This is a genomic window from Kribbella pittospori (assembly GCF_004331465.1).
Taxonomy (GTDB): Bacteria; Actinomycetota; Actinomycetes; order Propionibacteriales; family Kribbellaceae; genus Kribbella; species Kribbella pittospori.
Genome location: NZ_SJKB01000006.1, coordinates 394,911 through 507,086 on the forward strand (window position 1 = coordinate 394,911; position 112,176 = coordinate 507,086).

At 68.1% G+C, this 112,176-nt stretch carries 118 protein-coding genes (2 of these 118 running past the window's edge); 63 read left to right on the plus strand and 55 right to left on the minus strand.

Annotated features, from left to right (window positions below; translation table 11 throughout):
- Together E0H73_RS21340 and E0H73_RS21345 are read right to left on the minus strand one after the other, a co-directional pair.
- A protein-coding gene (locus E0H73_RS21340) for a carbohydrate ABC transporter permease (RefSeq protein WP_202867490.1) crosses the window boundary here: on the minus strand, positions 1-35 show its 5' end (the start). It extends 853 nt beyond the left edge of the window; 35 of the gene's 888 nt are visible here — the first part of the coding sequence; the start codon lies at positions 33-35; its stop codon lies beyond the left edge, outside the window.
- Between the two features lie 68 nt (positions 36-103).
- The gene (locus E0H73_RS21345) at positions 104-1,465 is read right to left on the minus strand and encodes an ABC transporter substrate-binding protein (RefSeq protein ID WP_131359227.1); all 1,362 of its coding nucleotides are present in this window, start codon (positions 1,463-1,465) and stop codon (positions 104-106) included.
- A gap of 236 nt (positions 1,466-1,701) precedes the next feature.
- Between E0H73_RS21345 and E0H73_RS21350 the strand changes: the two genes are divergently transcribed.
- From E0H73_RS21350 to E0H73_RS21360, 3 genes are all read left to right on the plus strand, one after another.
- Entirely contained in the window at positions 1,702-2,355 is a 654-nt protein-coding gene (locus tag E0H73_RS21350; RefSeq protein ID WP_131359228.1) for a KpsF/GutQ family sugar-phosphate isomerase, read from the plus strand.
- A complete protein-coding gene (locus tag E0H73_RS21355; protein ID WP_131359230.1) occupies positions 2,352-3,311 on the plus strand; it encodes a ribokinase in 960 nt (319 codons plus the stop codon). The genes E0H73_RS21350 and E0H73_RS21355 overlap by 4 nt, the downstream gene beginning before the upstream one ends.
- A gap of 69 nt (positions 3,312-3,380) precedes the next feature.
- Positions 3,381-4,388 carry a LacI family DNA-binding transcriptional regulator gene (locus E0H73_RS21360; protein WP_131359232.1) on the plus strand — a complete coding sequence of 336 codons (1,008 nt, stop codon included), beginning with the start codon at positions 3,381-3,383 and terminating at the stop codon, positions 4,386-4,388.
- Between the two features lie 1,668 nt (positions 4,389-6,056).
- Here E0H73_RS21360 and E0H73_RS21365 read toward each other — a convergent pair.
- The 4 genes from E0H73_RS21365 to E0H73_RS21380 are packed head-to-tail and all read right to left on the minus strand — an operon-like array spanning position 6,057 to position 11,781.
- Positions 6,057-9,134 (minus strand): GH92 family glycosyl hydrolase, encoded by a 3,078-nt coding sequence (locus E0H73_RS21365; RefSeq protein ID WP_131359234.1) that lies wholly within the window; start codon positions 9,132-9,134, stop codon positions 6,057-6,059.
- Positions 9,135-9,152: 18 nt separating this feature from the next.
- Entirely contained in the window at positions 9,153-10,046 is an 894-nt protein-coding gene (locus E0H73_RS21370; RefSeq protein WP_131359236.1) for a Rossmann-fold NAD(P)-binding domain-containing protein, read from the minus strand.
- Entirely contained in the window at positions 10,043-10,879 is an 837-nt protein-coding gene (locus E0H73_RS21375; RefSeq protein ID WP_131359238.1) for a phosphotransferase family protein, read from the minus strand. Before E0H73_RS21375 ends, E0H73_RS21370 begins: the two co-directional genes overlap by 4 nt.
- A complete protein-coding gene (locus E0H73_RS21380) occupies positions 10,879-11,781 on the minus strand; it encodes a nucleoside hydrolase (protein WP_131359240.1) in 903 nt (300 codons plus the stop codon). The genes E0H73_RS21375 and E0H73_RS21380 overlap by 1 nt, the downstream gene beginning before the upstream one ends.
- Positions 11,782-11,853: 72 nt before the next feature.
- On the opposite strand from E0H73_RS21380, the gene dapD reads away from it, so the two are divergent.
- Both dapD and E0H73_RS21390 read left to right on the plus strand, forming a co-directional pair.
- Positions 11,854-12,792, plus strand: a complete 939-nt coding sequence (gene dapD, locus E0H73_RS21385) for a 2,3,4,5-tetrahydropyridine-2,6-dicarboxylate N-succinyltransferase (RefSeq protein WP_131359242.1) — start codon at positions 11,854-11,856, stop codon at positions 12,790-12,792.
- Positions 12,793-12,904: 112 nt separating this feature from the next.
- Entirely contained in the window at positions 12,905-13,882 is a 978-nt protein-coding gene (locus E0H73_RS21390) for a VldE C-terminal domain-containing protein (protein WP_131359244.1), read from the plus strand.
- Positions 13,883-14,006: 124 nt separating this feature from the next.
- Here E0H73_RS21390 and fdxA read toward each other — a convergent pair whose 3' ends face one another.
- Positions 14,007-14,333 carry a ferredoxin gene (gene fdxA, locus E0H73_RS21395; RefSeq protein WP_131359246.1) on the minus strand — a complete coding sequence of 109 codons (327 nt, stop codon included), beginning with the start codon at positions 14,331-14,333 and terminating at the stop codon, positions 14,007-14,009.
- Positions 14,334-14,460: 127 nt separating this feature from the next.
- Here fdxA and E0H73_RS21400 point away from each other — a divergent pair, with 127 nt between their 5' ends.
- Positions 14,461-15,399, plus strand: a complete 939-nt coding sequence (locus tag E0H73_RS21400; protein WP_238164141.1) for a GNAT family N-acetyltransferase — start codon at positions 14,461-14,463, stop codon at positions 15,397-15,399.
- Here the strand turns inward: E0H73_RS21400 and E0H73_RS21405 are convergent.
- A complete protein-coding gene (locus E0H73_RS21405; RefSeq protein ID WP_238164142.1) occupies positions 15,381-16,763 on the minus strand; it encodes an MFS transporter in 1,383 nt (460 codons plus the stop codon). The genes E0H73_RS21400 and E0H73_RS21405 overlap by 19 nt on opposite strands.
- A gap of 54 nt (positions 16,764-16,817) precedes the next feature.
- On the opposite strand from E0H73_RS21405, the gene E0H73_RS21410 reads away from it, so the two are divergent.
- The gene (locus tag E0H73_RS21410) at positions 16,818-17,255 is read left to right on the plus strand and encodes a type II toxin-antitoxin system PemK/MazF family toxin (RefSeq protein WP_131359248.1); all 438 of its coding nucleotides are present in this window, start codon (positions 16,818-16,820) and stop codon (positions 17,253-17,255) included.
- Between the two features lie 476 nt (positions 17,256-17,731).
- Here E0H73_RS21410 and E0H73_RS21415 read toward each other — a convergent pair whose 3' ends face one another.
- From E0H73_RS21415 to E0H73_RS21435, 5 genes are all read right to left on the minus strand, one after another.
- A complete protein-coding gene (locus E0H73_RS21415; RefSeq protein WP_131359250.1) occupies positions 17,732-19,504 on the minus strand; it encodes a VanW family protein in 1,773 nt (590 codons plus the stop codon).
- 171 nt (positions 19,505-19,675) lie between these two features.
- The gene (locus tag E0H73_RS21420) at positions 19,676-20,194 is read right to left on the minus strand and encodes a flavin reductase family protein (RefSeq protein WP_238164143.1); all 519 of its coding nucleotides are present in this window, start codon (positions 20,192-20,194) and stop codon (positions 19,676-19,678) included.
- Positions 20,195-20,268: 74 nt separating this feature from the next.
- Positions 20,269-21,180 (minus strand): N-acetyl-1-D-myo-inositol-2-amino-2-deoxy-alpha-D-glucopyranoside deacetylase, encoded by a 912-nt coding sequence (mshB, locus tag E0H73_RS21425; protein ID WP_131359254.1) that lies wholly within the window; start codon positions 21,178-21,180, stop codon positions 20,269-20,271.
- 229 nt (positions 21,181-21,409) lie between these two features.
- Positions 21,410-21,706: a LuxR C-terminal-related transcriptional regulator gene (locus E0H73_RS21430; RefSeq protein ID WP_238163301.1), complete on the minus strand. Its 297-nt coding sequence runs from the start codon at positions 21,704-21,706 to the stop codon at positions 21,410-21,412.
- Between the two features lie 151 nt (positions 21,707-21,857).
- Positions 21,858-22,226, minus strand: a complete 369-nt coding sequence (locus E0H73_RS21435; RefSeq protein ID WP_238164144.1) for a (deoxy)nucleoside triphosphate pyrophosphohydrolase — start codon at positions 22,224-22,226, stop codon at positions 21,858-21,860.
- Between the two features lie 60 nt (positions 22,227-22,286).
- Here E0H73_RS21435 and E0H73_RS21440 point away from each other — a divergent pair, with 60 nt between their 5' ends.
- The 10 genes from E0H73_RS21440 (at position 22,287) to E0H73_RS21485 (ending at position 33,094) form a co-directional block, all read left to right on the plus strand.
- Complete coding sequence (locus E0H73_RS21440) at positions 22,287-22,913, plus strand: hypothetical protein (RefSeq protein WP_131359260.1); 627 nt, start codon at positions 22,287-22,289, stop codon at positions 22,911-22,913.
- A gap of 107 nt (positions 22,914-23,020) precedes the next feature.
- The gene (locus tag E0H73_RS21445; protein ID WP_131359262.1) at positions 23,021-23,314 is read left to right on the plus strand and encodes a hypothetical protein; all 294 of its coding nucleotides are present in this window, start codon (positions 23,021-23,023) and stop codon (positions 23,312-23,314) included.
- A 79-nt stretch (positions 23,315-23,393) separates the two neighbouring features.
- On the plus strand, positions 23,394-24,197 hold the full coding sequence (locus E0H73_RS21450; protein ID WP_131359264.1) for a hypothetical protein: 804 nt from the start codon (positions 23,394-23,396) through the stop codon (positions 24,195-24,197).
- 22 nt (positions 24,198-24,219) lie between these two features.
- On the plus strand, positions 24,220-26,097 hold the full coding sequence (locus E0H73_RS21455; RefSeq protein ID WP_131359266.1) for a fumarate reductase/succinate dehydrogenase flavoprotein subunit: 1,878 nt from the start codon (positions 24,220-24,222) through the stop codon (positions 26,095-26,097).
- 76 nt (positions 26,098-26,173) lie between these two features.
- Complete coding sequence (locus tag E0H73_RS21460; RefSeq protein ID WP_131359268.1) at positions 26,174-26,926, plus strand: succinate dehydrogenase/fumarate reductase iron-sulfur subunit; 753 nt, start codon at positions 26,174-26,176, stop codon at positions 26,924-26,926.
- Positions 26,927-27,144: 218 nt separating this feature from the next.
- Positions 27,145-29,127, plus strand: coding sequence for an ABC1 kinase family protein (locus E0H73_RS21465; protein ID WP_131359270.1), 1,983 nt, complete (start codon positions 27,145-27,147; stop codon positions 29,125-29,127).
- Positions 29,128-29,171: 44 nt separating this feature from the next.
- Positions 29,172-30,596, plus strand: coding sequence for an MFS transporter (locus E0H73_RS21470; protein WP_131359272.1), 1,425 nt, complete (start codon positions 29,172-29,174; stop codon positions 30,594-30,596).
- 31 nt (positions 30,597-30,627) lie between these two features.
- On the plus strand, positions 30,628-31,203 hold the full coding sequence (locus tag E0H73_RS21475) for a TetR family transcriptional regulator (RefSeq protein ID WP_131359274.1): 576 nt from the start codon (positions 30,628-30,630) through the stop codon (positions 31,201-31,203).
- 78 nt (positions 31,204-31,281) lie between these two features.
- On the plus strand, positions 31,282-32,787 hold the full coding sequence (locus tag E0H73_RS21480) for a carboxylesterase/lipase family protein (RefSeq protein WP_131359276.1): 1,506 nt from the start codon (positions 31,282-31,284) through the stop codon (positions 32,785-32,787).
- A gap of 19 nt (positions 32,788-32,806) precedes the next feature.
- Positions 32,807-33,094, plus strand: coding sequence for a 4a-hydroxytetrahydrobiopterin dehydratase (locus tag E0H73_RS21485; protein WP_131359278.1), 288 nt, complete (start codon positions 32,807-32,809; stop codon positions 33,092-33,094).
- A gap of 201 nt (positions 33,095-33,295) precedes the next feature.
- Here E0H73_RS21485 and E0H73_RS21490 read toward each other — a convergent pair whose 3' ends face one another.
- On the minus strand, positions 33,296-33,661 hold the full coding sequence (locus E0H73_RS21490) for a VOC family protein (protein WP_165555760.1): 366 nt from the start codon (positions 33,659-33,661) through the stop codon (positions 33,296-33,298).
- A 34-nt stretch (positions 33,662-33,695) separates the two neighbouring features.
- Entirely contained in the window at positions 33,696-34,529 is an 834-nt protein-coding gene (locus tag E0H73_RS21495; protein ID WP_131359281.1) for a helix-turn-helix domain-containing protein, read from the minus strand.
- Positions 34,530-34,579: 50 nt separating this feature from the next.
- Here E0H73_RS21495 and E0H73_RS21500 point away from each other — a divergent pair, with 50 nt between their 5' ends.
- On the plus strand, positions 34,580-35,404 hold the full coding sequence (locus E0H73_RS21500; protein ID WP_131359283.1) for an acyltransferase domain-containing protein: 825 nt from the start codon (positions 34,580-34,582) through the stop codon (positions 35,402-35,404).
- 6 nt (positions 35,405-35,410) lie between these two features.
- On the opposite strand, the gene E0H73_RS21505 is transcribed toward E0H73_RS21500, so the two are convergent.
- The 4 genes from E0H73_RS21505 to E0H73_RS21520 form a co-directional block, all read right to left on the minus strand.
- Positions 35,411-36,568 (minus strand): polysaccharide deacetylase family protein, encoded by a 1,158-nt coding sequence (locus E0H73_RS21505; RefSeq protein WP_131359285.1) that lies wholly within the window; start codon positions 36,566-36,568, stop codon positions 35,411-35,413.
- A gap of 78 nt (positions 36,569-36,646) precedes the next feature.
- The gene (locus E0H73_RS21510; protein WP_238164145.1) at positions 36,647-37,276 is read right to left on the minus strand and encodes a DedA family protein; all 630 of its coding nucleotides are present in this window, start codon (positions 37,274-37,276) and stop codon (positions 36,647-36,649) included.
- 98 nt (positions 37,277-37,374) lie between these two features.
- Positions 37,375-38,556: a cytochrome P450 family protein gene (locus tag E0H73_RS21515; RefSeq protein WP_131359287.1), complete on the minus strand. Its 1,182-nt coding sequence runs from the start codon at positions 38,554-38,556 to the stop codon at positions 37,375-37,377.
- Between the two features lie 10 nt (positions 38,557-38,566).
- The gene (locus E0H73_RS21520; protein WP_131359289.1) at positions 38,567-41,266 is read right to left on the minus strand and encodes a LuxR family transcriptional regulator; all 2,700 of its coding nucleotides are present in this window, start codon (positions 41,264-41,266) and stop codon (positions 38,567-38,569) included.
- Positions 41,267-41,356: 90 nt separating this feature from the next.
- Between E0H73_RS21520 and E0H73_RS21525 the strand changes: the two genes are divergently transcribed.
- Genes E0H73_RS21525 through E0H73_RS21535 form a run of 3 tightly spaced genes read left to right on the plus strand, consistent with a single transcriptional unit; the run spans position 41,357 to position 43,207 of the window.
- The gene (locus E0H73_RS21525; RefSeq protein WP_131359291.1) at positions 41,357-42,421 is read left to right on the plus strand and encodes a class I SAM-dependent methyltransferase; all 1,065 of its coding nucleotides are present in this window, start codon (positions 41,357-41,359) and stop codon (positions 42,419-42,421) included.
- 38 nt (positions 42,422-42,459) lie between these two features.
- Complete coding sequence (locus tag E0H73_RS21530; protein WP_131359293.1) at positions 42,460-42,876, plus strand: ArsR/SmtB family transcription factor; 417 nt, start codon at positions 42,460-42,462, stop codon at positions 42,874-42,876.
- Positions 42,818-43,207, plus strand: a complete 390-nt coding sequence (locus E0H73_RS21535; protein WP_238164147.1) for an SRPBCC family protein — start codon at positions 42,818-42,820, stop codon at positions 43,205-43,207. The genes E0H73_RS21530 and E0H73_RS21535 overlap by 59 nt, the downstream gene beginning before the upstream one ends.
- Positions 43,208-43,291: 84 nt before the next feature.
- On the opposite strand, the gene E0H73_RS45915 is transcribed toward E0H73_RS21535, so the two are convergent.
- Both E0H73_RS45915 and E0H73_RS21540 read right to left on the minus strand, forming a co-directional pair.
- Positions 43,292-43,468: a DUF5302 domain-containing protein gene (locus E0H73_RS45915; RefSeq protein ID WP_165554049.1), complete on the minus strand. Its 177-nt coding sequence runs from the start codon at positions 43,466-43,468 to the stop codon at positions 43,292-43,294.
- Positions 43,469-43,582: 114 nt separating this feature from the next.
- Positions 43,583-43,768 carry a hypothetical protein gene (locus tag E0H73_RS21540; protein ID WP_131359297.1) on the minus strand — a complete coding sequence of 62 codons (186 nt, stop codon included), beginning with the start codon at positions 43,766-43,768 and terminating at the stop codon, positions 43,583-43,585.
- Between the two features lie 99 nt (positions 43,769-43,867).
- Here E0H73_RS21540 and E0H73_RS21545 point away from each other — a divergent pair, with 99 nt between their 5' ends.
- Positions 43,868-44,518 carry a LysE family translocator gene (locus E0H73_RS21545; protein WP_202867491.1) on the plus strand — a complete coding sequence of 217 codons (651 nt, stop codon included), beginning with the start codon at positions 43,868-43,870 and terminating at the stop codon, positions 44,516-44,518.
- A gap of 64 nt (positions 44,519-44,582) precedes the next feature.
- Positions 44,583-45,470, plus strand: coding sequence for an aminoglycoside phosphotransferase family protein (locus tag E0H73_RS21550; RefSeq protein ID WP_238164163.1), 888 nt, complete (start codon positions 44,583-44,585; stop codon positions 45,468-45,470).
- Here the strand turns inward: E0H73_RS21550 and E0H73_RS21555 are convergent.
- Positions 45,457-46,182: a class I SAM-dependent methyltransferase gene (locus tag E0H73_RS21555; RefSeq protein ID WP_131359301.1), complete on the minus strand. Its 726-nt coding sequence runs from the start codon at positions 46,180-46,182 to the stop codon at positions 45,457-45,459. The genes E0H73_RS21550 and E0H73_RS21555 overlap by 14 nt on opposite strands.
- Positions 46,183-46,232: 50 nt before the next feature.
- On the minus strand, positions 46,233-46,370 hold the full coding sequence (locus E0H73_RS45920; RefSeq protein WP_238164148.1) for a hypothetical protein: 138 nt from the start codon (positions 46,368-46,370) through the stop codon (positions 46,233-46,235).
- Between the two features lie 539 nt (positions 46,371-46,909).
- Between E0H73_RS45920 and E0H73_RS21560 the strand changes: the two genes are divergently transcribed.
- Both E0H73_RS21560 and E0H73_RS21565 read left to right on the plus strand, forming a co-directional pair.
- A complete protein-coding gene (locus tag E0H73_RS21560; RefSeq protein ID WP_131359303.1) occupies positions 46,910-47,287 on the plus strand; it encodes a PH domain-containing protein in 378 nt (125 codons plus the stop codon).
- 808 nt (positions 47,288-48,095) lie between these two features.
- The gene (locus E0H73_RS21565; RefSeq protein WP_165555762.1) at positions 48,096-48,710 is read left to right on the plus strand and encodes a potassium channel family protein; all 615 of its coding nucleotides are present in this window, start codon (positions 48,096-48,098) and stop codon (positions 48,708-48,710) included.
- 296 nt (positions 48,711-49,006) lie between these two features.
- Here the strand turns inward: E0H73_RS21565 and ychF are convergent, their stop codons facing one another.
- Together ychF and E0H73_RS21575 are read right to left on the minus strand one after the other, a co-directional pair.
- On the minus strand, positions 49,007-50,083 hold the full coding sequence (ychF, locus tag E0H73_RS21570; RefSeq protein ID WP_131359307.1) for a redox-regulated ATPase YchF: 1,077 nt from the start codon (positions 50,081-50,083) through the stop codon (positions 49,007-49,009).
- 40 nt (positions 50,084-50,123) lie between these two features.
- Positions 50,124-50,366, minus strand: coding sequence for a GNAT family N-acetyltransferase (locus E0H73_RS21575; protein ID WP_131359309.1), 243 nt, complete (start codon positions 50,364-50,366; stop codon positions 50,124-50,126).
- Between the two features lie 97 nt (positions 50,367-50,463).
- Here E0H73_RS21575 and E0H73_RS21580 point away from each other — a divergent pair, with 97 nt between their 5' ends.
- From E0H73_RS21580 to E0H73_RS21600, 5 genes are all read left to right on the plus strand, one after another.
- Positions 50,464-51,336: a DUF817 domain-containing protein gene (locus tag E0H73_RS21580; protein WP_238164149.1), complete on the plus strand. Its 873-nt coding sequence runs from the start codon at positions 50,464-50,466 to the stop codon at positions 51,334-51,336.
- A gap of 71 nt (positions 51,337-51,407) precedes the next feature.
- On the plus strand, positions 51,408-52,175 hold the full coding sequence (locus E0H73_RS21585; RefSeq protein ID WP_131359313.1) for a polysaccharide deacetylase family protein: 768 nt from the start codon (positions 51,408-51,410) through the stop codon (positions 52,173-52,175).
- 37 nt (positions 52,176-52,212) lie between these two features.
- Positions 52,213-52,533, plus strand: a complete 321-nt coding sequence (locus E0H73_RS21590; RefSeq protein WP_131359315.1) for a hypothetical protein — start codon at positions 52,213-52,215, stop codon at positions 52,531-52,533.
- 19 nt (positions 52,534-52,552) lie between these two features.
- Positions 52,553-52,969 carry a hypothetical protein gene (locus E0H73_RS21595; protein ID WP_131359317.1) on the plus strand — a complete coding sequence of 139 codons (417 nt, stop codon included), beginning with the start codon at positions 52,553-52,555 and terminating at the stop codon, positions 52,967-52,969.
- A 94-nt stretch (positions 52,970-53,063) separates the two neighbouring features.
- The gene (locus E0H73_RS21600; protein ID WP_131359319.1) at positions 53,064-54,233 is read left to right on the plus strand and encodes a DNA recombination protein RmuC; all 1,170 of its coding nucleotides are present in this window, start codon (positions 53,064-53,066) and stop codon (positions 54,231-54,233) included.
- A gap of 366 nt (positions 54,234-54,599) precedes the next feature.
- Here the strand turns inward: E0H73_RS21600 and E0H73_RS21605 are convergent, their stop codons facing one another.
- Complete coding sequence (locus E0H73_RS21605) at positions 54,600-56,024, minus strand: MFS transporter (RefSeq protein ID WP_131359321.1); 1,425 nt, start codon at positions 56,022-56,024, stop codon at positions 54,600-54,602.
- Positions 56,025-56,300: 276 nt separating this feature from the next.
- Here E0H73_RS21605 and E0H73_RS21610 point away from each other — a divergent pair, with 276 nt between their 5' ends.
- From E0H73_RS21610 to E0H73_RS21625, 4 genes are read left to right on the plus strand one after another with little or no spacing between them, the layout of a single operon-like run.
- On the plus strand, positions 56,301-57,491 hold the full coding sequence (locus tag E0H73_RS21610; protein ID WP_131359322.1) for a glycoside hydrolase family 64 protein: 1,191 nt from the start codon (positions 56,301-56,303) through the stop codon (positions 57,489-57,491).
- A 47-nt stretch (positions 57,492-57,538) separates the two neighbouring features.
- Positions 57,539-57,907, plus strand: coding sequence for an ArsR/SmtB family transcription factor (locus E0H73_RS21615; RefSeq protein ID WP_202867492.1), 369 nt, complete (start codon positions 57,539-57,541; stop codon positions 57,905-57,907).
- Positions 57,904-58,353: an SRPBCC domain-containing protein gene (locus tag E0H73_RS21620; RefSeq protein ID WP_131359326.1), complete on the plus strand. Its 450-nt coding sequence runs from the start codon at positions 57,904-57,906 to the stop codon at positions 58,351-58,353. The genes E0H73_RS21615 and E0H73_RS21620 overlap by 4 nt, the downstream gene beginning before the upstream one ends.
- Positions 58,354-58,392: 39 nt before the next feature.
- Positions 58,393-59,511, plus strand: a complete 1,119-nt coding sequence (locus tag E0H73_RS21625; RefSeq protein ID WP_131359328.1) for an aromatic ring-hydroxylating oxygenase subunit alpha — start codon at positions 58,393-58,395, stop codon at positions 59,509-59,511.
- Here E0H73_RS21625 and E0H73_RS21630 read toward each other — a convergent pair.
- Positions 59,505-60,119 carry an NAD(P)-dependent oxidoreductase gene (locus E0H73_RS21630; RefSeq protein WP_131359330.1) on the minus strand — a complete coding sequence of 205 codons (615 nt, stop codon included), beginning with the start codon at positions 60,117-60,119 and terminating at the stop codon, positions 59,505-59,507. The genes E0H73_RS21625 and E0H73_RS21630 overlap by 7 nt on opposite strands.
- A gap of 93 nt (positions 60,120-60,212) precedes the next feature.
- On the opposite strand from E0H73_RS21630, the gene E0H73_RS21635 reads away from it, so the two are divergent.
- The 3 genes from E0H73_RS21635 to E0H73_RS21645 all read left to right on the plus strand — a co-directional run bounded on the left by E0H73_RS21635 (position 60,213) and on the right by E0H73_RS21645 (position 61,976).
- Complete coding sequence (locus E0H73_RS21635; RefSeq protein WP_131359333.1) at positions 60,213-60,593, plus strand: winged helix-turn-helix transcriptional regulator; 381 nt, start codon at positions 60,213-60,215, stop codon at positions 60,591-60,593.
- A 96-nt stretch (positions 60,594-60,689) separates the two neighbouring features.
- On the plus strand, positions 60,690-61,208 hold the full coding sequence (locus E0H73_RS21640) for a SigE family RNA polymerase sigma factor (protein ID WP_131359335.1): 519 nt from the start codon (positions 60,690-60,692) through the stop codon (positions 61,206-61,208).
- Between the two features lie 3 nt (positions 61,209-61,211).
- Positions 61,212-61,976: a hypothetical protein gene (locus E0H73_RS21645; protein ID WP_131359337.1), complete on the plus strand. Its 765-nt coding sequence runs from the start codon at positions 61,212-61,214 to the stop codon at positions 61,974-61,976.
- Here E0H73_RS21645 and E0H73_RS21650 read toward each other — a convergent pair.
- Positions 61,969-63,009 carry a 4-hydroxy-3-methylbut-2-enyl diphosphate reductase gene (locus tag E0H73_RS21650; protein WP_131359339.1) on the minus strand — a complete coding sequence of 347 codons (1,041 nt, stop codon included), beginning with the start codon at positions 63,007-63,009 and terminating at the stop codon, positions 61,969-61,971. The two genes, E0H73_RS21645 and E0H73_RS21650, sit on opposite strands and share 8 nt — an antisense overlap.
- 122 nt (positions 63,010-63,131) lie before the next feature.
- The gene (locus tag E0H73_RS21655; RefSeq protein ID WP_131359341.1) at positions 63,132-63,641 is read right to left on the minus strand and encodes an HAD domain-containing protein; all 510 of its coding nucleotides are present in this window, start codon (positions 63,639-63,641) and stop codon (positions 63,132-63,134) included.
- A 96-nt stretch (positions 63,642-63,737) separates the two neighbouring features.
- Between E0H73_RS21655 and xseA the strand changes: the two genes are divergently transcribed.
- From xseA to E0H73_RS21680, 6 genes are all read left to right on the plus strand, one after another.
- Entirely contained in the window at positions 63,738-64,958 is a 1,221-nt protein-coding gene (xseA, locus tag E0H73_RS21660) for an exodeoxyribonuclease VII large subunit (RefSeq protein ID WP_131359343.1), read from the plus strand.
- A 17-nt stretch (positions 64,959-64,975) separates the two neighbouring features.
- A complete protein-coding gene (locus E0H73_RS21665; protein ID WP_131359557.1) occupies positions 64,976-65,170 on the plus strand; it encodes an exodeoxyribonuclease VII small subunit in 195 nt (64 codons plus the stop codon).
- 42 nt (positions 65,171-65,212) lie between these two features.
- Positions 65,213-65,707 (plus strand): GNAT family N-acetyltransferase, encoded by a 495-nt coding sequence (locus tag E0H73_RS21670; protein ID WP_238164150.1) that lies wholly within the window; start codon positions 65,213-65,215, stop codon positions 65,705-65,707.
- A 117-nt stretch (positions 65,708-65,824) separates the two neighbouring features.
- Positions 65,825-66,751: a hypothetical protein gene (locus E0H73_RS21675; RefSeq protein ID WP_131359347.1), complete on the plus strand. Its 927-nt coding sequence runs from the start codon at positions 65,825-65,827 to the stop codon at positions 66,749-66,751.
- A 6-nt stretch (positions 66,752-66,757) separates the two neighbouring features.
- Entirely contained in the window at positions 66,758-67,144 is a 387-nt protein-coding gene (locus E0H73_RS45925) for a hypothetical protein (protein WP_165555764.1), read from the plus strand.
- Between the two features lie 37 nt (positions 67,145-67,181).
- The gene (locus E0H73_RS21680; protein ID WP_165555765.1) at positions 67,182-68,372 is read left to right on the plus strand and encodes an SMI1/KNR4 family protein; all 1,191 of its coding nucleotides are present in this window, start codon (positions 67,182-67,184) and stop codon (positions 68,370-68,372) included.
- On the opposite strand, the gene E0H73_RS21685 is transcribed toward E0H73_RS21680, so the two are convergent.
- The gene (locus E0H73_RS21685) at positions 68,359-68,988 is read right to left on the minus strand and encodes a TetR/AcrR family transcriptional regulator (protein ID WP_131359351.1); all 630 of its coding nucleotides are present in this window, start codon (positions 68,986-68,988) and stop codon (positions 68,359-68,361) included. The genes E0H73_RS21680 and E0H73_RS21685 overlap by 14 nt on opposite strands.
- Before the next feature lie 38 nt (positions 68,989-69,026).
- On the opposite strand from E0H73_RS21685, the gene E0H73_RS21690 reads away from it, so the two are divergent.
- Entirely contained in the window at positions 69,027-69,629 is a 603-nt protein-coding gene (locus E0H73_RS21690; RefSeq protein ID WP_131359353.1) for a flavodoxin family protein, read from the plus strand.
- Positions 69,629-69,949 carry a DMT family transporter gene (locus E0H73_RS21695; protein WP_131359355.1) on the plus strand — a complete coding sequence of 107 codons (321 nt, stop codon included), beginning with the start codon at positions 69,629-69,631 and terminating at the stop codon, positions 69,947-69,949. The genes E0H73_RS21690 and E0H73_RS21695 overlap by 1 nt, the downstream gene beginning before the upstream one ends.
- 17 nt (positions 69,950-69,966) lie before the next feature.
- Here E0H73_RS21695 and E0H73_RS21700 read toward each other — a convergent pair whose 3' ends face one another.
- Both E0H73_RS21700 and E0H73_RS21705 read right to left on the minus strand, forming a co-directional pair.
- Positions 69,967-70,659, minus strand: coding sequence for a nucleotidyltransferase family protein (locus tag E0H73_RS21700; RefSeq protein WP_131359357.1), 693 nt, complete (start codon positions 70,657-70,659; stop codon positions 69,967-69,969).
- A 157-nt stretch (positions 70,660-70,816) separates the two neighbouring features.
- The gene (locus E0H73_RS21705; RefSeq protein WP_131359359.1) at positions 70,817-71,428 is read right to left on the minus strand and encodes a DUF4245 domain-containing protein; all 612 of its coding nucleotides are present in this window, start codon (positions 71,426-71,428) and stop codon (positions 70,817-70,819) included.
- 60 nt (positions 71,429-71,488) lie between these two features.
- Between E0H73_RS21705 and glpX the strand changes: the two genes are divergently transcribed.
- From glpX to E0H73_RS21720, 3 genes are read left to right on the plus strand one after another with little or no spacing between them, the layout of a single operon-like run.
- Positions 71,489-72,523 carry a class II fructose-bisphosphatase gene (gene glpX, locus E0H73_RS21710; protein WP_131359361.1) on the plus strand — a complete coding sequence of 345 codons (1,035 nt, stop codon included), beginning with the start codon at positions 71,489-71,491 and terminating at the stop codon, positions 72,521-72,523.
- Positions 72,520-73,467, plus strand: coding sequence for a carbohydrate kinase family protein (locus E0H73_RS21715; protein WP_131359363.1), 948 nt, complete (start codon positions 72,520-72,522; stop codon positions 73,465-73,467). Before glpX ends, E0H73_RS21715 begins: the two co-directional genes overlap by 4 nt.
- A 1-nt stretch (position 73,468) precedes the next feature.
- Entirely contained in the window at positions 73,469-73,939 is a 471-nt protein-coding gene (locus E0H73_RS21720) for a hypothetical protein (protein ID WP_131359365.1), read from the plus strand.
- On the opposite strand, the gene E0H73_RS21725 is transcribed toward E0H73_RS21720, so the two are convergent.
- Positions 73,936-74,604 carry a FadR/GntR family transcriptional regulator gene (locus tag E0H73_RS21725; protein ID WP_238164151.1) on the minus strand — a complete coding sequence of 223 codons (669 nt, stop codon included), beginning with the start codon at positions 74,602-74,604 and terminating at the stop codon, positions 73,936-73,938. The genes E0H73_RS21720 and E0H73_RS21725 overlap by 4 nt on opposite strands.
- 210 nt (positions 74,605-74,814) lie before the next feature.
- Here E0H73_RS21725 and E0H73_RS21730 point away from each other — a divergent pair, with 210 nt between their 5' ends.
- The gene (locus E0H73_RS21730) at positions 74,815-76,188 is read left to right on the plus strand and encodes a 2-isopropylmalate synthase (protein ID WP_238164152.1); all 1,374 of its coding nucleotides are present in this window, start codon (positions 74,815-74,817) and stop codon (positions 76,186-76,188) included.
- The gene (locus E0H73_RS21735) at positions 76,176-76,943 is read left to right on the plus strand and encodes an ABC transporter ATP-binding protein (protein WP_131359369.1); all 768 of its coding nucleotides are present in this window, start codon (positions 76,176-76,178) and stop codon (positions 76,941-76,943) included. Before E0H73_RS21730 ends, E0H73_RS21735 begins: the two co-directional genes overlap by 13 nt.
- On the opposite strand, the gene E0H73_RS21740 is transcribed toward E0H73_RS21735, so the two are convergent.
- Complete coding sequence (locus E0H73_RS21740; RefSeq protein WP_131359371.1) at positions 76,940-77,647, minus strand: DUF1707 SHOCT-like domain-containing protein; 708 nt, start codon at positions 77,645-77,647, stop codon at positions 76,940-76,942. The genes E0H73_RS21735 and E0H73_RS21740 overlap by 4 nt on opposite strands.
- 127 nt (positions 77,648-77,774) lie before the next feature.
- Between E0H73_RS21740 and E0H73_RS21745 the strand changes: the two genes are divergently transcribed.
- The gene (locus E0H73_RS21745) at positions 77,775-79,439 is read left to right on the plus strand and encodes a fumarate hydratase (protein WP_131359373.1); all 1,665 of its coding nucleotides are present in this window, start codon (positions 77,775-77,777) and stop codon (positions 79,437-79,439) included.
- A gap of 121 nt (positions 79,440-79,560) precedes the next feature.
- A complete protein-coding gene (locus E0H73_RS21750; protein WP_131359375.1) occupies positions 79,561-79,989 on the plus strand; it encodes a nitroreductase/quinone reductase family protein in 429 nt (142 codons plus the stop codon).
- Between the two features lie 2 nt (positions 79,990-79,991).
- Here the strand turns inward: E0H73_RS21750 and E0H73_RS45930 are convergent, their stop codons facing one another.
- The 9 genes from E0H73_RS45930 to E0H73_RS21795 all read right to left on the minus strand — a co-directional run bounded on the left by E0H73_RS45930 (position 79,992) and on the right by E0H73_RS21795 (position 88,690).
- Positions 79,992-80,150, minus strand: a complete 159-nt coding sequence (locus E0H73_RS45930) for a hypothetical protein (protein ID WP_165555766.1) — start codon at positions 80,148-80,150, stop codon at positions 79,992-79,994.
- Positions 80,151-80,212: 62 nt separating this feature from the next.
- Positions 80,213-80,755 (minus strand): nucleotide-binding protein, encoded by a 543-nt coding sequence (locus E0H73_RS21755; protein ID WP_165555767.1) that lies wholly within the window; start codon positions 80,753-80,755, stop codon positions 80,213-80,215.
- On the minus strand, positions 80,752-81,435 hold the full coding sequence (locus tag E0H73_RS21760; RefSeq protein ID WP_238164153.1) for a ribonuclease FAU-1 family protein: 684 nt from the start codon (positions 81,433-81,435) through the stop codon (positions 80,752-80,754). The genes E0H73_RS21755 and E0H73_RS21760 overlap by 4 nt, the downstream gene beginning before the upstream one ends.
- The gene (locus tag E0H73_RS21765) at positions 81,432-82,835 is read right to left on the minus strand and encodes a class II fumarate hydratase (protein WP_131359379.1); all 1,404 of its coding nucleotides are present in this window, start codon (positions 82,833-82,835) and stop codon (positions 81,432-81,434) included. The genes E0H73_RS21760 and E0H73_RS21765 overlap by 4 nt, the downstream gene beginning before the upstream one ends.
- A gap of 44 nt (positions 82,836-82,879) precedes the next feature.
- Positions 82,880-83,536, minus strand: a complete 657-nt coding sequence (locus E0H73_RS21770) for a spermine/spermidine synthase domain-containing protein (RefSeq protein ID WP_131359381.1) — start codon at positions 83,534-83,536, stop codon at positions 82,880-82,882.
- Positions 83,537-83,555: 19 nt separating this feature from the next.
- On the minus strand, positions 83,556-84,140 hold the full coding sequence (locus tag E0H73_RS21775) for a dihydrofolate reductase family protein (RefSeq protein WP_131359383.1): 585 nt from the start codon (positions 84,138-84,140) through the stop codon (positions 83,556-83,558).
- A 99-nt stretch (positions 84,141-84,239) separates the two neighbouring features.
- Entirely contained in the window at positions 84,240-84,905 is a 666-nt protein-coding gene (locus E0H73_RS21780; protein WP_238164154.1) for an aggregation-promoting factor C-terminal-like domain-containing protein, read from the minus strand.
- Between the two features lie 241 nt (positions 84,906-85,146).
- Positions 85,147-86,481 (minus strand): PhoH family protein, encoded by a 1,335-nt coding sequence (locus E0H73_RS21785; protein ID WP_131359386.1) that lies wholly within the window; start codon positions 86,479-86,481, stop codon positions 85,147-85,149.
- Between the two features lie 1,429 nt (positions 86,482-87,910).
- Positions 87,911-88,690 (minus strand): isoprenyl transferase, encoded by a 780-nt coding sequence (locus E0H73_RS21795; RefSeq protein ID WP_131359388.1) that lies wholly within the window; start codon positions 88,688-88,690, stop codon positions 87,911-87,913.
- 258 nt (positions 88,691-88,948) lie between these two features.
- Here E0H73_RS21795 and trhA point away from each other — a divergent pair, with 258 nt between their 5' ends.
- Positions 88,949-89,644 (plus strand): PAQR family membrane homeostasis protein TrhA, encoded by a 696-nt coding sequence (gene trhA, locus E0H73_RS21800; RefSeq protein ID WP_131359390.1) that lies wholly within the window; start codon positions 88,949-88,951, stop codon positions 89,642-89,644.
- An 81-nt stretch (positions 89,645-89,725) separates the two neighbouring features.
- Here the strand turns inward: trhA and E0H73_RS21805 are convergent, their stop codons facing one another.
- Entirely contained in the window at positions 89,726-90,178 is a 453-nt protein-coding gene (locus E0H73_RS21805; protein WP_131359392.1) for a MarR family winged helix-turn-helix transcriptional regulator, read from the minus strand.
- Positions 90,179-90,293: 115 nt separating this feature from the next.
- Here E0H73_RS21805 and E0H73_RS21810 point away from each other — a divergent pair, with 115 nt between their 5' ends.
- The gene (locus E0H73_RS21810; RefSeq protein WP_131359394.1) at positions 90,294-91,466 is read left to right on the plus strand and encodes a phosphotransferase; all 1,173 of its coding nucleotides are present in this window, start codon (positions 90,294-90,296) and stop codon (positions 91,464-91,466) included.
- 62 nt (positions 91,467-91,528) lie between these two features.
- Positions 91,529-92,053, plus strand: coding sequence for a hypothetical protein (locus E0H73_RS21815; RefSeq protein WP_238164155.1), 525 nt, complete (start codon positions 91,529-91,531; stop codon positions 92,051-92,053).
- Positions 92,054-92,110: 57 nt separating this feature from the next.
- On the opposite strand, the gene E0H73_RS21820 is transcribed toward E0H73_RS21815, so the two are convergent.
- The 3 genes from E0H73_RS21820 to E0H73_RS21830 all read right to left on the minus strand — a co-directional run bounded on the left by E0H73_RS21820 (position 92,111) and on the right by E0H73_RS21830 (position 97,910).
- Positions 92,111-93,526 carry a M28 family peptidase gene (locus tag E0H73_RS21820; protein WP_131359396.1) on the minus strand — a complete coding sequence of 472 codons (1,416 nt, stop codon included), beginning with the start codon at positions 93,524-93,526 and terminating at the stop codon, positions 92,111-92,113.
- 97 nt (positions 93,527-93,623) lie between these two features.
- Positions 93,624-95,669 (minus strand): M4 family metallopeptidase, encoded by a 2,046-nt coding sequence (locus E0H73_RS21825; RefSeq protein WP_131359398.1) that lies wholly within the window; start codon positions 95,667-95,669, stop codon positions 93,624-93,626.
- 252 nt (positions 95,670-95,921) lie between these two features.
- Positions 95,922-97,910 (minus strand): thioredoxin domain-containing protein, encoded by a 1,989-nt coding sequence (locus tag E0H73_RS21830; RefSeq protein ID WP_131359400.1) that lies wholly within the window; start codon positions 97,908-97,910, stop codon positions 95,922-95,924.
- Between the two features lie 152 nt (positions 97,911-98,062).
- Between E0H73_RS21830 and E0H73_RS21835 the strand changes: the two genes are divergently transcribed.
- From E0H73_RS21835 to E0H73_RS21855, 5 genes are all read left to right on the plus strand, one after another.
- Complete coding sequence (locus E0H73_RS21835) at positions 98,063-99,199, plus strand: aminopeptidase P family protein (protein ID WP_131359401.1); 1,137 nt, start codon at positions 98,063-98,065, stop codon at positions 99,197-99,199.
- A 126-nt stretch (positions 99,200-99,325) separates the two neighbouring features.
- Entirely contained in the window at positions 99,326-100,789 is a 1,464-nt protein-coding gene (gene gadC, locus E0H73_RS21840; RefSeq protein WP_238164156.1) for a glutamate/gamma-aminobutyrate antiporter GadC, read from the plus strand.
- On the plus strand, positions 100,786-101,232 hold the full coding sequence (locus E0H73_RS21845) for a hypothetical protein (RefSeq protein WP_131359404.1): 447 nt from the start codon (positions 100,786-100,788) through the stop codon (positions 101,230-101,232). Before gadC ends, E0H73_RS21845 begins: the two co-directional genes overlap by 4 nt.
- Before the next feature lie 2 nt (positions 101,233-101,234).
- On the plus strand, positions 101,235-102,587 hold the full coding sequence (locus E0H73_RS21850; RefSeq protein WP_131359406.1) for a dipeptidase: 1,353 nt from the start codon (positions 101,235-101,237) through the stop codon (positions 102,585-102,587).
- Between the two features lie 82 nt (positions 102,588-102,669).
- Entirely contained in the window at positions 102,670-103,206 is a 537-nt protein-coding gene (locus tag E0H73_RS21855) for a nitroreductase family protein (RefSeq protein WP_131359408.1), read from the plus strand.
- Here the strand turns inward: E0H73_RS21855 and E0H73_RS21860 are convergent.
- The 3 genes from E0H73_RS21860 to mca form a co-directional block, all read right to left on the minus strand.
- Entirely contained in the window at positions 103,192-104,217 is a 1,026-nt protein-coding gene (locus E0H73_RS21860) for a CopD family protein (RefSeq protein ID WP_131359410.1), read from the minus strand. The two genes, E0H73_RS21855 and E0H73_RS21860, sit on opposite strands and share 15 nt — an antisense overlap.
- 114 nt (positions 104,218-104,331) lie before the next feature.
- Positions 104,332-104,619 (minus strand): hypothetical protein, encoded by a 288-nt coding sequence (locus tag E0H73_RS21865; protein ID WP_131359412.1) that lies wholly within the window; start codon positions 104,617-104,619, stop codon positions 104,332-104,334.
- 32 nt (positions 104,620-104,651) lie between these two features.
- Positions 104,652-105,515 carry a mycothiol conjugate amidase Mca gene (mca, locus tag E0H73_RS21870; RefSeq protein WP_131359414.1) on the minus strand — a complete coding sequence of 288 codons (864 nt, stop codon included), beginning with the start codon at positions 105,513-105,515 and terminating at the stop codon, positions 104,652-104,654.
- Between mca and E0H73_RS47980 the strand changes: the two genes are divergently transcribed.
- Positions 105,489-106,157: a DUF4307 domain-containing protein gene (locus tag E0H73_RS47980; RefSeq protein WP_131359416.1), complete on the plus strand. Its 669-nt coding sequence runs from the start codon at positions 105,489-105,491 to the stop codon at positions 106,155-106,157. The two genes, mca and E0H73_RS47980, sit on opposite strands and share 27 nt — an antisense overlap.
- A gap of 206 nt (positions 106,158-106,363) precedes the next feature.
- A complete protein-coding gene (gene greA, locus E0H73_RS21880; RefSeq protein WP_131359418.1) occupies positions 106,364-106,876 on the plus strand; it encodes a transcription elongation factor GreA in 513 nt (170 codons plus the stop codon).
- Positions 106,877-106,940: 64 nt separating this feature from the next.
- On the opposite strand, the gene E0H73_RS21885 is transcribed toward greA, so the two are convergent.
- Genes E0H73_RS21885 through E0H73_RS21900 form a run of 4 tightly spaced genes read right to left on the minus strand, consistent with a single transcriptional unit; the run spans position 106,941 to position 109,864 of the window.
- Positions 106,941-107,375: a VOC family protein gene (locus E0H73_RS21885; protein WP_131359420.1), complete on the minus strand. Its 435-nt coding sequence runs from the start codon at positions 107,373-107,375 to the stop codon at positions 106,941-106,943.
- Positions 107,376-107,390: 15 nt separating this feature from the next.
- Positions 107,391-107,984 (minus strand): TetR/AcrR family transcriptional regulator, encoded by a 594-nt coding sequence (locus tag E0H73_RS21890; protein ID WP_238164159.1) that lies wholly within the window; start codon positions 107,982-107,984, stop codon positions 107,391-107,393.
- Positions 107,985-108,041: 57 nt separating this feature from the next.
- The gene (locus E0H73_RS21895) at positions 108,042-108,887 is read right to left on the minus strand and encodes an ABC transporter permease (protein ID WP_131359422.1); all 846 of its coding nucleotides are present in this window, start codon (positions 108,885-108,887) and stop codon (positions 108,042-108,044) included.
- Positions 108,884-109,864, minus strand: a complete 981-nt coding sequence (locus tag E0H73_RS21900) for an ATP-binding cassette domain-containing protein (protein WP_131359424.1) — start codon at positions 109,862-109,864, stop codon at positions 108,884-108,886. Before E0H73_RS21900 ends, E0H73_RS21895 begins: the two co-directional genes overlap by 4 nt.
- Before the next feature lie 170 nt (positions 109,865-110,034).
- Between E0H73_RS21900 and E0H73_RS21905 the strand changes: the two genes are divergently transcribed.
- Entirely contained in the window at positions 110,035-111,291 is a 1,257-nt protein-coding gene (locus E0H73_RS21905) for an MFS transporter (protein ID WP_131359426.1), read from the plus strand.
- Here E0H73_RS21905 and E0H73_RS21910 read toward each other — a convergent pair.
- Positions 111,273-112,176 carry the 3' portion of a hypothetical protein gene (locus tag E0H73_RS21910; RefSeq protein WP_131359428.1) on the minus strand. 185 nt of this gene lie beyond the right edge of the window, so the window shows 904 of its 1,089 coding nt (coding positions 186-1,089); its start codon lies beyond the right edge, outside the window; it ends in the stop codon at positions 111,273-111,275. The two genes, E0H73_RS21905 and E0H73_RS21910, sit on opposite strands and share 19 nt — an antisense overlap.

Consider the following 112,176-nt stretch of genomic DNA (forward strand, 5'->3'; position numbering starts at 1 on the left):
TACGCCGCCAGTGCCTCGCGCCGTTTCCGCGTCATCCCGGCTTTGGCTCTGGGAGCCTGGGCCTTCTTCCGTGCGGCGGTGGGAGGGGCTGTCGTGGTCACCATCAGCTGATCGGCGCGCCCTGGTAGGTCTTCAGGAACGTGTCGATCTTGGCCGCAGCGTCAGCCGCCGCCTTGGCCGGGTCGGACGCGTTCAGCTGGCAGGCCTGGATCGCGTCCGCGATCGGCTGGTACACCTCCGGTGGGAACCGCGGCTCCGGCTTGCCGGTCGGCGCGATCTCACTGACGAACTTCTTCAGCGCGCCATCGGCGAAGGCACCCTTGGCGTCCGCCGCCTGCTGCACCGACTTGCGCGGCGGCAGGTTGGTCTTCACCACGGTGTTCCACTGCCGCTGCCGTTCGATGCCGGCGGCATCGGTCGAGCCGAGCGCCCAGGCGATGAACTTCGCCGCGGCCTCCGGGTTCGCGCCCTTGGAGTTGGCCACGAACGCCCAGCCGCCGAGGTCGGTGGCCGGCTTGCCGCCGTCCGGGGTCGGGTGCGGGATGATGCCGTACTTGAAGGTCTTGGCCTTCGCGCGCATGTCCGCGACCGCCCAGATGCCGCTCTGCTGCATCGCGGCCGCGCCGGAACCGAGGTTCGACACGACGTCGCCGCCGCCGTCCCCGAGCGCCTTGCGCGGAGCGACCTTGTGCTGGATGGTGTCCTGCCAGAACTTCAGTGCCTGGACGGCAGCCGGCGAGTCGAACGCGGCCTTGCCGTCCTTGATCGGCGTACCGTCGCCCTGCCACAGGAACGGGTACCAGGTGAAGTTCTGGTAGTAGCCGGGCAGCGTCTCGAACATCACGCCGTACCGGTCCTTGCCGGTCAGCTTCTCCGCGACCGCGATGGTCTGGTCCCAGGTCTTCGGCAGGTCCGCCTCGGACAGGCCCGCCTTCTCGAACGCGGTCTCGCTGTAGTACATCGCCAGCGGCTCGATCTCCATTGGCAGGCCGTAGACCTTGCCGTCGACGCTGCGCGCCTCGAGCAGGCCGGGCAGGTAGTCGGCCTTGGAGTCGTCGGACAGCGCCGAGCCGAGGTCCTGCAGTACGCCGCCGTTGTAGTACCGGAGGAAGTCGCCGGGGCTGATCAGGAAGATGTCCGGGCCCTGCCCCGACTGGAACGCGGTCTGCAGGGTGGTCCCGTTCAGGTAGTCCTTGCCGGGGATGTAGCGCAGCTTGACCTTGACGTCGTTGTTCTTGTTCCACTCCGCGACGGTGTCGACGAACCACTTGCTCTGTGGGCCTTGGTCGTCGGACGGGCCGTAGAAGTTCCAGAACGACATCTCCTTGGCGTTGCCGCCGGAGTCGTCGCCACCACAGGCGGACAGCAGCGGTACGCCGGCCGCCGACGCGGCGACGGCGCCGAGTCCGCCGCGCAGGATCGAACGGCGGCTGATCGGCCTTGCAGGGAAGGGTGTTGCGGCCATCACGTGCTCCAGGGGGGTGTGTCTTACGAACGACCGAGGTTGGCAATCGATTTCTCGCAATCTACGAGTGACGCCCTGACGGGTCAAGGCCCGAGCGGGTGACGATGTGATCAACTCGGTCGATTTCCTCGTGGGGGTGAGGGTTTCGACCTGGATGCAGACGTTGACACTGCCGGATCGGGTTGCCTACTCTTCGGAAATCGATTTCTTACCTGAGAGGCGCTGGAATGCCAGTTGTGCCGAACCGTGCGACCGCCCACCGCACGGCCGACGAGCTGTCCAGGGACCTGGTGGCACGGGGATTACAAGCGGCGCGGAACGCGATCGAGACCGAGGCCGCGGCGGTGTCCGCATTGGCGGACAGGTTGGACGGGGTCTTCCTCGACGTACTGACAGCCGTCGCCGGCTGCGAAGGTCACCTGGTGGTGACCGGCCTCGGCAAGTCCGGGCTGGTCGGCCGCAAGATCGCCGCCACGCTCGCCAGCACCGGTACGCCGGCGACCTTCATCCACTCCGGGGACGCGTTGCATGGCGACTCCGGTGCGGTGACGTCGCGCGACCTGGTCCTCGCCCTGTCCGCCTCCGGTGAGACCGCCGAGGTGTGCGCGTTCGCCCGGATGCTGCGTGACCGGGAGATCCCGGTGATCGCGATGACCGGCAACGAGGAGTCGACGCTGGCCCGGCTGGCGACGTACACGCTGGACACGATGGTGCTGAAGGAGGCGGACCCACTGAACCTCGCCCCGACCGCATCGACCACGGCTTCGCTCGCGATGGGTGATGCGCTCGCCTGCGCCCTCGTCGTACTGCGGGAGTTCAGTCACCACGACTTCGCCCGGTTTCATCCATCAGGTGCCCTCGGCAAGCGTCTGCTGGGGGACGAGGCATGAGTTCGTACGACGTCTGCGTGCTCGGGTCGTTCATGAAGGACCTGGTCGCTTCGGCCGAGCGGCGACCGTTGCCAGGGGAAACCCTGCACGGGACCGGCTTCGCGGAGTTCCTCGGTGGCAAGGGAGTGAACCAGGCGATCGCGGCCGCGCGGATGGGCGCGCGGACTGCGATCGTGGGCACCATCGGCGAGGACCGGTACGGCGAGGAGTTCCTCGAACTGCTCGAGTCCGACGGCGTCGACACCGCGTGGGTGGTCCGTCATCCCTCCCTCGGTACGGGCGTCGGTCTGCCGCTCGTACTGCCCGACGGTGGCAACTCGATCATCATCGTGTCCCGCGCCAACGCGGCGATCACGGCGGAGGATGTCGAGGCAGCGGCCGGCGTACTTACTGCCAGTAAGGTCCTCAGCGTCCAACTCGAACTCCCGGTCGAGGCGAGCCACGCTGCCCTCCGGCTCGCCTCGACCGCGGACGTCACCACGATCCTCACCCCGGCCCCGGTCGGCCCGGTCGATCCGTCGCTGGCGTCGTACGTCGACATCCTGGTCCCGAACGAGGTAGAGGCGGCTGCGCTGACCGGACTGAACTGCGACGACGAATCGCAGGTGCCCGCGATCGCGCGGAAGCTGGCCGAGGAGTGGGACCTGCGCGGGTGCGTCGTGACGCTGGGGTCGCGGGGCGCGTTTGTTCTCGATCGGGCTCGCGACTTCGAGGAGCGGGTTGAGGCACACCGGGTTGCGACTGTCGACACGGTCGGTGCTGGCGATGCCTTCTGCGGGTCGCTGGCCGCGTCTCTGGCCGGCGGTGCCGAGCTGATCGACGCCGTACGGCTGGCCAACGCTGCCGGTGCTCTCTCCACCACCGTGAACGGCGCCGCGGACTCCGCGCCGGACCGCGCGACCGCCGTCGCCCTCCTGGACGGCGCGGCTTCCAGCCTCGGCCCGCCGTCACCATGAGATCCTTTCTGGCGGATCGGGGTTAGAGTGCGATCCAGACGACCATCGGATCTCCAGCGGGGAGCGGGCATGACGACGATCTACGACGTCGCGCGTAGATCGGGCGTGTCCCCGGCCACCGTCTCGCGGGTCCTGAGCGGCCGTCGCAACGTGGATCCGCAGTTGTCCGAGAAGGTCCGGGCCGCGGTCGCCGAGCTCGGGTACCGGCCCAACGGCGTCGCGCGGAACCTGCGCAAGTCCAGTACGAACCTGTGGGCCGTGGTCATCTCCGACATCGAGAACCCGTTCTTCACGTCGCTGGTCCGCGGTCTGGAGGATGTCGCGCAGACCGAGGGGTACCACGTCGTACTGTGCAACTCGGACGAGGATCCGGCCAAGGAGGCTGCGTACGCCTCGGCGGTGCTGACCGACCAGATGGCGGGCGTGGTGATCTCCCCGACGTCGACGGCCGAGGGCGTGCAGCAGCTCGCGGAAGCGAAGATCCCGCTGGTGCTGATCGACCGCCGGGTCGACGGGGTCGAGGCGGACACCGTGCTGGTCGACAACGAGCACGGTGCGCACGAGGGCGTCAAACACTTGATCGACGGTGGGTATCAGCGGATCGCATGTATCACCGGTCCCCGGAAGGTCAGTACGGCGATGGACCGGCTGGCCGGGTATCGGTCGGCGTTGCGGGCTGGTGGGATTCGCTACAACAAGGACCTGGTCCGGCACGCGGACTTCCGCGAGGCGGGTGGGTATGCGGCGATGGAGAGCTTGCTGGAGCTCGCCGAGCCGCCTGAGGCGCTGTTCGTCACGAACAACCTGATGACGGTTGGTGCGCTCGAATGCCTTGCGAAGAAGGGCCTCCGCGCTCCGGCCGACATCGCGGTGGTCGGCTTCGACGACATCCCGTGGGCGGACCTCGTCGTACCCAGCCTGACCACGGTGGCCCAACCGACGTACGAGCTGGGTCGCACCGCGGGCCTCCTCCTGAAGGACCGCACCGCCTCCCCCGGCCGCCCACCCTCCACCGTCACCCTCCGCACCGAACTCCACATCCGAGCCACCTCAGCCCCAAGAACCAAGAAACGCTGAGAAGTCCCCCAGTCGGACACCGCAACGGACACCGCTCCGCGGCGGCCGACTATCGGCCCGGAACTGTCCACCGACCAGCCCCCTCCCGCCGGCTACTGGCACGCACGAGGAACGCAAAGCGGACACCGCTCCGCGGCGGCTGACCTATCGGCCGCCTCCAGCGGGTGCGCGACTGCGACACGAGCCGGTGTGAGCGCGCGGACTGCGGAGCGGACGCACACCGCACAAAGGACACCGCCTCGCGGCGGCCGACTATCGGCCGGCTCCGGCGGCGGGCGGAACGGTCCGCCGCCCACCGCCGTCCCGCCAGCAACTGGGACACAGGACGAACGCAGAGTGGCCACCGCTTCGCGGAGGCTGTCCTATTGGCCGCCTCCGGCGGCGTGCGGAACCGTCCACTGATCTACGGCGTGGTGAGCGTTCCGGTCACCGATCAGCCTCCTACCGCCGGGCGGCCGCGGTGGTCTTCTTCAACACGATCATCGACAAGGACTAGATGTACTCCGCCAGGAGGCTGGTTGCAGACGGATCCTCGGTCGACGTGGCCATCACGCCGAGGAGGCACCCCGAATTCTCGGTGCCGCCGGGGTGCGGACGTGCCGCACTCACCAACCTGGCCGTCGGCCTACCTCCACGCTCGAGGTGAGCGTGGCGACCTCAGCCTCCGAGTGGTTGGTGAGTGCGGCGGGTCCGCCTGCGACGCGACGATCCCCGCGTGCTGCGCACCGGCAGGCCATCACAATGGACGCGACCGCACTCCCGCGGTAGCGGGCCAGGCGGAAATCGGGTCACCGGGGTCTACAGCTCGCCCGTTGTGATGGCCTGCCGGACCGCGACCATCGCCTGCTACCAACTGCCCGGCTGATCGGCCAGTCTCCGAGTGCATGCCTGACGCGACCTTGTGCACGGGTTGGTCACGCGGGACGGTCTTTGGTGGTTGATCGGTGCACAGAGTCGGCGGTGGACAGCGGGCGACGAGAGACACGTCGGTGTACCGGTCCTTTGCGGTGCGCTGGCTCCTGGCAGCACGTCACTGTGCGCTCCGCCGAAGGGCGGTTCGATGCCAGTGGGAGCCGTCGGTGAGCTGCCGGCGCCGATCACGTGATGCGTGCATCGGTGCTAGCTGGCCGCAGTTGTCGTATGGCGTCGCGCACGCCGCCGAAGGCGGCCGACGGGAGCCGCCGCGAAGCGGTGTCCACTCCACGCCAGAGCACCCACCACAGCCGGCGACGGCAATCACCCTTGCACGGGTCCACAGTCGCGTGCGCCGCCGAAGGCGGCCAACGGGACAGCCGCCGCGAAACGGTGTCCGTTCCGCGCCGGACCACCGACCGCAGCTGGCGCCTATCGCGTGTGGCACGCCGTGCCGGTCTGCGCACGCCGCCGAGGGCGGCCAACCCGACAGCCCCCGCGTAGCGGTGTCCACTCCACGCCAGGCCACCCACCACAGCTGACGACGGCGACCACACCCGCACGGGTCCACAGTCGCGCACGCCGCCGGAGGTGGCTGATAGTCAGCCGCGAAGCGGTGTCCACTCCACGCCGGACCACCCACCACAGCTGACGACGGCAACCACACCTGCACGGGTCCACAGTCGCGTGCGCCGCCGGAGGCGGCTGAATAGTCAGCGGTGTCCTTTTGTGGAGGTGTTAGTGGAGGAGTTCGACCTAGCTGAGGGTTAGGTCGCTGGTGGCGGTGGTGATGGTTAGACGGTAGTGCTGGAAGGGTGCTGGGGTGGGGATTTTGAAGGGGCGGGTCTGGTGGGGCCAGGGGAAGGATTGGCTGGTTCGGGTGTCCAGGCGGGTCCAGGTGGTGTTGTCGGTGGAGGCTTCCAGGTGCCAGGCGGTGGGGGTGCCGCCGGTGCCTGAGGTGAGGGTGTAGAAGGTCGGGGTGGCGGGGGCGGGGAGGGACCACTCGATAGTGGGGGTGGGAGTGTCGAAGGTGACCTCGGTGGTGGAGGTGTTGTCGAAGAGGGGGTTGCCGGGGTCGTGCGGGATCAGGTCGACGAGTGGGGTGGGGATGGCGTCGTCCTGGGTCATGGAGGGTGGGGTGGCCAGGGTCGCCCAGTCGGAGGGTTCGGGGCCAAGGACGAAGTCGATCTGGTGGGCGGCGCGGAGGGCGGCGTCGGTGATTGATGCGGTGGGCAACTGTTTGCCGTCGATCAGGAGGTCTTGGACATAAGGGTGTTGGACGTTGGACGCCGTGATGGTGATCGGCTTGCCGCCGAGTGGGGTGACGACGGTGCGCGTGAAGAGCGGGGAGCCGATCGCGTATTCGGGGGCGCCGACGCGGAGCGGATAGATGCCTAGGGCAGCGAACAGGTACCAGGCGGACATCTCGCCGTTGTCCTCGTCGCCGGGGTAGCCCTGGCCGATCTGTTCGCCGACGTACAGCCGGTCGAGGACCTCGCGGACGATGGCCTGCGTCTTGTGGGGTGCGCCGGCGTAGTTGTACATCCAGGCGATGTGGTGGGCCGGCTGGTTGCTGAAGCCGAACTGACCCATCCGGACTGCTTGGGCCTCGAGCATCTCGTGGATGACGATCGAGTAGGTGCCCTTCTTCACCGCGAGTTCCGGGGTCGCGAAGAACTCGTCGAGCTTCGCCTCCAAGCCGCGCGGACCGCCGTACAGGTTGGCGAGGCCGCGGGGGTCGTGGGCGACGTGGAAGGCGAAGTTCCAGCCGTCGGTCTCGGTGAAGTCACCGCCCCACTCGCACGGGTCGAACTCGTCAGGCGTCTTCGCGAACGTACCGTCGGGGCGGCGACCCTGGAAGAAGTTGACGGCGTCGTCGAAGAGCAGCACGTAGTTCAGCGATCGCCGGCGCAGGTACTCCGCTTCCTCCGCGAGCTGAGCGCGACGCGCCGTAGGAACCGTGGGATCGTCGGCTAGGCGGGCGGCCATCTCGGCGAGGCCGAAGTCGTTCAGGTACGCCTCGAGCGACCAGGACACGCTCTCCTCGGTGTCGGTGCTCACGTACCCGGTGAAGAACCCGGTCCCCACGCCCTTCCGCCCGACCTCGGTCGCCTCCGGCCCGACGGTGGCGTTGCGGAGACCGGCGTCGTACGTCGCCAACGGGTCCGGCAGCCCGACGCCCTTCAGATAGGCATCCGCGAACGACACATCGGAGCTCGTGCCGGTCATGCAATCCGCGTAACCCGGCGACGACCAGCGCGCGATCCAGCCACCGTCGCGGTACTGCTGCACGAACCCGTCGACGAACTCCGCCGCCAGCCACGGGTAGAGGAACGCGTACGCCGGCCACGCGGTCCGGTACGTGTCCCAGAAACCACTGTTGACGTACATCTTCCCGGACTTCACCACCGCACGATCGGCCTCGGGCGCGGTGACCGGGCTGGCGTAGCGGTAGTCCGGTTCGTCAACAGTGCCGGCGTTCTCGAACTGGCTGTTCGGATAGAGGTTGAGCCGGTAGAGATTGCCGTAGACCGTGCGCAACTGCGGCTCGGTCGCCCCCTCGGGCCGGATGACCGTGAGGCGCTCATTCCAGGCCTCACGAGCGGCCTGCTGGATGTCCTCGAAGGACCGGCCCTCGAGCTCGAGCGACAGGTTGTGACGCGCCTGGTCGACGCCGATGAACGACGTCGCGATCCGCAACGTGACCTCGTCGACCGCGGCGAAGGAAGCGGCGCGAGCGTTGTCCCGGCCGCCGACAGCTGGTCCGAAACCGGCAGGAGCAACCGAGAAGACCCCGTAGCAGTACATCCGCGTCCGGCCGAACTCCGAACCGTTCTCGACCCAGCCTGTCAGCGCGGTCCCGTCGAAGCTGAAGGCGCCGTTCTCGTCGATCGTGTCGAACACCAGATGCCGGCCGGCCGCGTCGCCCGGGAACTCGAACCGGAAGATCGCCCCGTGATCGGTCGGCGCCAGCTCGGCCAGTACGCCGTTTGCGAGCCGGACCGAGTACAGGTCCGGCCGCGCGATCTCGTCGTCGTGGCTGAACGCGGCGGCACGTGCAGCCGGATCGCCGAGCGGCTCGGCCATGGCCACCGGCATGATCGTCAGCTGGTCCCGGTCGCCCATCCACGGGCTCGGCTGGTGTGAGAACGACAGGCCCTGCAGCTCCGGCCGGTTGTCGGCGTTGTTCGCGCGGTGGTACTCGTACGGCCAGCGATGGGTCGAGGCGTCGGTCACCGGCGTGAGGAAGTTGAAGCCGTTCGGCCAGGCCGTGATCGGCAGCGTGTTGCCGCGGGAGAAGTCGTGGCTGGCGTTCGTGCCGCGCCGGGTGTCGACGTACGCGACCAGGTCCGTGCCGTCCAGGCGGGTCGGCGCCGGCCCGATCTCGACATCGTCGACCCAGCCCTCGAAAGGCCCTGACGGGGCGTCGACCACGAGCAGCACTTGGTCGACGGTCTTCCCGGCCGCCGGCGAGAGGTCGACCTGTACGTCGTTCCACTGGTTCGCGTAGAGGATCTTGGCCGCGCCCTGGCCGGATGCGTCGAAGGGCATCCCGTACTGGTCCGTGACGCCGAGACCGGACAGACGCGAGCCGTCGGTGAAGACCAGGTCCACCGCGGCATACGTCGCCGAGTAGCTGAGCCGGTCGTCGAGCTCGGGGTAGATCTTGTACCGCAGCCGGTCGCCAACCTGCAGCAGTCCACCCACCGCCTGAAGCACCGCTTCCTGACGGCCTCCCGTCGTACCGGAGTAGCGGGTCGCGTCGACACTGCTGAAGCCGGCGCCGCTCGGGCTGGTCGGGCCGACCGGCCCTCCACCTGTCTCGATGATCACGGGAGGCAATGCTACGGATCAGTGCGGCGGTGGCGGCGGGACGTTCCCATCCTGGACCCAGGCGACGTAGTCGCGCGCGATCTCCTCGTCCGCCCGCAGCCGAAGACCCGCCGCCAACGCCCGCCGGTTGTCGAGCCGGAACGTTCCGTCGTTGCTCCCGTCGTGCGGCAGATGAAAGCGATCCACCGCCGGTGACCAGTCCACCGGAGCAGCATCGGGTACGACGGAACGCCAGGCGTCGGCCATCTCCGTCATCGTTCGGGTCGGCCCAACCGCGTTGAACGGGCCGCTCACGCGCTCGGTCGTGAGCCGGAGCAGGAAGTCAGCAAGATCCCGGGCGTCGACGTACTGGACCGGTTGCGAGGGTCGGGCGGCACACTCCATCCGGGTTCCATGGGCGAGCGCGGAGCCCCAGTTGCCGAAGTCCGGGTTGTACGGACCGACCACGAAACCTGACCGAACTGCCGCGGTCCGCTCGCCGAATGTGGCCGACAGCAACGACTCGCAGCGCACCTTCGACGGCCCGTAGATGTCCATCGTGAACTCGTCCTCGGGCGCACCGTCCGGCCATTCCAGCAGCGGAGCCGACTCGTCCATGCCCGGCGTCACTTTGCTGGCGTAGACGGCGATCGACGACATGTAGGTGTAGTGGCCAACGCGATCCCGGAGCAACTCCGCACTCAGCTGGACCTGCGGAACCAGGAAGCCGGACATGTCGATGACGCCGTCCCACTCCCCCGTCGCCAGCACGCCCGGCGCGGCTCGCTCACCGACCAACCGTCGTACCTCAGGAAACAGCTCGGGGTTGGTGAGACCTCGGTTGAACAGCGTCACATCGTGATGGTCGCGCAGGGCTGCCTCGACTACGTGGCGGCCGAGGTTCTTCGTGCCGCCGAGGACGAGCAACCTCACGACAGCTGGTCCAGGAGGTCCTCGAGCTCGGCCAGGAGCGGGTCGATCCAGGAGCCGGAATCCGGGATCGTGCGCTGGCCCTCGGTGACGACGAACTCGAGTGCGAGCAGGCAGAAGCAGGCGCCGCCGGCGAGCAGTTGGCGATCGACCAGGAACGGATCCGCGCCGGCGATCTCGACGTAGTGGGCGACGATCGGTCCGCGGTCGTGGCCGAGTGCGGTCGCGTCGCGGACCAGGGTGTACAGGTCGCTGAGGTGCGGCGCGACGTACGTCAGCGGCCAGTCGACCACGGTCCACCGGGTCCCATCGGTGACAAGGTTCTTCGGCACGAAGTCACCGTGGACGACGCCCAACGGCGCATCCCGGTGCAGCGCAGCGAGTGCCTCGGTCAGCGGCCCGACGTCGAACGAGATCCGGTCGATGCGGTCGGCCAGCTCCTTGACGCGCTCCGGCGGGAATCCACTAGGCCCTGACACGGCCCGCGAGCGAATCTCGGCCAGCAACTCGGCCGCAGCCAGAAACCCCTCAGCCGACGGCTCCTGCTCCAGCGTCACCCGGCCGACGTCCGCGAGCACGAGCATACCGTCCTCGGCGTGGATCAGCTCCGGCGCCGGCAACCCCAACGGGATGACGAACCGCTCGTATGCCGTTCCCTCGCCGGACTGACTGTCCGTCCCCCGCTTCACGATGACGCTGCGCAGCCCGTACGACAGCCGCCAGACCTCCGACGATCCCCACTGCCGCAGCAACTCGCCGTACAACGCCCCGACCGAGGGAGCCTCCGTAGCCCGCAGTACCGGTCCGTCAATCTGCGAGAGCCACGCCGGAAGCATCACGCCAGTAGATCACGGCCGCTCGATCGACCGCCGCCATTTATCACTTGGGTTGGGCTGCCCGCGCAAGCGACGAGGATGCGGTCCACGATCCGCTGGGCGACCGCCTCGGCGTCGAGATCGGCGACGATCCGGTGCGGCCCGTCGCCTGGCGTGAACGGAGTGATGCCGTCCCCGTCGACCTCGATCCGGCCAGTGGCGAAGGTGAACAGGTCCGGATCGGTCAGCATCAGTACCGCGGCCGGGTCGTGTGGGACGTTGGAGTCCGACGCGGAGAAACTCCAGAACTGCCGCATCTCCGCACCAAGCAGCTGCCCGAGCGATCCGGCGGCCTCGAGCTCGGCGACGACAGCGCCACCCAGCCGCAGTCGCGACGTCTGGTCGATCCCGATGACCGTCGCCGGCACCCCGCTGCCGAACACGACCGCGGCCGCATCGACGTCGCACTTGATGTTGTGCTCGGGATCGGCGGACAAGAAGTCGCCGCCCATCACGCACAACTGCTCGATCTGATGTCCGGGCCGCTCAACGGCCTCCGCCACGTTGGTCAGCGGGCCGACCGCGACAACCGTCGGCGAGGCGGCAAGCACTCCGATCGGATCGCTGTCGGTCGCCACGGTCTCGCGGTCCAGGTCCGGAAGGAGCGCGCCTTCGTGGCCGGCCCACCAGACTGGCCGGCCGGAGCGGGTCTCGGTGCGGCCAGGCACGATCGGGTCGATCGAGCGCCCCGCGACCGTGGCCACCCGTGCGGCCATCCGAGCCCGCACGAGCGTGTCGCCGTACACGGTGGTGATGGCGCTGAGATCGAGTTCGGGCGAGCCGAGGATCGTCGCCAGCGCGAGGACGTCGTCGACGTCGGAGCCGAGATCGGTGTCGAAGGTCAGCGAGGATGCTGTCTGCATCCGTCCATGTGATCACAGCCACCGGTGCACCGCCCTCCAGAGCGGCGCGGGCCGTCTGGCAGGCTTGTGGGCATGACCGAGAACGCCACGCACGCCTGGGGCTTCGGCCTCGCCACCGTTTCCGCCGACGGGACCGCCCTCGACGTCTGGTACCCGGCGCCCGAGCTCGGCTCACGGCCCGACGACGCCAAGGCGCCGGCCGAGCTGATCGCTGCCGAGGGCAACGACGAGATCCGGCAGGTACGGCGTGAGGTCGTGTCGGCCGAAATCACCCTGGACCAGGCGCCGGCGGGCACCGCGGACGCGTACCTGCGGCTGCACCTGCTGTCGCACCGGCTGGTCCGCCCGCACGGCCTCAACCTGGACGGCATTTTCGCCGCGCTGCCGAACAACGCGTGGACGTCGCTCGGCCCGGTCCCGGTCGAGGACATCGAGCAGGTGCGGCTGCGGGCCCGCGCGGCCGGTCAGCACCTGAGTGTGGCGAGTGTCGACAAGTTCCCGCGGATGACGGACTACGTCGTACCGAGTGGTGTCCGGATCGGCGACGCCGACCGGGTCCGGCTGGGTGCGCACCTGGCCTCCGGGACCACCGTGATGCACGAGGGCTTCGTGAACTTCAACGCCGGCACGCTCGGTACGTCGATGGTCGAGGGCCGGATCGTGGCCGGTGTGGTGGTCGACGACGGCAGCGACATCGGAGCCGGCGCGTCGATCATGGGCACCCTGTCCGGCGGTGGCACCCAAGTGGTGTCGATCGGCAAACGCTGCCTGCTGGGCGCGAACGGCGGCACCGGTATCTCGCTCGGCGACGACTGCGTGGTCGAGGCGGGGCTGTACGTGACCGCCGGCACCAAGGTCGCCCTCCCCGACGGCAGCGTGGTGAAGGCGCGCGACCTGTCTGGGCAGCCGGGGCTGCTGTACCTCCGCAACTCGGTCACCGGTGCCGTCGAGGCGCGGCCGCGCCAGGGTGAGGGCATCACGCTCAACGAAGCCCTGCACGCCAACGCGTGACGGCTGAGTACCAAAGCGTGCGGAACGCCAACCAACCGCACGCCCCGCACGTCAACCACATCGTGACCGACACCGCGGAACCCGACCCCCGCCCCCACACGTTGGGAGCGGTATGCCGATGAAGCGTGGTGCCCTGGTGGCGATGGGCGCTGTCGGTGTGTTTGCGCTGGCTATTGGGCTGACGGTTCGGTGGGTCGGGGACAAGGGGATCGGGCCGTTGCTGCCGCCCAAGGAGCAGTGCACGGCCACGGTCAACGGGACCACCGTCGAGTTGGACCTGGAGCAGGCTGAGTCGGCGGCGATCATCGCGGGGGTCGCCGTACGGCGTGGACTGCCGGCTCGGGCGGCGACGATCGCGCTGGCAACGGCGTACCAGGAGTCCGGCCTGCGGAATCTGGCGCATGGGGACCGGGACTCGCTGGGGCTCTTCCAGCAGCGGCCGTCCATGGGCTGGGGTACGGCGAAGCAGGTGCGGGACCCGCACTACGCGGCCGGGAAGTTCTACGACGCGCTGGTGAAGGTGAAGAACTACCAGACGCTGGCGGTGACGGTGGCGGCCGACCGGGTCCAGCGCAGCGCGTTCCCGAACGCCTACGCGGATCACGAGGCGGATGCCCGGGTGCTCGCCTCGGCGCTGACCGGGCAGTCGAAGAGCGTGTTCGCCTGCACGGTGAACACCGACTCGGTGAAGCAGGAGGTGGTCGGCCGCAGTGGGCTGACGCCGCGGGCGGAGGCCGTCCGCGCGGATCTGCTCGAGACCTTCGGGAAGCTGTCGACCGGCGGGTACGCGCCGGGCGGGGTGCAGTCCGGGCACATGGAGGGGTCGGCGCACTACGACGGCCGGGCGGTGGATGTGTTCGTGCGGCCGATCTCGACGACGAACACGACCAAGGGCTGGGCGATGGCGCAGTACCTCGTGGCGCGGGCTGACCTGCTGAAGATCAAGACGGTCATCTTCAGCGACAAGATCTGGACGGCCGGCGGCCGGTCGGACAGCGGGTGGCGCGACTACACCCCGCCTGAACGCTCCGGCGACCCAGCCATCCTCCGCCACCTCGACCACGTCCACGTAGACGTCCAGGAGCAGTAGGCAAAGCGTGTGGCGAGCACCCGTTGGAGTACTCGCCACAGTAGGTAATGAAAGAATTACTCGTCGTGCTCCTGCGGGGGCCAGGGCCTCGACTACTCCACCCCCGCCTTTGCTTTTCAGCCTTTTACTCGTCGTGCTCCTGCGGGGGAAGCGCCTCGATGAACGGGTGATCCTTGTCGATCTTGCCCATCTTGGACGCGCCGCCGGGGGAACCGAGGTCGTTGAAGAAGTCGACGTTCGCGGTGTAGTAGTCCTTCCACTGCTCCGGGGTGTCGTCTTCGTAGTAGATCGCCTCTACCGGGCAAACCGGCTCGCAGGCTCCGCAGTCGACGCATTCGTCGGGGTGGATGTACAGCATCCGGTTGCCCTCGTAGATGCAGTCGACGGGGCATTCCTCGACGCAGGCGAGGTCCTTCAGGTCAACACACGGCTGCGCGATGACGTAGGTCACTGCTACTCCTCCTATGGCAGGCAAGCGCAGCGCTGATCTGGGGTGCTGCGATGCGGTGATGCTGTGCTCAATGCAAGGTATCTAGTATCACGGTAGTACTTCGCCCACTCTGCCAGGAGTCCGCATCGTGTCAGGCCCCCAGATAGGACTTTCGGTCCGTGATATCGGCCACCGTGTCGTCGTCCGGCACCGGATTCCGGGCGGACTGACCGACGTGATCGGCGTTCTGCAGTCATGGGACCCCTCCGGCCTGGTCGTGCGGCACGCGGACAGCAGCCTGCACCAGGTCGGCAGCGCCGACGTGGCGGCGGCCAAACGGATCCCGGAGATGCCGCTGCGGCCGGTGGACGTCGAGCAGCTCTTCCTGACCACCGCTCTGGGCCGGCCCGCGGCCGAGACGGCGTACGTCGGCCAGTGGTTGCTGCGGGCATCTTCCGGCTGGACCGGCCGGGGCAATTCGCTGCTCCCGGCCGGAAACCCCGGCATGCCGGTCGCCGAGGCGCTCAAGCACGCTGAAGCTTTCTACGACGAGCGCGGCCTACCCCCGCTGGCACTGGTCCGCGTCGGCAGCCCGGAAGCGGCCGAGTTCCTTGCCCAGGGGTGGATCGACGCCCGCCCGGAGCAGTCCGACACCTTCGTCCTGCACACCACCCTGGACCACGTGAACGCCTCACCGCAGTACGACGTACTGGTCGCGGAACACCCCAACGACGCGTGGTACGACGCCGCCTTCGACGGTCCGGTCCCCGAGGCTGCACCGGCCGTCATGGAGGGTGCCCCGAAGGCCAGGTTCGCCTCGATCACCCTGGATGACCGCACCGTCGCCGTCGGGCGGGGGTCCATGACGGGGCACTGGCTCGGTATCGATGCCATCCGGGTGGACCCGTCGTACCGCCGCCGTGGCCTGGGTACGGCGCTCGTCCAGGGCCTGGCCAGGTGGTCCGGGCCACTGGGAGGCCGCCGTACCTATCTGGAGGTCGTGGAGGAGAACACGGCCGCCATGGCGACCTACAGCAGGCTCGGCTATGCGGATGCGTACCGCTACCGCTATCTGACCAAGCGCTGAGCCGCAGCCGCCCCCACCAGCGTCAGCACGATGAATCCGGCCAGTACGACGCTCAGCGCGGCGCTGGGGTTCGACGCGAGTGCTGCGTAGGTAGAACCGGCCAGAGCGACCCCGAGAGCGCCGGACAGCTGTGCGTTGGTGGCAACCACACCGGACAGGTCAGCGGCGTACTGCGGGGACATGCTCGAGGTGACTGCGCCGATCAGAGTGTTGGCGCTGATGCCGAGCCCGAGACCGCCGACGCCGAGCAGTGCGAACAAGAGCGGTCCGGTACGGCCGCCGAGCTGCAGATAGGCCAGGACCGACGCGTAGCCGATCGCGAGGACCAGACAGCCGACGACAGGCATCCACCGCACTCCCCTGCGCAACCGCGGGATGATCGGGCCGGCCAGCCCGAACGCCGCAACCCAGACAACCATGGCGAAGCCCGAGTACGCCGGCCCCTTGTGCAGACCGTCTTGGAGGTAGAGGGCGAGGACGAAGAGCAGAGCGAAGTACGTGCCCGTTGTGCAGGCGTGCGCGAGCATGCCGGCCCGGACGGACGGGTTGCGGAGAACCTGCCTCGCGATCAGGGGGCGACCACCGCGTGCGGCTGCCCGGCGTTCGCCGTACTCGAAGAAGGCCAGGGTGGGGAGGCTCAGCAGGAGGCACAGCCACGACCAGGTCGGCCAGCCGCGTTCGGAGCCCAGCAGGAGCGGGACGATCACGAGCAGGACCGTGGCGGACAGGGCGAGGACGCCGACCAGGTCGAGCGGATCGCGATCGGACGTCCGGTCAGCGGGGAGGAGGCGGCGCCCGGCGATGAGCAGAGCCACGCCGATGGGGATGTTGACGAGGAAGATCGGCCGCCAGCCGGTGCCGAACAGGTCGGCCGCGATGAGTACGCCGCCGAGGATCTGTCCGAGGACAGCCCCACCGGACAAGGCGATCGAGAAGTAGCCCAGCGCCTTCAGCCGGTCCCGGCCGTGGAAGTGCAACTGGATGCCGCTCAGGACCTGCGGGACCATCAGCGCGGCGCCGGCGCCCTGGACGAAACGGGCGACGACGAGGGAGGCGATCTCGGGCGCGAGACCGCAGGCCAGCGAGGCTGCCGTGAACACCAGCAGACCGAGGAGGAACGTACGCCGGTAGCCGAGCGACGAACCGAGCCGGGCGCCGGTGATCAGCAGGACCGCGAACGCGACGACGTACCCGGACACGACCAGTCCGACCGCGCCCTCCGAGGCGTGCAGATCGGCGCCGATCGACGGCCCGGCGATGTTCGCGACCGCGGTGTCGATGTTCGCCATGAACTGCCCGGTGAGCAGCACCGCCAGGATCGCGGCCCGATTGACCGTCTTCGTATCTTGCAGGGTGTTTTCCACACGGTTGGAACGGTGTGAGGCCGGTGTGATGTGAGGGGGTTAGTCTCGGGTGCCATGGCGGATCACGTGGCGGAGCGGCCGGAGTACGCGGGGGACTTCGAGGGAACGGTGCACGTGGAGTACACGCCGCACCCGGACGACGGGGTGGCGGACCCGGGCGAGATCGTGTGGACCTGGGTGCCGTTCGAGGAGGACCACCACCGCGGCAAGGACCGACCGGTGCTGGTGGTCGGGTCGGACGGTCCGTGGCTGCTGGCGCTGATCCTGACCAGCAAGGACCACGACCGCGACGCCGCCGACGAGGCGCGCTGGGGCCGGATCTGGATGGACATCGGCAGCGGCGCCTGGGACAAGGAAGGCCGCAACAGCGAGGTCCGGCTGGACCGCGTCCTGCGCATCGACCCCGGTCAGGTCCGCCGCGAAGGCGCCGTCATCGGCGAGGACCTGTTCAACCAGGTCGCCGCCGAACTCCACCGGATCCACCGGGGCTGACAGCAGCAAAACGCGGCCGCCTCCCCCCGATTCATTTGGAGGGGATTACCCCTCGACACGCGGGTTCTCCGCTCGTATCGGAGCAGAGAACCCGCAAGACCAGGGGTTATCCGGCTCTCCGCCGGGTGGGTGGTGTGGGACCGTCCTGAGGCGCCGGGACCGGGGATGCGCAGTTGGACAGGAGGTGTCGGGCAGCAAGTAGTACGCCTGCGCATGAAACGCCCGCGCGTACGGCGTATCGCCGGTGCACTACCTGTCGAGCTGCACGCCGTCTGCACATCGTCGCCGCAGTCGGCTCAGTGGCTGCTGGAGCGGGGCGCGCTGTACACCGGCTTGGGCAACCTGAACTCCCCAATCTCGCCCCACGAGTCGCACCAGGCAGGTCACCGGTGATGGGCCGGTGGTCGGTGGTAGCCGGATATCCCCTCGAATGCGTCGGGACGGGCGTGGTGCGCCGAGTGGGGCCGCGTGCCGGATCAGCTCGGTGGGCGGGTAGTGGCGCTGGGCTTGTTCAGGCCTGGCGGCGTACTGGTGCCTGGAGGCGGCGGGGTCGTGCCGGGCTTGGGACCGCAGCGGATGTCGTCGGCCGCGTTGTACTTCGTGGTGAACGACTCGGTCTTCTGCCGTACGCCGTTCTTCGCGAAGTACCGGAAGATCGTGATGTCGAACCCGGCGGTCGGCGCCTGCGGCCGGCACTTGGGATCGGGGTTGTAGACCACCTTCGGGGCCCGCGGGTTCCGCTTCCCCGACTGGCCCGCGGTGATGTCCCAGACCTTGGTGCCCCAGATCTTCACCGTGATGCTGCCCGCGCTCCCCGGCGTCGACGCCTTGAAGATCGTCTGCACCAGCACCCCGTGCCCGGAGTCGTTGAGGAACTTCAGGTCCACCGCCGGCCAGGCCACGGTCGCTTCCCGGCCGATCGGGTAGCGGCTGATGTAGACGCTGTGCGCCTTGTGCTCGACATCCTTCAGCCCGGCGAAGAACGCCGCGTTGAAGGTGGTCGTGGCCGACTGCGACACGCCACCGCCGAGGTCGAGCACGAACTTCCCGCCGCTGATGATGTTGCCCTCGGTGAAGCCGTTCTCCTTGGTCCGCTCGCCGACGATCTTGTTCAGGCTGAACGTGTCGCCCGGCTTCACCAGCGTGCCGTTGATCTTGGCCGCCGCGGTGCCGATGTTCACGTTCCGGTACGGCGCGTGCGGGAAGGTGGTGGTGAACTGCCCCATCACTTCCTTGATCCCGAGCGCGGCAGCAGCCTCGGTGGTCACCTTCGCCTTGGTGTGGGTCAGCCCGACCGCGGCCCGCCGCTCCCCCTGCGGCTTCGGCAGCACCGCGAGGATCGCGGGTCCTACCTTGGCCCGGTCGACCACCATGCCGTCGACGGCCGGGACGACCTTCGGCGTGGTCCCGACGATCTGGACCGTGGCGTCCTTGGGCAGCGTCTCCAGCGTCTTGAACCGCTGCTGGAACAGCGGCTCGAGCATCTTCGTGTTCAGCGCCGGGGTGGCGTTGCCGTCCTTGACGGTCACCGTCAGCGCGGGCCCGAATTCCTTCGGCTGAAGCTCGGCCGACTTGTCGCCGACGGTCAGCCGGACCGGGCCGGACATGGCCGGTTCGGCGAAGTCCTTCAGTGCCTTGTCCATCGCGTCCGTGCCGGCCTGCGGCTTGGTCACGTTGACCGGAAGGTCGGCGGGCTTGTCACCAGCCGGGTAGGCGTCGACGAGTGCGTCCGCTGCCTTCGCGTTGTCCAGCTGGAGGCCCTCGGCGGGTGCGTGCTGGACCGGCGTGGCTTCCTTGAAGGTGATGGTGCCTTCGGTGGCCGGACGGTTCACCTGGGTGGCGAGCTTGTCGACGGCCGCTTTCAGCTTCGCGTCGTCCGCGGTGACCACCGGGTCGACCGCGTCACCACCGGTCAGGGCATTCCAGATGTGGCCGGGTGCCAGGCTGCGGCCCGCACCCGCGGCGTCGACGGTGGCGTCCAGGTCCAGGCTGAGACCGGCATCGGCCGGCTTCACCTCGAACTTCGACTGGCCGGCCTTCAGGGGCATCGGCTGGGCCAGGCGGTCCTTCAGCCCGGCCTCGAGCTTGGCCTTGGCATCGCCCTCGGACATCCCGCCGACCGGGATGCCGAGCACCGTGGTGTCACCGGGAATCTTGTCTCCCGCGAACGCGAACGCCGCGCCGTAGCCCACTACGAGCACGCCAAGCCCAGCAGCGGCGATGATCCCCGCTAGCTGCTTCTTCCCCACCGGACAGAGTCCTCCACTCAAACCGTGTACAGGCCGCGTCCGCTCGGGACACGAGGGGACATCTTACGGGACGAATCAGGCCCGTTCTGCCGCCGGGGCGGGCCCGCCCTGGCCCGGGGTGGCCCGACATGCCCCGGCTTGCCCGTAGCCACGCGGCATGCGCGGTAGCGCTCAGGCTCCGGGCAGCTTCCGGTAGTGACTCGCATGGTAGATCAGCGCGCTCGGATCGGACGGCTCACCCAGACCGAGGCTCAGAACCTCGCCAACCACGATGGTGTGGTCGCCACCGTCGTACGTCGCCCAGGTCCGGCACTCGATCCAGGACAGAGCCCCCTCCAGCACCGCGCAACCGGTCTTCGGGCCGGCCGACGTCGTGATCCCGTCGAACTGGCTGTACAGCTCCCGGCCGGAGCGGGCGAACCGGTCCGCGATCGGCTGCTGATCCCCGGCCAGCACCGAGATGGCCCAATAGCCACAGTCCAGTACGGCGGCGTGCATCCGGACACCCTTGTCGACACAGACCAGCACCAGTGGCGGGTCGAGCGACAGGGACGTGAACGCGTTGGCCGTCATCGCGTGCGCGACGCCGTCCTGGAGCGTGCTCATGATCGTGATGCCGGAGGCGAACCGGCCGAGCGCAGCACGGAAGTCGGCGGGCGCGACGCTCCCACTGGGCTCCGACGAGGACACCATTGCAGACTATGCCCGCAGGAAGGTTGATGCCTCAACCGAGCGTGTGGGAACGGTCACGCCCACACGTCTTCCTACAGCCCCGCGAACAGGTCGTGCTCGAGGCCGTCCGGGCCGGGTGCCGCGGTGCCCTTGACCAGCCGGTACGACTCCGACGCCCAGACCTGGTTGCCGTTGTTGTTGGACAGCGCGAAGAACGGCCCGTCGACGGCGATCTGAGTGGCGTGCGCCTTCATCGCGTTCATCTTGCGATCCAGGAACTCGTCGCCGTCGATCACGCAGTCGATCAGCCGGTCCGGCGTGATCGGCGGACCCATCGGACCGTCCGGGTCCATGCCCTCGAACGTCGTCGTGTCCCCGGCCTCGCGCAGCCGGCGCAGGCTCTCGCGCATCCGCGACTCCGCCATCGCGATCCAGTAGATCTTCGCGATGTCCCAGGCCTCGCCGAGGTCCTCCCGGTACGACGGGGCGGCCGCCAGGGCAGCGGCGTACGTCGCGACGCGATGGGCCTTGATGTGGTCGGGGTGACCGTAGTTCCCGTACTCGTCGTACGTCACCAGGACCTGGGGGCGGACCTCGCGGATGACCGGGACCAGGTCGTCGGCCGCGGCGAGCAGGTCGGCCTGCCAGAAGCTGTCCTTGCGCGTCTCCAGCGGGACGGCGGCGTTGCCTTGGTCGTTGTAGATCATCCCGGTGTCGCGGTACTTCCCTGCGCTGCCGAGCCAGCGGTGGTCGGTGACGCCGAGCTCGGCCATCGCGGCGGCGAGTTCGCCGATCCGGTGCTCACCGAGCTGATCGGTCTGGTCGGCGGCCAGGTGTTCGAGGTCCGGGACGAGCACCTCACCCTCTTCACCGAGCGTGCAGGTGATCAGCGTGACAGCGGCTCCCTCGGCCACATAACGCGCCATCGTCACGCCGTTGTTGATGGTCTCGTCGTCCGGGTGGGCGTGCACCAGCAGCAGCCGGCGGTCAGGTAGCTCACTCATGCCGAAAAGCCTACGTCGGCCCGCCGACAGGTTTTCCGGCTCGCGTCGGAGACCGTCGCGGCCCGGCGACGACCTTGGTCGCGGCCCGGGCGCTGCGCCTGGTTGAGGCCCGGGCATCACCCGGGCCGCGACGGGTCCGGCGCTGCACACAGGGGGGTCAGCGGCTGAAAGGGTGGTCAGCCGGGTCCGCAGCGCCGGTCTTCCCCGGACCCGAAGCCCGGGGAAGGGATCAGCCGAACCGGCGGACGAGCAGACAGCCGGCCTGGAAGCGGGACCTGGCACCGAGACCTGCGATCAGCGCGCTGATCTCGGCCCGGACGGTCCGCAGCGAGAGGCCCAGTTCCCGGGCGATCGCCGCGTCCTTGGCGCCGGTGGACATCATCCGGCCGATCGCCACCTGGCGACTGGTCAGCTCCTTCACCGCCGCGGGGGTACGACGCCGCGATCCCAGCTCGTACACCTCGCAGACGAGCTCCGGCGCGATGTCCTCCCGCCGCAGGGCGGGAACGGCCTGGTACACCGACATGCCTGTACTCCTCCCCAGTAAGTAACGGTCACGATTCTCCGGCCGGTCCAGACCGCTCACCAGGTACAACCCATACAGTTGACCCATACAAACCGCGACCGTCGCGTCAGGAAGGCCCGAGCAGGCCGGGTGAGGGTGTGATGTCTGCCACTCAGAGCAGTTCGCGGAGCCGCCGGACGAAGGGCCGGTCCGGGATCAGCCAGTCCGCCTCGTCCAGTTCGGCCGGGGCGAACCACCGGAGCTCGGCGTGCTCCCGCAGTACGGGGTCGCCGGCAACGATCGACGCTCGGTAGACGTGCAGCCGGTACCGCTCGGAGATGTCCACCGCCGGACCGAGCGACTCGCCGACCTTGATCTCCAGGTCGAGCTCCTCACGGATCTCCCGAACCGCCGCCTGCTCCTCGGTCTCCCCCGGCTCGACCTTGCCGCCGGGGAACTCCCAGCCACCGTCGGGATCGGGCCGGTACGCCGCCAGCACCCGGCCGCGTTTGACGACGGCGACTCCAACCACGATCTGCACGGGGCGACTCTGCCAGATATACAAGGAAAACTGTCCCCGGCCTCCGGCAGGATGACCTGCATGCCGTTGCAGAACAGGGTTTTGCCGACCCAGGAGATCGTTGCCGACGCCGGCCGCGGCCTGCTGATGGGCAACCGCGGCACGCTGCACAGCCCCGACCGCCGCCTGGGGACGACGCGCTGGCGCTCCAAGGCCTGGATCTGCTGCGTCCTTGACTGGAAAGGGGTTCGGCGCGATCCGATGCCGCCGGGGCGCTGGACCGCACTGTTCTTCTTCGACGAGGCGGTCGCACTGGCGGCCGGCCATCGCCCGTGTCATTACTGCCGCCGCAGGGACTTTCTGCTGTACGCCGGCGCCTGGGCGGCCGGCCGAGGTCTCGACGAGCGCCCGCGCGCCGCGGCGATGGACGCTCAACTGCATCTCGAACGCGTCGAACCACGCACCCGACGACAACGCACGACCGTCCAGGACCTCGGCGAACTCCCTGACGGAGCGATGATCCGGTACGACGGCCGCCCGGCGCTCGTGCTCGGCCACCAGGTGCTGCCCTGGTCCTGGGACGGGTACGGCGAGGCCCGCCGGCCGCCAGGACTGCGTGAGGTCGAGGTGCTCACCCCACCGGCGAATCTCGTTGTACTGAAGGCCGGATTCGCTCCATTACTCCACCCGACGGCGGTCGGCAACTGAGGTAACCCTAACCGGAAACACGCCGTACCGAGGAGTCTTCCGTTGAGCGCTCCGCAGAGGCAAAGTGTGCCCATACTGACAGCCACAAGACAACTACTGGAGTCGGCATGGGTGAAGGCAACAGCGGCGTTGCCGCAGTCGTCCGCGCGCTCGAGGCACTACACACGTCCGTCGGCAAACTCAGTCAGGAGTACGGTGACACTCTCGGCATCCGCCGGTTGGTGTCGGATGTGGCCCGGCTGAACGACGACTTGGCTGAGCTCGGCCCTCCCGACCCCCGTCACAGACCCGGACCCGTTCCGGAGGAACTCGAGGAGATTCCCGACGTGGAGTATGACGCGTCCATGTGGACAGACGCGGAGCACGAAGGCTTCGGCGCGCCCGACAGGCACGCCCCGTGACCGAGCGCAGCGAGGAAACCAATAAGCAGAGCGGCAATTCGCCAGCAGAATCGCCCGCAGCGAAGCGAGGACGATTCTGATGGCGGCGACGGGAGTAGACAGCCCCGGTCGCGCACAGATCGGGCTCAAGACCGCAAGAACAGACCGCTGGTGGCTGGCACCGCTGCGCATCGGCGTGGTCCTGGCCTTCTTCGTGATCTACGCGACGGTCCGGATCTTCATGAACAAGTGGTACTGGGTCGACGCCTACCACTACCTCACGCCGCTGTATTCGCCGTGCGTGACCAGCAGTTGCGTCGAAGGCTCCAGCCACCTCGGCACCTGGTTCGGCAACTTCCCGCGCTTCCTGCCGTTCAGCCTGATCACGTTCGTGATCCTGGCCGGCTTCCGCGGCACCTGTTACTACTACCGCAAGGCGGGCTACCGGTCGCTGTTCTTCGCACCGGCCGCGTGCGCGGTCCCGGAGCCGCACAAGAGCTACACCGGTGAGAGCAAGTTCCCGCTGGTGACGCTGAACCTGCACCGCTACTTCTTCTACGGCGCACTGGTCTTCGGTCTGCTGAACATCTACGACGGCATCCAGGCCTTCCACGGCAAGGACGGCGGCTTCGGCATCGGCCTCGGCACGCTGATCATCTGGATCAACCTGGTCGCGCTGTGGCTGTACACGCTGTCGTGCCACGCCTGCCGGCACATCGTCGGCGGCCGGCTGAAGAACTTCTCCAAGCACCCGCTGCGCTACCGGTACTGGACCTTCGTGTCCAAGCTGAACCCCAGGCACGGCACGTTCGCGATGACGTCGCTGTTCACCGTGATCTTCACCGACGCCTACATCATGGCGTTGTCGGCCGGCTGGTTCTCCGATCTGCGCTTCATCAACTGACCTACGGGATCTCTGACTTCTCATGACTGAGCTGGAACGACACACCTACGACGTCGTCGTGATCGGGGCCGGCGGCGCCGGCCTGCGGGCGGCGATCGAGGCCCGCGAGCAGGGCAAGCGCACCGCGATCGTGTGCAAGTCGCTGTTCGGCAAGGCGCACACCGTGATGGCCGAGGGCGGCTGCGCGGCGGCGATGGGCAACGCGAACTCCAACGACAACTGGCAGGTCCACTACCGCGACACGATGCGTGGCGGCAAGTTCCTGAACAATTGGCGGATGGCCGAACTGCACGCGCAGGAAGCCCCCGACCGGGTCTGGGAACTGGAGACGTACGGCGCGCTGTTCGACCGCACGCCGGACGGCCGGATCAGCCAGCGCAACTTCGGCGGCCACACCTACCCGCGGCTCGCGCACGTCGGCGACCGCACCGGTCTGGAGCTGATCCGCACCCTGCAGCAGAAGATCGTCTCGCTGCAGCAGGAAGACTTCGAGGCCACCGGCGACTACGAGGCCAACCTCAAGGTGTACGCCGAGTGCACCGTGACCGAGTTGCTGAAGGACGGCGACGCGATCTCCGGTGCCTTCGGCTACTGGCGCGAGTCGGGCCGGTTCATCCTGTTCGACACGCCCGCGGTGGTGCTGGCGACCGGCGGTGTCGGCAAGTCCTTCAAGGTCACCTCGAACTCCTGGGAGTACACCGGTGACGGGCACGCGCTGGCGATGCGCGCCGGCGCGACGTTGATCAACATGGAGTTCATCCAGTTCCACCCGACCGGCATGGTCTGGCCGCCGTCGGTGAAGGGGATCCTGGTCACGGAGTCGGTCCGCGGTGACGGCGGCGTACTGAAGAACTCCGAGGGCAAGCGGTTCATGTTCGAGTACGTGCCGGACGTGTTCCGGGCGCAGTACGCGGAGACCGAGGACGAGGCGGACCGCTGGTACAAGGACCCGGACAACAACCGGCGGCCACCGGAGTTGCTGCCCCGCGACGAGGTCGCCCGGGCGATCAACTCCGAGGTCAAGGAGGGCCGCGGTACGCCGCACGGCGGTGTCTTCCTGGACGTGTCGTCGCGGCTCCCGGCCGAGGAGATCACTCGCCGGCTGCCGTCGATGCACCACCAGTTCAAGGAGCTGGCCGACGTCGACATCACCGCGGAGCCGATGGAGGTCGGCCCGACCTGTCACTACGTGATGGGTGGCGTCGAGGTCGACCCGGACACCGCGTCCTCGACGGTCCCGGGCCTGTTCGCGGCCGGTGAGGTTGCCGGTGGCATGCACGGGTCGAACCGGCTGGGCGGCAACTCGCTGTCCGACCTGCTCGTCTTCGGGCGGCGCGCGGGCATGGGTGCGGCGGTGTACGTCGACTCGCTGCAGGAGCGGCCGAAGATCGACGAGGCGGACGTCGACGCCGCGGCGACCGAGGCGCTGGCGCCGTTCGAGCTCGAGGGCGGCGAGAACCCGTACTCGATCCACCAGGAACTGCAGCAGTCGATGAACGACCTGGTCGGCATCATCCGCAAGGAAGAGGAGATGGAGCAGGCGCTCGGCCGGCTGGCCGAGTTCCGCGGCCGGATCGCGAAGATGACGGTGGAGGGCCACCGCCAGTTCAACCCCGGCTGGCACCTGGCGCTCGACCTGCGCAACATGCTGACGGTGTCCGAGTGCGTGGCCAAGGCCGCGCTGCGGCGGCAGGAGTCGCGTGGCGGTCACACCCGCGACGACTACCCGGGCATGAACGCCGAGTGGCGCAAGAAGCTGCTGGTCTGCGCACTCGACGCCGACGGCGGCGTGAACGTGACCGAGGAGCAGCAGATCCCGATGCGCGAGGACCTGCTCGAACTGTTCGAGCTCGACGAGCTGAAGAAGTACCTGACGGATGAGGAGCTGCCGGCCAAATGACCGAGCGGAGCGAGGGCATCAAAAAGCACAGGGTGTCTCGTGCCTCGTCGGCGCCCGGAGCGAAGCGAGGACGTCGATGAGTTACAAGGGCAAATTCCGCGTCTGGCGCGGGGACTCCGACGGCGGTGAGCTGAAGGACTACGAGGTCGAGGTGAACGAGGGCGAGGTCGTCCTCGACGTCATCCACCGGCTGCAGGCGACCCAGACGCCGGACATGGCGGTCCGGTGGAACTGCAAGGCCGGCAAGTGCGGCTCCTGCAGCGCCGAGATCAACGGCATGCCGAAGCTGATGTGCATGTGCCGGATGAACACGTTCGCCGAGGACGAGGTCGTCACGGTGACGCCGATGCGCACCTTCCCGGTGATCCGCGACCTGGTCACGGACGTGTCGTTCAACTACCAGAAGGCCCGGGAGATCCCGGCCTTCAAGCCGCCGGCGGACGTGAAGCCGGGCGACTACCGGATGCAGCAGGTCGATGTGGAGCGCTCGCAGGAGTTCCGCAAGTGCATCGAGTGCTTCCTGTGCCAGGACACCTGTCACGTGATCCGCGACCACGAGGAGAACAAGGAGAGCTTCTCCGGGCCGCGGTTCCTGATGCGGATCGCCGAACTGGACATGCACCCGCTCGACGCCGCCGACCGGCAGCACGCGGCCCAGGAGCAGCACGGCCTGGGCTTCTGCAACATCACCAAGTGCTGCACCGAGGTGTGCCCCGAGCACATCAAGATCACCGACAACGCGCTGATCCCGATGAAGGAGCGCGTCGCCGACCGCAAGTACGACCCGATCGTCTGGCTCGGCAACAAAATCCGCCGCCGCCCGGCCTGACAATCCCCCGAGAGCCCCCGGCCCACCAGCCGGGGGCTCTCGTCTTGTCCCCACCCCGTCTGCCTGGCTGACCCAGGAGACGGTGGGTTGGCCCCCCGGAATCGCGATGGCCAACCCACCACCGGGGAGGTCAGCCCACCGGATGGGGGGCCGGTCAGGGCGACGGTCGCTCGTGTGGGGGAGTTGGGTGGGCCTGTTGAGCCCCTAGGGTGCCTGGCATGGACGTGGTGATCTTCGGCCTGATCAGCATCGGCATCTTCATGGCGATCTTCGTGCCGGTGTCGCAGCGGCTGCTCGGGGTGCGGTTCGGGCTGGTGCGGATGGTGATCGGCGCCGCGCTCACGCTCGCCGTCTTCAGCCCGCTGATGAACGCGCTCGCCGGCCCGCCGCCCGTCGACATCTCGACCGGCGCAGCGATGTCCTTCCTCGCCCTCACCGCGGTCTGCTCCGTCCTCAGCGGCCTGGTCTTCCTGGTGTTGTCCGAGGCTCTGGTGCCGACCGGGTCGTTGCCCCGGGCCCGGGATCTGCGGCGTGATCTGGCCGGCCGGGTCGCCCGGACCCGGCGCTACCTGCAGATCCTCCGGATTGCGGTCCGGCATGGCCTCGGACCGTACCTGCGTGGCCGGCGCCGCCCCGGCCGGGAGAACGCCGCCGGCCAAGCTGAGCTGGCCCGATCGCTGCGACTCGCGCTCGACGAGGCCGGCGTCACCTTCGTCAAGCTCGGCCAGGTGCTGTCCACTCGCAGCGACGTCATCCCGCCGTCGGTCGCCACCGAGTTGAGTCGTCTGCAGGACCAGGCGTCCCCCACGCCCTGGCCACAGATCGAGCAGGTCATCACCGAAGAGCTCGGCGCCCCACCTCATCAGGTGTACGCCGACTTCGACACCAAACCACTGGCGGCCGCGTCGGTCGCCCAGGTCCACACCGCCCGGCTGCGCACCCCCGACAGTCCCAGTGTGGTCGTCAAGGTCCAGCGCCCAGGCATCGCCTCGATCGTCGAGCGGGACCTCGACATCGTCCGCCGGCTGGCCCGGCTGCTCGAGCGGAACACCGACTGGGGCCGGTCGATGGGCGTCCGCGTCCTCGCCGACGGATTCGCCGAGGCGATGCGCGAGGAGCTCGACTTCACCGTCGAGGCCGGCAACATGACCGCCGTCGCCGCCGGCCAATCAGTTGCCTCGACCAACGAACTCGTCGTCCCCGAGCTCTACCCGCAGCAGTCGACCCATCGGGTCCTGACCATGCAGCGGCTGGACGGCATCGGGCTGGGCGGCGCCGCGACGGCGATCGCCGAGCGCGGCCTGGACGCGGCCCGGCTGGGCCGGGTGCTGTTCGACTGCCTGCTCGGCCAGGTCGCGATCGACGGGGTCTTCCACGCCGACCCGCACCCGGGCAACTTCCTGCTCCTGACCGACGGCCGGATCGGCATGCTCGACCTCGGCTCGGTCGGCAGGCTGGATCCGGCGACCCGCGAGGCGCTGCAGCGGTTCCTGCTCGCGATCGACCACGGTGACCCGGTCGCCGCGACCGACGCACTGCTCGAGATCGTCTACCGCCCGGACGTGATCGACGAGCGCAGCCTCGAGCGCGCCGTCGGCCAGTTCATGACTCGCCACCTCGCCGCCGGGGTGTCGCTCGGACCGGCCATGTTCAACGACCTGTTCAAGATCATCACCACGCACGAGCTCGGTGTGCCGCCGGAGGTGGCCGCGGTGTTCCGGGCGCTGGCGACGATCGAGGGCACGATCTCGCGGATCTCCCCCGGCTTCGATCTGGTCGCGGCGTCCCGCCAGTTCGCCGCGGCCCATGTCACCGATCGCCTTGCGCCAGAGGCATTGCGTCGTACGGCGACCGAGGAGCTCGCCACGTTGCTGCCGATGTTGCGCCGGCTGCCTCGGCGGATCGACCGGATCGCGGCCGCGGCGGAGAGCGGCCGGCTGGGGCTCAACGTGCGGTTGCTGGCCGATGATCGGGACCGGAGGCATATCACCGGCCTGCTGCATCAGACCCTGCTCGCGATCCTCGGCGCCACGGCGGGCCTGATGGCTGTGCTGCTGCTGGGTACGCCGGGCGGGCCGCAGGTGACCACGTCGATGAGCCTGTTCCAGCTGTTCGGCTACAACCTGCTGGTGATCTGCGCGGTGCTCGTACTGCGCGTCCTCGTGCTGGTCTTCCGGCTCCCGGACGGCCGCCGTACCTGAATCCGCTTGACCTCAAGTGCACTTGACCCTTAACCATTGCGGTCATGACTGCGACCGCCTCCACCGGCAGTGACCCCGTGACTCGTGAGCGCCTGTTCAGCGGGCGGCACCTGCCGCTCGTGCTGGGCGTGATCGGACTCGTCACCCTCGGCGCGTTCGAGAACCGCGCGGTCGGTACGGCGTTGCCCACGATGGTCCGGGAGTTCAACGCACTCGGCAGCTTCGGACTGGCGAACGCCGCCCCGAACGCGAGCTACCTGATCTCGCTCGCCGTCGCCGGGCTGTGGTCCGACCGGCGTGGGCCGATCCCGACGCTGCGCACCGGTGCGATCGCCTTCACGCTTGCGCAGTTGCTCGTCGGGACCGCGGTGGGAATGCCGATGATCGTCGCCGGACGCCTGCTCAGCGGCTTCGCCGAGGGACTGCTGGATGTCTCGCTGATGGTGCTGGTCGCCCGCGCGCTGCCCGCCGTACTCCGGCCGAAGATGTTCGCGCTGTTCGCCGCGATGTGGATCCTGCCGTCGGTGGTCGGCCCGCTGCTGACCGGTCTGGTGACCGAGCAGTTCGGGTGGCGGTGGGTATTCCTGGGGGCCGTCGTACTGCTGGTGCCGAGTTGGATGCTGCTTGGTCCTGCCATGCGCCAGTCGCTCCGGACGCCAGCGCCGGAGCGCAGTGCCGAGGATGCGGCCGAGTTGGAGGCTTGGCGGGCCGCCCTCCCGTGGGCGCTCGCCGCGTCGGGCGCACTGTTCTCGATGACGCTGGCCGGTGACCACTTGGAGGCGCATCCAGTGATCTGCGGGATCGCGATCCCGGTGGCGCTGGTGGTGCTTGGGCTGGCTGCCGTACGCGTGATGCCGAAGGGGACGTTCGTCGTACGGCGAGGCTTCCCGGCAGTGGTCGCGGTCCGCGGACTCGGTGGGGCGGCGTTCGCCGGAGTCGGCGCGTATCTGCCGCTGCTGCTCACCTTGCAGCACGACTTCAGCCCGTCGCGCGCCGGTGTGACGCTGTCGATCACTGGAGTCAGTTGGGCGCTCGGATCATGGCTGCAGGGCAGGGACCACGGCATCCAGCGGGTGAACGTCCTGCGGGCCGGCCTCGCGTTCATGACGGCCGGACTGCTGATCACGTCTCTGCTGGCCTGGACCGACGCGACACCCTGGATCGGCCTGGTCGGCTGGACGGCGGCCGGGATCGGGATGGGCCTGAGTACGTCGAGCCTGTCGGTGCTCACCTTGGACCTGTCGGATGAGAACAACTCCGGCCGCAACAGCAGCGCCGCCCAGATGGCCAGCACGATGAGCATCGCGACCGGCCTGGCCGCCAGCGGCACCCTGCTCGCCCTGAACTCCGCCGACCCGCAGCCCTGGGTCTTCGGCGCCATCATCACCGCCGGCGCCGTCCTCGCCCTACTGGGCCTCTGCGCCGCCGGCCGGGTCCGCCACGAGACGACCCGGAAGGACCCTGTCTGAACCGTTTGCTCGGATGAGCTAATCTTTGCTTATGCGAACAAAACGGACGCTGACGGAGGAGGCCCGTCGGGCGCAGATCGTCGCGGCCGCGATCGAGGTGATCGCGGACAGTGGGGCGCAGGCGAGCTTCAAGGTGATCGCCGACCGGGCCGGGCTGAGCAGTACGGGCCTGATCTCCTACCATTTCGCGAACCGGCAGGACCTGATCGAGGAGGTAGGCCGGCAGATCCTCGAGACCTTCGGCGCGTTCGTGCTCGAGCGCACCGACGGCGTCGACGCGCCGGCCGAGGTCCTGCACGCCTTCGTCGCGGCGAACATCGCGTTCCTGCGCACCCACCGGGCGCACGCGGCAGCCCTGCTGCGGATCAAGCAGGACGTCGCGTCCGCCGCGCTCGCGCTGTCCGATCAGTCCCAGTTGGCCGACGTACTGCGTCGTGGCCAGGCCAGCGGCGCGTTCGGGGAGTTCGACGCACACCTCGTCGCCGTGTTCGTCCTGTCCGTCCGGGACGGCATCATCCGCCAGCTCGAACTCGAACCGGGTCTCGATCTGGACGCGGCCGCGCGGGAGTTCGCCCGGCTCGTCGACCTCACCACCAGCAAGGGCTGAGCTGCGCCTTCGCGCGATCGCGCTCGCCCTGACCATCGGCACGGCACTAGTTGCCTGCAGCAAGGATGTGACCCGCAAGTGACCACACCGGGACCAGTCGTCCACACCGACATCGGCGATGTCCGCGGCACGGTCCACCCCGACCGCCGCGTGTTCCAGGGCATCCCGTACGCCGCTCCACCGGTCGGCGCACTTCGTTGGGCGCCACCGCGGTCCGCGCAACCGTGGACCGGCGAACGCGACGCCACCGAACCCGGCAGCCCGTGCCCGCAGCTCAAGAACGCGATCGCCGACTTGTCCGGCACCGACGAGGACTGCCTGTTCCTCAACGTCACCACCCCGGCGACCGCCTCACCCCAACAGCGCAGGCCCGTCATGGTGTGGATCCACGGCGACGGCGCGATCGGCTCCGGCGACCAGTTCGACCCGGCCCGGCTGGCGGTGGACGGCGACGTCGTCGTCATCACGTTCAACTTCCGCCTCGGTGTCTTCGGAGCCTTTGCGCATCCCGAGCTGAAGGACTCCGGCACGATCGGCCTGCAGGACCAACGCGCCGTCCTGCAGTGGGTGCAGCGCAACGCCGCTGCCTTCGGTGGCGACCCCGGCAACGTGACCCTGTTCGGCGTCTCGTACGGCGCCACCTCGACCAGCGCACACCTGATGTCGAAGCCGTCGCACGGCCTGTTCCACCAGGTGATCATGCAGAGCGGGTTCACCCTGATGGACATGCCCGCCGGCGTCGTCTACCCGGGGATTCCAGCTCTGCCCTGGTACGGCTGGACCACCACCGAAGCCGCCCAACTGCAGGGCACCGCACTGGCACAGCAACTCGGCTGCAACGATCTCGCCTGTCTGCGCAAGGTCCCGGTCGCCAAGCTGCTCGACGTACCGCAGGTGATGAACATCTTCCAGCCGTACGCGCTCGGCAACGATCAGCTGCCCGCTGATCCGGCGAAGGCGCTCGAGGCAGGTGAGTTCGCCGACGTACCGGTGCTGTCGGGAACGACGCGGGACGAGCACACCACCTTTGTCGCATTCTTCCGTGAGCTGGCCGGCAGCCCGGTGACCGCGAAGGACTACCCCGAACTGCTCCGCACCGCGTTCGGCGACCAGGCGGGGACGATCGAGGCGGAATACCCGTTGGAGGACTACGCGACGCCCGCGGTCGCCTGGGCGGCGGTGGTCACCGACCGGATGTGGGCGCAGGCGCAGCTCCGGCAGAATCAGTTACTGTCGGCAAAGAACCCGGTGTGGTTCTACGAGTTCGCGGACCGGAACGCGCCGCTGGACATTCCGTTCCCGAGGGGTTTCCAGGCCGGGGCCTGGCACGCGGGCGACGTGCAATACCTGTTCCGCACCGAGAAGGGCGAGCAGCAGATGACCGACGATCAGCGGGCGCTGTCGGACACGATGATCCGCTACTGGACCACCTTCGCCCACAACGGCGACCCCAACGGGCCGGGACTGCCCCAGTGGTCCCGGTTCACCAGCCCTGCCACGGTCCAATCACTGGCGCCGAACGCGATCGGGCCGGTCGACTACGAACAGGAGCACCGCCTCGCCTTCTGGAAGGCGCTGCGCTGAATGGGTCTAGAGTGACGGCATGGCTGAGCTGCTGACCGACGACCAGATCGACCTCGCGATCCGCGACCACCTGCCGCAGTGGAAGGTCGTGGACAACGAACTGGTCCGCAGCGTGACGAAGGAAGCGTTCCTGGACGGCATCCGGCTGGTCGCGACGGTCGCGCAGCTGGCCGAGTCGATGAACCACCACCCGGACATCGACATCCGCTACACCACCGTCACCTTCCGGGTCAGCAGCCACGAGGCCGGCGGCATCACCGAGGACGACCTGGTGCTGGCCCGGCACATCGACACCGCGGCGGGCTGACCGCTTTACCTCATGGCTGGTCCTGGAACCACCTCAGCACGTGCGACGTCCAGCCGGGTCCGGGCGACACGGCGTACATCTACAACGTGAACGACCAGCCGGGTGAAAGGCAGCGCGTACTACCGGCGAGCTGTCCAAACAGCACAACCGCAACGACGGCATCCCGTCGGTGGCCTTCAACCCGTCCGACCCGAACATCCTCTATCTCGGGCTGGCGGAAGAGCGCTGACGCAGGCCGATCAGGACGCCCTCGGTGTCGCGCAGGTAGCAGAGCCGGCCGACACCGGGCAGTTCCTGGATCTCGCCTTCCTGGCTGCCGCCCGCGCCTCGGGCGGCGTCCAGTGTCGCCTCGAGATCGTCGACCTCGATCCACGCGATCGTGGGCTGCTGCTGGTAGCGGCTGCTCATGATCGCGCCGTCGATCCCCTCTCCGGCGCCGGTCTGCGCAAGCAGGTAGCCCTCGGGCACCGGCGCCGGCGTCACCTGCCAGTCGAAGACCTTGGTGTAGAACTCGGCGGCCCGGTCGTGGTCGGTGGCGACGAGTTCGACGTGGACGATGCGTCCCATGGCGGATCCTTTCCAGTGGGTTCCGATCCGATCCTCACCTGCCGGGCCGGGTGCCGTCTTGGACGGAACTTCCATGCATCAGCGCGGCGATCCCGTTCTGCACCGCGCGGAACGAGGTCGCGCTGACGCCCGTGTACCGCTTGAAGTCGCGAGCCGCGTGCGCCTGGTCGTAGTACCCGTGCAGCGCCGAGAGCGTTGCGGCCGCGTCTCCCCCGATCAGTCCGCCGGCGAAGTGGTAGTACCGGATGATCTCGGCGTACTGCTTCGGCCCGATCCCCAGGCTGCGCGTGAACACCCGATAGAGCGTGCTGTACGACGTACCGGTAGCAGCAGCGACGTCGGCGACGGTCGTCCGACCATGAGCCTCGTCGATCACCCGGAGTGCCGCCTCAACCAGCGGCAGCGAAGGCACCTCGGTCAGCCGAGGCTTCAGGAAGGCAGTCAGCCGGTCCGCGCGGGACGGGCCGAACGGCTCCCCGCGCAGCTCCTCGACCAGGGCGGCCGTCGTACCGTCGCCGACCCAGTCGGAGAACTGCAGTACGTCGTCAACCAGCCGGTCGTCACGACCGAGCGCAGCCATCCCCCACGGCTTGAACTCCACGCCGGCGTAGCTCGACGTACCGGTCTGGCCGATGACCTGCGGGCGGGTCATGATCCCGAACACCGACGCGGTGTTGGGCCACTCGGTGAGCGTGAGCGGGTCATGCCGGGTCCCTGGCTCGGCGAGGGCGATTGCGAGGCCGGGACGGCCGTTCGGGATCAGGATGTCCTGCCGCAGCGAGGCCAGCGGCGGCGACTCGACCAGCCAGATGTGCTCGACCAGCTCCCGCAGCTCCTCCGGCGGTGCGAACCGCTGATAGGTGACCACGGGTCAGATCGTAAGTCTCTGGCTCCATCGGAATCGGATACGGTTGCCGAGTGACCACAGTCGACGAGTACCGCCTGCTCGGATTCAGCGACGAGGACCGCGAGGACACCGAAGCCTTCGTCCCGGACCGCGAGGCGGTGGACAAGCTGGCCCAGCAACTCCGCGACGCGATCGGCAAGTTCGAGGACGAGCCGGAGCTGCAGATGCCCGAGGACCCGCGGAACACGGTCCAGGCGCTCTTGGAGACCGTGCCGGACATCCGGCGCTACCACTCCGCGCTGGGGATCAGCGACGAGATCAGCTGGGCGACGCTGTCCGACCTCGGGCAGCAGCTCAAGGTCCATCGCCGGACCTTCGGCAGCTACGGCATGGAGACGCATTGGTGGCTGCGGATCCACTGGGCCGGCCAGATCTACGCGCTCGGGCGGCTGCAGTTCCAGCTGTACCAGGTCCCGGCGGACAATCCGGTCCCGGGCACGGAGCCCGGCGAGTGGGTGCTCAACGTGCACATCCCGGAGTGGGGTCCGCTGACACCGGAGGCGGTCGACGACAGCTTCGCGCAGGCGCGTGAGTTCTTCCCGCGGTACTTCCCGCAGTACCCGGTGAAGACGGCGATTCTGTGGTCGTGGCTGATCGATCCGTACCTGCTGGACAACCTGGCGCCGGACTCGAACATGGTCCGGTTCGGCCGCCGCTTCACGCCGTACGGCAAACCGACCGACGCCCAGGACAGCGCGATCTTCTTCACCTTCCGCCACCACGGCACCGACACGCTGGACGAGCTGCCGCAGGACACCAGCCTGCAGCGGCTGGTCGTCAGCCGGATCAAGGCCGGTGGAACCTGGCAGAGCGCCTTCGGCTACCTCCGTCTCTGAGCCGCCTCAGGAGGACGTCGGTACGCCGTACCTCGTCAGCCAGCCCACCAGCTCGCGGTTGCTGACGCACCGGACGTCGGGCTGCTTGCAGGTCTCCTGGACGAAGGTGGTCAGCGCATCGGAGTAGACGCTGTTGTTCCACCGGTTGAAGTGGTTGCCGAGGAACAGCGGCGGGTTGCCGTTCGCACGTGACTGCGCCAGCGCCTGGCGGTAGGTGGCGAGCACCTGCGCCCTGTAGGCGGGCGCCTGGGCGACCGGTGCCTTCTTCGCACCGGTCTGGCTGTACCAGAGGTTGTAGTCCATCGTCAGCGTCTTCTTGGTGGTCCCGGCCAGCGTGACCGACTCCAGCGGGAAGTCCCAGACGCCGTTCACCTTCTTCGGCCAGGCGATGTACCCGGGCGCGGACGCGTCGTACAGCATGCCGCGCTGCGCCATCGCGAGCCGGTACGCCGGCCGGTTGCCCTCGAGGCACGGCGTCCGCATCCCCTTCACCGTGGCCGGGTCGAACGGCGGTACGACGGGCTTGCCGGCGGCCAGCGACGGTCCGGTCCGCACCATCCGGTCGAACGCGCTCAGCTCGGCGGTCCACTGCGCCGTGGTCCAGCGACCGACCCCGGTCGCGCCGCAGAAGTGACCGTTCCCGTGCGTCCCGATCTCGTGTCCCTCGGCGATCGCCTGCCGCAGCACCGTCGTCCGGCCGAGCACACTGGCCGTATCACCCCAGCCGATGTCGGAAGCGCCGGGCTTGCGGTACGGCGGCTTGTAGTCGGTGCGATGTGATCCCGGGTAGAGGTACGGGCCGGACAGGAAGAACGTCATCCGCGCGTTGACCTGCTTGGCCACCGCCCGCCAGTGCGACCAGAGCGTGAGGTCGCCGGCGCCGTCGAACGACACCACGACGAACAGCGGCGGCTTGCCGTCACGGAGCCGGGCCGGGAACAACCTGGTCACCGGGGCCGCGTCCGCAAGGTTCCGCCCGGTCGTCGGCTTAACCGTCGGACTGGGCTTCGGGGTTGGCTTGGCCGAGGGTGTCTTCGTCGGCGCGGTGGGGCTGTGGGTGGGGTCGCTCGGCGACGGCGCGCCCTCGAGTGGGACATCCGCACAACCGGCCAGCAACGCCGCCAGCACCGCTGCGGCGCCGAGGAGGTTCGCCCCAGCCCTCACCACCCCCCTACTGACGCACGCGGAGGCGGGAAGGTTGTCCCGGGACACGCACTCGCGCGGAAACCCGGGGGTCGATCGTTAGCCGGCTGTGATCTTGGCAGCCCGGCGTTTGACCGCGATCCGGCGCGAGGTCTCGATCACCAGGCCGATCACGAACGCCAGGCTGAGGCTGAACGCCAGCGCCTTCAGCGAGTCGTGCGCGAACGCGTCGCCGCCGAGGTAGCCGAGCAGAGCGACGTACGTATAGGCGATCGTCACGCCGGCGATGGTGAAGATGATGAACTTGCGGAACGAGTACCGGGTCGCGCCCGCGGTGAGGGTCGCGACCATCCGCGCGCCGGGGATGTAGCGCACTGTCATCAGGATCAGTCCGCCGCGCGAGTGCAGCGCGGCCGAGACTTTGTCGTACAGCGCCTGCCTGCGAGCCTGGCGCTTCATCCAGCGGTGCAGCATCGGCCCGGAGCCACGGCCCATGAAGTAGCAGGCGGACTCACCGATGACCGATCCGAGCATCGCCAGCACGATCACGAGCAGCAGGTTCTGATGCCCCGCTGCGGCGGCCATACCGGCCGTGACCACGAGACCTTCGCTGGGAACCACCGGGAAAACCGCGTCGACCGCGGCGGCCACGAACAGGATCAGCAGAAGCCAATGTGAGGCCATAGCAACGCCGAGCAGGTGCCGCACGACCTCCATCAACTCTGTCACCCGGGTAAGGATGCCATCTCTGGTCAAACCCACCACAATCCCAAACGTGTGATTCAGGCGTGGTTCACCGGATGTTCAGCGCCCGCGGCCGGGCGTGGTCAGAGCAGTACGGGCAGTTCGCGAATGCCGTTCATCAGCAGGCTGGCGGCGCGGTCCGGATCCTGTTCCGGTGCGGCCAGGCGCAGGTCCGGGAAGCGGTCGAACAGCATTCCGAGCGCGATCCGGCCCTCGAGGCGCGCCAGTGGAGCGCCGAGGCAGTGGTGGATGCCATGCCCGAACGCGAGGTGGGCGTTCTCCGGCCGGGTGATGTCCAACTCGTCCGGCCGATCGGTCTTGCGGCCGTCGCGGTTCGCGGGCAAAAGGGCGAAGACGATCACCTCTCCCGCGTCGATCCTTGATCCGCCGATGTCGATCGGCGCCTGGGCGACGTAGGGGATCGCAGCCTGCAGCGGGCCGTCGTACCGCAGGATCTCCTCGACGGCGGCCGGGAGCCGCTCGGGCTCGGCCTTCAGCAGCGCGAGTTGGTCCGGGTGCTGCAGCAGGGCATGCACACCGTTGGTGATCAGGTTCACCGTCGTCTCGTGGCCGGCTGCCAGGAGCAGGAAGATCATCGAGGTGAGCTCGTCCTCGGTGAGCCGATCGCTGCCGTCGCGGGCCTCGATCAGAGCCGACAGCAGGTCGTCGGCCGGTGCCTCGCGCTTCTCCTCAATCAGGCCGCGGATGAAGCCGACCATGGCTCCGGCCGCCTCGATGTACTCGTCCGGGGTGTGCACAGTCGCGTTCACCGCGACCGACGACCAGCGGCGGAACTCTTCGCGGTCGCGCATCGGGATGCCGATGAGCTCGCAGATCACGGTGATCGGCAGCGGGTAGCTGTACGCGTCGACCAGGTCCACTCCATCCCCGGCCGCGGCCATCTCGTCGAGCAGGCCGGCCGCGATCTCGCGGATCCGCGGCTCCAGGCCCTCGATCCGCCGGCGGGTGAACGCCGCGGTGACGAGCTTGCGTAATCGAGTGTGATCCGGCGGGTTCACGACCAGCATGTGCTGCTCGGTCGCGTTCACCAGTTCGGTCGTGATCTGGTCGCGGTGCGGACCGTCCATCGGCGACCGCACGACATCCGGATGCGCGAGCAGCGCCCGGGTCTCGGCGTACCCGGTCACCAGCCAGACCGGAACGCCGGTGAAGAGCATCAGCTGCGTCAACGATCCCTTCGCCGCCAGCTCGGCGAACCCTTGGTGGCGGGCGATCCCACTGCTCACGATGAACGGCTGCGTCACATCCGCCAGACTACGTTCGGAACGGACCGGACTTCAGCTGCTCCGCGAGCTCGGTCCGGGAGTGGATGCCGAGTTTCGCGTAGACCTTGCGGAGGTGGTACTCGACGGTCTTGGGGCTGAGGAACAGCCCGGCCGCCGCCTCCCGGATGCTCTGCCCGTCCGCGAGGAGCAGCGCGATCTGCCGCTCCTGCGGCGTCAACTCGTCCGCGGTGCTCGGCACTCTGCGTCGTGCGGTCTCTCCGGTCGCCTTCAGCTCCATCGCAGCCTGGTCGGCCCACCCCGCTGCGCCCAGTGCGTCGAACGCCTCCACGGCGAGCCTGAGCTGCGCCCGCGCATCCACTCGCCGTCTCGCGCGCCGCAGCCATGCGCCGTACGCCAGCCGCGTCCGAGCCGCTTCGAACACATCGAGGGTCTCCGCATGCCAAGCGAGCGCTTGCCTGAAGTCCTGCTCGTTGTCCCCGACCACACCGCGCGCCCTGGCCGCCCGCGCCAGCGACCACGGCTGTCCCTTCGCCTCAGCCAGCACGGTGTGCTCCTGAGCCACGCGCTCTGCATCCTGAGTCCGGCCGAGCCGTCGATAGACCTCCGCCAGCTCTGGTGCCGGGGACAGATCAGGGTCCTTGAGACCGTTGGCAGCCAGTACGTCGACCAGCCGCTCGTACTGCGGCAGCGCCAGGGCCGGAGCGCCACGGCCCAGCTCCAGGTCGCCGAGCGCGAACAGCGACCAGAGCGTGCCGAGGTGGATCTCCCGCTCCGCACAGATCCGCAGGCACTCGGTGGCGAGGTCCTGACCCTCCGCACGACCTTGGTGCGACGACAACCAGGCCAGTCCGGCCAGGTTCATCGCCAGCTCCGTCATCTGGCCGGTCTCGCGGGACAGCCGGATCCCCTCGTCGTACGCCGCCATCGCGTCGGTCCAACGGTCGGTCGTCGCATCGTCACGGGCCAGCACGAACAGCAGACCGGGCAGCGTGCCGAGAGCGACCTGCTCCCGCCGTTCGAGCATGGCCTGCTGCAGCAGCCCTCGACCGGTGCCACTCTCACGGAGGAACAGTGCGGCGAGGACCATCCACACCTGCCGGCGCCGGTCCCGATCCAGCTCCACCGACGGCGTCATGGCAACCGCAGCCCGGATCTGACTCGTACCTCCTTGCCCAGCGAGGACCTTGGCGACGCCACTGGCGAGCATGCCCATGATGCGTGGACCGGGCCGCTCGACGCTGGGGAGCAAGCGGTCGATCTGGTGCGCCAGCTCCAGGCCTGCCGCCGCGTCGCACATCCGGAGGCAGGCACCGACCGCGTCGGCGAGCAGTCCGGTCGCAACCGCCGGGTCCTCGCACTCGGCGGCCGCGGCCGCGAGGATGTCGCGGGCCCGGCTCGGGGATCCACACTTGACCGCGATGTCGCCGCGGACCTCCTGTGCACCTATCCGGACCTGCAACGGTGGCTGGAGTGCCAACGCGTCGTCGAGCAGGGAGTCCGCCCTGTCTGCCAGCCCGGCCGACCAGGCCGCCTCGCCCGCCGCGACGAGCCTGACTGCCCGGTCGTGGAGTCCCTCGGACAGGCGTGCTGCGCGCTCGTAGGCCGTCGCCGCGACGGCGTGCGCACCGCGAGCGGCGGCATGCTCGGCCGCGGCGTCCAACCCGGCTGCGACCTGGTCATCGGTTCCCAGCACAGCCTCGGACAGGTGCCAGGCCCGTTTGTCCGCATCCACCGTGACCCGAGCGACCGCCCGGTGCGCAGTACGACGCTCTGCCGGTCCAGCGCTGGCGTAGATCGCCGAACGCACCAGTGGATGCCGGAACTGGACCTCGCCGTCACGGATGGCGACGAGCGCAGCCATCTCGGCCTCTTGCAACGTTGCGACGTCCACACCGAGCTCTTGGCAGGCTCTCGCGACCGCACCGAGTTCGCTGTCGTCGAGGGCGGCCACCAGCAGCGCAGTACGTGCGTCTGGGCTGAGCCGGTTTGCCCTTGCGGTAAAGGCTTCTGTGATCAGCACTGGCACCGGGAGAGGCGCACCTGGCGGCATGCGGTGAAGGTGGTCCGGGTCGGCGGCGAGCTCGAGGAGTGCCAGCGGGTTGCCCGCCACGGTGCCGTGTAGCTGCTCGACCAGCTCGCTCGGCAGGCCGCGCAAGATCGCCTGCGCGGTCTCCAGCGGAACGCCGTCGAGGTGGAGCATTGGAAGATCCGCCTCGGCGAGTGGATGCTGCTCCTGGGCGCGGGCAGCGATCAGCAGCACGATCGGATCGGCGACCAACCGCCGTGCCGCGAACAGCAGCGCCTCCGCGGACGGCCGGTCCAGTAGATGCGCGTCGTCGATGATCAGTGCGAGCGGCGCCTCTTCGGCGTACCGGCAGATCAGGCTCAGCGTTGCCGCTCCGACAGCGAACCGATCAGCTGTGGTGACAGGTCCGATTGCCAGCGCGGAGGCCAGTGCAGACCGCTGCGGACCGGGGATGCGATCGAGGTCGGAGAGTGCGGGCCGGAGCAGTTGGAGCAGGGCGCCGAACGGGAGTTCGCGTTCGGCCTCGGTGCCGCGCGCTCTCAGGATCCGCAGTCCATGGGCCGTCGCGGCGGCTTCGTCGAGGAGGGTCGTCTTGCCGATGCCGGGTTCGCCGGTGACGAGCAGCACTCCGGCGGTGCCGACCCGCGCCCCCGCGACCAGTTGCTCGATCACCCGGCGCTCGGCCTCCCGCCCGATGAGCATGTTTTGCAGTGTGCACCAGGTGCCCCACCTGATGCGATGGCCTGTCCGGGCTACCTAGGTTCGCCGTACAACCTAAGGGGGCACAAGCAAATGACTGTTGCAATCGACGGCGACAAGCTGATGGGGTTCGTCTTCCGGGCGGTGGACGAGGTGGGGGCGACGCTGAACGCGGCGCTGGTCGTGATGGGCGACCGGCTCGGCTACTACCAGGCACTCGCCGACCACGGTCCGACGACTCCGAGCGAGTTGGCCGAGCGGACCAGCACGAGCGAGCGGTACGCGCGGGAGTGGCTCAACGCGCAGGCAGCCGGCGGCTTCGTCGAGTACGACGCGGACAGCGGCCGGTACACCTTGCCGCCGGAGCAGGCCGTGGCGATGACGGACCCGGAGAGTCCGGCGTACCTGCCGGGCTTCTTCCAGATCGCGCTGGGCACGGTGCAGCACACCACGGAGATGATCGAGGCGGCACGCAGCGGCGCCGGGATCGGCTGGCACGAGCGCACCTCGGACGTCCACGTCGGCTGCGAGCGGTTCTTCCGGCCGTCGTACAACGCGAACCTGCTCACCAGTTGGCTACCCGCGCTGGACGGCGTGGTGGCGAAGCTGGAGAGCGGGGCGACGGTGGCCGACATCGGCTGCGGACATGGCGCGTCCACGATCCTGATGGCGAACGCGTTCCCGCAATCGACGTTCGTCGGTTCGGACTACCACCAGGAGTCGATCGAGACCGCGCGGATGCGTGCAGCCGAGGCCGGCCTTGGCGAGCGGGTGTCCTTCGAGGTGGCTCCCGCCTCAGGATTCAGCGGGTCCGGCTATGACCTCGTCACGACATTCGACGCGTTGCACGACATGGGCGACCCGGTCGGTGCGGCCCGTCATGTGCGGGAGGCGCTGGCGCCCGACGGCACCTGGATGTTGGTGGAGCCAATGGCCGGTGACAAGGTCGAAGACAACCTGAACCCGGTCGGACGTGCGTACTACGGCTTCTCCACGCTGCTGTGTACGCCGGCATCCCTCTCGCAACCGGTCGGACTGGCACTCGGCACCCAAGCCGGCCCGGCGCGGATCCAGGACGTCACCACGGCCGCCGGGTTCACCAGGTTCCGTACGGTCGCGCAGACCCCGTTCAACCTGGTCTTCGAGGTCCGGCCCTGACTCTTGACAAACAGTTCACCAGTTGGTGAAGTATTTGCGTGCTGACGACGACCTTCGGTGCGCTCGCGGACCCGACTCGGCTGGCGATCGTGAGCCGGCTGAGCCGGGGCGACGCGACCATGGGGGAGCTCGCGGAGCCGCACCGGATCACCTTGCCCGCGATGACCAAGCACGTCGGAGTGCTGGTCGACGCGGGTCTGGTGACCCGGCGCAAGGTCGGCCGGACCGTGGTGTGCACGATCCGGCCGGAGGCGTTCACGGAGGTCGAGCAGTGGCTCGGCGACCTGACGGCGTACTGGCACAGCACGGTCGACCGACTGGAAGAACTGCTGCGAGGAGGCGGGGATGGGACCAGACGTCCGGATCGACAGGGTGCTGCCGGCAACAATCGGGAGGGTGTACGACGCTTGGACCCGGGCGGAGTTGCTCACGCAGTGGTACTGCCCCAACCCTGACCTGGAGCTGAAGGTGCAGGCCGACGTACGGGTCGGGGGTGACTACGTGGTCGAGATGGGACCGCATGTCGTCCGGGGCACGTACCTCGAGGTCGAGCCGCCGCACCGGCTGGCGTTCAGCTGGAAGTGGGACGGCACCGAGGACGAGCCGACCCGGGTGGAGGTCGAGCTGACCGAGGTCCCCGACGGCACCCGGATGCTGCTCATCCACAGCGGGTTCGCCACCGACGAGGACGCGGCGAACCACCGGATGGGCTGGGAGCCCGAGGTCGGCCGGCTGGTCGGGTTGCTCACCGTTCAGCAGCCCGACCCCGCAACCGATCGAGGCTGACCACGCGCAGCTGCTGGTTCAGAAAATAAGTCGAGCCCCGGGCGGCAACCCGGGGCTCAGGCGGATGGATGGACAGTTGGCGTATCAGCTGCCGGACTTGCGCCGGAATTGGCGCCTCTGCTTGTCGTTGTGCGCCTCGCCGACGCCCTCACGCCGCGTCCCGGACCCCGGGTGCGCGTTGTTGTGGGCGTTCTTCTTCTCGAGCGCCTCCTTGAACTTCTTCTGCAGATCGTCCGCCGGCTCGCTGGACTTGTCGCTCATACCGTCTCCTTCACAAACCGTCAGGCGTACACACCCCACGCTAACCAACTGTGACGACACCCGCGAGCGGATTACCGTCACAGCACTCCCGCCGGGCCTGTCGCACGCGTCACGTCACCCTTCGCTCACCGCGGACGGGCAGCCGGGCTGGCCGCAGTCCGCGGACTCGGGGACCTCACCGTTGAGGTCGTGTTCGTAGGCGTAGTGGAAGCAGTCCCAGTGCATCCGCTCGAACACCTCGTAGTCGTCGCGGCTGGACTCCACCTGCTCGCCGCAGCGCATGCACGTCTGGTCGCCCACCCGGGCAAGGTACCCCCCGATCTCACTCTGAGGAAAACCCCCGCGGACTGTCGTCGCTCGCTGTTAGCTTCGTGACCGAGACGAGGAAAGGGGACGCACGTGCTGGTCAGCAATGAGGCGATGCTCGGGATCGCGTTGGTCGAGCTGGGTCTGGTCATCACGCCAGGGCCGAACATGATCTACCTGATCTCGCGATCGATCGCGCAGAGTCGGCGCGCCGGGCTGATCTCGCTGGCCGGCGTGGGCGTCGGCTTCGGGGTGTATTTGCTGGCGGCAAGCGTAGGCTTGGCCACTGTCTTCGCGCTGGTTCCGGAGATCTACGTAACCCTGAAGCTCGCGGGCGCGGCGTACCTGCTCTGGCTTGCGTGGAACGCGTTCCGCCCTGGCGGCAACTCGGTCTTCGCGACCCAGGAGTTGGAGCCCGATCGGCCGCGGAAGCTGTTCGGCATGGGTCTGCTCACGTGCCTGCTGAACCCGAAGATCGCGATCCTCTACATCTCCGTGCTGCCGCAGTTCCTCGACCCGTCGCGCGGCCACGTCGGCACCCAGAGCATGATCCTCGGCCTGATCCAGACCGCGGTCGGCGTCGGGGTGAACGCGATCTTCGTCATCACCGCCAGTTCGGTCGCCGTCTTCCTCACCCGCCGTCCCACCTGGATGCGCATCCACCGCTACCTCACCGGCACCGCCCTCGCCGCCTTCGCCATCCGCCTGGCCACCGACAAAGCCCGCCCCCTCGCCACTCACTGACCGCGTGTGACGGCTTATTGATGTGCGGCCTGTGATGGACTCCCGGATACTGCTGGGCGTGTCAATGCATCCTGGACAACTCGACGTGACGACCGACCTCGTGGCGCGGCTGATCGAGTCGCAGTATCCGGAGTGGAGCGGCCTGCCGATCCGGGCGGTCCCGTCGCACGGCACCGTCAACGCGTTGTTCCGGGTCGGCGACGGGCTGGTCGCGCGCTTCCCGATCCAGCCCGGCGATCCCGCCGAGACGTATAAAGATCTCGACGACGAGGCCGACGCTGCCCGTCGCCTGCACGCCATCTCGCCGTACCCGACGCCGGAACCGGTCGCCATCGGCGAACCCGGCGAGGACTACCCGCTGCCGTGGGCGATCTACACCTGGCTCAACGGCACGATCGCGTACGACGCCGATGTCGCCGGCTCGACCGCGTTCGCCGAGGATCTGGCGCGGTTCGTACTCGCGCTGCGCGCCGTACCGACCGAGGGGCGCGAGTTCACCGGCACGTGGCGCGGCGGCGTACTGACCAGCCAGGACGAGTACGTCGCCGATGGGCTGCAACGCTCTCGCGGGATGATCGACGTGGACGCGCTCGGCCGGTTGTGGGCCGATCTCCGCACCACTCCACGCACCGAACCCGACGTCTGGGCACACCGCGACCTGATGCCGGGCAACCTGCTCGTGGCCGACGGGCGCCTGGCCGGAGTGATTGACGTCGGCACCTTCACGGTCGCCGATCCCGCTATTGACCTCCAACCCGCCTGGAACCTGCTGGATGCGCCGGCACGGGCCGCGTTCCGGACAGCTCTCGGCAGTGATGACGACGAGTGGCGTCGTGGGATGGGCTGGTCGTTCGCCCAGGCCATCGGGTGCCTCTGGTACTACGTCGAGACCAACCCGGTCATGTCCCGCACCGCCCACCACACACTGACCGCGCTGCTCACTGCTTCGTAGTCACGAACACGAACTCTTTGCCGGGGCGGTCCGGCGCCTCCCGCACCTCGTCAACCGTGAACCCCGCGGCCGTCAGCGACTTCTCGAGCTCGTCCCGCTCCCGGAACCACAGGGTCGAATCCGACGTGAGCACTGCGCCATCGGACTCGAACACATAGGTGCCCCGGAACGAAACGAACGGCAGCTCGACGGCGACGAGATCGGACCAGCTCTCCACCGTGTCCACGCCCTCGACCGTCACCACCTGGTGCGTGTGGTCCCGGGTCCACTCCTCCCAGGCGCGCTTCGCCGGATCCCGCGTCTCGAACACAAACCGCCCACCGGGCCGCAGAGCTTGGTGTACGCCGGTCAGCGTCGCCGCCCAGTCCTCATCTGTCAGGAACACCTGCGCCACGTTCCCCGTCATCACCGCGAGGTCAACCTCCAGCGGCGGCAACGTCGTCGCGTCCCCATGGATCCAGCGCACCCGATCGGCAAATTTCTTGCCCTTAGCAACTTCCAGCGAGGCCGCAGCCGGATCCACCCCGACCACCTCAACCCCCTGCCCCGCCAGCAAACAGCTCAGTTCCCCGGTCCCACACCCCACATCCAGCACCCGCCGTACGCCGAACTCCGCCACCATCGCGGCGTAATGCTGCAGATCCTCGCGCCCCGCATCCAGCGCGTCATACACAGCCACCAACCGAGGCACCCCGAACAAAGCGTCAACCATCCCGCGACGCTAACCCGCCCCGCACCTCTCCCGCGACCACATTTCCGCGCTCAGTCCTGCGCAGTCGCAATCATGAAGTCGTACCCCGCGAGCGTCACCAAGAACGACCGCGTCCCCCAAGCCCGCTGCTCGATCCCCCCAGGCTCCCGATGCGCCGCATGCACCGCCTCGATCACCTCCGCAGGCACCTCAACATAAAACTGCACCCCCGCCCCACGATGCCCCCGAGCCTCAACCGCCAAGAACTCCTCCGAATCAACCCCAAGCATCACCCGCCCCCCACACAACTCCACACAAGCCAACGGATCCCCAGAATCCTTCGGCGTGGCAAACACCAACGTCCACCCATTCGCCACGAACTCATCAGCAGCCGCATACGGATCCCCAGTGGCCAAGATCGGAGTAAGCACCCCCAAACCCTCCCACTCCCCCAGTCCACCGCGAATCGTGCTGGCCGGCGCCAACAGGTCGGCATCACCGCCACGGTAGAGCCCGACTGTCGCGATAGGCCACCGACGTCAGGCCTCGGCCTTCAGGCGTATCGACTCGCCAGCTTGGCTCCTAGACTCCCGAGTATGGACGAATCCGATCCCGCGGCCGACGCGACGAGGATCGCGATCGAATGCTTGACCGAGTGGACAGGCTGAGGGTGTGCAGGCAGGTGCCTTGCACCTAATGCAGCTTCGGCACAAACCCGACTACCACTGACGGCGAGGGATTGGTCATCATGGCGGACGTCATCTTCGACAAGCGGGATCAGTTAGACAGGATCGTTGCAGGACTCCTGCAGGGCGAGACGATCATCGCGGTCTACGACGCGACCGGTGGCGGTACCGGGTTCATAGGGCTCACCAATACTCGGGTCATCATCCAGGACAACTCATTCCTCGGGAAGCAGGCCGCCGTGACTAGCATCCCGTACAGCCGGATCAGGTCGGTGTCGTACGTGTCCGACAAGAACCTCCTCGGCAAGTTCGCGTCCTCAAGCACGATCGCAATCGACACCGGTGGCAAGACTTACGAGGTCGCATTCCGCGGGCACGAGAAAGCCAGGCACGCCCACGACGTGATCCTGTGGAACATGCTGCAGGGATCGGGCCGGTAAAGCTGCCCGCAGCAAGCCGCTCTGATCGACCCCAACACGCGATGGGCTGCGTCCCCGGCACTCGGGAAGGTAGTCGCCTTCCCACCGGGCTCCGCGGCGGGCGTAGCTTGCCTCGGGTATCGGTGGCGGCAGGCTGAAGAGTCAGCCGGGATTGGCAGCCCCGAACGTCGGCCGCGCTGGAGCTGAGCGCCGAGGACCTGGGTCACCGCCGCCGTGACGGTCACCAAGTACAGCGCGAAGCTCTCCGGGGTAGCCGAGTTCTCGCCGCTCGGCGAGCACCTGGGACCGGCGGCAATGCCCTTCCGGCTAGAGCCCGGAACCACCGAGTCGTGGTACGGCGAGATGGACAGCGTGCGCGCGCCCTGTCTACGCCGGTCAGGCGGTGAGGGACGCGCGCGGCGTGACGATGTTTGTCGAGCTCGGCACCGGCAAGTCACTATCACCCACCGCGCTATCCGGCTGTGACTCCAAGCGCCAGACGACCGCTCGGGCCGTTCCCGCCATACGCGCCGCGGGCGTAGCTTGCGAAACGTAAGCGTCCTCGGTCCCGGTTGCAGCCCAGTCCGAGGACTCGGCGGCAACCACCAAGAGGGGGTCACACCGTGCCCCGAGCAGCGCATCAATCGACGCCGGCCGAGCCAGTCTGGCTGGTCACCGACCACCACCACCCGCCTCGGCGGCTTCACCTCTACGGCTGCGAACACCTGACCGGCGACCGGCCAGACTACTCGCCTGACTGGCGGGAGGCGACGGAGGAGGAACTGGCGACCACACCTCCGTGCCAGCACTGCGCCAGGCGGGCGGAGTCGTGAGCTATGAGCGGCGCACAGGCTGGCTCCTGGACGTCGCGGCCGTTGCCTTTCTGGCCGTGTACGCCGTTCCGATTCTCCAGCCCGACCTGTCGCCCGCCTGGGTCCGGGTCTGCGAGGTCGCAAGCTGGGCCGTGTGGGGGTTGTTCGGTGCCGACTATTTCGTCAGGCTGACTCTGGCGGAGGATCGGCGGCGGTTCGTCCGGAAGAACGTGGTCGACCTGGCGGTGATCGTGCTGCCGTTGTTGCGACCGATGCGTCTCGTCCGACTGCTTCCAGTGCTGGCGCGGATGCAGCACGCAGGGATGTCGCTGCGGGGCCGGGCGACGACGTACGTGGTCGCCGGCGCGGCCCTACTCGTGCTCGTTGCCTCGCTGGCCGTGCTGGATGCGGAGCGGGGCAGCACTGAAGCCAACATCACCTCGTATGGTGATGCGCTCTGGTGGGCTGCCGCCACGGTCACGACAGTTGGTTACGGCGACCGCTTCCCTACGACCGGTGAGGGCCGCATCGTGGGCGTAGCTCTGATGCTCGGCGGCATCACCATAGTTGGCACGGTGACCGCCGCGCTGGCAAGTTGGTTTGTCGAGGAGCAGCAGAAGGAAGCCCCGTGACGCGAATGATGCCGACGGCAACCGCCTGGCCGCAGGCTTACCGGCAAGCGAACACCTGTCTGGAGAGCAGCTCGCGGCACTGCAGTCGCATCTCTGATCAGTCCCACAGACGAACTGGCGGCCTGTTCGGTACCCCGGAAGGCGGCGTCGCTGAAGTGGTTTTGCACCGCGTTAGCCGGGCCAACGCGCGCTAGCGAACCGGACACGTTTGGCGGACAAGGTGATCGCCACCACCCGGGCGAGGGTGCGGCTGCTCCGGTGGCGAATATGCCCTGACCTGTGCAAACACCCGCCGCCTAGACGTTGAAGCGGAATTCCACGACGTCGCCGTCTTGCATGGTGTAGTCCTTGCCTTCCATGCGGACCTTGCCGGCGGAGCGGGCTGCGGTCATGGTGCCGGCTTCCATCAGGTCGTCGTACGAGACGATCTCGGCCTTGATGAAGCCGCGCTGGAAGTCAGTGTGGATGACGCCGGCCGCCTCGGGGGCCGTAGCTCCGCGCTTGATGGTCCAGGCGCGGGCTTCCTTCGGACCGGCGGTCAGGTACGTCTGCAGCCCGAGCGTGTCGAACCCGACCCGCGCCAGCACGTCCAGCCCCGGCTCGTCGATGCCCATCTCCGCGAGCATCTCCCGCGCCTCGTCCTCGTCGCCGAGCTCGACCAACTCCGCCTCGAACTTCGCGTCCAGGAAGATCGCCTCGGCCGGTGCCACCAAATCACGCATCTGCTGCTTCAGCGCCTCATCAGCCAGCTCGTCCGCGTCGCAGTTGAACACGAACAGATACGGCTTGGCCGTCATCAGCATCAGTTCACGGATCGCGTCGCGGTCCACGTCGGACGCGATGATCGGCGTACCCGCCTCGAGGTGCTTCTGCGCGGCCCGGACCGCCTCGAGCACGACCGCGCTCTCCTTCTTCAGCCGGGCTTCCTTCTCCAGCCGCGGGATCGCCTTCTCGACGGTCTGCAGGTCGGCCAGGATCAGCTCGGTCTGGATGGTGGAGATGTCGTCGGCCGGCGAGACCTTGCCGTCGACGTGGGTGACGTCGTCGTCGCGGAACACCCGAGTGACCTGGCAGATCGCGTCGGACTCGCGGATGTGGCTGAGGAACTTGTTGCCCAGCCCTTCACCCTCCGACGCGCCGCGGACGATGCCGGCGATGTCGACGAACTGCACCGTGGCGGGGATCACCTTCGCGGAGTTGTACAGCTCGGCCAGCTTGCCGAGCCGCGCGTCCGGTACGCCGACCACGCCCACGTTCGGCTCGATGGTCGCGAACGGATAGTTCGCGGCGAGCACGTTGTTCTTGGTCAGCGCGTTGAACAGGGTGGACTTGCCCGCATTGGGGAGCCCGACGATTCCGATGGTGAGTGCCACGGGCGTCAAGAGTACGCGGCCAGAGCGCAAGGACCCCAATTCAGATCAGGAACGCCTCCAGCTCAGCGGCGTACCAGCGGCTGGTGCGGCCGATCGAACGCATCCCCAGGCGGCGGCACACCGCCAGTGACGCCGTGTTGTCCGGGCGTACGACGGCATGGATCTCATCGAGCCCCGCCTTGAAGCCACGCGCGATCGCACCACCCGCCGACTCAGTCGCCAGCCCGCGCCCCCACGCGTCCGGATCGAAGTGCCAGCCGACCTCCCTCCCCTTCCGATTCATGTAGCCGTCCGAACCAGCCGGGGGCAAGCCGCGTCTCCACTCTGTGACCAGTTGGAGAGATCGCAGCGGCCATCGATCACGCTTCGTGTCCGGATGCGTGCAATTCCTGCGCTTCGGGTGGCTCGAGGTCGTCTCCTGCCTGTTCCCGATCTGCCTGTTTGCCGGCCTGGCCGTCTCGAAGTACGTCGACCTCCCGATCGACCGGTACGACGCCCTGCTCGCGTACTGCCTCGGTCTCACCCTCCTGTTCTGGGTGGTCGGGCTGGAGACGTGGCGCGAGGTCGCGGTGATCTTCGCGTTCCACCTGGTCGGGCTCGGTCTCGAACTGTTCAAGGTGCAGGTCGGGTCGTGGCAGTACCCGGGCGACGCGGTGACGAAGTTCGCCGGAGTGCCGCTGTTCGCCGGGTTCATGTACGCCGCGGTCGGCAGCTACATCTGTCAGGCCTGGCGCCGGTTCGACCTGCGCGTGAGCAGCTATCGCCCGGTGCCGACGACGGTCCTCGCCGTACTGATCTATGCGAACTTCTTCAGCCATCACTGGATCGTCGATCTCCGGATCCCGATCGCGCTCGCCCTTGTCGTCGTCCTGCGCCGTACCTGGGTCTTCTTCTCGGTCGGCTCACACCGCTATCGCATGCCGTTGGCGGTGTCGTTCGGCCTGATCGGCTTCTTCCTCTGGATCGCGGAGAATTTCGGCACCTTCCTGGACGCGTGGAACTACCCCGACCAGGTCGATGTCTGGCGCCTCGTCCACCCGGCCAAGTTCGGCGCGTGGGCCTTGCTCGTCAGCATGAGCTTCGTTCTCGTTGCCAGCGTCAAGTCGTTGGAGGGCCGCCTCTACCACCGCGGTACGCCCGCCACCGTCTCGACGCCGGAGGCAACGAACGTCGAGCCGGACGACCTCGCAGCGAACATCACGGCGGCTGAGATCGCACCGCAACATGGGGATGCCAACCAGAGCTCACGGTAGGGCGTCTTTCCCGGTGTGAGGCTCCTTCGGGGGAGCACTGGGGAAATCCGCCTGATCTGTGAGGGAGCATCATGTCCCGGAAGTTCGCCACTTTCGTCGCGACCGGTGTGGCGTTGGCCATCGTCGTCGGATCGTTGCTGGCCTTGGCACTGGGGCATTCGCGAGCACCTAAACCTGCGGTGGCGACCACACAGACCTCGGCCACACCGACCGTGACGCCGACACAGACACCGATCGTCAACGCCCCGCCGACCACGCACCACACGCCGGCTCCGGACCCGACCGCAGCGCTTGCCGCAGGCAACAAGAAGGTCCTGTTCCTGAGCTTCGACGACGGGCCGGACCCGCTCTGGACGCCGCGGATCCTGCAGATCCTGACCAAGCACGGCGCGCACGCAACCTTCTTCGAGCTCGGCTCCATGCAAGCCGCGCATCCCGGTTTGCGTGAGCAGGTACTTGCCGCAGGCAACACCATCGGCAGCCACTCGATCACTCATCCGCAGCTCACCGCTCTCCCCGCCGCCAAGCGCCGCCACGAGATCTTCGACGGACCGAAGTCCACCTGCTACCGCCCGCCGTACGGCGCGTCGAACCCGAAGGTCCGCGCCGACATCAAGGCGGCCGGCATGATCCAGGTCCTGTGGGACGTCGACCCCCGCGACTGGGCCCGCCCGGGCACGAACACGATCGTCCACAACATCCTCAACCACGCCCACCGCCGCAACATCATCCTCCTCCACGACGGCGGCGGCGACCGCTCCCAAACCGTCGCCGCCCTCGACAAAGTCCTCCCCCTCCTCAAATCCCAGGGCTACACCTTCCCCGCCATGAACTGCTGACCTGCGGGAATCCTGCGATCGGTGGACACGTGGGGGTGTGTCGTTCAGGAGTCGGCTGCGAGACCATCGCGGGTGGTCGCCGGGTGACGAGGCCGCGGCCGAGCTCGTTCAGAGGTTGCAGGCGTCGGACACGACAGCGACAACGATCGAGACACTGCACTCGACCATCGAAGAGTTGTGCTGCCAGTACAGCCGGCGGGACGCGGTGGAGCTTCGGCGCGAGGCACACCAGTGGCTCCAGCACGTTGACCCCGTGCTGCGCCGGCCGGTCGGCGCGAAGGCTCACACCGAGCTCCTGGTAGCAGGCGGCTGGCTCGCACTGCTGGCCGGAAGCGAAAGCCAAGGCGCGGCTCGGTGAGTCCGGTCTGGAGACTCTGTTGGAGTCGGGCCGCGATCTGCTGCACCAGCTGCCGTACCCCGATCGACCGGACAACCACTTCACAGTGGACCCGTCGAAGTGGGACTACTACTCGATGGACATCCACCGCATGGCTGGTGACAACGAGCGGGCAACGCAGTACGCCGAAGCCGTGATCCACGACAACACCGCACCGGACGGCGCCGAGCTGAGTCCGATGCGCATCGCCGAGTGCCGGATCACTCTCGGCTTCGTCGCCGGACGGACGGGCGATCTCGAGGAAGCGGTCGGGCTCGGCCTGAACGGTCTGAAGGACGGCCGCCAGAGCAAGCTCCACCTGCGGATGGTCGCGGCAGAGCTCGACCAGGAGCTCCGCCAGCGCTTCCCCGGCAAGAGCCTGGTCGGCGAATTCGAGGACGCGCTCCGAGGAGTGTGAGCCTCGGTGCCGAGTCGGCACTCTTCCGGCACTTTTCCGGTACTTCGGCGCGCGTTGGCCGAAAGTGTCGGTGGGGTTGTGCACTATCGGTGACATGACGGGTACGACGGTGTTGCTGGTGTTGCTGTTCCTGGCGGTGGGGTTGCTGCTGGGGGCTGTGTTCGGCGTGCTCTGGGTGCGGGGGCGGGATGGGGCTCAGCTTGCGCGGGTGACTGCTGAGCGCGATGCGGCGGAGGATCGCGTTGTCGAGCTGACGCAGGAGCGGACCACGGTCGGGCAGCAGATGGGTGGCCAAGCTGTCGTGAAGGAGGCGCTGGATCGCCTGCATGTGCAGCTGAATCAGCTTGAGCAAGGCCGGGCCGCGTGGCAGAGCCAGCTGCATCAACAGGTCAACGAAGTGCGGATGAGTGGCGAGGCGTTGCGACGCGAGACGGCGTCGTTGTCGACCGCGTTGCGCAGGCCGCAGGTGCGTGGGCGCTGGGGTGAGCTGCATCTGCGCCGGACCGTCGAGCTGGCCGGCATGGTGGCGCACTGCGACTTCACCGAACAGACCACGACGGTCAGCGAGGACGGCGTACTGCGGCCTGACCTCGTCGTACGACTTGCCGAGGGCAAGAATCTGGTCGTCGACTCGAAGGTGCCGCTGGCCGCGTTCCTGGAGGCGGCCGAGTCGGACGATGTTGAGTTCCGCGAGGAGCGGTTGCGCGCGCACGCCCGGCACCTGCGGACGCACGTCGACCAACTGTCGTCGAAGGCGTACTGGACGCGGCTGTCGCCATCACCGGAGTTCGTCATCCTCTTCGTGCCCGGCGAGTCGTTCCTCTCCGCGGCGCTCGACGTCGAACCATCCTTGCTGGAGTACGCCGCTGAGCGCCGGGTGATCCTGGCGACACCGACCACGCTGATCGCGACGCTGCGGGCTGCGGCGTACGCCTGGAATCAGTCAGCTCTCACGGAGTCCGCGCAACAGGTCTTTGAGCTCGGCCGCGAACTGTACGAGCGCCTCAGCACAATGGGCGAGCACTTCGGCCGAGTCGGGCGGTCCCTCACCTCCGCCGTGGAGGCTTACAACGGCACCGTCGGCTCCTTCGAACGCCGAGTCTTCATCACCGCCCGCAAACTCCGCGACCTCCACGTCACCGAAGCCGAACTAACCGCCATGGAATCCATCGAAGCCTCAGTCCGCCCCCTAACGGCCCCAGAGTTCCTAGCCCTGGAAGACCGAGACGCAACCCGCCGCTGGCCCCCAACCCAAGCCGGCTAACTCCTCTACCCCGATCCGACCCCGGATCGCGGTGGGTGCAGTCACCGGCTTGGTTGGCGCGGCCGACTCGCCCGATCCGAGGCTTGATCGTCGGTGGCTGCAGTCACCGGGTCACGGTGCTGCGGTTGGTCCCGCCCGGTCCGAGACCGGACCGGAGGTGGGCGCAGGCACCCGATCCGGGACTGCGGCGGACCCCTCCCGATCCGAGGCAGGATCGGGCGGGGTGCACGCACAGGTCCCGCGTTGCAGCCAACTTCCCCCCGATCCGAGCTGGATCGGCGGTGGAGCCGTTGCCGGACAAAGGGTTGCGGTGGCTGGGCGGCGTGACTGGGTTACGGGGTTGCGGTGGCTGGCGGCGTGACTGGGTTACGGGGTTGCGGTGGCTGGGCAGGGGGACTGGGTTGTGGGGGTTTGGGTGGGTGATGGGTGTGGGGTGGTGGCTGAGGTTCGGGGGCGGAGGCCGGTCCAGATCAGGAGTGCGCTGATGAGGGTGAAGGCTACGTCGGCGCTGAGTGCCAAGCGGTGGCCGTTGACCAGCGTGGACTGGGTGGCGGCGATTGCGAACAGCGCCGGCGTGCCCATCGTGACGGCGACCTCGCCGGTCATTGAGCTCAGCCCGGTCGCCAGCCCCTGGTCCTCGTCGCTCACACCGGACGTCGCGGTCACCGTGAACGCGACGATCGCACCCACGTGCCCGAAGAAGCCGATGAACAACGCCGGCACCAGAATCACCAGCGCGACCCACGTCTGCGTCCCGAGGAACACGATCGGAAGCGTCGCCAAACCCTGCACGACCAGCCCGACCGTCAGCACCTTCCGATAGCCGAGGCGCCCGATGACGCGGCCGGCGACCACGCCGGCAGCCACCGAGGCGACGCCCGGGATGCCGAAGACCAGGCCGGTCTGGAACGGCGACAGCCCCAGCACGTGCTGCACGTACAGCGTGGTCAGCACGATCATCGCCGGCTCCATCGCCCCGATCACCAGCCCGGCATAGTTGCCCCAGGCCACCGAAGGCCGGGTCAGGATCCGGATCGGGACGAGCGGCGCGACCGACCGCCGTTCGATCAGCCCGAACGCGATCAGCAGCAGTACGCCGACCACCCCCGCCGCCAGGCTCCGCTCGATCACCGCATAGACGACGGCCAGCAGACCACCGGTCACCGTCATCGCCCCAGGCACATCCAGCTTCACCCGCTCCGGCGCCTTGCTCTCGTTGATCACGAACGGTGCGACCACCAGGACGACCACCACGGCCGGCACGTTGATGAAGAACGCCGCGCGCCAACCCAGCAGGCTGACCAGCGCACCCCCGACCAACGCGCCGACGGCGAAACCGGCCGAGAGCAGCGCGCCGCGCAGACCGAGAACCCGCGCCCGCACGGAAGCCTCCGAGAACGTCGTCGTGAGCAGAGCCATCGTCGCGGGCATCGCCATCGCGGTCGCCACCCCCTGCAGCGCGCGAGCCGTCAGCATGACCTCGGCGTGATTCGCCAGGCCGCCGAGAACAGACGCCGCGGCCAGCAGCGCCATCCCGGACAGGAACAGCCTGCGGCGACCGAAGAAGTCGGCCAGCCGACCGAACAACAGCATGCACCCGGCCGCGGGCAGCGCGAACGCCGAGGTGATCCACGGCAGCCCCTCCGACCCCAGCCCAACGCCTGCGCCGGCCTCCGGCAGCGCCACGTTGAGGATCGAGAAGTCGACCGACAGCATGAACCCGGCCCCGAGCAGAACGAGCAGGATCACGCGTTGCCGGGTGCTGAACCGGTACGACGCGGTGGTGTCCATGAGAAGCTCCATCCAGTAGCAACTGATCGGTTGCTACTTTATAGCAACCGATCAGTTGCATCAACCCCTGTCGGAAAGCCGACAGGAGTGGGCTGTTGACAGCCAGGCGTGGGGATACGCAACGATGAGAGCGCTCTCACCCGGTCCTTCGGCGATCTACCGTCCCTCGCCGTCCGGACCTGAGCGCCGGTTCGGGCGCTGTTGCGGCCTGGTAGCGCGACAGCTCGGCCGGCCGGTGCCTCGCCTTCTCGAACGGGACTGACCTGAGGAGGATCTGTGCGCATCAGACACCGACTGCTGGCGCTCGCCGCGGCCGCGGCGACCGTGGCCGGCGTGCTGACGGCCGTCATCGACCAGCCCGCCCAAGCGGTTCCGGCCACCATCCCACTGAAGATCACCAACGACTCGGGCCGCGGTGACGCGGTCTACATCTACAACCTGGGCACGAACCTGGCCACCGGGCAGCAGGGCTGGGCCGATGCCTCCGGCAACTTCCATGCCTGGCCGGCCGGCGGCAATCCGCCGACACCGGCACCGGATGCCTCGATCGTTGGCCCGTCCAACGGCCAGTCGACGACCATCCAGATGCCGAAGTTCTCCGGCCGGGTGTACTTCTCCTACGGCCAGAAGCTCGTCTTCAAACTGACCACCGGCGGCCTGGTCCAGCCCGCCGTACAGAATCCGAGCGATCCGAACCGCAACATCCTGTTCAACTGGTCGGAGTACACGCTCAACGACTCGGGCCTGTGGATCAACAGCACGCAGGTCGACATGTTCTCCGCCCCGTACGCGGTCGCCGTACAACTCCCCGACGGCAGCACCAAGACCACCGGGCACCTGAAATCCGGCGGGTATACCGGCTTCTACAACGCACTCCGCGGCCAGTCCGGCGGGTGGGGCAACCTGATCCAGACAGCCCCGGACGGGTCAGTACTGCGAGCGCTCTCACCCCTGTACGGCGTGGAGACCGGCGCACTCCCGGCGAACGCGATGGACGACTACGTGAACCGGGTCTGGGCGAAGTACACCAACGAGACCCTGACCGTCACGCCGTTCGGCGACCAGCCGAACCTCAAGTACTTCGGTCGCGTGTCCGGCAACGTCATGAACTTCACCAACAGTTCGGGCGCGGTCGTCACGTCGTTCCAGAAGCCCGACTCGGCCAGCATCTTCGGCTGCTTCAAGTTGCTCGACGCACCCAACGACCAGGTCCGCGGCCCGATCTCGCGGACCTTGTGCGCCGGCTACAACCGCTCAACTCTGCTGGTGAATCCCAACCAGCCGGACCCGAACAACAGCAACTTCTACCAAGCCTCCGTCACCAACCACTACGCCCGGAACATCCACGCGCAGATGGTGGACGGGAAGGCGTACGGCTTCGCCTTCGACGACGTCGGCAACCACGAAGCGCTCGTCCACGACGGCAACCCCCAGCAGGCCAGCCTGATCCTCGACCCGTTCAACTGAGGCCGAGGGCTTGACGCAGGCCATTGGTTAGTGGCAGCTTACCGTTCGTGGGGACTTACGGATCACTCGAGGCGGCGGGGCCGGTGCTGGATGCACTCGGCGATCCGACCCGGCGGGTGATTCTGGAGACACTGCGACGCGGCGGGCCCTGCTCGGTCAGCACCTTGGCCGGGCAGGTGCCCGTCAGCCGGCCCGCGATCTCGCAACACCTGAAGGTGCTCGGGGCAGTCGGACTGGTGCGCCACGAATCGCGTGGGACGCGCAACATCTACCGCATCCACCGCGCAGGTCTCGACGAACTCCGGGACTGCCTCGACCAGTTCTGGGGCGACGCACTGGAGGCGTACGCCGACCACATCCGACGGACCGGAGAGCGGCCCGCCACCGGAGTGGGGACCGAGGAGGAGCGGGGATGAACATCGACCAAGGCCTGGCGCCGTTGGTGAAGAAGATCGTTGTGCCGGTCGGCACCGAGCGCGCATTCGAGGTGTTCACCGCCGAGATCTCCGCGTGGTGGCCGATGGTGACGCACTCGGTCGGTGCACAGGACGCTCGCGCCATCCGGGTCGAGAGCTTCGTCGGCGGCCGGATCATCGAGTACGGCGAGGACGGCGAGCTCGCGACCTGGGGCACGATCTCGGACTGGGATCCGCCCACCTCCCTCAGCTTCAGCTGGCATCCGGGCAGCGCCCCACAGCAAGCAGGCCAGGTGACGATCACTTTCACCCCGGTCGACGACGGCACCGAGCTCGCGCTGGTGCACTCCGGCTGGGAGCGCCGCCCCGACGGCGTCCGCGCCCGCACCGGGTACGACACCGGCTGGGACTACGTCCTCGGCCAGTACGTCGCCGCCGCGCGGTAGCGCTCGACTTCCGGCCCACCGTCACCGGATAGTGGGCGAATGGCGAATGCTCCCGTCGATCTCCACGCACTGGACGCCTCGCTGCGACCGCATGGCGAGTCGGTCATGCTGCCGCGCGAGGCCTACACGGATCCCGCCGTACTGGCGTGGGAACGCCGGCATTTCTTCGCCGGCAGCTGGAGCTGTCTCGGCCGGGTCGACGAGTTGTCCACCGATACGACGCACCGCGCGATCACGGTCGGCGACATCTCGGTAGTGCTGACCTTCGGCGAGCGACCGCGCGCATTCGCCAATACTTGCAGGCATCGCGGGCACGAACTGTTGCAGAACGACCAGACCAGCGAACGGCGATCCGTGGTCTGCCCGTACCACGGCTGGTCGTACGAACTCGACGGCGCGGTCAAGGCGGCGCCCCGGATGGGCGACGCGTTCGACCCCACGCCGTACAACCTCGTCGAGCTGCCCGCGGAGGTGTGGCACGGCTGGCTGTTCGTGAACGCGACTGCCACCGCGGGCCCGTTCGGCGAGCACCTCGGCGGGCTCACGGACCTCGTCGCGCCGTACGCGCCCGAGTCCCTCCAGTTGAAGGCGCGACACTGTTACGACGTCGCGTCGAACTGGAAGACGATCGTCGAGAACTACCACGAGTGCTACCACTGCCCGCTGATCCACCCCGAGCTGTGCAAGGTGTCACCGCCGAACTCCGGCGACAACTGGAACCTCCCCGGCGCCTGGGTCGGCGGACTGATGGATCTGCGGCCCGGAGTCGAGACCATGTCGCTCGACGGACGCTCACGAGGGATCGCCTTGCCGGGCGTGGATCCACGGCGCGTCAACTACCTCGGCCTGTTCCCCAACCTACTGATCTCGCTCCACCCCGACTACGTGATGACCCACCGCCTCGAGCCACGCGCACCGGGCCTGACCGCGATCGAGTGCTCGTGGTACTTCCCGGCCGACGTGCAGGATCCGTCGTACGCCGTGGAGTTCTGGGACGTCACGAATCGCGAGGACTGGGCCGCGTGCGAGTCGGTCCAGCGCGGGGCCGAGTCGCCGCACTTCCGGCCCGGCCCGCTGGCACCCGCGGAGGACGCCGTCTATGCGTGGGTGACGATGATCGCCCGCGGATACCTGGGCAAGCCGCTCGGCAATCAGTAGCCGAGCGTGAACCGCCGGCGGTGGTGGGCCGGACGCTCGAGCTCGTCGACCGCCGCGACCGCGAAGTCCTCGGCCGAGATGTGATCACCGATCGGCTCGTCGAGACCGAGCCGGAAGGTGCCGGTGCGCTCGCCGGGCGCGATGACGAAGGCCGGGGCCAGCATCGTCCAGTTGACGTCCTCGCTGGTGGCGCGCAGCACCTCGAGCGCCCGGGCGACAGTGAGCGACTCCCCCTTGTACTCCGCCGGGAAGTCCGGACCGTCGACGACCCGGTTGCCGTTGATCTCCAGGCCGCCGGCCCCGCCGATCGTCAGCAGGCGAGTCGTCGTACCGCTGACGGCGGCGATCAGGTTGTCGATGGCATCCAAGTAGTCCTGGTGGTCGCCGCCGGTGCGGCTCGGGCCCAGCGCGGCGACCAGCACATCGGCGTCGGCCGTGAACTCCTTCGCCAGGGCCACGTCGTTGGCGCTCCCCTGCACCGCCTGGACGCCGGCCGGAAGCTCACCGCCGGAGCGGGTGATGCCGGTGACCTCGTGGCCGCGACTGACCGCCTCGGCGGCGATCCGGCTGCCGACCATGCCACTCGCACCGTAGACCGCGATCTTCATACTGGCGCTTCCCTTCGATCTGGATGAAATCTCAACTTGTTCGCCAATAGTATCCATTGGTTACTGAGCACTTCAACGTGCTATAAGTACCTGATGGTTACTAATGGCCAGACCTGGGAGCGGGGCGACCTCTTCGACCCGAACTGCGCGACCCGGGTGATCCTGGACCGGATCGGCGACAAGTGGACGGCGCTCGTCGTACTGCGGCTGAAGGACGGGCCGCGCCGGTTCACCGAGCTGCGCGCCGGGATCGGCCAGGTCGCCCCCAAGGTGCTGACGCAGACCCTGCGCCGGCTGGAGCGTGACGGCCTGGTCACCCGCGAGGTCTTCGCCGAGGTCCCGCCCCGCGTCGTCTACGCCCTAACCCCGATGGGCGAGTCCCTGATCGAGCCGATCACGGCGGTCAGCAACTGGGCCGAGGAGCACCTCCCCGCCATCACCCAGGCTCAGGAGAAGTACGACGCTTCGGCGTGACAGATCACACCTTCGTGCCCGGCCGATCGCGACTCAACCTTTTGATCCCACCCGGTCATCACACTTCTGACCGATACGGAAGCACTGGGGGTTGGGATGGATCCAGGACGGGACACGGAGTTCGCCGAGTTCGTCGACGGGCGCTTCACCGCGCTGCAACGGTTCGGGTACCTGCTGACGGGTGAGTGGCATCTGGCCGAGGACCTGGTCCAGACCTCGCTGACGAAGGTGTGGTTCCACCGCAACTCGCTGCGCAGCGGTACGGCGATGGAGAGTTACACGCGCACGGTGATGGTCAACACCAGCACCCAGTGGTGGCGGCGCCGATGGAGGGGTGAGACGCCGACCGATCGGCTGCCCGAGACGCACGCTCCGTCGGAGTACGGCACGGTCGACGACCGGGATCTGCTGCTCCGCGCGCTGGCGACTCTGCCGCGCCGGACCCGTGCCACGTTGGTACTGCGCTACTTCGAGGACCTGCCGGAATCCGAGATCGCCCAGATCATGGGCTGCTCGATCGGCACGGTGAAATCCAACGTCTCCCGCGGACTCGCCAAGCTCCGCGAACACCACCTGGTCGCCGCCGTTGCCGCTCCGGCCCAGAAGGAGGGCTGAACCATGACCGACGATCTCAAGTACAAGTTCGAGCAACTGCTGGCCGATCCGCCCCCGCCGACCGGAGTGCCGAGTCAAGCGGTGGCCGCAAGGGTCCGGACGGTACGGCGGCGTCGTACCGCCGGTGTGGTCACGCTGGCCGCGGCCGCGGTGGTCGCCATCGCCGTTGCCGCAGGCAACCTCACCGACATCGACAGCGCCCCGCCGGTGACCAACACGCCGAACGCGCCGACAACGATCGTCACCGGCCCGCCGACCGCCTCACCGACGACGACCCCACCAGCACCGCCAGTCGTGTCGCACACGGTCGGCCCGACGGGGAGCACCAAGACCGGGGGCACCACGGGAACCACGACCGGGGCGACGACAGGGCACACTCAAGGGACCACGAAGACCCCGCCCGCCCGGCCGCCACTCTCGGCCCACGTCAAGCTGAACCCGGTCATCAGCGGCCGGACCGTCACGATGCGGGTGACCGTGTCCGGAACCGTGCTGGTGCCGACCGTGGAAGGCAAGGATCTGCCGGCCGACACGTCGTTCCTCAACCTGTCCGGCGGAACGCAGTACTTCTGGGGCGATGGCGAACAGGGTGGTTCGGACGGCGGCTCGATGAGCTGCGACGGGGCGAAGACGCGGAAGACCGGACAGGAGACGTACACGGCCGAAACGCACACCTACGCCAAACCGGGCACGTACACGTTCCACTACACCGTGCGGTACTGCAGCCTCGAGGACACCGTCAAGACGGTCAAGGTGACGGTCAAATAGTCCAGGCGTGGTCCGACGTACCGGTCGTGGGAAGGCCGGCGGACTTGAGGTCACTGCGGAGCTCACGAGGCAGAGCGAAAGTCAGGCTCTCCTCGGCCGTGGTGACCTCTTGGACGTCGGCGTACCCGCGCTCGGCCAGCCAGCGCAGGACGTCGCGGACCAGCACCTCCGGCACGCTCGCGCCGCTGCTGACGCCGACCGAGTCGACACCCTCGAGCCAGGCCTCGTCGATTTCGTCGGCGTAGTCGACCAGGTAGCCGGCCTTGGCGCCGTGCTCGACGGCGACCTCGACCAGGCGCACCGAGTTCGACGAGTTGCGGGAGCCGACCACGATCATCAGGTCGGCGTCCGCGGCGAGTTTCTTCACCGCGGCCTGGCGGTTCTGGGTCGCGTAGCAGATGTCGTCGCTCGGCGGGTCCTGCAGCTTCGGGAACCGCTCGCGCAGCCGGCGGACCGTCTCCATGGTCTCGTCCACGGACAGCGTGGTCTGGGACAGCCAGACGACCTTCTCGGGGTCGCGGACCGTCACATTCGGTACGTCGCCCGGGCCGTCGACAAGGTGGACGTGCTCCGGCGCCTCACCGCTGGTGCCGATGACCTCCTCGTGGCCCTCATGGCCGATGAGCAGGATGTCATAGTCGGTGGCGGCGAAACGCTTGGCCTCGTGGTGCACCTTGGTGACCAGCGGGCAGGTGGCGTCGATCGTCTTCAGTTGCCGCGCGGCCGCCTCCTGGTGCACCACCGGGGCGACGCCGTGTGCGGAGAAGATGACCGTCTGCCCCTCGGGCACCTCGTCGGTCTCGTCGACGAAGATCGCACCGCGCGACTGCAGGGTGTGCACGACGTGCTTGTTGTGCACGATCTCCTTGCGGACGTAGACCGGCGGCCCGTAGAGGTCGAGTGCCTTCTCCACCGCCACGACCGCCCGATCCACACCGGCGCAGTACCCGCGCGGGGCAGCGAGCAGCACCCGCTTCGTCCGCACCGCGGTCGTCGGTTGAGTGTTGTCAGGCTGGGCAGTCACGTCCCCCATGGTACGGGCCTCCGTCAGCGCAGCCGGAGCTGACCGGATTTGTGTGAACAGCGTCACGGAGACAAGTCGAGGAGCCGTCCGCCCTGTCCGGACGGCTCCCCCGTGGGAGGTGTTCCAATGCCTCAAGGATGCGGTGGAATCGCTGTGTCCGCAAAGGATTTTCCGTCGGCCCAGGCACGGATCGCCGCGAAATCAGTTGCCATCAGCCCGGTTCGCGGGTCCACCTGATGCACCAGCTGGTGGTCGTGAGGGAAGAACCTGACGTCGTCGGAGTCCACATCGTCGTCGACCCAGACGAACGGGCGATCGCCCACCCAGTCGGCGACGTACGGCGTCTTCCACGATCCGCGGCGTACCGGCGTTCGGTCCGGCCAGAGGATCGTCGGCAGATCGCTTGGTAGTCCGAGTAACGGGGACAGCAGACGGTTGGCGCCGTGTTCCCAGCTGGTGGCCCAGACGAGGTCGAAGGTGCCGGCAAGCGCGTTCAGCTCTACCCCGTGCTGCGGGTTGATACGCACCACCCAGGTCCTCTCCCCCTCGACGATTTCGTGCCGCACGTAGCCAGGCGGAGTCTCCCGCGAGCGGTACGGATTCAGCGGACCGTCGAAATCGAGCAGCAGCAAGGGACGCATGGGCTCAAGCTTTGCAGTACCTCAAGATAGGTGGTCTCCACGCCCGGGTGAGGCGGCGTGCGGGGGTTTGTCGGCGGAGGGTCGTAGGGTCTGGGGGTGGCTTTGGAGACCTCACCGGATGCGCCTGCGGCCGTTCGCACGATTGCGAACGGGATCGCCAGCTGGATCAACCAGCTCGGCGCGGTATGGGTCGAGGGCCAGCTGACCGACGTGTCGATCGGGCGGGGTACGACGACAGTGTTCGGCACACTGCGCGACACCGACGCGGACATCTCGCTGCGGTTCACCTGCAACCGCCGGGTGTTCGAGGCGGTCGATCCGCCGGTGACGGACGGGTCCCGCGTGGTGGTGAACGCCAAGCCGAACTTCTTCGCCCGCCGCGGCACGCTCGCGCTGGCGGTCAACGAGATCCGGCATGTCGGTATCGGTGAACTGCTGGCCCGGATCGAGCGGCTCAAACAGCTGCTCGCGGCCGAGGGACTGTTCGCGGCGTACCGGAAGAAGAAGCTGCCGTTCCTGCCGCACACGATCGGGCTGATCTGCGGACGCGATTCCGCGGCGGAGCGCGACGTACTGGAGAACGCGAAGCGGCGGTGGCCGGCGGTCGCGTTCCGGATCGAATACGCGTCTGTGCAGGGGCCGGCGGCGGCCGGTGAGGTGATGACCGCGCTGCGGAAGTTGGACGGGGACGATTCGGTCGAGGTGATCGTGATCGCGCGCGGTGGTGGGTCGCTGGAGGATCTGTTGCCGTTCTCGGATGAGGGGCTGATCCGGGCGGTGTCGCAGGCGAAGACGCCGATTGTGAGCGCGATCGGGCACGAGCCGGACTCTCCGCTGCTCGACCTGGTTGCCGATCTGCGTGCCTCGACCCCGACGGACGCGGCGAAGCGGATCGTTCCCGACGTACGCGAGGAGCTCGACGGTGTTCGGCAGTTGCGGGAGCGCGGGTTGCGGGCGGTCACTTCGTGGCTCGATCGGGAGATGCATGCGCTGGCCGCGATTCGGAGCCGGCCGTCGCTCGCGGCGCCCGTCACGGATCTGCAGCGGCGATCCGACGAGGTCGCGGCGCTGGTCGATCGGAGCCGGCGGACGCTGACGCACCGGCTGGATCGGGCGAGTGACGACATCACCCACCGGCTGGCGAGCGTACGGGCGTTGTCCCCGAAGGCGACGCTGGAGCGCGGGTACTCGGTGCTCCAGCTGGCCGATGGGACGGCCGTCCGGGAAGTGGCGCAGGTGGCGCCAGGAGATCTGCTGCAGGCGCGGGTGACCGACGGCCGATTCGCAGTCGAAGTCAAGTCCGAGGAGAACACGTGAGCGGCGACCGTCCCGAGATGACGTACGAGCAGGCCCGGGAAGAGCTGGTCGAGGTGGTCCGCAAACTCGAAGCCGGCGGCACCACCCTCGAGGAATCCCTCGCCCTCTGGGAACGCGGCGAAGAACTCGCCGCCACCTGCCAACACTGGCTCGACGGCGCCCGCGAACGCCTGGCCAAAGCCCAAGCCGCCCACGAAAAGAAGCCCAACTGAGCAGCATGCCGGATGAACGGCTCGGGTAGGGAAAGACCGGTGGTGCGAGCGGCGCGAGAAGAGGATCTGCTAGGAGCAGCGGAGGCTCGGGTTGCCAGCTGGCACGCCGCCTTCACCGGCCTCGTCCCCCAGGACTTCCTCGACGCGATGGATCCCGCGGCCATCGCCACATCCTGGTCCACCAGCATCGCCGCCGGCCGCTCCCGCCTGTACGTCGCCTCGATCGGCGAACAGATCGCCGGGTACGCCGGAGTCGGTCCCGAGCGCGATCCCGAAGCGCCGTCCGGCACCGGCGAGCTCTACGCGCTCTTCGTCCACCCGGATCACTGGGGCACCGGCGCCGGCCGAGCCCTGACTGATGCAGCAGTCGCTGATCTGCGGGACCACGGCTGCGCGGCCGTCTGGTTATGGGTGCTTGAGGCAAACACTCGGGCGCGTCGCTTCTACGCGCGGTATGGGTTCACCGAGACGGACGACCGGACGTACTCGTCGTTGAACGACCTGCCGGAGATCAGGCTGTCACTCGCTCGAGGGTGACCTGGCGGGCTACTACGGTAAACCCTTCCCCGGATGCGGACGCCGGTGGGCAGATAGTGCCTGCTTGCCCGTTTCCCTTGTAGGTAACGCAATTCATGTGCCGGAGGTTTGTCGTAGATGGTGGTCGCGCTCATCGTGGTCGGAGTACTCGTGCTCGGCGTTGCCGGGTTCGTGGTGTGGTTCCTGAAGATCCGCGATCCGCTCAAGGGTGAGGACTTCTACAAGTTCCACGTCGAGCAGAAGTGGCTGTGGGAGCTCACGCTGACACCTGAGCAGGAGAAGGCGTTCATGGCCGGCCTGGAGGCGTACGACGACGAACGCGGCTGCTACCCGATGCGCTCGGAGGGCCTCCTGCGCGTCTACAGCCCGATGATGCTCATCTCGCTGTACTCCCTGACCGAGCAGTTCGCCACGATGGGACCGGACGCGGTGCAGGACCCCGGGCGCGCCGTACACGACCTGGTGATGCGGGCCGCCGAGGGCGAGGTCGAGGGTGTTCTCTACTACAACGACGAGTGGATGGGCGAGGACGTCACCGAGGTCGACGGGATGGACAAGTACGCCTTCACCGACGCGATGATGTCCGCGACCTTCGCGCAGGGGGTGGACCACGAGTTCGCCGGCGGCTACGCCGACGAGAACAAGGGCTACCTGACCATGGGCGTTCTCACCAAGAATCCCGAACACGTCGAGCGGATGTATCAAGAGGCGTCTGCCCTCGCGGGTGAGCCGACGGAGTACCGCAACAAGCTGGATGTGATGAGGGACGTGATGACGCCGGAGAGTCCGGAGTACGTCGCCGCCTTCGACCGGGCCGAGGCGGAGAAGAGCAAGTACATCAACACGCTGGTCTTCTGTTTCGAACGAGTTGTCGAGCACTACCGCGACCTCAGGCCGCAGCTGGAGTACGCCGAACCCAAGGACGTGCTGTCCGTCGTGATGGCGCGCATGCTCGAGGACGACCTGCGCGGCTGCACGTGGACGCGGCCGCCGTCGGACGAGCAGCGGGAGCTGGCACTTGCGCTCTTGAGCAACCGAAGCTGAGCAGCAGTGGACAAGGATCGTGAGGGTGCTCTGTCGGCGGTGCTCACAGAGCTGGCCGAGGAGATCGCCGAGGCCGCTCCCAAGGGCTGGAGGCGTGCCGAGCTGCACGGGTACGCGGTCGGCCAGGGCGGAACCGGGCATCGCGGCTTCTGGTTCGAGCCGACGGAACTCAACGAGCACGGCGCGAACGACATCGACGTACACGGCGGCATGACAGCCGTGCATACGCTGATGGAGGCGGCAGAGCACCTCACGATCGATCTGGAGCTGGAATCCCGCGGCCGCTACCGAGCTGTCCCTGAGCGAACGGCTCGATCGCGCCGACGACCGCGGGTTCCGCTACCTACTGGACAAGGAGTCCGAACCGCCCGAGCCCCTCGCAGCTCCCAATGACGCCACCGAAGCTGGAGAGCCGGCCGAGGCTGTTGCCTTGTTCAACGAATACCGGCGGCGCCTCGAGCAGCTGCTCGGGCCGTCGGACGACGAGCTGCCGCCGCCGCTGCCCGCAACAGATGTCCCGCTACCGCGGGATCTCAGCGCTCTGTACGCCGTAGTTGACGGCGACGGCGGACGCGGCATGCTCCATGGTTTCGGCTGGTTCGGCCTAGAGACGCTGGAGCATTTCGCCGATCAGGACGAACGGTGGTGGGTCACGCGCGGATGGCAGCGCTACGTGGCCCCCTACGCGTTCCTCAGGGACTACGGGCCGCCGGGCGCCGTCCGACGGCTCGCAGACCATCCGGCCTGGATCCCCTTCGCCACCGACACGTTCGGCGACTATCTCGCAGTCGACATGGCGCCCGGTCCCAACGGCCGGCTCGGTCAGGTCATCCTGATCGGTCGGTCGTACTACCGCGGCCCGGTCTATGTCGCCCCCTCGGTGACCGAGTTGCTGCGCCGGCACGTGGACGCATTGGCTTCCGATCGCGTCCAACGCGATGACGACGAAGGACTGTGGATCAACGCCGGCGACGTCAGTCAGTACGAACGCCAGTACGACGAGAACTGCACGCTCGAGCTGACCGGAAGGGACGCGGCACCGGTGAGCGGCTTGACCGCGGAGCTTCGCGAACTGTCGGTCCACAACGCACCGTGGGTCGACCTGCGACCCGTGGGTGCGGCGACGGCGCTGCAGAAGTTCTCGGTCCGCAATGTCGCCGGTGTCGATCTGTCACCGTTGCTCGGCACGCCTGTGGAGATACTTGACCTCGGCACCGACACCATCGACCTGTCCGGGCTGCAGGGTCACCCGACGGTGAGCCGGGTTGTTCTGCGCAGTGAGAAACCGATCGATCTCCGGCCGCTGGCGTCCTGCCCATCCTTGTACGCGCTCGATCTCACCGACGCTCCCGCCGCCGATCTGTCCTCGCTTGGACAGCTCACCGGGCTGCGGTACCTCAGGATGCAACGCCCGCAGTGGTCCCACCAGGCGATTCCGCCGGGTTTGGCCGTCGCGGAACTCGCCGAGGAACCGCTCGAGGAACGCAAGCACTACTGGTCGTTCGCCAACGCCTACAAGCCCCGCCGGCCGACGCTCGACGACGCCGTCGAATGGGCCCGACAGCTCACCCGGAACGCCACCGACATCGTGACGATCACGGGCAGGTTCAAACGCCGCTGAGCAGGCTGGTCGTTGTTGTGTGCAGCCCGGACTTGATCCGCGGGAGGTCAAAGCCCTGGTCGCGGAGGGATTTGTGCAGGTCGGCGGCCAGCGGCGCCAGGACCAGATGAGCCATGTAGTCGGCGTCGAGGTCCGGGCGGGCTTCCTCGATCAGTAGCGCCAGGTGTTGGTGCCAGAGGTTGTAGGAGCCGATCCGGTAGCGCGCGCCGTCCGAGGCGTTCTCGCTGTCCATGAAGAGCTCGACATGACGGTCCAGCAGGTCGAGGTACGCGTCGAGGAAGGCGATCACCCGGACGACCGGCGCTGCGCCGGGGCCGAGTGGCGGTGGGCCGCTCAGGATCTTCGCCTGCAATTCCTGCTCACGTTCGTCGAGCAGCGCGACCGCCAGGCCGGCGCGGTCGCCGAAGCGCCGGAACACCGTCCCCTTGCCGACGCCTGCCGCCGCCGCGATCGCGTCCAGCGACACGTGCTTCACGCCCTGCTCGGTGAACAGCCGATCGGCCGCCTCGAGCACCCGGAGCCGATTGCGGCGGGCGTCGGCGCGTTCTGGGCGCGGCTCTCCGACGACCGGCAGCTTCCGTTGTAAAGCGGACCGCGGTCCGGTACTGTCGTTCATAAGACGGACTGTAGTCCGCTAAAGTCTCTGGAGGAAGCATGAGCAACACCTCTGCCCGGATCGCGATCGCGTATCACTCCGGGTTCGGCCATACCGCGAAGCAGGCCGAGGCGGTCGCCGCCGGCGCCGCATCGGTGCCTGGCACCGTGACAGACCTGGTTCTGCTGGATGAACTGACCGACGACGTCTGGGACCGGCTCGCCGTCGCGGACGCGATCATCTTCGGCGCCCCGACGTACTTCGGCAGCCCGAGCGCTGTGTTCAAGGCCTTCGCGGAGGCCAGCGTGAAGATCTGGGCGGCCGACCTGGGCTGGCGGGACAAGATCGCCGCCGGGTTCACCAATTCCAAGGCCATGTCCGGCGACAAGCTGAACAGCCTGGTCGACCTGGCCGTGTTCGCCGCGCAGCACGGGATGATCTGGGTCGGACTCGATCTGTACCCCGGCTGGGCGGAGTCGACCGGGAGCATCGAGGATCTCAACCGGCTCGGCAGCTGGCTGGGTGCGATGGCCCAGTCCGACGCCGATCTCTCGGCCGAGAAGGCTCCGCCGGAGACCGATCTGCGGACTGCGGCGGCTCTCGGCGCGCGGGTCGCGACCGTCACGCAGCGGCATCTGCGCGGAGGAGCGCTGGCGGCCTGATGGCGTGGTTGGTACTGCTCGCGGCGGCCGCGTTCGAGATCGCGTTCGCCCTCAGCCTGAAACCGAGCGACGGATTCAGCCGCCTCTGGCCGACGGTCGGCGTACTCGTCTTCGGCGTGATCTCCGTGGTTCTGCTGGCCCGGACGCTCGACCGCCTCCCGGTCGGTACGGCGTACGCGGTGTGGACCGGGCTCGGCTCGATCGGCGTTGTCACGTTGGGCATCGTGCTGTTCGACGAGCCGGTCACCCCGGCCCGCCTCGCATGCATCGCCCTGATCGTGACCGGCGTCGTGGGGCTGCGGCTGGTCGGCGCCGACTAGTGCCCTGCGTCGGGGATCTAGGTCGAGGTACGGCGGCGCCGGCGGGGGCGGGTCGGGAGTGGGACGGGGTGCGCGTCGTCGATCGGGGTGTCCTCGAAGGCGCCGGGGGTGAATGCGCCGTGGGCCGGCGTGTGGCCGGAGACCAGGCGGCGGTAGTCGTCCCAGGTCCCGGCCCGCGCCGGAATGTTGCCGATGGCATCGACCTGGGTGAGTGGGTAGCTTCCGCCCTCGATCAGGTCCCACAGATCGTCGTCGCTGCGCAATTGCCGCAGTTCCCCGAACAACTCCCGGCCGAACCAGCACGGGTGCCCGTGGCCGTTGTCGTACCGGCTGACGCCGATCGGGGTGGCCGGCCCGGCGACCTCGGCGACCAGCGACCACACGGTGGCAGACGTCACGCCCGGCTGGTCCCCGAGCATCACCACGATCCCGTCGGTCCCGTGGTCGACCGCATCGAGAGCTGGCACGATCGACGAACTTCCGGTGTCCGCGTGCGGCGAGTCCACCACCCGTACACCGTCCAGGTCGACCCGGTCGCGGATCTGATCCGCGGCACTGCCCAGCGTGACGATCAGCTGGTCGAAACCGCAGTTCCGGGCGACATCCAGCGTCGCGCCGAGCAGTGTGTCGCCGTGATAGGCGAGTAATTGCCGGGGTACGCCGAGGTGCGGGGAACTGTCGGCGGCAAGCAGGAGCCCCGTGACGAACATCGGCGCATCAACTCCCCGCCCGGGAGGGCGCAACCACCTGCGGGCTCCTTCGCACTCTTCCCCGAGCGTGTAAACAGCCGAAAAACGATGGAAACCCGAACCGGACAGATGTGTCAACGACCGTCCGGAACGTGGTCAGGAAAGCGTGCGAAAACGGTCAGCGCAAGGCCGAAGCAAACGCTTCAAGGGCGGGATATCCGGCATTCCCGGTCACGATCGTGGTGGCGCCGGAACCCACCAGGACCAACGCGTTCTCCTGTTTGCGGTCGAGCAGCACCTTGCGTTGCCAGGTGACGCCGGCGACGGTCGACGTACCGTCGTCGGAGGTCCGGCCGAGTTTGTCGGACTGGAATTTCCCGCCGGTGACGTTGGACTGCTCGAGCCCGACGTACTTCTTCTCGTTCGTGACGACGCCGAGGTGCCAGGTGATCGGAGCCTGCTCAGGGGCGCGGAATTCCACACTGGTTGCGGTCCAGCCGGACGGCATCGGCTCCGGGCCGCGGACCCAGGGCGCGACCTTCTTCGCGTCCTCCAGTTGGGCGGTGTACTCGACCGCTTTGACCTGCTCGTGCTTCGGGCGCCAGGTCACGATCATCAGGAAGGCGACGACGACGAAGCAGGCCAGCAGCGCCCAGACCATGTTCGTCAGCGTGCGCGCCTTGGCCCGATCCTTGCGGTTCTGCTCCCGGTAAGCGATCGCCTCGGCCCGCGCGCGGGCCTTCTCCCGCGCCTCCGCCTCGCTGGATGCACCCTGACCTGTCGAACTCATGGCATGAGTGTCCCATCTCGCCGAAACGCCCGGAGACCGCGTTGGCTACCATCCGTTGGCATGAGCGACCCGACCACGCCACCTGCCCATCTGGAGGTCGAGGCGCACGCGCCTGACCGCAACCTCGCCCTCGAGCTGGTCCGGGTCACCGAGGCCGCGGCGATGGCGGCGGGCCGCTGGGTCGGGCGCGGCGACAAGAACGGCGCCGACGGCGCGGCGGTGAACGCGATGCGCACCCTGATCGGCACCGTCGGGATGAATGGCGTGGTGGTGATCGGCGAGGGCGAGAAGGACAACGCCCCGATGCTCTACAACGGCGAGCAGGTCGGTTCCGGCGCCGGCCCGGAGTGCGATGTCGCGGTCGATCCGGTCGACGGTACGACGCTGGTCGCGAAGGGCATGGCCAACGGCATCGCGGTGATGGCGGTGTCGGCGCGGAACTCGATGTACGACCCGTCCGCGGTGTTCTACATGGAGAAGCTGGTGGTCGGCCCGGAGGCGGCCGACGTGGTCGACATCCGGCTCCCGGTCGGGGAGAACATCCGCCGGGTGGCTAAGGCGAAGGGCTCCACTGTCGACGACGTGACGGTCGTCGTTCTGGACCGGCCGCGGCATGAGGAGCTCGCGGCGCAGATCCGGGCGGCCGGTGCGCGGATCAAGTTCATCAGCGACGGCGACGTGGCGGGCGCGGTCGAGGCTGCCCGGCCGGACACCGGTCTGGACATGCTGATCGGCATCGGCGGTACGCCGGAGGGCATCATCGCGGCGTGTGCGATGAAGTGCCTGGGCGGGCTGATCCAGGGCCGGCTCTGGCCGAAGGACGACGAGGAGCGGCAGAAGGCGATCGACGCCGGCCATGACCTCGATCGGGTGCTCAGCACCGACGACCTGGTCAGCGGCGACGACTGCTTCTTCGTCGCCACCGGAATCACCGAAGGCGAGTTACTGCGCGGCGTCCGGTACGGCCGGTCCACCGCACGCACCCACTCGCTGGTGATGCGCTCCCGCAGCGGCACGATCCGCAGCATCGAAAGCGTCCACCAGTTGTCGAAACTGCGCGCGTACTCAGCCATCGACTTCGAGCACGCCCGATGACCGCACCAGTCCTCGTCATTGGCGAGGCTCTCGTGGACATCGTGGTGCCTGCGCCGCGGGCTCCCCGCAACGGCAACGGGAAGACAACTGCGACGCCGGGCGGGTTCGCGGCGAACGTGGCGGTCGGGTTGGCGCGGCTCGGTGTGCCGACTGAGCTGGTGGCGCGATTCGGGACTGATCCGTACGGCGACCAACTCGGGGCGCACCTGTTCGGGAACGGCGTACAGCTTGCTCCCGGCTCGGTGGATCCGAGCTTCCGGACCAGTACTGCGACCGCGACGCTCGATCCGGCCGGAGTCGCGTCGTACCAGTTCGACATCACCTGGGATCCGCCGGCGCTGTCACGGCCGCGGGGGTGCCCGGCGATCCACACCGGGTCGATCGCGACCATGCTCGAGCCGGGCGCCGGCGCGATCCGCGAGTTCCTGCAGTCAGTGGCCGATCAGCCGGTCACGGTGACGCTGGACCCGAACGCACGGCCGACGATCACCCCGGATCCAGTGCCGGCGTGGGCCGCCATACGGGCGCTGGCGGCGTCGTCAGATCTGGTGAAGCTGAGCGACGAGGACTGCAGGTTCTTCCGGCCAGGAGCGTCGCCGGACGAGATCGCGGCCGAGTTGCTGACCGCCGAGCGGACCCAGTGCGTCGTCATCACACTCGGCGGGGACGGCGCGATCGGGATCAGCCGGGACGCGCGTGTCGAGGTGGCGGCGCCGGCGATCGAGGTGGTCGACACCGTCGGCGCGGGCGACTCGCTCATGTCGGCACTGATCGCCGGGCTGAACGCGCGCGGGCTGCTCGGCGCGACGCGGCTGTCCGGGCTGACGGCCGAAGATCTGCGCGAGGTCGTCGACTACGCGGTGAAGGCGGCCGCGATCACCTGCACCCGGCACGGCGCCGACCCGCCGACCGCCGCCGAACACGCGGCCAAGTGGGGGTCCTGACGTGTCCGCCGAGACCTGGACCTCCGAGCTGGAGTCCAAAGGCAGCGTGGTCTTCCCACCGCGCCGCGGACGGCTCACGATCCGGCTGGCCGGATTCGGGCTCCTGATGGTGCTGTCCGCGTGGACGAACATCGACCACATCCGCGCCGGCGAGATGTCCGGGACCCTCGGCGTACTGCGGCTGACCGCGCTGGCCGCGTTCGTCTACGGCACCGGGCTCACTCTCTGGCAGCTCATCACGAACCGCCCCGTCGTCAAGGTCGACGCCGACGGCATCAGCCGTGGCCGCAGCCTGCGGTGGTCCGGCATCACGAGCATCGACGATCCGGCCGGCCTGCCAGGAGTCCGGACGGTGCAGGTCCGCCCGGCTGACCGGCGCACTCGGCCGATCAGCATCCCGCAGGACAACGTCGAGGACCTCGACGCCCTCACGCACTGGTTGCGCTCACTGCACGACAGGCACCGCTCCTAGGACACGGAGCTCCGGACCGCGCTGAGGTGTCCGCGGGACCGGGCCGCCGCGAGGTCCGGGTCGCGGTCGCGGATCGCGTCGGCGATCGCCACGTGAGCGGCCTGGTCGTGCCGGTGCCGGTGCTGCTCGTCCATCCGCAGCATGTCGATCATCGCCCGCCGGATCCGCGGCACGAACGTGTCGAACAGTTCCGTCAGTACGGCGTTGTGCGCGGCGGTGATCACGGCTCGATGGAAGGCGAGATCAGCCTCGACGTACCAGTCGTCCGGTGAGTTCTCCGACGCCCGTTTCCGGTCGGCGAGCGTGTAGCGGAACGCCTTGAGGTCGGCCGGCGTACGACGCGACGCCGCCAGCCTCGCCGCCTCGGTCTCGATCGCGAGCCGGCCCTCCAGTACGTCGGTGATGTCCGCGCGGCGAAGGACCTTGTCCCAGTCCTCCGAGGCTTGGTGCGCGATCACGAACACACCGGCGCCCTGGCGGCTCTCCAGCACCCGGCGGCCGGCCAGTTCCCGGACCGCCTCGCGGATCGTCGACCGGCCGACGCCCAGCTGCGCGGCCAGTGTGGTCTCGCCCGGCAACTTCTGGCCGAGTGCCCACTCGCCGCTGCCGATCCGGCGGAGCAATTCCTCGGCGGCCTGCTCGGCCAGTGGGTGACGGCGGATCATGCCGCTCAGTGTAGGCCGGCTCGGGTCCAGAAGTTCTCAGCTTGTCTGAGGAGTTGGTTTCGGGTTAGCGTGTCCTCATGTCCTCGATCCTCCTGCTTCCGGGCCGCCTCCTTCTTGGCCGCCACGGCGGGAGCTGATTCGACCGGCACCCCCTCCGTGGAGTGCTCTCGCCTGCCGGTCCCGCCTCCCGCACGAGCCGAAGGACCCACCATGGACTGGAACCGCCAGCAGCACTCCCCCATGCCCAGCCACCGCTACCGCGACGTCTTCGCCAAGGTCCCGGTCGCCCCGGTCGATCGCGAATGGCCGGACCGCCGGATCACCACCGCACCCCTGTGGGTGCCGGTCGACCTGCGCGACGGCAACCAGGCGCTGGCCGACCCGATGGACCCCGAGCGCAAGCGCCGCTTCTTCGAGCTGATGGTTGCCATGGGCTACAAAGAGATCGAGGTCGGCTACCCGTCTGCCTCGCAGACCGACTTCGACTTCGTCCGGCTGCTCGCCACCAGCGATCTCGTCCCACCGGACGTCACGATCGTCGTCTTCACCCCGGCCCGGCCCGAGCTGATCGAGCGGACCGTCGAATCGATCGCCGGGATGCGCGGCCAGGTCGTCATCCACATGTACGCCGCGACCGCGCCGGTCTGGCGGGACGTCGTACTGCGGCGTACCCGGGACGAACTCGCGTCGCTCATCTATTCCGGGGCCGAGGACATCCTCAGGCTCGCGGGTGAGCAGGAGAACGTGCGCTTCCAGTTCTCGCCGGAGGTGTACAACCTGACCGAGCCGGACTACATCATGGAGCTGTCCGACCAGCTGACGAAGCGGTGGGACGCGACGCCGCAGCGGCCGGTGATCCTCAACCTGCCGGCCACGGTCGAGGTCGCGACGCCGAACGTGTACGCCGACCAGATCGAGTACATGGACAAGAACCTGCCGCGGCGCGACAGCGTGATTCTGTCGGTGCATCCGCACAACGACCGCGGGACCGGGATCGCCTGCGCGGAGCTCGCCGTACTCGCCGGTGCGCAGCGGGTCGAGGGCTGCATCTTCGGCAACGGCGAACGCACCGGGAACGTCGACATCGCGACACTCGCGCTGAACCTGCACGCCCAGGGCGTCGACCCGATGGTCGACTTCTCCGCCATCGACCGGATCCGGGAGACGGTCGAGTACTGCACCCGGATGCCGATCCACCCGCGGCATCCGTACGTCGGGGAGCTCGTTTACACGGCGTTCTCCGGGACGCATCAGGATGCGATCCGGAAGGGGTTCGCCGAACACCACCGGCGGGCTGTCGCGACCGGCGTACCGGCGTCGGAGCTGGCGTGGGACGTGCCGTATCTGCCGATCGATCCGGCCGACGTCGGGCGCGGGTACGAGGCCGTCGTTCGGGTGAACAGCCAGTCGGGGAAGGGTGGGATCGCGCATGTGCTGGAGTCGTCGTACGGCGTGCGGATGAGCTCGGCGGAGGAGGTCGAGTTCGCCCGGCACGTGCAGCGGCACACCGACGAGACCGGCCGGGAAGCGAGTGCGGTGGAGTTGAAGGGTCTTTACGAGGAGGTTTTCGGGTGCTCGAACTGAAGGACGTCGACTTCGTCCGGGACGGCAAGGTGCTGCTCGGCGGAGTGTCCTTGACCGTCGGCGAGGGGGAACGGTGGGCGCTGCTCGGGCCGAACGGTGCGGGCAAGAGCACCTTGCTGAACCTCTGCGGCGCCATCACCCACCCGACCCGAGGCACGGTCGAGATCCTCGGCCGTCGCCTCGGCGCCGTCGACATCCGGACCCTGCGCGAGTCGATCGGGCACGTGAACCCACGTCATCCACTGCGGTCGCCGCTGACGATCCGGCAGGTCGTCCTCACCGGCCTGACCGGGACGATCGAACTGATGCCGCGCTGGGAGCCGACTCCCGATCAGGACGCCCGGGCCGAGGAACTGGTCGAGCTGCTCGGGATCAGTACGCACCTCAACGCGTCCTGGACCAACCTGTCCCAGGGCGAACGTGGTCGCGCGCTGATCGCCCGTGCGCTGATCTCCGACCCGCGCCTACTTCTCCTCGACGAACCGACGACGGGTCTCGACGTCGCGGCCCGCGAGCAACTCCTCGAAACCGTCGACCAGGTCCACGCCTCACATCCCCACCTGGCGTCGCTCCTCGTCACTCACCACCTCGAGGAACTCCCCACCTCCACCACCCACGCAGCCCTCCTCCGCGAAGGCCGCATCCTCACCGCCGGCCCCGCCGAAGACGTCCTCACCACTCCCCTGATCACCCGAACCTTCGCCCACCCCATCACCATCCACCGCAGCGAGGGCCGGTGGCGAGCAACCGCCTAGCTCAGGCCGAGGCGTTTGCTGAGGCGGGGGCCTCGTTTGATTTTGATTTCGCCGAGGATGGCGGTGCCGCGGATGTGGAAGGTGGTGGGGGTGGCGGCCGGAGTGGCGGGGTCGGCGGCGGAGAGGGCGGACTCCTGTTCGGAGATCGAGCCGAGGATGGGGTTGCTGTCCAGGTGGACGATCGCGTTGCGCGGGACGCGGATCTTCACGTCGGCCAGGATCGACTTCACCTCGACGAAGACCTCGGCGTACGGGAGCTGGGCCTCGGTGTAGTCCAGGGTGACGTCGCCGAGGACGGCGTTGATCTCCTGGCGCTGTGGGACCAGCCAATTGCCGGTGCGCTTGGTCTCCGACATGAAGACGTTGATGACCGGGCCGGCCTCGACCATGGCTCCGCCGTAGTGCGGGCTCACGGCCGGCACCTCCGACGCACCCGGAGCACGCGGGCCGTTCGGGAGGTCCGCGGTGATCTCGACCAGTTCGCCGTACGTCCTAGAGGCGTACAGCTGCTCCAGCCGCTCCTCGAGTTCGCCGTACGACAGCCGGCCCTCGCCCGCGGCATCGCGCAGTACGTCGGCGACCTCCTCCCGCTCGAGGTCGGAGACCCGGCGCCGCAGCGCCAGCTCGTCACCCGTCGCCGGCGCGGGCTGCGCGGGCACCGAGTCCTGCGGTCGGTTGTCCTGGGGAATCTCATCCTGGGCCACGTCAGCACGATACGCGCGGGAAGCATCACCCGCCGACGGGAATCATCCCCGATTCACCCCTGATCCCGCCCCTGAGCCCGCCGGATAAAGTTGACCCATCCAGACCACATGCCATGGAGGTACGCCGGTGTCCGCCGACTTCAACTACTCCGATCTGTTGCCCCTGGGTGCCGACGACACGGAGTACCGGCTGCTGACGACCGAAGGTGTCAGCACGTTCACGGCTGGCGACCGGACCTTCCTGCAGATCGAGCCCGACGTACTGCGCGCGCTGACCGCGGAGGCGATGCACGACATCTCGCACTACCTGCGCACCGCGCACCTGGAGCAGCTGCGCCGGATCATCGACGACCCGGAGGCGTCCGGGAACGACCGGTTCGTCGCCCTCGACCTGCTGAAGAACGCGAACATCTCGGCCGGCGGCGTGCTGCCGATGTGTCAGGACACCGGGACCGCGATCGTGATGGGCAAGAAGTCCGAGGGCGTTCTCACCGGCGCGGCCGACGAGGAGTGGATCAGCCGCGGCGTGTACGACGCGTACACCAAGCTGAACCTGCGCTACTCGCAGATGGCGCCGCTGACCATGTGGGACGAGAAGAACACCGGCTCCAACCTCCCGGCCCAGGTCGAGCTGTACTCGACCCCGGACCACGGCGACCCGGCGTACAAGTTCCTGTTCATGGCCAAGGGTGGCGGCTCGGCGAACAAGTCGTTCCTGTTCCAGGAGACCAAGGCGGTGCTCAACCCGGCCGGGATGATGAAGTTCCTGGACGAGAAGATCCGCTCCCTCGGTACGGCGGCCTGCCCGCCGTACCACCTGGCGATCGTGGTCGGCGGTACCTCGGCGGAGTACGCGCTGAAGACGGCGAAGTACGCGTCCGCACACTATCTCGACTCGCTGCCGACCTCGGGATCGCCGGTGGGGCACGGGTTCCGCGACCTGGAGCTCGAGGAGGAGGTCTTCAAGCTCACGCAGGAGTTCGGGATCGGGGCGCAGTTCGGCGGGAAGTACTTCTGCCACGACGTGCGGGTGATCCGGCTGCCGCGGCACGGCGCGTCCTGTCCGGTCGCGATCGCGGTCTCGTGTTCGGCGGACCGGCAGGCGCTGGCGAAGATCACGCCGGAGGGTGTGTTCCTGGAGCAGCTCGAGCGCGACCCGGCGCGGTTCCTGCCGGACACCATTGACGAGCACCTCGCCGACGACACCGAGGTGGTCCGGATCGACCTGAACCGGCCGATGAGCGAGATCCGCGCGGAGCTGACCAAGCTGCCGGTGAAGGCCCGGCTGTCGCTGAGCGGACCGCTGGTCGTCGCGCGGGACATCGCGCACGCGAAGATCAAGGAGCGGCTGGACGCGGGCGAGCCGATGCCGCAGTACCTACGCGACCACGCGGTGTACTACGCGGGTCCGGCGAAGACTCCGGAGGGGTACGCGTCCGGGTCCTTCGGGCCGACCACGGCGGGGCGGATGGATGCGTACGTCGACCAGTTCCAGGCGGCCGGTGGATCGTTCGTGATGCTTGCCAAGGGCAATCGTTCGGCGAAGGTGACGCAGGCGTGCAAGGAGCACGGCGGCTTCTACCTCGGCTCGATCGGTGGTCCGGCGGCGCGGCTGGCGCAGGACTGCATCAAGTCGGTGGACGTGGTCGAGTACGCCGAGCTCGGGATGGAAGCCGTCTGGAAGATCGAGGTCGAGGACTTCCCGGCTTTCGTGGTCGTGGACGACAAAGGCAACGACTTCTTCACCGACACCCGCAAGCCGGTCCCGCTCACAGTCCGGCCCAGAAGCTAAACCCTGCGGGGTAGGGAGTGGAGCACACCCGCAAGCCGGTTCCTCTGACGGTGCGGCCTCGTAGCTGAGTGGTTGACGTCGGCGGGGGATCGCCGGACCCTCGGGAGCGGGGGTGGTTGTGATGGGCCGGCGGATGCTGCGGGTGGGGAATCGGATCGGGGTGTGGATGTATCGCACGCTCGATGGGCGGTGGGCGAGCGGGAGCAAGGACGTGCACGTCCTGATGCTGACCACGCCCGGCCGGCGGACCGGCGTACCGCACTCGACCTGCGTGCGCTATCTGGAGGCGCCGGACGGGCTACTGGTGTGGGGAACCGGGTCGGGCTCCCGGCAGGATCCGGACTGGTTCCGCAACCTGCGCGCGGTCGAGGTGACCGACGTGCAGATCGGCGCGAAGCACGTCCGGATGTGTCCGCGGGAGTTGACCGGGGTGGAGCGGCAGACCGTGTGGACCGACGTCATCCTGCGCAAGGACCCCGGTATCGGCCGCTTCGCGACCAAGGCCAAGCGCACGATTCCGGTCGCCGTACTGGCACCGGAGCAGCGCTGACCTCAACTGGCCTGGCTTTCGACCGGCTCGGGGAGCTTGACCAGGACGGCCCTGGCGGCTCGCACGAGGTCAGCTTCGTTGTGGCCGAAGGCCTGGAGGTAGCACCCGAGGGCGGATCGCAGTAGTTGCAGCTCCTCGGTTTCCAGCTCGATGGTGTACATGATTCCAAGGTAAGTCCGAACCCGGCAGATGGAACCGCTCGTGATGCACCCGTTGTCAGCGGTCAACCGACGGGCCAGCCGGCCTTACCCAGGATCTCGGCCGCGGTCTCCGCCGGGGAGCCGTCGTTGCTGACCGTGAAGTCCTCGATCGGCTGGTGGGCGGCGGCCTCGGCCAGCGCGGCCTGTAGGTCCCAGTCGGGTCCGCGGGTCGACCGGGTCCGCGCTGCGACCAGGTCCGGCGGGGTCAGCACCCTGACTACGCGTACGTCGCAGTCGGCCAGCGCCTGCGTGTACGCCGCTTTGAGCTCGGCCGTCTCGACATGCCCACTCACGATCAGAAAGCGGGCACCCACGTCGCGGTAGGTCGGCCAGACCGCCGCAAGGTTGCGCGCCTTGAGCCGATCATGAAACCGGAGCCCCGAGTCCGGTGCTGCACCTAGTGCCCCCTCCGCTCCCGGCGGCTTGGGCCCGAACTGACCGACGGCATCCAGGTCGACGACCGCCGTCGGGTGGCCTGCACCGGTGAGGAGGCGGGCGATCGCCTGAGCGACCGTGGTCTTGCCAACTCCCCCACCGCCGGAGAGCAGCAGCGCCTGCGCGCTCAACTGTGCAGCTCTTCGGCGATCAGGACCGGCTGATGCGACGTCGGCGCCATCGGCAGCCGCCAGTCCGGTGGCGCGCTCCACGTCTGCCAGCCGTCCGAAAACGGCGATGTCCAGTCCTCGATGTCACGAACAGCGGCATGAGCATCGGCGACGATGCGCTCAGCCTCCGCCGGCGTGAAGCGCCCCGCAGTGACCGCGCCCTCCAGCTCGTCCTCGTCCTTCCACTCGATCGTGCGGTCCGGCCGGATCCACAGGTCGAGGACGTGGTCGACAGTGCTGGTCCGACGCCCCGCTGCGTCGCGCACATGCGGGGCCTCGAGGTTCACGTACCAGCCGCGGAAGCTGCCGTCCTCGGCCCAGAAATGCCACACCGACCACGGCTTGCCCGGCGGCAACACCTTCAAGATCCCCGTCCCGCGCCAGACGTCGAGCTTCAGCACCCGGTCCTCGGTGAACATCGCGACCGGACCGGCGTACCTCGTCTCACGTCCGTCCACCAGGACCGGCTTGATCAGCGGTGTCCCTGGGGCGAGCCAGGCGACCAGGCCGTCCTCGTCGTCACGCACCACGGTCATCGGGCGGACGTTCGGCTTGTCCGCGTGCCGTCCGGTCCCCTCGTACACCCACTCGATCGTGGTCCCCGGCTGCCAGAAGCGCGCCTCCGCTGCGGCTGCCGTCACGGCTGGGCCGGCCGGGTCATGGACAGTACGTCGAGGGCCGCGTCCAACTGCTCCTCGGTCAGGTCACCCTTCTCGACGTGACCGTTCTCGATCACGACCTCGCGGATCGTCTTGCCTTGTTTGAGTGCACTCTTCGCCACGGCGGCGGCGTTCTCGTAGCCGATGTAGCGGTTCAGCGGCGTCACGATCGACGGCGACGACTCGGCCAGCGCACGGGAGTGGTCGACGTTCGCGGTGATGCCGTCGACGCAGCGGTCGGCCAGCAGGCGGGAACTGTTCGCCAGCAGGGTGATCGATTCGAGCAGGTTGCGCGCGATCACCGGGAGCATCACGTTCAGCTCGAAGTTGCCGCCGGCACCGGCCACGGTGATCGTGGCGTCGTTGCCGATCACCTGGGCGGCGACCATCAGCGTCGCCTCGCAGATCACCGGGTTCACCTTGCCCGGCATGATGCTCGAGCCCGGTTGCAGGTCCGGCAGCGCGATCTCGCCGAGCCCGGCGCGCGGCCCGGATCCCATCCATCGCAGGTCGTTGCAGATCTTGGTCAGGCTCACCGCGATCGTCTTCAGCTGCCCGGACAACTCGACCAGACCGTCGCGCGCACCCTGCGCCTCGAAGTGGTCGTCGGCCTCGTGCAACTCCAGACCGGTACGCCGGTTCAGCTCCGTGATCACCTTCGCCGCGAAGCCCGGTGGTGTGTTGATCCCGGTCCCGACCGCCGTGCCGCCCAGCGGGAGCTCGGCGACCCGCGGCAGCGTCGCACGCACCCGCTCCGCACCGCGCCGAACCTGCTGCGCGTACCCGTTGAACTCCTGCCCGAGCGTCACCGGCGTCGCGTCCATCAGGTGGGTGCGCCCGGACTTGACCACCTCGGCGAACTCAGATCCCTTACGTGACAGGGATTCCGCCAGGTGCTCGAGTGCCGGCAGCAGCTCCTGGACGACACCCGCGGTGGCGGCGACGTGGATCGAGGACGGGAACGTGTCGTTGCTCGACTGCGAAGCGTTCACGTGGTCGTTCGGATGTACGTCGGTGCCGAGGGCACGGGTCGCGAGCGTGGCCAGCACCTCGTTGACGTTCATGTTCGTCGACGTGCCGGAGCCGGTCTGGAACACGTCGATCGGGAACTCCGCGTCGTACTCGCCGCCGGTCACCTGGTCCGCGGCGGCCACGATCGCGGCCGCCCGCTCGCCGTCCAGCACGCCGAGCTCGGCGTTCACCACCGCGGCCGAGGCCTTGATCTGGGCGAGCGCATGGATGAGCGCCGGCGCCAGCGGCCGGCCGGAGATCGGGAAGTTCTCCACCGCACGCTGGGTCTGCGCCCGCCACAACGCGTCCCGAGGCACCTTGACCTCGCCCATCGTGTCGTGCTCGATCCTGAATTCCGCATTGTCACCCATACCAGCAGAGTACGTCGCTCCGCGCAGTCGCCGACGACCGATTGTCAAACTGTGGATAACGAACCCTGGTACACGTAGTACGTCTCGGCCCGCCCTTGCAGCGTCACCGGAACAGGCGACACCGCACACGCCCCAAAGACCGCCCCGACGGCGGTCTCCAACGCATCCGACGCGGACGACGACCAGACGGTGAGTACGCCGCCAGTCCGCAGCTTCGACCGGCACACAGTCAGGAACGGCGACGCGTAGATGGCCGAGTTCTCGTTGTAGACAAGGAAGTCCGGGCCGTTGTCCACATCCAGCAGGATCCCGTCGAACGACGCATCGGACGACGCGGCAACAACCGCGCGTACGTCGCCGACGACCACCGACACCCGCGGATCGTCCAGCACCGACGGCACCAGTCCCGACCGCGTCCACGCCACCAGGTCCGGCTCGATCTCCGCGACCACGACCTCACCGAGCCGGTCGTCGGTCAGCAACGCACGGACGGTGTAGCCGAGCCCGAGACCACCGACCAGGACGCGATCAGGACGTCGTACCGAGGCCAGGGCGGCGGACGCGAGCAGCTCCTCGCTGGAGGTCTCACGGTCGTCCATCACGAAGACGCCGTTCACCCGCAGCTCGAGGGCTCCGTCGTCGTCACGCCGCCGCAGGACCAGCTCTCCCCGTTCACTGCTCCCCCGCGCGATCTCCGGCACGCCGACATCCTGCCAGGCCTCAGTAGTGCACCTTGAACCGCAGGTGCGTGGCATTGCCCGACGGTACGACGTCGGTCCGCTCCAGTTGGTACTGCCGGTCGCCCAGGTTCTCGAACAGCGGGGTCCCCGACTGCAGCAGGACCGGCACCAGATGAATCTGGATCTCGTCGAGCAGTCCCGCGGCCAGGCACTGCTGAGCCGCGCTCGCACCATGCACGCCGACGACCCCGTCGCCGGCAGCATCCTTCGCCGCCTTGACCGCCGCCTCGATGCCCTCACTGACGAACGTGAACACCGCTGGCGCTCGCACGGTCTCAGGAGCGGGCGGGTTGTGGGTGAGCACGAAGCACGGCAGCTGCCCCGCCGGACCGCCGTCGCCCCAGCCGCCGTCGCCCTCGGCCAGGTCGTAGGAACGCCGGCCCATCAGGATCGCTCCGGCCGAGGCGACCATGCCGTCCAGTACTGCGGTGTCCTCCGGGAACGGCTCCCAGAGCCAGCGGTGCAGGATGTCGCCGCCGACGCCGAGCTGGTGTTCCCTGGTCACGTCCGGGCCGGTGATGTAGCCGTCCAGCGACATCGAGAGGCCTGAGATGACGAGTGCCATGATGACTCCTTCGAAGAGGTGATTCCTACTCCTCGAAGCTTGCCGGTCGGACGCCCGTACGCGCCTCCGCGATCAGCACGGAAACACCACGGAAAGGACTCAGTACCAGCCCTTGGCCTGCGAGTGACCCCAGGCCGAGCACGGCGAGCCGTACGCGTCCTCGATGTAGTCCAGGCCCCACTTGATCTGGGTGACCGGGTTGGTCCGCCAGTCCGAGCCGTACGCCGCCATCCGATTGCCGGGCAGCGCCTGCGGGATGCCGTACGCCGTGGAGGTCGGGTTGTCGGCGTCGACCCGCCAGCGGGACTCCTTGTTCCACAGCTTCTCGAGGCAGCTGAACTGGCTCTCGCCCCAGCCGTGGTCGGGCAGGAGGTTCATCGCGACCTCCTTGGGCGTGCCCTCGAGCTTCTTCCGCTCGGCGTCGCGGCTGGCCCGCTCCTCGCGCGAGTCGTTGTCCTTCTCCTGCAGCGCCTTGTACCGCTTCAGGGCCGCGTTCTTGGCCGCGCGGACCGTGGCAGCCTTGTCCTGGGTCGCCTTGCGCTGGGCCTCGACGGCCTCGATCTGGTTGCGCAGCCGGATGACCTCCTGGGCCTGCTCCTCAGGGGACAGTCCCTTGGGCGAGGGCGTCTTCACCGCGTGGGCCTTCTCGCTGTTCAGCACGGCCATCTCGGCCCGGCCGGACACCTGTTCCGAGGCGACGCTGCTCCCGGGGGAGCTGAAGAGGTCGATACCGGCGACAACGGAGACGACGACGATTCCAGTCACTGAGAGAACCGCGACGGAGCGCTTCGCTTTCATCTGTCCTTCCGAGAAAACCCGACCCCCGTCGGCTGGCAACAGGAACATACTCTGGCGTAAACCGACCGTGATCACAAGCAGGTCACAGACAACGGTGCGGCCGCCCAACGGGCGACCGCACCGTGCACGCGGAAGTCTTACGCGTGCTTTACAGACAGAGATTACCTAAAACCAGAAACGCTCCTTACCAAGACCTTCCCCGCCCCGGTCACAGCTGCAGATCATCCAGCATCTCGGTGACCAGAGCGGCGATCGGCGACCGCTCCGAGCGGGTCAGCGTCACGTGTGCGAACAGCGGGTGCCCCTTCAACTGCTCGACCACCGCGACGACACCGTCGTGCCGGCCGACCCGTAGGTTGTCCCGCTGGGCCACGTCGTGGGTGAGCACCACCCGCGAGTTCGCGCCGACCCGGGAGAGCACCGTCAGCAGCACGTTGCGCTCCAGCGACTGGGCCTCGTCGACGATCACGAACGCGTCGTGCAGCGAGCGGCCGCGGATGTGGGTCAGCGGCAGCACCTCGAGCATGCCGCGGTCGATCACCTCGTCGATCACGTCACCGCTGGTCAGCGCGCCGAGCGTGTCGTACACGGCCTGCGCCCACGGCTGCATCTTCTCCGACTCCGAGCCGGGCAGGTAACCGAGCTCCTGGCCGCCGACCGCGAACAGCGGCCGGAAGACGACCACCTTCTTGTGCTGCCGCCGTTCCATCACCGCCTCGAGGCCGGCGCAGAGTGCGAGCGCGGACTTGCCGGTGCCGGCCCGGCCGCCGAGCGAGATGATCCCGACGTCGGGGTCCAGCAGCAGGTCGAGCGCGACCCGCTGCTCGGCCGACCGGCCGCGGATCCCGAACGCCTCCCGGTCACCCCGGACCAGCCGGACCCGCTTGTCCGGCATCACCCTGCCGAGCGCACTGCCCCGCTCGGACAGCAGCACCAACCCGGTGTGGGTCGGGAACTCACCGGCCTGCGGCAGCTCCAGTACGCCGTTCTCGTACAGGTCGTCGACCACGTGGGTCTCGACCTCGAGCTCGCTCATCCCGGTCCAGCCGGATTCCAGCGTCAGCTCGGCCCGGTACTCCTCGGCCATCAGACCGCAGGCCGACGCCTTGACCCGCATCGGCAGGTCCTTCGAGACCAGCGTGACGTCCCTGCCCTCGGACTTGAAGTTGCAGGCGACGGCCAGGATGCGGCTGTCGTTGTCGCCGAGCCGGAAACCGGCCGGCAGGCTCTCCGGATCGGTGTGGTTCAGTTCGACCCGGAGGGTTCCACCCTTCTCCCCCACTGGCAGGGGCGCGTCCAGACGTCCGTACTGGATCCGGAGCTCGTCGAGCAGCCGCAGTGCGGTGCGAGCGAAGTAGCCGAGTTCCGGGTGATGCCGTTTGGCCTCCAATTCGGTGACGACGACCACCGGGACGACCACCTCGTGCTCGTCGAACCGCAGCATCGCGTGCGGGTCCGACAGCAGCACCGAGGTGTCCAGCACGAAGGTGCGCTGGGCCGGTATGGATGAGGTACTTGACGCCTTGGCGTGGGTGGCAGCCATGTCGCACGTCCTCTCGGGCCGCGACGTGCACCACGCCCGGCCCACCAGTGGTTAGGTGATGGACCGGGAACTGACCCCGGGATCTGGTGCAGATCCCGTCCGCCGCGCCGCACGAGCGCTGACGGGAATCAGTGAGATCGAGACGCGAGGTCTCGGGCACTCCGTTCTGCCCCTCATGGGGCAACCGGCTGGCGAACGATTCTCAAGCTGATCGGGCCTCCCGGACAGCCGGCTTCCCCTCCGACCGTCACTAAGGAGCGTAGGTCGGCGGCGCAAACCCCGCATTCCGACACGCCCGGCCACGGGGTTAACGGCGTGTTACTTCTTCCCCCCACGCGGGGGAGGTCGTTCACGCTGCGGAGTGATCCGGCCCGCGACCCTCCGCGACAGTCTCGTCACATGCGGAAGAACTGGCCGGTGTGGACCGGGTACGCGACGGCTCTGTGGTCCCTCACGTACGGCGTCCTGGGCGTCTACTGGGCCTTCGGCGGAGCCGGCTACCCGTTCGCGAAAGTGACCGATGATCGTTCAACCGCCTCGATCCTGGAGGGCTCACCCGCCCAGGTCGTTGCCCCGGTCATGGCGGCCGTCGGTCTCGGTGGCGCCGTACTGGCGATCGTCATGACCAGACGCCCGGCCCGAGGTTGGGTGCTCCAGGCAATCGCCGCCGTACTGGCCGTCGGGCTCGCGGTGGTGATCCCTGACTACACACTGATCGCGATGGTTGCCCTCGCCCCTGCGTTGGTGGTCTTCGCGTTCACCGGCGTACCGGGTGAACAGGGCGGCGTGGGCGACATCCTGTACTGGCACCGGGTGAACCTGATCATCGTGTTCGTCGGTGGTCTGCTGTGGGCCGCGACCGCGATTGCGTACCACCGCCGCAGCCGGGACGCCTGTGTTTCCTGCGGACGCAGCGATCGCCCCGATCCGGCCTGGACGACACCGCAGCAAACCCTGCGCTGGGGTCGCATCGCGGTCACCGTCGCAGTGGTCGCCAACGTGCCGTACGAGTTCACCCGAGTGGCATGGTTCTTCGGCTGGCCGGTCGGGATCAGCGACGAGTTCCACCGGATGATGGCCGACACACCCGGCATGCTGGCGATGGGCCTCGGCCTGGCCGTGATGGGCGTCGGCGGCGGCATCCTCACCCACGGCCTGGTGCACCGCTGGGGAGAGGTCTGTCCGCGCTGGATCCGGTTCAAGGCGGGCAAGCGCGTCCCACCATTCCTCGCGATCATTCCGGCGTCGGTCGTGGCCGTCGTACTCATCCCGGCCGGCTTGATGAACACCCAACTCCCCCTGGACGGCGACAACTGGGCCCTCAACGGTCCCGGCATCCTCTGGGTGGTCTGGGGAGCCGCCCTGGGTACGGCGACGTACGCCTACTACCTGCGACGCCGTACGACGTGTGCACGCTGCGGACGCGGGGTCACGTCCCGAAGCGGCGCTCCCGTTGTGCGTAGCTCCGGATCGCCCGCAGGAAGTCGACGTGCCGGAAATCCGGCCACAGGGCTTCACAGAAGTAGAACTCGCTCAGCGCGCTCTGCCACAGCAAGAAGCCACCGAGCCGCTGCTCACCCGACGTCCGGATGACCAGGTCCGGGTCCGGCTGGCCCTTCGTGTACAGGTGCCGGGCGATGTGCTCGACGTCGACGCGCTCGGCCAGTTCCTCGATGGAGATGCCCTGCGCGGCCTCCTCGAGCAGGAGCGAGCGGACCGCGTCGGCCAGCTCCCGGCGGCCGCCGTACCCGACCGCGACGTTGACCAGCATCCCGTCGACTTCATGCGTGGCAGTCTCGGCCGCCTTGAGCGTCTCGGCGGTGGCGCCGGGCAACAGATCCAGCGCGCCGACCGGGTGGATCCGCCAGCGGCCGATCGCGGTCAGCTCGTCGACGGTCTGCTCGATGATCCGCAACAGTGGCTCGAGCTCGTCGGTGGGCCGGCTCAGATTGTCGGTGGAGAGCATCCAGACGGTGACCACCTTGACGCCGACGTCGTCGCACCAGTCGAGGAACTCGACGATCTTGTTCGCCCCGGCCTCGTGACCGCGCGACACCGGGTCGCCGACGGCCCGGGCCCAGCGCCGATTGCCGTCGATGATGACGCCGATGTGCCGCGGGATCCGGTCCGGCGACAGCGATCGGACCAGCCGGCGTTCGTACAGTCCGTACACCGCGTCGCGCAATTTTTGCTTGCCAGGTGTCCGCATGGGCAGGTGCTCTCCTCGAAGACTCTCGGTCACGAGGCTAGCCCAGATCGGCCGCTGTTGAGAGGGCCCGGAGCGGCTCGGAAAAAGCTCCCGGGAAGTTCGAACTTTCGCCGAAGTTCGTGCGTCGGACACGCGGGTGGCGGTGTGCCAACGGGTGATGTCGCCTACATTTCATGCTTATGGACGATGGAACCTACGGTTCCGTAGGTTACGGTTGCGTAGGTACTGAACCGCCCGGCACCCCTCGAAAGGACGGCGATGACCGCTACCAGCGCCCAGCCCCAGGAAGTCGGTCACCGGCTGTCGGGAAGACTCGCGCCGCTGAAGCCCAAGCTTCGCGGCTGGCTGCACGCCGGCACGTTCCCGTTCGCGACCGCCGCCGGCATCGTGCTGATCTGTCTCGCCCCCGGCGCCGAGGCCCGCTGGGCCGCCGCGGTCTACACCATGGGCGCGATGCTGCTGTTCGGCATCTCCGCGCTGTACCACCGGTTCTACTGGGGCCCGACCGGTGAGGCGATTCTGCGCCGGCTCGACCACAGCAACATCTTCCTGCTGATCGCCGGCACCTACACCCCGCTCGGGATGGTCCTGCTGCACGGCGACAACCGGTTGCTGATGCTCGGCCTGGTCTGGGGCGGGGCGCTGCTCGGCATCCTGTTCCGGATCTTCTGGGTGAGCGCACCGCGCTGGCTCTACACGCCGATCTACCTCGCCCTCGGCTGGGTGGCGATCTTCTGGATGGGCGACATCTACCACCAGGGCGGCGCGGCGGTGGTCACGCTGATCGCGGTCGGCGGCGGGCTCTACTCGATCGGCGCGGTCATCTACGGCACCAAGCGGCCGAACCCGTCACCCCTGTGGTTCGGCTTCCACGAGATCTTCCACGCGTTCACCGTGGCCGCGTTCATCTGCCACTACATCGCCGTCAGCATCGCCACGTACCAGGTCGGCTAGGGCGTGTCTCCCGATCCCACGCCGTAGCGAGCAGGTGCCCGCCGAGTGCCGCGCAGTAGGCGTGGGATCGGGAGACACGCCCTAACTCCCCAACTCTCTGAGGGTTTCGCGCAGTACGTCGTACCTTTCGCGGCCCAACTGCTGTTCCCACAACTCCTCTACGCGGGCGATCGCGGCCCGGCTGAAGTCGACTGCCTCGTCGCCACGCGGCGTACGGCGTACCAGCCGGACCCGCCGGTCACCCCGCAGCCGGTCCGACTCGGTGAATCCCAGTCGCTGCAGGTAATCGACGTGCTGCCCGAGGCCCTGCTTCGTCATGCCGGCGGCCTCGGCCAGATCGGTGATCCGGCCGCCCTCCGGCGGGATCATCTCGAGCAGCCGGTAGTGCGAGATCCGCAGCCCCGGGAACGCCTGCTCGGAGTCGGCCAGGATCTCTGCCCGTAGTCGCGCCATCACGAGCCCGAGCAACCCGGCGATGTGATCGGACCTGACCGGGTCCACCGGTGTGCCCGAAAGTCCGTTGACGGAAGTCATAAGGCAACTTTACTATCTCGGTAGTAAGGCTGCTTTACTTCTTTCCGTGCTGGCCCTGAAGACTGGCAGAAGACGCGGGCGGACGATGGGCGGCAGACTGCTTTGGGGGGAACGCATGATCACCACTCTGGAACCACTGGGCCGGGACGCCCTGTGCGACGACGACCTGACCGATCTGGTCCGGACCATCACCGGGGACCCGGCTGCACGGCCCGGCGCGGTCCGGGTCGAGCCGGTCGACTACCCGATCGGCACGCCGAGCACGGAGGCCCTGTTCCGGCTCTTCGGTACGGCGACCACGGCGGCCGGCGACACGGTCAACTGGTCCTGCTTCATCAAGAAGCTGCAGTCCGTCCGGCACTGGGAGTTCATCGACACCGTGCCCGAGCACTTCCGGGCTACCTTCATCCATAACCTGCCGTGGCAGCTGGAGATCGCCGTCCACCGCAGTGGCGTCGCCGACGTACTGCCGGACGGCCTGCGGCTGGCCACGGCGTACCGCATTGATCTGTACGACGACGATCGCGGCACGCTCTGGATGGAGAACGTCGTCCAGGAGCCGGGTCCGTGGCCGATGGAGCGGTTCGAGCGCGCGGCGTACCTGCTCGGGCGGCTGTCTGCCCGTCGTCAGCCGCAGCTGGTCGAGCCACTGCTCCCCCGCGACGGCATCACCATCCCGGGCGTCGGACTGCGGTACTACGTAGGCGGGCGCGTGATGATGAGCGCCCTGCCGGCTATCGCCGACCCGCAGACGTGGCGGCAACCGCTGCTCAGCGCGGCGGTCTGCCACGCGGGGGACCACCGTCTGCGTGACGACCTGCTCGACCTGGGTGAGCGCTTGCCCGCCGTACTGGACGCGCTCGACGCGCTGCCGCAGTGCTACCAGCACGGAGACGCGAGTCCGCAGAATCTGCTGGTTCCGGAGGGGAGTCCGGACGAGTTCGTGGTGATCGACTGGGGGTTCGACTGCCCGCAGGCGGTCGGGTTCGACCTGGGGCAGTTGCTCGTCGGACTGGCGCATGCCGGTGAGCTGGCGCCCGACGCGCTGCCGGCCGTGCACAACGTGATCTTCAAAGCGTTTCTGAAGGGCCTGGCCGAGGACGGGATGCAGGTGACCGAGGAGCAGGTGCTGTACGGCTATCTCGGCTCGCTGTGCGCCCGGGCGACCTTCACCGCGCTGCCGCTGGAGCAGATCACCAAGACCGTCGACGAGGTGACGCTGGCGATGTTCGAGGACCGCGTCCGGCTCACCCGCGTGCTGGTCGACCTGGTGTCGCAGGTGGTCTAACAAGAACATTTCGGTCGTGTCACAGCTGCAACGAACCGCCTGCCAAGAGGTATCCATGGTGCGTGAGGAACCTCAGCAGATACGCAGTGGTCGCCACGATCAGCACCGTCGCCGGACTGGTCCTGGTCGGCTGTGGTGCCGAGTCCGGCAATGGTGCGGGCGGTACGTCGTCCGCTCCCCCGACGCTGCCCAGCAGCTCGCCGACGGTGACTCAGTCGACTCCGGTCGGCACGGCTCTCCCGATCACCGTCAGCCGGACCGGTGGTTTCGCCGGCTTCGACGACAAGGTGACGATCGGCACCGACGGCGTCGCCACGGTCACATCGCGCGGCAAGCAGACGGTCCGGTGCAAGCTGGACGCCACCCTGCTGACGACGATCCAGACCGCCGCACAACAGGTCGACTGGGCCAGTCTGACTCCCACCAAGCCGAGCACCCGGCACCCCGACGACATGATCCTCGCGGTCACCGCGAACGGGAAGACGGCCCGCATCGAGGACCCGCAACTCAAGCCGATGTCGGAGTCGGTGAACCAACTACTCACCCAGGCCACCATCCCGCCAGGCAAGCTCTGCAAGCCGGTCTAACGGGGAGTCCGGGGCGCGCGAGCCTGGGCGGAGGCCGCGCGCCCCGGACGTGGGTTGTCAGCTCACGGTCAGCGACGTGTCGTCGATGACGAAGCTCGTCTGCAGCGAGGAGTCCTCCTGGCCGACGAACTTCACCGTGACCGTCTTTCCCTTGTACTGCGTCACATCGAGCGTCTTCTGCACGTACGACGTGCTCTTGTTCAGATTCGAGTACGTCGCCAGCGTGGTGGTCGTACCACCGTCGACGACCTGAACCTTGACCGTGTCATAGACCGTCGAGCCGGTCGTCTCAGCAGTGTCGATCCGGATCCAGTACGACAGCGCTGCCGCCGTCACCGAAGCCGGGATCGGCACCGATTGACCGACGTTCTCGGTGGTGGCTCGGCCGTTGCCTTGCAACCACGCTTTGTAGGAACCACCGTGGGCCGGACGCCCGGTGTTGTTGGTGATCACACCGGTCGTCCCGGTCCAGTTCGCCGGGCCGGACTCGAAGCCTGGGTTGAGGATCAGGTTGCTGCCGCCGGGTGGCGGACCGTCGGTGTAGTCCTTCTGGGTGTAGGTCCAGATCATGTGGCCGATGGCATCGATCTGGCGGTCCAGCGAGGTGAGGTCCAGGTTGCTGATGGTGTCGCAGGACCGGTGGTAGCAGCGGTCGAACGCCTGCCCCGCCGTACCACCCCACTTCGCTGCCTGGGCTGACGTCTTGGTCTCCTCGGCGCCGGAGAACGTGCCGGCGGTCGGGATGCCGAGCGACCGGAACGCCGCGTGGTCGGATCGGCCCTGGACGTCGATGAACTCGGTCTGGACATTCTGTTGGGTGAAGTACGCGACCAGATCGTCGCGGGCGCCGTTGCCCGCGGGATTGTCGTCGTACACGAAGTAGCCCGGGTTCGGCGACGCGATCATGTCGAAGTTCAGGTACAACTCGATCTTGTCGCGTTCCGTGCTGGGCAGATTGTTGACGTAGTACCTCGAGCCGACCAGCCCGAGTTCCTCGGCACCCCAGAACCCGAACCTCAAACGGTTCCTGGAGCTTTCGTTGCCGGCAGCGTAGGCAAGTGCGGTTTCAAGTACGCCGGCGCTGCCTGAACCGTTGTCGTTGATCCCCGGACCAGCACTGACGCTGTCCAGGTGCGAGCCGGCCATCACGACGTGGTTCACGTCGCCGTGCGGCCATTCGGCGATCACGTTGTACGACGTACCGGCCGAGGTGGAGAAGGACTGCAGTGTGGTGGTGTAGCCGGCCGCGTCGAGCTTGGCCTTGACCCAGTCGGCCGACGCCTTGTGACCGGGGCGACCGGCGGCGCGATTGCCGCCGTTGCTGGTCGCGATCGACTGGAACTGGTCGAGATGGGCCTTGGTGTTGGTGACGGAGATGTCCGGCGACTCGGCCGCGGTGGCGATGTTGCCTGGGGCAAGCAGTACGCCGGCCACGAGGACAGCGCCGAGTCCGGAGTACAGGAAGGTACGCATGGTGGATCTCCTTCAGCCGGGGCGAGCGAAAGGAAATCCGGGACGCGCGAGCCTGGGCGGAAGGCCGCGCGCCCCGGACGGGATCACCGCGAGACGGTCAGCTCGCGGTCAGCGAGGTGTCGTCGATGACGAAGCTGGTCTGCAGGGAGGAGTCCTCCTGGCCGACGAACTTCACCGTGACGGTCTTTCCCTTGTACTGCGTCACATTGAACGTCTTCTGCACGTACGACGTGTTCTTGTTCAGGTTCGAGTACGTCGCCAGCGTGGTGGTGGTGCCACCGTCGACGATCTGCACCTTCGCCGTGTCGTACACCGTCGAGGACGTCGTCTCCGAGGTGTCGATCCGGATCCAGAACGAGAGCGACGCCGCCGTCGCCGACGCCGGGATCGCGACCGACTGGCCGACGTTCTCGGTGGTGGCGCGGCCGTTGCCCTGCAGCCAGAGCTTCCAGCTGCCGGTGCGGGCCGGACGCCCGGTGTTGTTGGTGATCGGGCCGGCGGTGCCGGTCCAGTTCACCGCACCGGACTCGAAGCCCGGGTTCAGCAGCAGGTTGTCGCCGGTGGGCGGCGGCTCGGTGCCACCACCACAGGCGGCCGCACCGGCCGGGACGGAGATGCCGCTGAAGGCGGCCTCGATGCCCTTGCACTGCGCGGAGTCGGCGCCGTACAGCTCCTTGGCCGAGGTGATGGCGCCCTCACGAGCGTCCTTGTAGGTGCTGCCCGAGCTGAGCTTGGTGCTCAGCGTGCGGTACCAGACCTTGGAGGCCACATCGCGGCCGACACCGGTGATGGTCGCGCCGTTGCAGGCGGTGCTGCTGTGCGTCACGCCGCCGATGACCTTGCTGCCGGTGCCCTCGGAGGCCAGGTAGAACCAGTGGTTCAGCGGGCCGGACGAGTAGTGCGGGTCGGCGTTGCCGACCGAGCTGCTCCAGCAGTCGTAGCTGGCCCCGTCCTTCGACGGCTTGTCCATGTAGCGCAGCGGCGTGCCGTTGCCGTTGATGTTGATCTTCTCGCCGATCAGGTAGTCACCCGGGTCGGAGGAGTTGTTGGCGGAGAACTCGACCATGGTGCCGAAGATGTCCGAGGTGGACTCGTTCAGGCCGCCCGCGTCACCGAAGTAGTTCAGGTTGGCGGTCGCCTCGGTGACACCGTGGCTCATCTCGTGGCCGGCCACGTCGATCGCGGTCAGCGGACGGGCGTTGCCCTGGCCGTCGCCGTACGTCATCTGGCTGCCGTCCCAGAACGCGTTCACGTACGCGTTGCCGTAGTGCACCCGGGACCGGGCGCCCTGGCCGTTGTTGAAGATGCCGTTGCGGCCGTGGACGTTCTTGTAGTAGTCCCAGGTCAGCTGCGCGCCGTAGTGCGCGTCGACACCGGCGGTCTGGCGGCTGGACGTCGAGCCGTTGCCCCAGGTGTCGTCGGGGTCGGTGAACGTGGTGCCGTTGCCGGAGGTCGCACCGTTGAGGTCGGTGGTGAAGTTGCCACCGCGGCTCGGGTCGCTCATCGTGAAGCTGCCCGACGTACCGATGCTGACGGTGCCGGAGTACATCGAGTTGCCGGTACCGGTCTTGATCTCGTCGTCCTGGGCCAGCAGGGCGCCGGACTTGGCGTCGATGAACGAGTGCAGCACCGACGGGGTCTGGTCCGGCTTGACGCCGGTGGTGACGACCTCGTAGGCGAGCACGGGCTTGGCCGGCGTGACGAACACGACCAGCGCACCCTTGTTGCCGGTGGCCTTGAACTTGGCCGCCTGGGCACCCTTGGTGAGCGCGGCCGACTGGGACAGAGTCGGCTTGGTCGCGACACCGACGGACTTGGCGCCGAGGTTGTAGGTGACCTGGCCGATCGCCTCGCCCTTGCGCTTGACGATCAGGTCACCCCCGACGACCTTCAGGCCGTTGTAGGTGCGGTCGTAGCGGACGTACTCGGTGCCGTCGGCGTCCTTGACCACGTCGCGGACCTTGAGCACCTCGCCACCGGCGAGTCCGAGGGCTGCGGCCGTCTGCGCGGTCTGCGCCTGTTCGGCCTGGACGGCGGCCGGCTGGTTGAAGCCGGACGCCGGAAGCGGAGCCGCGCGATTCGCGGCCCCCGCGGTCGAGCCGGTGAACGCCGTCGCAAGACCCGCTGTCGCGACGATGGCCACCGCCCCTGCTGATGTCAGTCGTTTCAAGACAACATCTCCTCACGGTGTGGTCGCTGTTTGGGCGCAGCGACCGAATTCAGTTGGGGACGCCGGATGTATTGGCGCAGCAGTGCCACTGCCTCAGTTGTGACACTGTGTGTCAAGACGTGCGAGTTCTGTTACATCCGACTGAGGGAGGACTCTCGTCCCCAGCGGGCCCGGAGTCAAGGGATTCTTCGGAAACGACAGGGAAAACCCGCACTGCCGTCGTTGTCAGTTCACCGGGCGGAACTCGCGGCGAAGGTCTTCCGGCAACACGACGGGCAGCCGGCAGGTGAATTTCTGACACACGTACGCCGCGGGCTGGTCCTGCACCAACGTGCGACCTTCCATCAGCGGTACGGCGAGACCCGGGTCGCCCTGGACGATCGCCGTACCCCACGGCGCGTCCGTGAACGCGGTCCGGAGCAGCTCGGGCGAGCGGCCGGCGATGGCGATCTCGAGCGGCCCGGCGGCGATCGTCTCGGCCACCGCCAAGGCCCGCCCGGCGAACCGCGGTGCGCGGGCGGCGATGGTGGCCGAGGCCTTCAGAGCCTCAGCGGCCGCAGTCTCGTACCGGACCGATCCGGTCATGCTGGCCATCGTCGTGAACGCCTCGGCCGCCAGGCTCACGCCGGCCGGGCTGGCGTTGTCGGTCGGGTCCTGCGGACGCCAGACCAGCTGCTCCGCGTCGGCAGCCGTGTCGAAGTAGGAGCCGTTGGCAACGAATTGCTCGATTGTCCTGTCCAGCAGGCGTTGCGCGGTGTCGTACCACTCGATGTTGCCGCTGGCGCCGAACAGCACCAGACATGCCTGCGCGTACGCCGTGTAGTCCTCGAGGACACCGTGGGCCGTCCCGACAACGCCGTCCCGAGAGGTGCGGTGGAGGCGTCCGGTCTCATCGTCGAGGTGCACGTCCCGGACCACTCTGGCCGCCTGGCTGGCGGCTTCGACGTACTCGGGGCGGTCCAGAATCACGCCGGCTCTGGTGAGCGCCGTGATGGCGAGACCGTTCCAGGCGGCAACTACCTTGTCGTCGCGGCCGGGGTAGGTGCGCTGCGCGCGGGCCTCGCGCAAGATCGCCCGGATCCGCTGCCAGCGGTCGGGGTCGTCGGGATCCTGGCGAAGCTGGAGGACCGAAGACCCATGCTCGAAGGTGCCGCTGACATCGCAGAGCTCGATGACCCAGCGGGCGTCGTCCTCGGTCAGTGCCTCGTGCAACTGCTCCGGCGTCCAGACGTAGTACTTGCCTTCCACACCTTCTGTGTCGGCGTCGAGTGCGGAGGCGAAGCCTCCCTCCTCGGTCCGGAGCTCGGTGAGGAGGAAGTCGGCGGTCTCCTCGGCGATCCGCCGAGCGAGCGGATCGGAGCTCACCGCCCACCAATGGGTGTAGACGTCGAGCAGCAGCGCGTTGTCGTAGAGCATCTTCTCGAAGTGCGGAACGATCCACTGCCGGTCGACCGAGTAGCGCGCGAACCCACCGGCCAGCTGGTCGTACATGCCGCCGCGGGCCATCCGTTCGCACGTCTTCGCGACCATCTCGAGCGCGTCGGCCGAGCCGGTGCGGCGATGGTGGCGGAGCAGGAAGTCGAGGACCATCGACGGCGGGAACTTCGGCGCGCCGCCGAAGCCGGCGTCGGCCGGATCGAAGTCGGTCTTCAGCAGTTCGGCGGCATGGTCCAGCGTCGCGGTGTCGATCGCACCCTCGGCCGCGTGCTGCTGGGCGCCAAGCTGCCCGACCACCCGTCGGCCGATGTCGTCGATCTGATCGCGCTTGGTCTGCCACGCGTCGACCAGCGACTCGAGCACCTGACGGAACGACGCCATCCCGCCGCGAGCGTCCTTCGGGAAGTACGTGCCACAGAAGAACGGCTCGGCGTCCGGGGTCAGGAACACCGACATCGGCCAGCCGCCCTGCCCGACCATCGCTACCGTCGCCGACATGTAGATCGCGTCCACGTCGGGCCGTTCCTCACGGTCCACCTTGATGTTGACGAAGTGCTCGTTCAGGTACGCCGCTGTCGCCTCGTCCTCGAACGACTCGTGCGCCATCACATGACACCAGTGGCAAGCGGAGTACCCGACCGACAGGAAGACCGGCACGTCGCGCTCCCGCGCCTCCGCGAACGCGGCCTTTGACCACTCCCGCCAGGCCACCGGATTCCCCGCATGCTGCCGCAGGTACGGACTGGTGCTTCGGCCGAGCTCGTTCACGGACGTCATTGCTCCACCGTAGGCGGTCTGCGCTGGGCGGAGCCGCCGAGGCGGCAGACGGGCGGAATCATCCAGGCTGGATGATTCGCGTAGCGACCCGGTATTCCTACTGTGACTGCTCGGAGGACCGTTCCTACTCTGACTGCTCGGAGGACACCGGGATGACGACGGACATCCACCGAACACCCGTGCCCTTCGTCCGGGACGACTACATCGAACGCATGAGCGGCGTCGTCGAGGACGCCGTCGGAGCCGGCCTCACCGGCGTCATCGTCGCTCCCGGACCGGATCTGGTGTGGTTGACCGGATACCAGCCCACTGCGATCACCGAACGGCTCACGATGCTTGTCCTGAGCATCGATCGCGACCCGACGCTGGTGGTCCCCACGCTCGAGCGACCCGACGCCGAGTCGGCCGAAGGTGCGAGTGCCGTCACCATGGTCGATTGGGCTGATGGATCCGACCCGTACCCGTTGGCAGGAAGCCTGCTGACAGCAGACGGCCGGTTCGGAATCTCGGACTCGGCCTGGGCCATGCACCTGCTCGGACTGCAACGGGCGCGGCCGGCCGCGAGCTTCCAGTCGTTGAGCGACAGCATGCCGATGATGCGTGCGGTCAAGAACGCCGGCGAACTGCAGCGTCTTGCGCTGGCAGGACAGGCGGCGGACGCGACGTACGAGGAGATCGTCAAACTGCGCTTCGCGGGCCGGCGCGAAACCGAAGTCGCGGCCGATCTGGCCAGACTGCTGCGGGAGTTCGGTCACGAGCAGGTCGACTTCACCGTGGTCGGATCCGGCCCGAACGGCGCCAACCCGCATCACGAGGCCGGCGAGCGAGAGATCCAGGCCGGCGACGCGGTTGTGCTCGACTTCGGCGGCCTGATGCACGGCTACGGCTCCGACACCACGCGAACGGTCGTCGTCGGGGAGCCGAGCGCCGAGGTGCAGAAGGTTCACGACATCGTCCGCACGGCACAGCAAACGGCGTTCGAGGCCGTCCGTCCGGGTGTGCCCTGCCAGGACATCGACCGCGCTGCCCGCGCGGTCATCACAGACGCCGGGTACGGCGACCAGTTCATCCATCGCACCGGCCACGGGATCGGTGTGACCACCCACGAGCCGCCATACATGGTCGAGGGCGAAGAGCAGCCGCTCGAGCCCGGGATGTGCTTCTCCATCGAGCCCGGCATCTACCTGGCCGGTCGCTTCGGAGTCCGGATCGAGGACATCGTCACGGTCACCGAGTCGGCCGGACAGCGGTTCAACAACACCGATCACACCATTCGGATCGTCGAGTAGAGATCTCTGATGTCAAATCCAGTACCAGCGCTGCGTCGTTGCCAAGGGGGCGATGATGGTGTCGGAACGTCAAAGCACTAGTGGATCTCTAGGATCCTGCCGCCGGTCACCTCGGGTGTGGTTGCCGTGAGTTCGGCCGACGTACCTGTCGAGCCACCGGTCGTGGCCGAGGCCGCCAAGACCAAGGTTCCCGCGCGGGCGTGGATCTCCTGGGTCGCTCTGGCGATGATGACCACCAGTTCGGTCGCGAGCCTGCGGGCCGCACCGACGATGGCCGTCTACGGCCTGGCGTGCGTCTTCCTGTACCTGCTCCCCGCGATCGTGTTCCTGCTGCCCACCTCTCTGGTGTCGGCAGAACTGGCGTCGGGGTGGACAGGCGGCATCTACAAGTGGGTCTCGGAGGGACTGTCCAAACCGTTGGGCTTCCTGGCCGTGTGGTGCCAGTTCGCAATGACGATCTTCTACTACCCGAGCCTGCTCGGGTTCGTCGCGAGCACCCTCGCGTACGTCTTCAACCCCGACCTGGCCAGCAGTGGCGTCTGGACCGCCCTGGTGATCATGGTGACCTATTGGAGCGGCGTCTGGGTCTCGTCACGCGGCACCAAGGGCGTGGCCGGCCTCGCCAGCGGCGGCCTGATCATCGGAACCCTGATCCCCGGCGTCGTCCTGGTCACCCTCGGCATCGTTTTCCTTGGCCAGGGCAACCCGTCCGCCGCGCCGATGACGGCCGACAACATCTTCCCGGTGTGGGCCGGACTCTCGAGCCTCGTCCTGATCGTCAACAACTTCCTGTCCTACTCCGGCATGGAGATGAACGCGGTTCATGTGGGGTCGTTGCGGAACCCGCCCAAGGAGTTCCCGAAGGCGATCTTCCTCGCGATGGGCATGGTGCTCTTGATCTTCATCCTGCCGGCACTCGCGATCAGCTGGGTCGTCCCGGCCGAGGAGCTGTCCCTCACCGCCGGTGTCATGCAGGCCTTCGACGCGGTCTTCGCGAACTTCGGCACGCAGTGGCTGACACCGATCGTCGGGATCATGCTGGTCACGGCATCCCTGGGCGGGATGCTGACCTGGCTGGCCGGCCCATCGAAGGGTCTGCTGCTGATCTCCCGTCAGGAAGGCTACCTGCCGCCGTACCTGCAGAAACTCAACAAGAACGGTGTGCAGCAGAACATCCTCGTCGTCCAGGGCCTCGTCACCACCGTCATTGCGCTGCTGTACGCGTTCATCCCCGATGTCTCCAGCACGTACTGGATCTTCTCGGTGATCACCACGCAGGTGTACCTGATCATGTACCTGCTGATGTTCGTGGCCGCGATCCAGCTGCGCCGCAAGTTCCCCGATCACCCCCGTGGCTATCGCGCGCCGATGCTGGTCGGCATGTGCGGCGTGGGCTTCGCTGCCTCGCTCGCCGCGCTGCTGGTCGGCTTCATCCCACCGTCGCAGTTCGAGTCCGGCAACTCGTTCGTGTACTTCCTGATCGTGGGCGGCGGGGCGCTCGGCCTCGGCCTCCTGGTCCCGTGGCTGTTCCTGAGGCTGCGTAAGCCCTCCTGGCGGCAGCCGGAGCCCGAAGGGGTGCCGGAATCATGAGCATCCAGGAAGAGACACAGTCCGGCAGCGAGCGCAGGACCATCTACATCGTCGTTGCCGTGGTGGTTGCGATCTTGATGATCATCGGGCTGATCGCCTTCAGCTCCAAGAGGTCGAACGAGCAGGCCGAGCAGAAGGCCGACCAGTTCATCGCGGCGCTCCAGTCCGCCGGTGCGCGAACGCCCACCCGCGATCAGGTCGTCCGCGTTCTCGGCGACGACGGCGGCGCCACCTGCAACGATCCGAACAGCGCCCTCACCCGGGGCACCCTGCTGGCGCTGCTGTCCAACGGCGCAACGGGGCCGGGCATGCGTCCCGTGATCGCGGACAGCCGGGTCCTTCGCGGCCAGCTGCTGATCATCAAGATCTACTGTCCGGACGAGCTGGAGGACTTCCAGAACTTCGTCGACGATCTCAAGACGAGCGGTGTGGCGGGGGACTGACGATGGACCTGCGAAGCCGGATCGCGGAATTGATGCCGCAGGCACGCGACGAACTCGCCGACCTGGTCGCCATCAAGTCCGTGGCGGATCCTCGCCAGTTCCCGGCCGAGGAATGCGAGCGCGCCGCGCAGTGGGTGCTCGAGAAGTTCCGGGAGTTGGGGTTCTCCGACGTGGAACTGCACGAGACCGCCGACGGCAGTCGCGCCGTCGTCGGGTCGCGGCCTTGCCCGGATGCGGACGCCCCCACTGTGTTGCTGTACGCCCACTACGACGTCCAGCCGCCACTCGACGATGCTGCCTGGCGTACGCCGCCGTTCGAACTGACCGAAGTGGACGGTCGGTGGTTCGGCCGCGGGGCGGCCGACTGCAAGGGCAACATCATCATGCACCTCGCCGCTCTCCGGGCGCTCGGTGAGCAGATGCCGGTGAACCTGAAGCTCGTGGTCGAAGGATCGGAGGAGCAAGGGACCGGCGGCCTCGAGGCGTTCGTGCCCGACCATGCCGACCTGCTCCGCGCGGACACGATTCTCGTGTGCGACACCGGCAATGCGGCGGTCGGCCGCCCGGCCGCCACGGTGAGCCTGCGCGGAATGGTGAACGTGGTGGTGACTGTCGAGGCGCTCGGGTCGGAGGTCCACTCCGGCATGTTCGGCGGTCCCGCACCGGACGCACTCGCGGCACTCGTCGCAATGCTGGCCAGCCTGCGCGACGGCCAGGGCAACACGACGATCAAGGGGTTGGACAACACCCAGACCTGGTCGGGTGAGCCGTACCCGCCGGACCAGTTCCGGCACGACGCCATGGTGGTGGATGGCGTCTCCCTGACCGGGGAGGGCACCGTCTCGGACATGCTGTGGGCGCGCCCGGCGGTGACCATCCTGGGCATCGACTGTCCGCCCGTCGTCGGGTCGGCCGCGGCCATCGTGCCCAAGGCTGCGGCGCGCTTGAACTTGCGCATCCCACCTGGTGTGGACCCGGAGGAAGCCGGCACCAGGCTGATCGAGCACCTCCAGGCGACAGCGCCGTGGGGTGTCCGGGTCAGCACCGAGATCGAGGCGACCGGAGCGCCCTTCAAGGCCGAGGTGGACGGGCCGGCGTACGAGGCCATCCGGTCGGCGATGGACGAGGCGTACGACACGCCGATGACCTCGCTGGGGCAGGGTGGGTCGATCCCACTGTGCAACGTGTTCGCCGACGTCTACCCGCAGGCCGAGCTCATCCTGATCGGCGTGGAGGAACCGATGGCACTCATCCACGCACCGAACGAGAGTGTCGACCCGACCGAGATCGCGACCATGGCACTGGCCGAGGCGCTGTTCTTCCAGCGCTACGCGGCCGCGAGCAGTCCCAACTAGAGCGTCCGCCGACGCCGCGTACCGGAAGACGTGCGCGTCGGCGGGCCGGAATGCACTGGGCCGGGCGGGACTTGAATCTGGCATGGCCGTTCATCCGTTACTCGCGTCTCGGTTCAGCCCGCTCAGGTTCGACTCTGAGTCGGCCGTCACGGAAGACGATGTGGACCTGCTGCTGGAAGCTGCCCGCTGGGCGCCTTCGGCCGGCAACTCACAGCCGTGGGCCTACTTCACCGCGCGGCGCGATGAGCCGGAGCACAAGCGGATCGTGCGCCACCTCGCCGCCAGTTCGGCCCGATGGGCTCCGAGTGCGGGCCTTCTCGTCGTGACGATGGCGCACCGGTTCGTCGAGGACACGGACTGGGCATACTCCGATTTCGCGGACTACGACCTGGGCCAGTCAGTGGCCCACCTCACCCTGCAGGCACACGCGATGGGTCTCGCCTGCCGCCAGTTCCGCGCCTTCAACCTCGACGCCCTGACCGAGGACCTCTCCCCCGGCGCCGGCTGGCACATCGTCTCGATGATCGCCATCGGCCGCGCCGCCGAAGACCGCCCCCAGACCCGCGAACGCCGTACCACGTCCGACCTGCGCACCGCCCCGTGGTCAGGCGGTCTGTGAGAGGGCTACGGACAGGCCGAGGGTGAGGGCCATGACGAAGAGTTCGGTGCCGACGATGCGCCAGAACGGGTTGCCGCCGTCAACCAAGTCGCCGATCGCGCGGCGGCGGTGCAGCCAGGCCGCGATGATCAGGATCACGAACGCGGCGATCTTCACCAGCAGGAGAACGCCGTACGCATCCGAGGTGAGCGCGTCGGGGATCGAACCCCAGCCGCCGCCCTTCGCGGCCAGCCGCCCGGCGGCGCTGAGCAGGCCGCTCAGCAGTACGGCGATCGACGAGATCGACGCGACCTCGTTGAACCGCTCGAGCACGATCGGGAGGCCGGTGCGGCTCGCCCGTCCGTAGCGGACCAGGCCGGCCAGTCCGCCGATCCAGGTGGTCGCGGCAATGACGTGGACGACAAGGGCCGCGCCGGCGACGACGACGTACGACTCGTTCCGCGGGTACGCCGTCAGTGCGGTCGGGACAAGGGCCGCGATAGCAACGAGTACGCCGAGACTCGCGGCCGACGAAGTCTGGACGCGGCGGATGCCGATCGCCAGCGCGACGACCAGGATGCCGGTGATCAGCAGCGCCTTGACCTCGGGTACGCCGAGGGCGTCATCCAGCCGGAGGCGGAGCAGGTTGACGGGAGTGTCGAGCAGGATGGACGCCGTGACGATCGCGCCGGCGAACGCACAGACCGCCCAGATGATCGCCGCGTTGCTGGCGTCGCGCACGGCCCGGCGGCCCTGCACTCCGAGCGGACCGCCCTCGATCCGCAGCAGCACCACCGCGGCCAGCAGCGCACCCGCACAGCCGACGGTCGCGAAGATCGAGATCAGCCGGAACAGCGGAAGCAGCCAGCCGACGAACACCGACGGTCCGCCGATGCCACCCGTGTCCTGCGGTTCACTTCCGGCTGCGAACAGACCGATGACCATCGCCACCGAGGCGACGATCACGGCCGTCAGACCACCCGCGACCAGCCGTCCGGGCATCCGGTGCCGGGCGGCGCGGGTCGCGGTCACAGAGCGAACTCGGCAGCGGCACGATTGAACACGCGCTCACTATAGGGGCGACATCAGTGGGCAGCCCACGCACGACACCATCTCGTGATAACGGTTGCACGAGATGGCGCACGATCAGTGGGTTGTGTGTTCCTTGGCGTCACTCTGGGTCGGCGTCGTACCCGTCGGCTCGGCATCGCCACCCGGGGCCGCTGAGCTGTCCGTACTCGCTGGGGCGTCGGACGGTGCTGGGGCGTCCGCACCATCGCCGTCGAAGTCGATCTTCTTCAACTGCTTGCCCATGCTGCGCCACAGCAGCACCGTGGCGGCACCGAGAGCGAGCACGATCAGCAGCGCGACCCAGCCGGGGCGCACCGAGTTCGGGTCGATCTCGGCCGCCGGAAGGAAGGTCATCACTGTCACGCCACCAGTCTCTCACTGTCCGCGCCCCGCCGTCAGCGCAGCCCCGCGAACAGATCGTCCTCGGGGAGTTCGGACTCGACCACGCTCCGCGCCAACTCGAAGTCCTCGGTCGGCCAGGCCGCCTGGTGCACCTCCAGCGGCACGGTGAACCAGCCGCCGTCCGGGTCGATCTGGGTGGCGTGCGCGAGCAGCGCCTTGTCCCGGACCTCGAAGTACTCCGCGCACTCCACCCGGGTGGTGATCCGGCGCTCGTTCTCCGGGTCCGGCTTCCAGTCCTTCAGGCGATCGGCGTACGGCGACTCCAGGCCGCGCTCGATCATCGCGTCGTGCAGCGCCTTCATCCGCTCGTAGTGGAAGGTGTGGTGGTAGTACAGCTTCAGCGGCTGCCACGGCTCGCCGAGTTCCGGGTACGCGTCCTTGTCCCCGGCCGCCTCGAACGCGGCCACCGTGATCTGGTGGCACATCACGTGGTCCGGGTGCGGGTAGCCGCCGTTCTCGTCGTACGTCGTGACGACCTGCGGACGGAACTCGCGGATCAGCTTCACCAGCGGGGCCGCGGCGTCCTCCACCTTGAGCGCGCCGAAGCAGCCCTCCGGCAGGGGCGGCAGCGGGTCACCCTCGGGGAACCCGGAGTCCACCCAGCCGAGCCAGGTCTGCTCGATGCCGAGGATCTCGCGGGCCGTGTCCATCTCTTTGCGGCGGATCTCGGTGATGTTGGCCAGCACCTCCGGCCGGTCCATCTTCGGGTTCAGGATCGAACCCCGTTCCCCACCGGTGCACGTGGCCACCATGACCTCGACGCCCTCGGCCACGTACCGGGCGGTCGAAGCGGCCCCCTTGCTGGACTCGTCATCTGGGTGCGCATGCACATGCAACAACCGAAGATCTTCACTCACAAGACACAATGGTCCTCCAACCCCGGGCCAAACCCACGACCGACCCCCTCTGGACTTCCCTTGACGGACCCCACCCCAACCAGCCACTCCACCCCACCCGACGCCACCGAAGCGGTGGATGACGGGGCTCTGGATAACACCACCTCGGCCGCAGCGGCCAGCAACCAGGCAGTGACGGGGCCGGCCGCATCCGCGCCGAGCTCAGGTGGGAGCGGGGATGGAGGAGGAAATGAGAGTTCAACAGCCGACCTCGATGCGCGGTATGGGCGGGGGCGGCGGTCTCGGCGGCCGTTGATCATTGGGGTGGTGGCTGTGGTGGCCGCGGCCGGGCTCGCGTGGCTGGCGTGGGCGGCGATCGTCGGATCGAATCCGCAGGTGACTTCGCGGTTGCTGCGGTTCGAGGTGACGTCGGCGACCACTGCGAAGGCGACCATCCAGGTGGACCGGACCAAGTCCGTGGAGGCGAACTGCCGGCTGCAGGCCAAGGCGGCCGACTTCTCCATCGTCGGCGAACTCACGCTGACCGTCCCGGCCGACTCGCCCAGGCACCAAACCCTGCCCGCGACGCTGACGACGCAACGCTCCGCAACCTCGGTGGTACTCATCGGCTGCACGACCGCGGACTCGCACCGGCCGCACTGACCTCCGGACGGTTGTCCGGCAACCGATTACCGGTCAGTTCGCCGGGATGTGGGAAGAACCACCAAGCAAACGGTTTCCCCGCGTTTGAGGCCTCGCAGAACTGTGGGGTTCTCCGCCGGATCTTGCTACGCTCAGTGGATTGGTCGCCGTCGACGACGGCGGCCAGCAGCTTTTCCTGCCCATCCCACCGACACAAGGAGCAGCCCGTGACGCAGAGGATCGATGAGGACAGCGTTGTCTGGCTGACGCAGGAGGGTTACGACCAGCTGAAGTCGGAGCTCGAGCACCTCAAGGGCCCCGCCCGTGCCGAGATCACGCAGCGCATCAGCGACGCCCGCGACGAGGGCGACCTGAAGGAGAACGGCGGGTACCACGCCGCCAAGGACGAGCAGGGCAAGATCGAGGCCCGGATCCGTCAGCTCGAGGACATGCTCCGCCGTGCCCGGGTCGGCGAGACCCCGAAGGCCGGCGGCAAGGTCGAGCCCGGCATGAAGGTGTCGATCAAGTTCGCCGGTGACGACGACGTCGAGACGTTCCTGCTCGGCTCCCGCGAACTGCTCGCCCTGGACGCCTCGGTCGACATCGACGTCTACTCGCCGCAGTCCCCGCTGGGCTCGGCGATCCTGGGCAAGAAGAAGGGCGACAAAGCGAGCTACGAGGCCCCGAACGGCAAGGACGTCACCGTCGAGATCGTCGCCGCCGAACCCTTCACCGGCTGACCACCAGACACCCCCTCGCCCCGAGCGCCCCGGTGGAGTCCACCGGGGCGCTCGCCATTTCTGCCTAGTGCACGGTTGGGGCGAAGAGCTCCAGCTGGATGTTGTCCTGGTCGCGGAAGACGAGGACCGAGGCGTACGGCTCGTCCGCGATCGGGGACTGGGTCAGTGGCTTGTCGGCGGTGTCCGCGCGGACCACGCCGTGGGCCTCGAGGTGGTCCTGCCACCGGGTGAGGTCGTCGCGGGAGCCGACCGCGAAGCCGGCGTGGTCGAGACCGGTCGTCGTCTCCTTGCACAGGCCGCCGTCGTTGGTGTCGTGGCGGTGCAGGGCGATCATCGGCTGATGATCCGCGTCGGCGAGGATGCGGCCGACGCCGCCTTGGTGCGGTACGTCCATCACCGGGTGGACGCCGAACACTTCGCCGTACCACTGGACGCTCGACTCCAGGTCGGTCACGGTCAGGGCCAGGTGATGCAGTCTGGGCTGGGTGACAGTGGACATGATTCCCCCTCGGGATTACACGGATTCCCCGCTCGCGTACTGAGCCAGGAACATCCGGGTGACGTCGTCGACGAGGCCGCTCCACCGGTCGCCGCCAGGGTCGTTGGAGACCTGCTGGTCGACCAGACCGGTGGTGATCGCGGTCCAGATGTCGAGCTGACGTTGATCGTGCACGCCGTTGCGTGCGAGGAGCTCGCGGGTCCTCTCCAGGGCGGCGACGGCGAGCTCGTACGACTCGGGCGACGGCGTGAAGCCGGGCACCGAGTGCTGGAACAGCAGCTGGTACCGGGGAATGTCGGACACGCAGAACGTGACGAAGGCGCGTGCCTCGGTCAGCAGGTCCTCGGCCGGCTGGTCCGTCACCGGCAGCGTGGCCTTCAGGTCGAGGAACGCCTGCGCGCCCTGCGCGAACATCGCGTCCAGAATCGCGTTCTTGGACTCGAAGTACGCGTAGAGCGTAGGCGTGGTGACGCCGGCCCGGCGGGCCAGCTCGCGCAGGGACAACGCGGCCAGCCCTTGCTCGCGGACCAGCTCCCACGCGGCCGCGAGCACCGAGGCGCGGGCGTTCTCCCGCCGCGCCTCCCGCCAGTTCCCCTGTTCCTTTAACACAGTTCGAATTATTTGCACGCTGTATAAGCCATGTCAATGACTCAACAGCTCAAGGACTCAGCGGCTGGTGGCGCTGCGGTACTTCCGGACGGCCAGCGGCGCGAAGACAGCGATGATCGCGGCGCACCAGATCAGGGACAGCCACACCGGATGCTGCGCGGGGAATCCGTCCGGGCTGGCGAAGGGTGACGGATTGCCGAACAGGTGACGGCAGGCGGCAACGATGGAGGAGATCGGGTTCCACTCGGCGACCGGTTGCAGTCCGCTGGGCAGGTTGGGCGTCGGAACGAACGCGTTGGACAGGAAGGTCAACGGGAACAGCCAGATCAGTCCTGCCGACGCCGCCACCTCGGGGCTGCCGACGGACAGACCGATGAGCGCACCGACCCAGAGCATCGCGAACGCGAACAACAGCAGGATCCCGAACGCCGCCAGCGCCTGGCCGAAACCGTGGTGCCAGCGCCAGCCGACGATGAAGCCGCAGATCACCATCACCAGCATCACGAACGCGTTGAACACCACGTCCCCGACGACCCGTCCGGCGATCACGCCGGACCGCGCCATCGGCAGCGACCGGAACCGGTCGATCAGGCCCTTCGACATGTCGTCGGCCAGCCCGACACTCGCCGACGCGACCGCGAACGCCATCGTCTGCGCGAAGATCCCGGCCATCAGGAACTCCCGGTACGCCCGCGGACCCGGGAAGCCGGGGATCGGGATCGCGTTGCCGAACACGTACGCGAACAGCAGCACGAACATGATCGGCTGGATCGTCGCGTAGATCAGCATGTCCGGCGTCCGCGGGATCCGCTTCAGCGTTCGCCACGCCAGGACACCGGCATCGGAGATCGCCCGCCCGAGCGGGTTCACCTTGCCCGGGTCGTCGATGTCCGCCGCACTCATGACTCTTCCTCCTTCTGCTCGGCCTCATGCCCGGTCAGGGTGAGGAACACGTCGTCCAGGGTCGGCCGCCGCAACCCGATGTCGGCGATCCTGACGCCGCCCGCGTCGAGGGTCCGGATCACCTCGACCAGCGCGCTCGATCCACCCGGCGCCGGCACGGTGATCCGGCGCGTGTGCTCGTCCTTCGTGGCGGAGTCCGGCTCGCTGATGTCGAGCGAGCCGATGAGCAACTCGAGCGCCCGTGTGGTCTCCGCCGGGTCGTGAACGACGACCTCGATCCGCTCACCGCCCACCTTCGCCTTGAGCTCGTCCGCCGTACCGCGGGCGATCACCGAGCCGTGGTCGACGACCACGATGCTGTCCGCGAGCTCGTCGGCCTCTTCCAGGTACTGCGTCGTGAGCAGGATCGTGACGCCCTCGCGGACCCGGTCGCGGATGATCTGCCACAGGTCGAGCCGGCTCCGCGGGTCGAGCCCGGTGGTCGGCTCATCGAGGAACAGCACCCGCGGGTGGGCGATCAGCGAACCGGCCAGGTCGAGCCGGCGGCGCATGCCACCCGAGTACGTCTTCAGCGTCCGGTCCGCGGCGTCGGTGAGGTCGAAGATCTCGAGCAGTTCGTCGGCCCGCTGCTTCGCCTGCTGACTGCTCAGCCGGTACAGCCGGCCGAACATCCACAGGTTCTCCCGGCCGGTCAGCAGTTCGTCGACGGCGGCGTACTGTCCGGAGAGTCCGACCAGTGAGCGGACGCGGTCTGCCTCCTTGACCACGTCATGGCCGAGCACGCGGGCTGTGCCCTGGTCGGGCTTCAGCAGTGTGGTCAGCACGCGGACCGCCGTGGTCTTGCCCGCTCCGTTCGGCCCGAGCAGGCCGAGCACCGTGCCTTCCGGAATCTCGAGGTCGATCCCGTCGAGCGCCTTGACGGGGTCCTTCCTGGTCCTGAATGTCTTCACGAGGCCGGTCGCCTCGACAGCAGCCATTCCGTCGATCCCCCTTCTGGATGTGACGCAGGCCACCATCCTGACCGACGCTTCCGACACTTTCGACACTTTTGTTGCCGATCTATTTTCAGGCTCAGGTTGAGTCGACCAGACTCAACTTTGTTGATAGTTGAGTCGACAGGACTCAAGTCTCGGCCTAGCGTCGCGGCATGGCCTCCCGGAGCATCCTCAGACACCCCGATTTCCGCCGGTTGTGGATCGCTGATCTGCTCAGTCAGCTCGGCAGCCGCCTGAGCATGATCGCGATCCCGCTGCTCGCCGTTCTCACCCTCGACGCGTCCACGCTCCAGGTCTCGCTTCTGAGGACCTGCGAGACGGCCGCCTGGCTACTACTCGGACTGTTCGCCGGTGCCTGGGTCGACCGGATCCGATGTCTCCCGGTCCTCGTGTACGCCGATCTGGGCCGGGCACTGCTCTTCGCGACGATCCCGGTCGCCGCCTGGTTCGGCGTACTGAGTCTCACGCAGTTGTACGTCGTACTCGTGCTGACCGGCGTACTCACGGTGCTGTTCGAGGTAGCGCACAGCACTTACCCGCCTCGGCTGCTGGATCCTGAGCAACTGCTGCCCGGCAACGCCAAGCTGGCGGCCAACCACTCCATCGGCGCAGTGATCGGCGCGGGCGCGGGCGGCGTACTCGTGCAATGGCTCGGCGCGGCAGTCACTATCGGCGTGGACGCTCTGAGCTTCCTGTGGTCCGCACTGTGGCTCCGCTCGATCCGTACGCCGGAAGCAGCGCCGGCCAAAGCGGACCGGCCGAGCCTGAAGCGAGAGATCGCGGAGGGGATGCGGTACGTCTTCGGCCACCCGCTGCTGCGGCCGATGGCACTCAACACGGCGACAACGATGCTGTTCCAGGCAGCCGCCGGCGCGATCATGATCGTCTACCTGGTCCGCGAGGTTCACCTGCTGCCGGGCACCATCGGTGTACTGAGCATGATCGGCCTCGGCGGAGCGATCGTCGCGTCAGGCGTCACCGAGAAGATCAGCAACAGGTACGGCGACGCCCGCACGCTGCTGCTCGCGTCCACGGGCATCGGCGTCGCGTTCACCCTGCAGGCGCTGACCGCACCGGGCTGGCAGGTCAGCTGGTACGTCGTCTCGATGTTGCTCGCCGGCTTCTGCATCATCGTCTGCTACATCCTGCAGGTGAGCACCCGGCAGCGCGTCTGCCCACCAGAACTGCAGGGCCGCGTCAGCGCCACCATGAGCTTCGTCAGCTGGGGCGCCGCTCCGGTCGGCAGTCTGCTGGGCGGTGCGCTCGGTACGGCGTTCGGGTTGCACGCGACCTTGTGGATCGCCGGTCTGGCGGCACTGGCCGGCAACGCGTTCCTCTACTTCTCGCCGTTCCGCACCTTGCGCACCGTCCCGGCCACGCAGTCTGCCGATCAGTCGGAGGCGATCTGAGCCGTGCCGACGAGTACCTCGACGTCGAGGGCGGCGCGACCGCGGCCGATCTCCACGTCCTTGGACTGGCCGGAGACCGCGCCGGTCCAGGTGACGCGGCCAAGCTGGGCCTCGGTGTGGACGCGGACGTCGGAGCCGCGGCGCAGCGCGACGTTCGCGGTGCCCGACTCGACCCGGACGCGGGACCGGCCCTTGGTGATCTGGGCGTCCAGGTTGGCGGAGCCGGCCTGGACGAGCAGGTCGATCGGGCCGTCCACATCCGAGACCTTCGCCGTACCGGCGGTGACGCGGACCCGGCTCAGTCCGGGCAGGCGCTCGGCGTGGACGCTGCCACCCGTCACCTCGACCTCGACCTGCAGGCCGGGGTTGACCCGGATGGACAGTTCCTTGGCGAGGCCGTTCACGTGCGACTTCAGGTCGGTCGGGTTGCGCAGCATGCTGAACCCGTCGATCGAGACGCCCATGTCGCCTTCGCTGCTGATCGCGAGAGTGTCGCCGTCCCGCTTGATCACGTGCGGCCCGTCCACCGCGACCCCGTTGACGGCCGGCTCACCGATCAACCGCACCCGGCGTCCGATCGCCCGCACCGTCACCCGCTGCACGCCCGCCGGCATCGGAACGTTGCTGTGCTCCTCCTCGACCTCTTCAACCTCTTCGAGTTCCTCGGAACCGGAGTTCTCAGAAGTCACGGGGCTCTCGGCCGGAGCTTCGTCGACCACGCTGTCCTGCACGCCGTTTCCGGCGGCAGCATGCCGACCGCCTGGCGTCGCGGCGGCCTCGCCACCATTCACGGCGCCCTCCGGTGCGGCCGCGTCGGCGGCGTCCGGAGCGTCCACCACATCGGCCCAGACCGACGTGGACGGGAGGTCCTCCGCCGCCGGCCAC

Excerpts from the sequence above, each read along its gene's own strand:
- E0H73_RS21345 (WP_131359227.1), bottom strand. The coding sequence starts at position 1,465 with ATGGCCGCAACACCCTTCCCTGCAAGGCCGATCAGCCGCCGTTCGATC.
- E0H73_RS21355 (WP_131359230.1), top strand. The coding sequence starts at position 2,352 with ATGAGTTCGTACGACGTCTGCGTGCTCGGGTCGTTCATGAAGGACCTG.
- E0H73_RS21360 (WP_131359232.1), top strand. The coding sequence starts at position 3,381 with ATGACGACGATCTACGACGTCGCGCGTAGATCGGGCGTGTCCCCGGCC.
- E0H73_RS21375 (WP_131359238.1), bottom strand. The coding sequence starts at position 10,879 with ATGCTTCCGGCGTGGCTCTCGCAGATTGACGGACCGGTACTGCGGGCT.
- E0H73_RS21380 (WP_131359240.1), bottom strand. The coding sequence starts at position 11,781 with ATGCAGACAGCATCCTCGCTGACCTTCGACACCGATCTCGGCTCCGAC.
- dapD (WP_131359242.1), top strand. The coding sequence starts at position 11,854 with ATGACCGAGAACGCCACGCACGCCTGGGGCTTCGGCCTCGCCACCGTT.
- E0H73_RS21390 (WP_131359244.1), top strand. The coding sequence starts at position 12,905 with ATGCCGATGAAGCGTGGTGCCCTGGTGGCGATGGGCGCTGTCGGTGTG.
- E0H73_RS21410 (WP_131359248.1), top strand. The coding sequence starts at position 16,818 with ATGGCGGATCACGTGGCGGAGCGGCCGGAGTACGCGGGGGACTTCGAG.
- mshB (WP_131359254.1), bottom strand. The coding sequence starts at position 21,180 with ATGAGTGAGCTACCTGACCGCCGGCTGCTGCTGGTGCACGCCCACCCG.
- E0H73_RS21430 (WP_238163301.1), bottom strand. The coding sequence starts at position 21,706 with ATGTCGGTGTACCAGGCCGTTCCCGCCCTGCGGCGGGAGGACATCGCG.
- E0H73_RS21440 (WP_131359260.1), top strand. The coding sequence starts at position 22,287 with ATGCCGTTGCAGAACAGGGTTTTGCCGACCCAGGAGATCGTTGCCGAC.
- E0H73_RS21445 (WP_131359262.1), top strand. The coding sequence starts at position 23,021 with ATGGGTGAAGGCAACAGCGGCGTTGCCGCAGTCGTCCGCGCGCTCGAG.
- E0H73_RS21450 (WP_131359264.1), top strand. The coding sequence starts at position 23,394 with ATGGCGGCGACGGGAGTAGACAGCCCCGGTCGCGCACAGATCGGGCTC.
- E0H73_RS21455 (WP_131359266.1), top strand. The coding sequence starts at position 24,220 with ATGACTGAGCTGGAACGACACACCTACGACGTCGTCGTGATCGGGGCC.
- E0H73_RS21460 (WP_131359268.1), top strand. The coding sequence starts at position 26,174 with ATGAGTTACAAGGGCAAATTCCGCGTCTGGCGCGGGGACTCCGACGGC.
- E0H73_RS21465 (WP_131359270.1), top strand. The coding sequence starts at position 27,145 with ATGGACGTGGTGATCTTCGGCCTGATCAGCATCGGCATCTTCATGGCG.
- E0H73_RS21470 (WP_131359272.1), top strand. The coding sequence starts at position 29,172 with ATGACTGCGACCGCCTCCACCGGCAGTGACCCCGTGACTCGTGAGCGC.
- E0H73_RS21475 (WP_131359274.1), top strand. The coding sequence starts at position 30,628 with ATGCGAACAAAACGGACGCTGACGGAGGAGGCCCGTCGGGCGCAGATC.
- E0H73_RS21485 (WP_131359278.1), top strand. The coding sequence starts at position 32,807 with ATGGCTGAGCTGCTGACCGACGACCAGATCGACCTCGCGATCCGCGAC.
- E0H73_RS21490 (WP_165555760.1), bottom strand. The coding sequence starts at position 33,661 with ATGGGACGCATCGTCCACGTCGAACTCGTCGCCACCGACCACGACCGG.
- E0H73_RS21520 (WP_131359289.1), bottom strand. The coding sequence starts at position 41,266 with ATGCTCATCGGGCGGGAGGCCGAGCGCCGGGTGATCGAGCAACTGGTC.
- E0H73_RS21525 (WP_131359291.1), top strand. The coding sequence starts at position 41,357 with ATGACTGTTGCAATCGACGGCGACAAGCTGATGGGGTTCGTCTTCCGG.
- E0H73_RS45915 (WP_165554049.1), bottom strand. The coding sequence starts at position 43,468 with ATGAGCGACAAGTCCAGCGAGCCGGCGGACGATCTGCAGAAGAAGTTC.
- E0H73_RS21550 (WP_238164163.1), top strand. The coding sequence starts at position 44,583 with ATGCATCCTGGACAACTCGACGTGACGACCGACCTCGTGGCGCGGCTG.
- E0H73_RS21555 (WP_131359301.1), bottom strand. The coding sequence starts at position 46,182 with ATGGTTGACGCTTTGTTCGGGGTGCCTCGGTTGGTGGCTGTGTATGAC.
- E0H73_RS21560 (WP_131359303.1), top strand. The coding sequence starts at position 46,910 with ATGGCGGACGTCATCTTCGACAAGCGGGATCAGTTAGACAGGATCGTT.
- E0H73_RS21575 (WP_131359309.1), bottom strand. The coding sequence starts at position 50,366 with ATGAATCGGAAGGGGAGGGAGGTCGGCTGGCACTTCGATCCGGACGCG.
- E0H73_RS21585 (WP_131359313.1), top strand. The coding sequence starts at position 51,408 with ATGTCCCGGAAGTTCGCCACTTTCGTCGCGACCGGTGTGGCGTTGGCC.
- E0H73_RS21600 (WP_131359319.1), top strand. The coding sequence starts at position 53,064 with ATGACGGGTACGACGGTGTTGCTGGTGTTGCTGTTCCTGGCGGTGGGG.
- E0H73_RS21605 (WP_131359321.1), bottom strand. The coding sequence starts at position 56,024 with ATGGACACCACCGCGTCGTACCGGTTCAGCACCCGGCAACGCGTGATC.
- E0H73_RS21620 (WP_131359326.1), top strand. The coding sequence starts at position 57,904 with ATGAACATCGACCAAGGCCTGGCGCCGTTGGTGAAGAAGATCGTTGTG.
- E0H73_RS21625 (WP_131359328.1), top strand. The coding sequence starts at position 58,393 with ATGGCGAATGCTCCCGTCGATCTCCACGCACTGGACGCCTCGCTGCGA.
- E0H73_RS21630 (WP_131359330.1), bottom strand. The coding sequence starts at position 60,119 with ATGAAGATCGCGGTCTACGGTGCGAGTGGCATGGTCGGCAGCCGGATC.
- E0H73_RS21635 (WP_131359333.1), top strand. The coding sequence starts at position 60,213 with ATGGTTACTAATGGCCAGACCTGGGAGCGGGGCGACCTCTTCGACCCG.
- E0H73_RS21640 (WP_131359335.1), top strand. The coding sequence starts at position 60,690 with ATGGATCCAGGACGGGACACGGAGTTCGCCGAGTTCGTCGACGGGCGC.
- E0H73_RS21645 (WP_131359337.1), top strand. The coding sequence starts at position 61,212 with ATGACCGACGATCTCAAGTACAAGTTCGAGCAACTGCTGGCCGATCCG.
- E0H73_RS21650 (WP_131359339.1), bottom strand. The coding sequence starts at position 63,009 with ATGGGGGACGTGACTGCCCAGCCTGACAACACTCAACCGACGACCGCG.
- E0H73_RS21655 (WP_131359341.1), bottom strand. The coding sequence starts at position 63,641 with ATGCGTCCCTTGCTGCTGCTCGATTTCGACGGTCCGCTGAATCCGTAC.
- E0H73_RS21665 (WP_131359557.1), top strand. The coding sequence starts at position 64,976 with ATGACGTACGAGCAGGCCCGGGAAGAGCTGGTCGAGGTGGTCCGCAAA.
- E0H73_RS21675 (WP_131359347.1), top strand. The coding sequence starts at position 65,825 with ATGGTGGTCGCGCTCATCGTGGTCGGAGTACTCGTGCTCGGCGTTGCC.
- E0H73_RS21685 (WP_131359351.1), bottom strand. The coding sequence starts at position 68,988 with ATGAACGACAGTACCGGACCGCGGTCCGCTTTACAACGGAAGCTGCCG.
- E0H73_RS21690 (WP_131359353.1), top strand. The coding sequence starts at position 69,027 with ATGAGCAACACCTCTGCCCGGATCGCGATCGCGTATCACTCCGGGTTC.
- E0H73_RS21695 (WP_131359355.1), top strand. The coding sequence starts at position 69,629 with ATGGCGTGGTTGGTACTGCTCGCGGCGGCCGCGTTCGAGATCGCGTTC.
- E0H73_RS21700 (WP_131359357.1), bottom strand. The coding sequence starts at position 70,659 with ATGTTCGTCACGGGGCTCCTGCTTGCCGCCGACAGTTCCCCGCACCTC.
- E0H73_RS21705 (WP_131359359.1), bottom strand. The coding sequence starts at position 71,428 with ATGAGTTCGACAGGTCAGGGTGCATCCAGCGAGGCGGAGGCGCGGGAG.
- glpX (WP_131359361.1), top strand. The coding sequence starts at position 71,489 with ATGAGCGACCCGACCACGCCACCTGCCCATCTGGAGGTCGAGGCGCAC.
- E0H73_RS21715 (WP_131359363.1), top strand. The coding sequence starts at position 72,520 with ATGACCGCACCAGTCCTCGTCATTGGCGAGGCTCTCGTGGACATCGTG.
- E0H73_RS21725 (WP_238164151.1), bottom strand. The coding sequence starts at position 74,604 with ATGATCCGCCGTCACCCACTGGCCGAGCAGGCCGCCGAGGAATTGCTC.
- E0H73_RS21730 (WP_238164152.1), top strand. The coding sequence starts at position 74,815 with ATGGACTGGAACCGCCAGCAGCACTCCCCCATGCCCAGCCACCGCTAC.
- E0H73_RS21750 (WP_131359375.1), top strand. The coding sequence starts at position 79,561 with ATGGGCCGGCGGATGCTGCGGGTGGGGAATCGGATCGGGGTGTGGATG.
- E0H73_RS45930 (WP_165555766.1), bottom strand. The coding sequence starts at position 80,150 with ATGTACACCATCGAGCTGGAAACCGAGGAGCTGCAACTACTGCGATCC.
- E0H73_RS21765 (WP_131359379.1), bottom strand. The coding sequence starts at position 82,835 with ATGGGTGACAATGCGGAATTCAGGATCGAGCACGACACGATGGGCGAG.
- E0H73_RS21775 (WP_131359383.1), bottom strand. The coding sequence starts at position 84,140 with ATGGCACTCGTCATCTCAGGCCTCTCGATGTCGCTGGACGGCTACATC.
- E0H73_RS21785 (WP_131359386.1), bottom strand. The coding sequence starts at position 86,481 with ATGGCTGCCACCCACGCCAAGGCGTCAAGTACCTCATCCATACCGGCC.
- E0H73_RS21795 (WP_131359388.1), bottom strand. The coding sequence starts at position 88,690 with ATGCGGACACCTGGCAAGCAAAAATTGCGCGACGCGGTGTACGGACTG.
- trhA (WP_131359390.1), top strand. The coding sequence starts at position 88,949 with ATGACCGCTACCAGCGCCCAGCCCCAGGAAGTCGGTCACCGGCTGTCG.
- E0H73_RS21805 (WP_131359392.1), bottom strand. The coding sequence starts at position 90,178 with ATGACTTCCGTCAACGGACTTTCGGGCACACCGGTGGACCCGGTCAGG.
- E0H73_RS21810 (WP_131359394.1), top strand. The coding sequence starts at position 90,294 with ATGATCACCACTCTGGAACCACTGGGCCGGGACGCCCTGTGCGACGAC.
- E0H73_RS21820 (WP_131359396.1), bottom strand. The coding sequence starts at position 93,526 with ATGCGTACCTTCCTGTACTCCGGACTCGGCGCTGTCCTCGTGGCCGGC.
- E0H73_RS21830 (WP_131359400.1), bottom strand. The coding sequence starts at position 97,910 with ATGACGTCCGTGAACGAGCTCGGCCGAAGCACCAGTCCGTACCTGCGG.
- E0H73_RS21835 (WP_131359401.1), top strand. The coding sequence starts at position 98,063 with ATGACGACGGACATCCACCGAACACCCGTGCCCTTCGTCCGGGACGAC.
- E0H73_RS21845 (WP_131359404.1), top strand. The coding sequence starts at position 100,786 with ATGAGCATCCAGGAAGAGACACAGTCCGGCAGCGAGCGCAGGACCATC.
- E0H73_RS21850 (WP_131359406.1), top strand. The coding sequence starts at position 101,235 with ATGGACCTGCGAAGCCGGATCGCGGAATTGATGCCGCAGGCACGCGAC.
- E0H73_RS21855 (WP_131359408.1), top strand. The coding sequence starts at position 102,670 with ATGGCCGTTCATCCGTTACTCGCGTCTCGGTTCAGCCCGCTCAGGTTC.
- E0H73_RS47980 (WP_131359416.1), top strand. The coding sequence starts at position 105,489 with ATGCAACAACCGAAGATCTTCACTCACAAGACACAATGGTCCTCCAAC.
- E0H73_RS21885 (WP_131359420.1), bottom strand. The coding sequence starts at position 107,375 with ATGTCCACTGTCACCCAGCCCAGACTGCATCACCTGGCCCTGACCGTG.
- E0H73_RS21895 (WP_131359422.1), bottom strand. The coding sequence starts at position 108,887 with ATGAGTGCGGCGGACATCGACGACCCGGGCAAGGTGAACCCGCTCGGG.
- E0H73_RS21900 (WP_131359424.1), bottom strand. The coding sequence starts at position 109,864 with ATGGCTGCTGTCGAGGCGACCGGCCTCGTGAAGACATTCAGGACCAGG.
- E0H73_RS21905 (WP_131359426.1), top strand. The coding sequence starts at position 110,035 with ATGGCCTCCCGGAGCATCCTCAGACACCCCGATTTCCGCCGGTTGTGG.